Below are 113,793 nucleotides of genomic sequence, written 5' to 3' on the forward strand. Positions count from 1 at the left end.
CGGCGGCGGCGCTTTTCCGTGGCGCAAGTCTGGTCGTAGATCAGGATGGTCACACCCGCGGTATCGCGCAGGTCGGTCTGCACCTGGTCGAGCTGGTCGCGGTGGAACACCGTTACGCCGGACGGCAGCATGCCGCCATCGCCGTACTTCTCGGGCTCGTCAGTCACCACGACGAGCTTTTTCGCGCCTTCGGCAAGAACCTGATGGGCGATCTGCGGCACCGTCAGCACGCCGTCGATCGGTTGCCCGCCGGTCATCGCGACAGCGTCGTTGAACAGGATCTTGTACGTAATGTTCGCGTTGGCCGCGATCGACGCACGGATCGCCAGCAGCCCCGAGTGGAAATAGGTCCCGTCGCCGAGGTTCGCGAACACGTGCTTGTCGTTCGTGAAATGCATCTGGCCGGTCCAGGCCACGCCTTCTCCGCCCATCTGGCTGAAGGTGTCGGTATTGCGGTCCATCCACAGCGTCATGTAGTGGCAGCCGATGCCGGCCAGCGCACGCGAGCCTTCGGGCACGCGCGTCGACGTGTTGTGCGGGCAGCCAGAGCAGAACCACGGCTTGCGCTCCACCGCGATACGCGGCTGCGCCGCCTCGCGCTCCTTCGCTTCGATCAGCGCGACCCGCGCGGCAATACGTGCGCGGACCTCTTCGGGCAGGTCGAAGTGTTCCAGACGCCGTGCGATAGCCTTGGCAATCAGCGCCGGCGACAGTTCGTAGTGCGCGGGCAGCAGCCAGTTGCCACGCGGCACCGACCATTCGCCGCCGTCATTGCCACGCTGGTCGAACTTGCCGTAGACCTTTGGCCGCACGTCCTCGCGCCAGTTGTACAGCTCTTCCTTGAGCGCGTATTCGAGGATCTGGCGCTTCTCTTCGACGACCAGGATCTCTTCGAGACCGGTCGCGAATTCGCGCGCGCCGTGCGCTTCGAGCGGCCATACGCAGCCGACCTTGTAGACGCGGATGCCGATGCGCTGGCACGTATCGTCGTCGAGCCCCAGGTCGGCCAGCGCCTGGCGCACGTCCAGGTAGGCCTTGCCGGCGGTCATGATGCCGAAGCGCGCATTGGGCGAATCGAGCACGACGCGGTTGAGCTTGTTGGCGCGCACATAGGCGAGTGCCGCGTACCACTTGTGGTCGAGCAGGCGGGCCTCCTGCTGCAATGGGGTATCCGGCCAGCGGATATTCAGGCCGCCCTCAGGCATGGCGAAATCTTCGGGAAGCACGACCTGCACGCGGTCCGGATCGATATCAACCGAAGCCGTCGACTCCACCACGTCCGTCACGCACTTCATCGATACCCACAGGCCCGAGTAGCGGCTCATGGCCCAGCCATGGAGCCCGTAGTCGAGGTATTCCTGCACGTTGGACGGATAAAGCACCGGAATGCCGGCGGACAGCAGCACGTGCTCCGACTGGTGCGCCACCGTGGACGACTTGGCCGCATGGTCATCGCCGGCTAGCAGCAGCACCCCGCCGTGACGCGACGAGCCGGCCGAGTTGGCGTGTTTGAGCACGTCCATGGAACGGTCCACGCCCGGACCCTTGCCATACCACATCGCGAAGACGCCGTCGCGCGTGCCGTTCGGGAACAGGTTGACCTGCTGGCTGCCCCAGACCGCCGTAGCGGCCAGGTCCTCGTTGACGCCCGGTTGGAACACCACATCGCTCGCGGCCAGGTGCTGTTTCGCCTTCCACAGCGCCTGGTCGACACCGCCCAGCGGCGAGCCCCGGTAGCCGGAGATGAAACCCGCCGTATTGAGGCCAGCGGCACGGTCGCGCGCCTTCTGCAGCATGGGCAGGCGCACCAGCGCCTGCGTGCCGCTCATATAGACGCGGCCCTTGTCCAGGGTGTACTTGTCGTCCAGGCTGGCATTGGCCAGCGCCTCGCGCAACGCGTTGGGTAGCGGGGCATTCATGGTGTCTCTCTCCGGGGGATATCGGGGGATATATCGGGCTTATCGGGGCAGTGTAGAAAGCACCGCGGCTATCGTAAAATCATGAAATACGAGAGCTGATATCTGACAAACGAATACCGGAGAGCACGACCATGGCAAAGGCTCGCGAGACGCCCGAACGTCTGGCCAAGGAAATCACATTGCGGCAGTTCCGCTACTTCGTTGCCGCGGCGGAAACGGGCCAGTTCTCGATGGCCGCGACGGCCGAACATGTGTCGCAATCAGCCATCACCAATGCGGTACTGACGCTGGAACAGCGCCTCGCGGTACGCCTGTTCGACCGCCTGCCCCACGGCGTAGCCCTGACGGCCGAGGGCCACCTGTTCCACCAGCACGCGCGGCAGATCCTTGATTCGGTCGAGGACGCGCTGCGCGAGCCGCGGTTTCAGGTACACGGGTTGAAGGGCAGCGTACGGCTGGCCGCGTCGTACACCGTGCTCGGCTACTTCCTGCCGGGGCTGCTGGCGCGCTTTCGCACGAACTACCCCGATATCGAACTCGACCTGCTGGACATGGATCGCCCCGAGATTGAAAAAGCCGTGTTGTCCGGCGACATCGAGCTCGGCATCGCGCTGCTGTCCAACCTGGAACGGCCGCAGCGCTTTTCACGTCACACGCTGGTCCGTTCGCGGCGGCAGCTATGGACATCGGCCACGCACCCGCTGCTCGCTATCGACCGCCCTTCACTGCGCGATATCGCGGCTCATCCGTACATCCTCATCACCGTGGATGAGGCGGAAACGTCGACCATGCGCTACTGGCGCAGCCGCAAGCTCGCGCCGAATGTTGCGTTCCGCACCAGTTCGATGGAAGCGTTGCGCGGGCTGGTCGCGCATGGCTTCGGTGTCACAGTGCTGTCCGATATCGTGTACCGGCCCTGGTCGCTGGAGGGTAAGGAGATTGCCGCACGGCCGATTGCGGATGCAGTGCCGGACATGGAGGTCGGGATGCTGTGGCAGCCCGGGCGCAAGCTGGAGAAACCGGCGGATGCGCTGCGGGAGTTTTTGATTCATGCGTGTGGGAGCTGACGAGGTGACGCCTCCTCCCTTTGGCTAAGCTCAACCTTTGGTCTCATACCGCACCAAGAGCCTAAGCCCTTCAGCCAATGTTCGTCCACGTACAGAACGCGCCTAATGTGCCCACGGTGAGCACCGGAACGACAAGAACTCTTCGAAACTTGCTAAACGGGGGCGGGAATGGACACTTCAATCGGATCGAGCAGCAACAACCTTCTGTTGCGTCAGCTTCCGGAATCGGAATGGACGGCACTGAGGCCGTATCTGGAAACCGTGGCATTGCGAGGCGGCCAATTGCTGTGCGACGCCGGCCAGCGCGTGCGGCACGTCTACTTTCCCAAGGACGGCGTGGTCTCGCTGCTGTCGCTCCATGCGGACGGCTCCAGCGTGGAACTGGCGGCGGTCGGCAAGGAAGGCCTGGTCGGCCTGCCGGCGCTGACGGGCGCGGAATCCATGCCGCAACGCTGCGAGGTCAGCCAGGCAGGCATGAGCTGGCGCATTGCCGCCGCCGACCTGCGCGACCTGTATCCGCGCTTGCCGCACATGCAACGACTGGTCATGCGCTATATGCAGCTGCTGCTCACGCAGGTCGGCCAGACGGCGGCATGCATCTGTCATCGCACGTTGATGGAACAACTCTGCCGATGGATCCTGCAGACGCTGGACCGGCTTCAGAGCAACGAGCTCAGGATCACGCAGCAGCGGATTGCCGAGATGCTCGGCGTGCGGCGCGAAGGCGTGACTGAAGCCATGGGCAAGCTGCAAAACCTGCGGTTGATCGAACACACGCGCGGCAAGATCGTCGTGATCGACAGGATCGGTCTGGAGTCCATGTCGGGCGAGGCCTATACGATCGTTTCGGCGGAAGTGCGGCGGCTGGTCGGGGATGCCAGCGCGATGGCGCGCTGAACCGAAGCATCGGGCGATGGCCGGGTATTGGAAGGACGGGACTTTATCCCCGCTTCTGCCCGGTCACATCCTGCGACGCTCCCACCATCGTAAGTGCATTTCCATCCTCGTCGAGCGTCACCTCGCCTTCCTCGTGGATCTCCCGCCGACTTCCGTCCGGTAGCAAGATCGCGTAATCCACGCGGTACGGCTGACCGTCGACAACGGCCGCGCGGATAGCAGCCTGGACTCGCGGGCGGTCTTCTTCCACGACGGATGCCAGGAATCGCTCCATCGTGACCTTGAACGCCTGGGGGGCCCAGCCGAAGATGCGATAAGCCTCGTCGGTCCACGCGCAGTCGTCGGTCTGGATATTCCAGTACCAGCCGCCAAGGTGGGCGATTTCCTGCGCCTTGGCGAGCAACGCCTCGCTCTGCCGCAAGGCCGCCTCGGCCCGGCGGCGTTCGCTGATGTCGAGGCTGACGCCGATCATCTTCGTGGGACGCTGGCCAAAATCGAACACCAGGGTCGCGCGGGATGAGATCCATCGCGTCGCGTTTTCGTGCACGACGCGAAACTCCCACTCGTGCATCTCCTGCGCCCCCAGCGCGCGCTGCAGCACCTCGCGCAAGCGGGCCGCGTCGGACGGATGCACGCAGGCCCAGAAGTCCTCCATGGTCCGGATATGCCGGCCGAACAGCGTGATGTCGTTCGACGAATAGGTCACGCTGTCGGTCAGCACGTTCCATTCCCACGTAACGATGCCCGAGACCTCCTGCGCGAATTTCATTCGCGCTTCACTCTCCATGATCTCGGTGAGGTGCTTCTGGCGCAGTTCGCGCATGTGCGGGTCGCTGACGCTGCTGGCCTCCAGATCCGCAATGGCGCGCTCTCCGTAACGGAGCCACAGCCAGTTCACGCCGAGGAACTTCGCGAGCGCGAGCAGTCGTTCGTATTCGATTTCGCCGCCGCGTGTCCATTTGTGGACCGCCGATGGCGACACCGCCAGTGCCTCGGCCACCTGCTTGAGCATGATGCGCTTGCTCTCGAGCACGCCCTTGAAGCGGGTGGCGAACGTGTCTTCCGTCATCGCTTTCCCTGATATCTGATTAACCATCGGTGAATTTTACAGCCAGAACACTACAGCATCCGGCACTTTTTAGCTTTTTGATAGAAATCGATGATCGCAGCCCTCCTAGCGATTGTTTTTTTGAGGTTGATTCACTGGCATCGAAGTCACTAGACTTCGTCTCACATCACCAATGGTTATTTACTTAACCATCAGTGAATCGTCACAACAGACGAATAATCCTTAAGGAGACAAGCCATGCAACAAGCGACTGCCCCCGTCTGCCCCGCCCCCGGCGAACTCGGCTACACCTTGCCCGCGCACTACTACACCTCGCAGGACATCTTCGAGCATGAAAAGAAGACCATCTTTGCGCGCAACTGGATCTGCGTGATGCATCGCAGCCAGGTGGCCGAGGCGAACCAGTACGCGACGGTCAGCGTGGCCGGCGAGAACGTTTTCGTCGTGCGCGGTCGCGATGGCGTACTGCGGGCGTTCTACAACGTATGCCCGCACCGCGCCCACGAGTTGTTTCCGGAAGGCGCCGGCAAGGCGAAGAACGTCATCACCTGTCCCTACCACGCCTGGTCCTTCGGCCTGGACGGCAAGCTGATCCACGTGCGCAACGCCGAAAACGTGCCGGGCTTCTGCAAGGACAACGCAGGGCTGACCCCGGTCCGCGTGGAAGAGTTCTGCGGCCTGATCTTCGTCAACCTCGATATGAACGCCAGGCCGCTGGCCGAGCTGGCGGCCAGCCTGAACGACGAGATCCGCGCGCGCTGCCCCGACGTCGACAAGCTCGTCCCGGCGCGCAAGCTCACCTACGAAATGAAGGCCAACTGGAAGGTCGTCGTCGACAACTACCTCGAATGCCTGCACTGCCAGACTGCGCATCCGGCGCTGGTCGAGTCCATCCGGATGGAGACGTACAAGCACGAGGTACGCGGCATCTACACCAGCCAGGTCGGTCAGACACGCTCGGGCAGCGACGCGTTCACCTACGACAGCGACGCCCCCAACACTGACTTCGCCGCGTACTGGCTGTGGCCCAACGTCACGCTCAACGTGCTGCCTGGCGATGGGAATTACGGCGTGTTCTACATGTTCCCGGTCGACGCCGACACCACCATCCAGCACTTCGAGTTCTACTTCCGCGACGCCACGCCCACCGCCGAGCAGGAGCAGCTCATCGATTACTACAAGAACGTACTGAAGCCCGAGGACCTAAGCATCGTCGAGTCGGTGCAGCGCGGCCTGAAGTCACGTGGCTATCGCAATGGACAGGGCCCGTTGCTGGTCACGGACGACCGCACGTCCGCCATCGGCGAACACGGCGTGCAGCACTTCCAGCAGATGGTGCTCGACGCCCTCGCCGCCTGAGGCGAACCACCCATACAAGAAGGAACAGGACATGATCCAGACCCAGCTTTACATCGACGGCCGTTGGCAGTCGCCGCTCGAAGGCAGCACGCGCGACATTCTCAGCCCCGCCGACGAATCGGTGATCGCCCAGGCCGCCGAGGGCACCCGTGCCGATGCCCGAATCGCCATTGCCGCGGCGCGCCGAGCTTTCGACGGTCCCTGGCGCCAGACCACCATCCGGGATCGGGCCAGGCTGCTGAACAGGATCGCCGCGCTGATCGACCGCGACGCAGAGGAACTTGCCAGGTTCGAATCGCTGAACACCGGCAAGACGCTGACCGAGAGCCGCACCGATATGGGCGATATCGCCGCCACGTTCCGCTACTTTGCCGGACTGGTGGCCTCGGAGTCCGGCGCCGTCAACGAAGCGCCGCACCACGTCATCAGCCGCACGCTGCGCGAGCCGGTCGGCGTTTGCGGGCTGATCACGCCGTGGAACTATCCGCTGTTGCAGGCCGCATGGAAGATCGCCCCGGCACTGGGCGCGGGCAATACGGTCATCATCAAGCCGAGCAACCTGACGCCGCTGACCACGCACCATTTCACGAAGCTGATCGCGGAACTGGACCTGCCGGCCGGCGTCTTCAACCTCGTCACAGGGGGAGCTGAAGTCGGCGCCGAGCTGGCCGAGAGCCGCGACGTCGACCTGGTCTCATTCACGGGCGGCGCGTTCGCGGGCGAGAGCATCATGAAGGCCGCGACCGGCAACTTCAAGCGCATCGGCCTGGAGCTGGGCGGCAAGAACCCCAACATCGTTTTCGCCGACGCCGACCTGGACGTAGCGGTGGACTACGCGCTTAACGCCGCCTTCTTCCATGCGGGCCAGGTCTGCTCTGCCGGCTCGCGCCTGATGATCGAAGACAGCATCTACGACGCCTTCGTCGCAAAGCTGGCCGAGCGCTTGCCGCGCATTGCAATTGGCAACGGTTTCCACGCCGAAACGCAGATGGGGCCGGTCCAGTCCGCTCAGCAGCACGAGAAGATCCTGCGCATGGTGCAGGCGGGCGTCGCGGAAGGTGCCCGACTGGTCTATGGCGGCAAGCGGCCCGAAGGTGACGTATACCGAAAGGGTTATTGGCTGCAGCCGACCCTGCTCGCCGACGTGACCGCCGACATGAACATTGCAAAGGACGAGATCTTCGGCCCGGTGGTGACCGCGGAACGCTTCCGCTCCGAGGACGACGCGCTGCGTGCCGCCAACGACACGCCGTATGGCCTCGCCGCCGCAGTCTGGACGCGTGATCTCGACAAGGCCAACCGCATGTCGCGCGCGCTGCGCTTCGGCACGGTCTGGGTGAACGACTACCATCCGTACTTCCCGGAAGCGCCTTGGGGCGGCTACAAGGCCAGCGGCATCGGGCGCGAGCTGGCGCGCATCGGCCTGGACGAGTACACCGAACTGAAGCACAGCTACATCAACCTCGCGCCGAAGGCGATGGGGTGGTTCGGCGCCTGAGCGCCGGCGTCGCCCACATCACCCATCAGGAGGAGACAGCTCGATGAGTGCAATCCACGAATACGACTACATCATCGTCGGCGCCGGGTCGGCAGGCTGCGTGCTGGCCGCGCGGCTGACCGAAGACGCCGATGTGACGGTGCTGCTGCTCGAAGCCGGCGGACCGGACTGGCGGCTCGACTGGCGTACGCAGATGCCGGCAGCGCTGGCCTATCCGCTCCAGGGCACCACCTACAACTGGGCTTACGTCACCGAGCCGGAGCCGCATATGAACGGCCGCCGCATGACGCAGGGCCGTGGCAAGGGCCTCGGCGGCTCGTCTCTGATCAACGGCATGGTCTACATCCGCGGCAATGCGATGGACTATGAGGATTGGTCGCAGAACAGGTCGCTGGAAAACTGGAGCTACGCAGACTGCCTGCCCTACTTCCGCAAGGCCGAAACCTATGACAAGGGCACGAACGACTATCACGGCGGCAATGGCCCGCTGCATGTCACCACGCCCAAGGCCGGCATCAGCCCGCTGTTCGATGCGTTCATCGCCGCCGGCGAGCAGGCCGGCTACGCACGCACCGAAGACCTGAACGGCTACCGCCAGGAAGGCTTCGGCCCGATGGACCGCACCACCACTGCGAAGGGCCGCCGCTGCAGCACGTCGCTCGCCTATCTCGACCAGGCGAAAGAGCGCCCGAACCTCACGGTGCACACGCGCGCACTGGCCGACCGCGTACTGTTCGACGGCGCCCGCGCCACCGGCGTTTCCTACCTTCAGGGAGACTACGTGCGCGAAGCCCGGGCGCGCCGCGAGGTGATCGTCAGCAACGGTGCCATCGCCTCGCCGCAATTGCTGCTGCGCTCGGGCGTGGGCAATGCCGACGAACTTCGCGTGCTAGGCATCGACCCCGTCATCGACCTGAAGGGCGTGGGCGAAAACCTGCAAGATCACCTGGAGATGTACCTGCAGTACGAATGCACAAAGCCTGTATCGCTGTACCCCGCGCTCAAGTGGTGGAACAAGCCAGGCATCGGCATGGAGTGGTATCTGCGCGGCACGGGCATCGCGGCGTCGAACCACTTCGAGGCGGGCGGTTTCATCCGCAGCAGCGAAGAGTTCGACTTCCCGAACCTACAGTACCACTTCATCCCGCTGGCGATGAACTACGACGGCAGCAACCCGGTCCAGTCGCACGGCTTCCAGTGCCACGTAGGCTCGATGCGGTCGCCCAGCACAGGCTTCGTCAAGCTGGCCAGCCGCGACCCGCGCGTCAAGCCGCGCCTGCTGTTCAACTACATGGCGCACGACGTGGACTGGCGCGAGTTCCGCGCCGCGGTCCGCCTGACGCGAGAGATCATCGGCCAGCAGGCCATGGACCAGTTCCGCGGCCGCGAGATCAAGCCCGGCTTGATGATCCAGTCCGATGCCGAGATCGACACCTTCGTGCGCGAGCACGCGGAGACCGCACTGCATCCGTCCTGCACCTGCAAGATGGGCAACGCCTCCGACCCGATGGCCGTGGTCGACAACCAGGGCCGTGTGCATGGGCTGTCCGGGCTGCGCGTGGTCGACGCGTCGATCATGCCGAAGATCGTGACCGGAAACCTGAATGCGCCGACGATCATGATGGCAGAGAAGCTCGCCGACGTGATTCGCGGACGCGCACCGTTGCAGCGGTCAAACGCACCTTACTACAAGGCGACGCCGATGCGCGGGCACGCGGCAAACCCGCAGGACGCGCGAATGCGGACAACGGCGACACCGATGTTCGCGCCTGCCTGACGACGGCGCGACGCTCGCGGGTGTAACCCGCGCCCCCTCCGACGAACGATGACACCGGGACTGCCAGTCCCGAAGGACACCGCACGCCCGGAGGCTGCGTCGCGCCCCTGCGCTACGGGCAACCCACACCCACCCATCTGACAAAGGCCGGCCAGCCACCCCGAAGGACACAAGACAAGGACCGGCCAAGGGGAGACACTCATGCTTAGCAAGCGTTCAGCAATCCACCACAAGCCTTGCCTGGCCGCCGTCACCGGCGCGCTGCTGCTGTGCCAGGCCGCCGCCGTGCACGCGCAATCCGGCAGTGCGGACACGACCGTCGCCGTCGCGCCCGTGCCGCAGGTCATGGCCACGGTGCCGCCGGAGCAGGCGGCCTCGCCGTCGCCGCTCAGTGCCAACATGACGCTGACCTCGCAGTACGTGTCGCGCGGCTTCCGCCAGACCTGGGGAAAGCCGGCTGTGCAGGGCGGCGTCGACTACGCCCATCCGAGCGGCTGGTCAGTGGGCACGTGGATGTCGACGATCAGCGACAAGTTCATCGAAGGCGGCACCGTCGAGTGGGATCTCTACGGCGGCTACACCGGCACCATCGGCGACTTCGTCTATGCGGGCCAGATCTACTACTACCTTTACCCGGGCGCGAAGCTGCAGTCCGCGCAGACCAAGTACAACTACGGCGAGGCCGTGGCGTCGCTGACCTACAAGTGGATCAACGTCAAGTACTGGCTGACCTATACGCCCGACTACTTCGGCTACAACAGCGCGTCCATCGGCACCGGCAGCGGCCTGCACAGCCGCGGTTCTGGCTACCTCGACATCAACGGCACCTTCGATCTCGGCTACGGCGTCTCGCTGCTGCTGCACTACGGACAGGAGCGCGTGCGCAACTTCGCCGCCTACGGGTTCCGCGACGTGCGCGTGGCGCTCTCCAAGGCCTTCGACGGCGGCTGGACGCTTACCGGCGCATATACGCGCGGCTGGGGACGCTCCGATGTCTATGACCACTACACCACCGGCGCGCTCGACTCGGCGGGCAACCCGTCCGTGTCGAATCCGCTTGAGAACACCTTCCTGGTCTCGCTGACCAAGACGTTCTGACGCGCCACCGACTGCTTTCACTGCCTCAACCCATTTACATCATGGCTTCCCTGGGTCTTACCGATGCAACCGGTCTTGTCGGCGTCGCCGCCTACGTTGCCGCGCACTTCGCCGTGCAGGTCCTGCACAAATCGCCGACCGGCAGGCTGGCCGTCGCCCTCAATGTCATCGGGCCGGTCTGCATCCTCGTCTCGCTCACGGATGCCTTCAACCTCGCCTCTTTCCTGACGCAGTGCTTCTGGCTTGGCCTGACGCTGCTGGGCTGGTGGCGGAACCGCCGCAGGAAGCGCCGCGCGGACAGGCCCGTGGCAATGCCAGGGGAAACGCCCGCACGCGTGGCAACGCACCGCCCCGCGTCGCCTCACAACGTCTAGATCACTTCATCGCCAGGTGCCCGCAGGGAAACGATTTTTCGCGACATCGCAACCCCGGATTGACAACAGGAGACAACGATGACGACCGCCCCCACAATACCGCTCAAAGGTTTCCAGGCCGTCCCCCATATCGGCTCCCCATGAAGAAGGTGCCAACGACGCTTCCAGGCGTCCAGCACAGGCATCCACCAGCCCAGACGGCAGACCGCGGCGGAGCACCGCTCCGCACAAGCGGCAACCGGGAAACCAGGAGACAACGTGTTATCACAAAAAGATGTGCTTTCGCTCGGCGCCGATGCGCCGACCGCTTCATCCGCCCCTTCGCCCCAACATCACGAACTGCAGCGCACGCTGACGTGGAAAGACGCGTTCTGGGTCACGAGTGGCGTGCCCGCTGGCGTGCTGTTCACCATCGGCGGCGTTTCGGCCACGATCGGCAACCCGGCTTGGGTCATCTGGATCCTCGCCATTCTGGTGGGCTTCGCGCAGAGCTTCGTCTACGCGGAGATCTCGGGCCTGTATCCGCACAAGTCGGGTGGCGCGTCGGTCTATGGCGCGCTCGGCTGGGTACGCTACAGCAAGTTCGTGGCGCCGGTATCGGTGTGGTGCAACTGGATTGCCTGGTCGCCGATGCTGGCGCTCGGCACGAGTCTCGCGGCGGGCTACATGCTGAGCTGCCTGTTTCCGCCCGATTCATTGATCAACACGTGGCAGATCACGCTGGTCGACCTGGGCATCATCAGCCACGGCCTGACGCTGCGGGTGAACTCGACGTTCCTGCTGGCCACGGCGTTCCTGCTCGTCACGTTCAAGCTCCAGCACAGCGGCGCATCGTCCGCGGCGACCACGCAGCGCATCCTGGGCATCGCATCGCTGACGCCGCTGGTTGTCATCGCGCTCGTTCCGATGTTCACGGGCGACATGCCGTCGACGAACTTCATGCCGCTGCTGCCGCTGACGCACGACACGTCCGGCGCCGCCGTGCTCGGCAGCTGGAATGCGGCCGGTATCAGCACCGCAATGGGCGCGATGTTCCTGGCCTGCTGGTCGACCTTCGGCTTCGAGACCGCGGTGTGCTACACCCGCGAGTTCAAGGACCCGCAGAAGGACACTTTCCGTGCGATCTTCTGGTCCGGCGTACTGTGCCTGTTCATGTTCATTGCGGTTCCGATCGCGTTCCAGGGCTCGCTCGGGCTGCACGGCATGCTTGAGCCGTCCATTGTCGACGGTACCGGCGTGGGCGCCGCCATGGCGAAATTCGTGGGCGGCGGCGCGGTGGTGTTCAACGTGATCGTCGTGATGCTGGTGCTCGCGATCCTGCTAATCGTGATGACCTCGATGATGGGCTCGTCGCGCACGCTGTACCAGGCCTCGGTCGACGGCTGGCTGCCGCGCTATCTCTCGCACGTGAACGAGCACGGCTCGCCGACCCGCGCCATGTGGACGGACCTGGTGTTCAACCTGTTCCTGCTGCTCATGTCGAACTACATGGCGGTGCTGTCCATCTCGAACGTCTGCTACATGATCTTCGTGTTCCTGAACCTGCAGTCGGGATGGATCCATCGGCTGGACCGCGCCGAATGGCCGCGTCCGTACAAGTGCAAGAACTGGCTGCTGGCCCTGGGCGCGATCTGCGGCTTCCTCGACCTGGCCTTTGTTGGCGCCGGCGCCAATTTCCAGGGCGAGAACACGCTGCGTAATGGCCTCATCGCCACGTTTCTGATCGTGCCGGTGTTCGTGTACCGCCATTACGTGCAGGACAAGGGCCGCTTTCCCGAGTCGATGCGCCGTGACATGGAGCTGCCCCATGCCCGCGCAGCGTGGCTGCCCTACGCCGCCCTGGCCGCGGGTGCGCTGGTGGTCTGGCTGGCCGCGAAGCTGACGGTGATCGGCTGACGCCGGGACGCCTTGCGTCCACGAGGACCGGTACCGCGCCGGTCCTCCCTCCACTACATACATTCCCGAGGTTCCGCAATGAACGACACCCTTCGCGTGCGCATCGGCCGCATCGAGCAGCTTGCCGCCGGCATCAAGCGTTTTACCTTGCAGCCGTGCGACGGCGACGCGTTGCCCCCCTTTGAAAGCGGCAGCCACGTCGTCGTCCACATGGACAACGGCCGCTACCGCAACGCGTATTCGCTGACCAGCGCGCTCGACGACGACAGCCATTACCAGATCAGCGTCCGTCTTGAGGAAGCCTCGCGCGGCGGCTCGCGGTTTCTGCACGAAACCGTGCGTGAGCACGACGAGCTGGAGATCGGTCGTCCAGGCAATCTGTTCTCCCTGCACCGTGGCGCCAGCAAGCACTTGCTGATCGCCGGCGGCATCGGCATCACACCGTTCATGACGCATATCCAGACGCTGAAGCGCCAGGGCGCCGCTTTCGAGCTGCACTACTGCTTCCGCAACCGCGCCAGCGCGGCATTTCTCGACACGCTGTCAACCGCGCTGAATCAAGGCCAATGGCAGCAGTACGAGAGCGACGCCGGCATCCAGCTCGACATCGCGGCGCTGATTGCCCGCCAGCCCACCGATGCCCACGTCTACGTCTGCGGCCCTTCCGCGCTCAACGACGCCGTCGTCGATGCCGCCCGGGCCGCCGGCTGGGACGCATCGCGCATTCACTTCGAGCAGTTCCGCAACGAGGTCGACGCGACCGGCGGCGCCTTCGAGGTAACGCTGCGCAAGAGCGGACTGACGCTGCAAGTCGCACCGGACGACACGCTGCTGCGGGTGATCGAGAAAGCCGGCGTCAAAGTCGATTGCATGTGCCGCGAGGGGATCTGCGGATCGTGCGAAACAGCCATCGTCGAGGGCGAGGCGGATCACCGCGACAGCTACCTCTCCGACGAGGAGAAGGCGGCGCAGAAAACGATCATGCTATGTGTTTCGCGGAGCAAGGCACAGCGGCTGGTCCTGGATCTCTGAGCGAGCCTGATGATGCTTGCGGGCTGGCTCGGGTAGGTCTGTGCGGCGGCAGGCGGGGTTACAGCGCTGGCTGCACCTGGGCCGGCGGGCGGAACGTGAAGCCCTGCGAGAACGACTCCCTTAGGTACTCGACAAAGACCTGCGACACGCGCGACGCATGCGCGGAGTACGGCCGGATCGCATAGAGCCAGTCTCCAAACGCACCAGTCGCGCGCCATTGCGGCAGCAGCTCGACCAGACGCCCGCTTTCCAGCGCCGACTGCGCACTGAAGTCCGGCAGCAGCGCGATACCCAGACCTTCAATGGCGGCGTCGCGCAAGGCCTCGCTGTTATTGACCGCGAGCGGGCCAGCCACGGGAACCGTGACCGGATCGGCATGCGTTGCGCCTTCATCCGGCGCCTCCGGCACGAAGGTCCACGTGGCGGTGCCTTGCCGCCGCGGGTAGTGCAGGCAGGCGTGATCGACCAGCGCTTCAGGCGATTCGGGCGAGCTTCTGGTCCCGAGATAGGACCGGCTTGCCACCAGCACCGTACGCGTAGCCGCCAGCGTCCAGGCAACATGGGTTTCGGGCGGCGCGGATGTATGCCGCACGGCAATGTCGAAGCCTTCCTGCGCAAGCGGGCGCAAGCGGTCAGACATATCCAACTCGACCTGGATCTGCGGATAGCGGCGCAAGAACTCCGGCAGCCGCGGCACCAACTGCTGTCGGGAGAACGCCACCGGCGCGGTGACACGCAGGAAACCACGCGGCGCCCCCGCCAGATCGCGAACATTGGCGTAGCCCGTGGCAATTTGTTCGAAAGCCCCGCGCATCGAATCAACCAGCTGACGGCCGGCATCCGTCAGCGTCGCGCTGCGCGTGGTGCGCTGGACGAGCATGATGCCGGCGGCCTTTTCCAGATCGGCAATGTGCTGGCTCATCGAGGCCTTGCTTACGCCTAACCTTGCGGCGGCCTTGCTGAAGCTGCCCTGCTGGTGCAGCACGACCAGCCAGTGCAAGTGCTCCCAAAGATCCTCTACGTTGGCTTTCGTCATTTCGGGAGTCCTCCTGCGTCACTTTCAGCGTCTATTTTTCGGTAGCCATAGCATGCCACTATCTAAAAATCCTGAACAGTGAGTTCGGCGGCGGATGGCTACCCGCGCGCGGCCCGTCTTTCTACACTCGCCTCATTCCCAGACACGGCGGGCGACGCAGGCCCGCAGACCAGCACAGGAGATCCCCATGACGGCGCCTTACAACGATTCCGCTGACGTCATCCACTTCGTTTCCGGCGAGCTTTACGCCGGTTCGGGCACGCGTTCGCAGGCCGTGTTCAACCCGGCGACGGGCGCCGTGGCGCGGCAGCTTCGGCTCGGCACGGTCGAGGATGTCGATGCGGCAGTAGCCAGCGCGCTGGCGGCATTCCCTAAGTGGGCCGACACGCCGCCGATCCGCCGCGCGCGCGTCATGCTGAAGTTCCTGGAGCTGATGAACCAGCACAAGGACGAGTTGGCCACCATCATCACGGCCGAGCACGGCAAGGTACTGAGCGATGCGGCCGGCGAAGTCAGCCGCGGCATCGACATCATCGAATTCGCCTGCGGCATTCCGCAGCTGCTCAAGGGAGATTTCACGGACCAGGTCTCCACCGGCATGGACAACTGGACGCTGCGCCAGCCGCTTGGCGTGGTGGCCGGCATCACGCCGTTCAACTTCCCGTGCATGGTGCCGTGCTGGATGTTCCCGGTCGCAATCGCCGCCGGCAACTGCTTCGTGCTGAAGCCGAGCGAGCGCGACCCGTCGGCGTCGCTGTTCATGGCAAAGCTGCTCAAGCGAGCCGGCCTGCCCGACGGCGTCTTCAATGTCGTGCAGGGCGACAAGATCGTGGTCGACGCACTGCTCCATCATTCCGATGTCAAGGCAGTGAGCTTCGTTGGCTCCACGCCGATCGCGAACTACATCTACGAGACTGGCGCGCGGCTGGGCAAGCGCGTGCAGGCGCTCGGCGGTGCCAAGAACCACATGGTCGTGATGCCGGACGCCGACATCGATCAGGCCGTGGACGGTTTGATCGGCGCGGCATATGGCTCCGCCGGCGAGCGCTGCATGGCGGTCTCCGTCGCGGTGCTGGTCGGCGACGTGGCCGACAAGATCATGCCGAAGCTGGAAGCCCGTGCGCGCGAACTGGTGATCCGCAATGGTATGGATCCCGCTGCAGAGATGGGCCCGGTCGTCACGGGCCAGGCGCTTGAACGCATTGAGAACTACATCGCGCTCGGCGTGGAAGAAGGCGCGAAGCTGGTGGTCGATGGCCGCAACTACAAGGTGCCTGGGCACGAGCAAGGTTTCTTCACTGGCGGCACGCTGTTCGACAACGTCACCCCGGACATGCGCATCTACAAGGAAGAGATCTTCGGCCCCGTGCTGTCATGCGTGCGCGTGGATGACTTCGCGCAGGCCGTAAAGCTCGTCAACGACCATGAGTTCGGCAACGGCGTGGCTTGCTACACGCGTGACGGTCAGGTGGCGCGCGAGTTCGCGCGCCGCATCGAAGTTGGCATGGTCGGCATCAACGTGCCGATCCCCGTGCCGATGGCGTGGCATGGCTTTGGCGGGTGGAAGCGTTCGCTGTTTGGCGATATGCATGCCTATGGCGAGGAAGGGGTGCGGTTTTACACGCGGCAGAAGAGTGTTATGCAGCGTTGGCCCGAGGATGTGACGCGGGGGGCGGAGTTTGCGATGCCTACGGCGAAGTAGAGGGTTCTCGGGTGTAGCCGGGGGGGGGTGGTGGGGATTGTGTGTCGCTCTTAGCTCCTCCGGCCTGCGCACATTGACTGTATATTCATACAGTTGCGAAATCCCCGCCTGTTTGCGCCTTGTCCGCCACCCAAACCGCCCCACCCCGCTACACCGTCGCCGTTCGCACCTTATGCGAATTCACCGCCAAGGCCGGCGACCTCGACCTGCGCTTCACGCCGTCGCCCACGGGGCAGGAAGGCGTTGCGGGCCATGGCGTGGTCACCAGCCGCCGCGGGCCGGGCTACGAGTCCGAGGTAACGCTGTCGGGTGAATTCGAAGGCCTGCGCGTCCGCGGCCGTGCCGATGGCTACGATCCCGTGGCGAACCGCGTCGAGGAAATCAAGACCATACGCGGCGACAAGGCCGAGATCCCGCAGAACCATCAGGCGCTGCACTGGGCGCAGGCAAAGATCTACGGGTGGCTGCTATGCGAAGCCCGCAATCTGCAGAAGATCGACGTGGCGCTCGTTTATTTCGACATCCTGAGCCAGCGCGAACGCGTGCTGAAGGAACGCTATGACGCCGCGACGCTGCGTGCCTTCTTTGAAGACAGCTGCCGCCGCTTCATGCACTGGGCCGAGCGTGAAATCGCGCATCGCAGCGATCGCGATGCGGGCCTGCAGGCGCTGGCCTTTCCCCATGGCACATTCCGCGACGGCCAGCGCCTGCTGGCGGAGTCGGTCTACAAGGCCAACGCCTCGGCACGTACGCTGCTGGCGCAGGCGCCTACCGGCATCGGCAAGTCGATCGGCACGGTGTTTCCGGCCTTGAAGGCCATGCCCGCGCAGCGCATCGACAAGATCTTCTTCCTGTCCGCACGGTCGACGGGCCGCGCCGTCGCGCTGCAGGCGACTGCACAACTGCGCGGCAAGCCCGACGATGCGCCGCTGCGCGTGCTGGAACTCACGGCACGCGACAAGGCCTGCGAGCATCCTGATCTGGCCTGTCACGGCGAATCCTGCCCGCTGGCGCAAGGCTTCTATGACCGGTTGCCAGCGGCGCGCGATGCCGCGAGCCGCGTACCGCTGCTGGATCGCCACGCCGTGCGCGAGATCGCCCGTACGCATGCGGTGTGCCCGTATTACCTCACGCAGGAGATGATCCGCTGGAGCGATCTCGTGGTGGCCGACTACAACTACTATTTCGACCGCAGCGCGATGCTGTATGCGCTGACCGCGCTGAACGAATGGCGCGTGAGCGTGCTTGTGGATGAAGCGCACAATCTGGTCGAACGCGGCCGCACCATGTACACCGCCACGCTGGACCACGCGGCGTTCCGCGGCGTGCGGCTGTCCGCGCCAGGTGCGTTGAAGTCGAAGATGAACAAGGTCTATCGGCAGTGGAACACGCTGGCCAAGCGGAGCAAGGCGGAGTACGAAACGCACGACGAAGAGCCCGCGGCATTCATTGAAGCGCTGACGCAGCTGTGTACTGCCATCATCGACGACATGAGCGAGCATCCGCAGCGGCACGACGCCACGCTCGAACGCTTCTATTTCGATGCGATGCACTTCTTGCGCCTGGCGGAGCAGATGACGGAGTACGGCGGCAAGCATTCGCTGTTCGATATCACGCGCACACCGCGCGGCCGTTCCGGCGTGGATGCCGCGCTGTGCGTACGCAATCTGTTGCCTGCGCCTTATCTCGCGCCGCGCTTCGCGGGCGCACATTCGACCACGCTGTTTTCCGCCACGCTGCAGCCGGCCGACTATTACCGCAACCTGCTTGGCATGCCCGCCAGTGCGGTGTGGGTCGAAGTGCCCTCGCCGTTCCAGCCCGAGCAGCTCGACGTGCACGTCGCACGCCATATCTCCACGCGCTATTCCCACCGGCAACGCTCGCTGCCGGCAATCGTGGAACTGATTGCCGGCCAGTACGCGCGGCGTCCCGGCAACTACCTGGCCTTCTTCAGCAGCCATGATTATCTGCAGCAGGCCGCGGCGCTGCTGGCCGAATGCCATCCTGGTATCCCGACCTGGTCTCAGGCACGCGGCATGACCGAGGCCGGCCAGGCCGCGTTCCTCGACGCGTTTGCGCCGGGCGGCTGCGGTATCGGCTTTGCGGTGCTTGGCGGCGTGTTCTCCGAAGGCGTGGATCTTCCGGGCGACCGGCTGATCGGCGCGTTCGTGGCCACGCTGGGGCTGCCCCAGGTGAACCCGGTCAACGAACAACTGCGCGAACGGATGGATGCCGCATTCGGCCGCGGCTATGACTACGCCTACCTGTATCCGGGCCTGCGCAAGGTCGTGCAGGCAGCCGGCCGCGTGATCCGCACCCGAGAGGACCGCGGCGTGGTGTGGCTGATCGACGATCGTTTTGGGCGGCCGGAAGTGCGGGAAATGTTGCCGGCATGGTGGGAGATATCACCGATGGATGATCGGCAACGCAACGTTCGCGAACGACAGCCCGGATCCTGACCTGCAAAGTATTGTCATGCCCCTGTTGCCGCCGCCCGCCTTGCTTCAGCAGACGCTGCGCGCCGTTGCTCGCCGGTATCGATTGCCTGCTCTATCCGAGACGGGAGAAGCAGGTCCCTCTGCCACGCTGGCAACCGTGATCGAACAGGCGCGCCCGGCGTTGGCCCGCGGCGAATCTCCGGACGCTACGCTCAAACGCCTGTTCGTCGATGCGCTCGCCCGGCTGATCCACGACGCAATGCGCGTGGATGCCGGCGATCCCGTCTTTCAGGCCATGCTGCTTCGGCACCGCGTGACGCATGTTCGCGAGTATGCGTCGCTATCCGCGCGTGCCGAGCAGGATCGGCGTCCGGTCCTCGCAAGCGTCAATGCGTTGGCCCATCCGCGCAAGCCACAAAGTGAGGGGATGGCGAAGCTGCATGCGTTGGCATCATCGTCATCGTGGTCAGCGCTGCACGACGCAGTGCAACAGCTGCTGGATCTGCCGGCGATCCCAGACGACACACCGACCCGGCATCGTTTGTCGCGGCTCGCCGACAGTCCCGAACTGGAACGCTTGCGGCGCCTCGAAACGCTGGCGTCCGATGCGCTCGTGCGCCAGTACCGGACGCTGTGGGACCGACATGGTCCACGCTCCGGCACTGCCGCGGCTGCGGCCCAGGGCGTTGACGCGCAGCGGCGTGGCACTGCCGTCGAAGCACTCACGGCACGGGCGCTTCAGGCCTTGGCGCGCGGACTCAATGAGGCAGATGGCACCGGGGCTCCATACCGTGTTGTCACATCGATGCGCGTACCCGCATCCATGCCCGCAACGCACGAGCGCGCCAAGACCGAATGGGATGCGGTACTGCTGAGGCAGGCGGAAACGATCGTCGATGCACCGGCCTGGGACATCTGCCTGCTCGCAGAAGCGAAGGCCTCCGCCGATGCGGCTACCACCGACTTCCCGCGGTTGCTGCGCGGCATGCGCCTGCTCGCGCAAGCGGACGCTACCGTGATCTATGACTTTGAAACGCGTGAAGGCGTGGTCAGGCTGCGCGGCGCTTCGTTGAGCACGCTACCTACCGACGAAACCGCGCTCGCCGATACGGTGCTCTACTGCAGCAATGCCCCTGCCGAGGCGACGCCGCGTTTGCTCAGTGCGGCCAGCCGGATGCAGTTGCTGTCCGCGCAGGCCAGCCTGGACTTCGCGGCTTGCGTCGCGGAAACGCAGCACGCAGACACACGCAGCCTCGAACCGGTGTGGCAGCAATTGGTGGAATCACCGCGCTGGGCTGCAGTGTTGAACCAATACGCGGTGATGCGCGAGGTCCGCGAGCTGATGGTCCATCCGGAGGACCTGCTCGCTGCCATCGACAGCCCGGATTAAGTCCGCATTCGCCTCACGGCTAATGTGGCGTAGGCCTTGGACGCGGAGTCGGATAAGGGGGATTCGGTCCGCCGCCGGGCACTTCGATATACGGCGCGACGATGATTGGATACTGCGCAGCCCCATTGGGCTGCGAAGCCTCGGGTGCCATGTACGGCTGGCCTCCTGCGGCGCCGCGACGCGAAGGCGGTGCTGTCTGAAGTCCGGTGCCGCCGCTCTTTCCGTCGTGGATGCCGCCTTGCGTATCGAGGACCAGCGGCTGGCTGGTCGAAGGTGGCGCGGCAATAGCCGAGGAAGCCGCGGCCAGCAGCAGCGCGGTTGCCGCGGATTGCAGTAAGACGGACACAGCTGAACGCATGAATGCTCCGGTGGACCAGGTAGAAGGTGGCTGCCGGCTTGATTTGGCGCGATCAGGACGGCTCGTTGCCATCGCTCTATGGTAGCCCAGAGACTTTCTGGCAACACTGAATTACCCGGCGCCGCATACCGCGCTGAAAACGTACGTTGAAAATCTCTTTGCCTCGCTCTTGCTATTCTCAATATATGAGAATTAATCTCGCATGTTGATAATTTCTTCGAGGCGGAGTAATCTTCGTCCACGGGCGCGGCCACCGAATCCCGCAAGACCGCCCCTGCTGCCCATTCCCGACACAACAGAGGGCCGGCAGCAACGCGCCACCCAAGGAGGCTCAATTGGCGACAAGGAAACTCAAGGCCGCGATCATCGGATCCGGCAATATCGGCACGGACCTGATGATCAAGATCCTGCGCCATGGCAAGCACCTCGAGATGGGCGCCATGGTCGGCATCGATCCGGCATCGGATGGCCTGGCGCGTGCTGCCCGCATGGGTGTGGCGACCACGCATGAAGGCGTGGAGGGGCTGATCAGCCTGCCGAATTTCGCCGACATCGACGTCGTCTTCGACGCCACCAGCGCTGGCGCCCACGTCAAGAACGACGCGCGCCTGCGCGAAGTCAAGCCGGGCATCCGCATGATCGACCTCACCCCGGCGGCCATCGGCCCGTACTGCGTGCCCGTGGTCAATCTGGACGACCGCCTCGACGCGCTGAACGTCAACATGGTCACCTGCGGCGGTCAGGCGACCATCCCCATGGTCGCGGCCGTGTCACGCGTCGCAAAGGTCCACTACGCCGAAATCGTTGCATCGATCTCCAGCAAGTCGGCCGGCCCGGGCACGCGCGCCAACATCGACGAGTTCACCGAGACCACGTCGAAGGCGATTGAAGTGATCGGCGGCGCCGCCAAGGGCAAGGCCATCATCGTGCTGAACCCGGCCGAGCCGCCGCTGATCATGCGCGACACGGTCTACGTGCTGAGCGCCGCCGCCAACCGCGCGGAGGTGGAAGCCTCCATCGAGGAAATGGCCGCCGCCGTGCAGCAGTACGTGCCCGGCTACCGCCTCAAGCAGAAAGTGCAGTTCGACGAGATTCCGGCCAGCGCTCCGCTCAATATCCCGGGCCTCGGCAAGTTCAGCGGCCTGAAAACGTCGGTGTTCCTGGAGGTCGAGGGCGCCGCCCACTACCTGCCCGCCTACGCCGGCAACCTGGACATCATGACCTCCGCCGCGCTGGCCACCGCCGAGCGCATGGCGCAGGCCGCACTGACTGCTTGAGGAGACACCCGCCATGCCTTTCAACCCCGGCAAGAAGCTCTACATTTCCGACGTGACGCTGCGTGACGGCAGCCACGCCATCCGCCACCAGTATTCGATCCAGAACGTCAAGGACATCGCCCGCGCGCTCGACAAGGCCCGCGTCGATTCCATCGAAGTCGCCCACGGCGACGGCCTGCAGGGCTCCAGCTTCAACTACGGCTTCGGCGCCCACACCGACCTGGAGTGGATCGAGGCCGTGGCCAGCGAGATCTCGCACGCGCAGATCGCCACGCTGCTGCTGCCCGGCATCGGCACCATCCATGACCTGGACAACGCTTACAAGGCCGGCGCGCGCATCGTGCGCGTGGCCACGCACTGCACCGAGGCCGACGTCTCGCGCCAGCACATCGAGCGTGCGCGCGAACTGGGCATGGATACGGTCGGCTTCCTGATGATGAGCCACATGACGACGCCGGAAAACCTGGCGGTCGAGGCGAAGAAGATGGAAAGCTACGGCGCGACCACGATCTACGTGGTCGATTCCGGCGGCGCGCTCAGCATGGATGATGTCCGGGCCCGCTTCCGCGCGCTCAAGGCCGTGCTCGACCCGTCGACCACGACGGGTATGCACGCCCACCACAATTTGTCGCTCGGCGTGGCCAATTCGATCGTCGCCGTCGAGGAAGGCTGCGACCGCATCGACGCCAGCCTGGCCGGCATGGGCGCCGGCGCCGGCAATGCGCCGCTCGAAGTCTTCATCGCCGCTGCCGACCGCATGGGCTGGGACCACGGCACCGATCTGTACACGCTGATGGACGCCGCCGATGACATCGTCCGTCCGCTGCAGGACCGCCCGGTGCGCGTCGACCGCGAGACCCTGGCACTAGGCTACGCAGGCGTGTATTCGAGCTTCCTGCGCCACTCCGAAGTCGCCGCCAACAAGTACGGCATCAAGACCGTCGACATCCTGGTCGAGCTTGGCAAGCGCCGCATGGTCGGCGGCCAGGAAGACATGATTGTCGACGTGGCGCTGGACCTGCTCAACAAGGCATAAAGCGATTGGGCCTGCGTTCGGCCTGCGCGCGCGCGAAGTGCCGCCGGACACCTCCGGCGGCGTTACACTTGCCGGCATGACCGACACCACCCATCCCACCCGCGCCCTCGCCAGCCAGACGCTTTTCCGCGGCCTGGACGTGGTCGATGCCGTCGCGGCCGGTTCCCAGACCGTGCAGGACATCGCGAACCGCACCGGACTGCCGTTCAGCACCACGCACCGGCTGGCGTCGGCCCTGGTGCAGGCGCGCTACCTCCATTTCGAGCCGCGGCGCGGCTACCGGCTGGGCCCGCGCCTGCTGGAACTCGGCTTCGCCGCCTACCGCGACTCGGACATTACGCGCAGCGCGCGCGCCGGCATGGAAGAACTGGCCGAGCAAACCCGGGACACCATTCACCTCGCCCAACTCGACGGCGACGAGATCATCTACCTCGACAAGATCGGCGGGCAGCGCCCGATCAGCGTCAATTCGCGCATTGGCGGCCGCAAGCCGGTCTGCTCGACCGGCGTGGGCAAGGCGCTGATCCTCGACGAGACCGAGGACAAGTGGAAAGCTCGCTACGAATACGATGCGAAGCGGGGCAACGTGCAGCTTCCTCTCGATCGGTGGCTCGCCGGCATGCGCGTGTACGCGCAGGGCGGCTATGCCTTTGACCTTGAAGAAGACGCGCCGAGCATCTGCTGCGTGGCGGTGCCCATCCGCGATGCCAGCGGCCAGACGGTGGCAGCCATCAGCGTCACGGGGACGACCGATTACACCGACGAAGCGCAACTGCGAGCGCTGATTCCGGTGGTGCGGCGGGTCGCGCAATCCATCAGCGAGAAGATCGGCGGCAGGCTGGGGTGAGGGCCTGTCCGGGGCAGCAGGGGTGAACCTGCCCGAGTTTTTGTCGTACTCCCGAATCGGACATCACCCGACCAACGACAGCCGCGCAATTTCCGAGGCGAGTCCGCCGGCGAAGTCGTCGGTGCCATGACGCTGCGCCAGTGCGACGCTGTCCCTCCACGCCGTAGACGGTCGTCGCAGCGAGCGGCATCGAGTTCTCTTCCACAGGCGCTCCGGCGCCTCTCGGCGCTTAGTGCCGACCTTCGGGACCGTCGGGCGGCAGCAAGACGCCGCACCGATATCTGCATAGCGCGATCAGTCCTCGCCTTCCACCTGGCAAAGGATCCGATGCGCCAGTCGCAAGTGGGGACGGTCAATCATGGTCTTGCCCAGCTTCACCACGCCCGAAGCGCCCACCTTTGAAAACGCCTCGACCACCTCTCGTGCCCAGCGAATCTCTTCCACCTGGGGCATGAAGGCTTGATTGATCGCTTCGATATGGGAGGGATGGGCGGCAGCCTTGGCAGTAAAGCCGTCGCGCTTTGCCTGCGCCGCCTCGTGGCCGATCTCGGCGTCGTCGGACAGATTGGTGCTGACCGCGTCGATGGCGTCGATCCCAGCCTGTGCGGCTGCCATCAGGCACATCGTACGTGCCACGGAAAACGGTGCGGTGAGTTCCCTGCCCTGGTGCGACGAGCGCGCCCCAAGGTCGGCCGCGAGATCGTCCACGCCCCACATCAAGGCGCGCAGGCGCATCGGGGCATTCCGGTATGAAGACAGGCCAAACACCCCTTCCGATGACTCGGTGGCCATGGCAACGATGCCGGTCTCCCACGCGCTGTCGAGCAACACGCACTCGAGCGCCGCGAGGAAATCGCACAGGCGATGAACATCGGCCACGCCCCTGCACTTGGGAAGCACGATCGCATCGGGACGGTGAGGCACGACAGCGGCCAGGTCCTGAAGAATATGTCCCGACGCCAGGCCGTTGACCCGCACCATCACCGCAGCGTCCATGCCTTGACGGTTCTCCCCAAGAAATGCCGCCAGCTTGCGCCGCGCCTCTTCCTTGCCATGCTCGGGAACGGCATCTTCGAGGTCAAAGACCAGGCCATCGGCTCCCGTCTTGAGTGCTGCGGCGAGTTTCCTGTCGCTGTCCGCGGGAACGAATAGCAGGGAACGTAGACGTTGTGACATGTTGGCGTGCATGGTCGCTTGCTCCTGGGAAATTGCGGCAGGTATCGCTGAGACTGGGCACGGGTATGGGCATCGTGCTGATGCCTAACGATGCCAGTGATTTCCGCGAACAACAAATTGCCATTTCCGAAAGGGCCATTCGCGAAACGCGAACGGCTTGCTGGCATCGGGGCATCACCGGACCGCGGCACATCTACACCACGACTGGCAAAGGTGCGGCGAATGAAAGTCCGTTTCGCCTGATCTCCGACCATTTCGTCGAAGTGATCTGCTATGCGCTCAGCCTACGAGGCGCGAGCGGCCGGATACCCGCATGAGCATGTACGGCAGTTCGGCTACCAGTTCCCGGTCAATAGTTCGCAGAGCAGACCGTGGCATGGGTGTGGGGGCAGTGTTGGAGTTCGATATGTCTGGTGAAACACGCAGTCTTCTCCGTGTCGCGCTCCCCACATGGCAGCAAATGCTAAGCCAACTGTGTGCAATGCAAATCAAGCCGGCCGTTAATTCCCTATATTGCTTCCGTTGAATCCGACCCGGCATGAGGCGATCACCGCTCGGCCGCCGCTTGATTTGGTCAATGAAAGGAGGAAGTGATTAGTGAGTCTTCTGAGAGAAATAACGTCCGCCGCTTATATGCTTTGGGGCCAACACGCTGCTGCCAGAGCGAGAACCCTGGCGCGGGATATTCGATCGCTGATGCACGAAGCAGGCACTACCCCAAACGACGTGAATGATCACCACGGCGTGAAATCGAAAATCTGGCGCAGAACGCGTCATTGCTCCCAGAAGGAGCTGCTGTTTCTCTATGCAGTCGACAAGGAGGTTGCCATGCTGTGCGAACAGGTCGCGCGACAGCACCTCCTGCCGGATCTCGTGTGAGCGTAAGTCTCCACCTGCAGCCAGCACATCATAGCCGCCACTGACGTGACCGTTAACTCATGATCGGCGCCATCGCGGCTTCGATTCTGGACAGTTGGTTTCCAGTGATCATGTTGCTGAGAACCTGACTGAAGCGCGGCTCCTGAACGCCGGAGATGATGTACTGCCACCTGTATGCCGCCAGCAGGCCGCTGCGCACGGAATCCTTCTCGGTCATCGACAGCGAGCGGCCGCAGATCATCGCGAAGTAGTCCGCGTCAGCACTGGCCTGGGACTGCAGGATGCCATCCACGGCGGCGACCAGTTCGATCAGATCGTTAACGGCCGTGTCGCGTTCTTCAGGTGAAAGCTTCGCGTCTTCGCGCTGCCATTCGAGTTCGTCCAGAATCGCGTGCTGCGACTCCTCGCGCCAGTGAAAGAGGAACACATCCTTCCATAGATCGGAGGAATTCATGTCCCCGTCGATGCTGCCTCGATAGTGCGCGAGCACGAAGAGTTCGATGTGGCAGGTCAGGGCGAGCACCGCCCACGTGGACTTCGCTAGTACAAACGATGCCACACTGTTTGCTTCCGGCAGGAACGTGTAACCGTCCGGCATGCCTTCGGCGCACATGTGTTCGATGCGGCGAAACAGCTCCTGATGCTTGATCTCTTCATCGCTGAACCGCACGAGCGCTTCGAGTGCCGTCTGGTTGCCGAGTCGGTGTGGTCCGCTCATCTCGAGCACCTTTGCTGCGATGAAGCGTTCGACAAGTCCGAACATGTTCGCATAGGTGCGACCCTGGACCTGGCTGAGCAGACGTTTTTCGTCCTGCCCAAGAAAGGAAAGCGCGTCGACCTTCGAGAGCGCATCGGGCAGGAACTTCTTCGAATAATCGAAGCTTCGACCGCGAATCACATCGCGGTCGATATCCCAGCGCACGCGCTTGGACGCAGCGATGCACTTGGCGTAGCGGTTGATAGTCGCACCATCGAATTCGGTCATGATTTCCATTTGGCACATCTCCTTCCATATCTCACACACCCCGTGGCGGCCGTGGGCGTCAACCGTCTTCCCACCCGCACGGATCAAACGCCGGGCTGTCCGGCATCCTGCGACGGTAGTACTCGCCTTTCGCAGCGCTTCGAAGGGGAAGTCCACGTTGGAAATGCAGCACCATCACGCTTCCGACTATCGGCGCCTGACGTCATGAATCCGTGATCAGGGGTCGGGTCCGCGTAAAAACGCCGTAAAAAATGCTCATGCAGTTGGGCTCGTGCCTCAGCGCAACGAGGCACGGACATCTGGCCTGACCGGGACGCTTCAATCGGCGCCGTAGAAAGTGACCCATGAAATACGGCGCTGCCGCAGGGGCGCATGAAAGTTGCGCCGGGCGGTCTAGACTCTTTGAGAGCAACGCTTCACCTCACGAACGACATGACCCGGCTCAAGATCAACGTTCTCGGCGGCCTGCAGATCCGGCTGGCCGGGCAACAGGGATCGCCGGCTTTTCCCACCCGGAAAAGCAAGGCCATCCTGGTCTACCTCGCCTTGTCGCCGGGCATGCTGCGGTCGCGAGCGCAACTGGCAAGTGTGTTCTGGGAGCGCAGCGCGGAAGAGCAGGCAAGAGCGAGCCTGCGCCAGACGCTCTCGAGCTTGCGCCGGATCCTGCCGAACGCGCCGCCACTCCTGCGCGCGGAGTCTGATGCCGTCTGGCTCGACGAGCCCTCCGTGGAAGTCGACGCGCTGCAATTCCGGCGCCTTGCAACTGACCGGTCTGCGGCTTCCCTGGCAAACGCGGTGGCACTCTACCGGGGCGTCCTGCTCGATGGCTTCGGTCTTCGTGAAGAACCGTTCGAGCAGTGGATGACCCTTGAGCGCCGCTGGTTTCATGAACGTGCCGTGGACGTGTTGACCGAGCTTGCCGGCCACTATGAACGATCTGGCGAGATGGACCACGCCATTGCTGCCGCAAGCAGAGTATTGACCCTTGACCCGACCCTCGAATGGGCTCATGCGGTGCTCATGAAACTCTATGCGAGGACGGGACACCGCAACGCTGCCGTTCGCCAATACCAGGAATGCGTACGCGCCCTCAATATTGAACTCGGGATTGCCCCGGCGGAGAGCACGCAGCGGCTGGCCGCTCAGATCCAGCGGGATGCGGATCGCGAGCCTGCAGGTTCGGCCGTGGTGATCCAGAATCTGGACACGCAGACAGCGAGTGCGTCGCGCACTGGCTACGAGGCAGGCAACGCAACGATCTTGCCAGCGGAGCGAAAGCACCTGAGTGTGCTGTGCGCCCGCGTGCGCCAGCCAGTCAGCGTGACGGATCACGAAACGGCACTGGAGCGCGTCGACGCCGTGCTGAAAGCGATGGCCGATGCCGTTCAGCGATTCGGCGGCCTGGTCACCCAGGTCAGGAGCGATGGTGTGACTGCCCTGTTTGGCGCCCCTGTCGCGCAGGAAGAGCATGCGGTAGAAGCCTGCTATGCCGCGCTGGCGATGCGCGAGCGCATCTCGGAGCTGATTGGCCGGTCCCTGGAGGTGCGCATTGGCGTACATTCCGGCGAAGCTGTCGTTCGCGCGATTGGGGAAGGCGGGTCGCAGCACTATGACGCACTCGGCGCCGTTCCGCAGGTCGCGAATCAGATCGATGTCGCGCTCGCTGCCGGAGAAATCGGCGTCAGCGCCGACACCGTCCGGTGTGCCGAAGGTTTCATCCAGCTATCGGACGATCGTGCGAGACCGCTCCCCGGTGCGGCGCCTCCCATCGATATCTTCCTGTTGCGCACAAAGTCCGATTTGCGCCTGCGCTGGAATGCCCGCGCGGTGCGCGGCCTCACGCAATTGGTCGGTCGTGACGCGGAGATGTCTGCTTTGCGGGGAATGCTGGGGCGCGCCGGACGCGGCGCAGGCCAGGTATGCGCAATCGTCGGGGATCCCGGCGTCGGAAAGTCCCGCCTCGTGCATGAGTTCGTCAACTCGGAACAGGCGGCCGGGTGGACCATAGTCGAGACAGGCGCGACATCGCGCGACACGAGGGCGATCTACCTTCCGCTAGCCAATTTGCTCCGGACATGGTTCCGGATCGCGGCCCGCGACTCCCTGGACGAGGCAGCCGGCAAGCTTCGTCGCGGCGTCGAGGCGGTCGACCCCGCGCTCGCGTCGGCCTGTCCCGCATTGTCCGCCATGCTGGACTTGCCTCCGGATGATCCGCAATGGGACATGGCGAGTCCACCGCAAAAACGCAAGCTGACGCTCGAAGCGGTTGCAGCTTTCGTGATTTGTGCGAGTCACACCCATCCATTGATACTCGTTGTCGAGGACCTGCATTGGATCGATGAGGGCACGCAGGCGGTTCTCGATCATCTCGTCGACTTTATCGGTGCATCACGCATCCTGCTTCTCGTGACCCATCGCCCCGAGTATCGGCACACATGGTTCGGAAAGAGCTATTTTACGCAGCTTCACGTTGATAACCTCGACGCCGAAAGCGCGAAGGTGCTGCTGCAGATGCTCCTCGGCGACGCCAGCGAGCTTTCCACCCTGAGGCGTCGCCTGATCGAGCGTACGGGGTGCACGCCGCTCTTCCTGGAGGAGTCCGTTCGCGCGCTTGCAGACACGGGCGCACTGGTTGGCCGGAAAGGCGCATATCAAATGGCGCGGACGATCGACACGCCCGACATTCCATCAACGGTGCATGCCGTGCTCGCTTCGCGGATCGATCGCCTGCCGGCGGAGGAGAAGTCGCTGATGCAAATGGCGGCCGTGATTGGTCAAGAGTTCTCCGTCGATGTGCTGCAGCCGATCGCCGATCTGGACCGCGAACGGCTGCTCGATCTGCTCACTAATCTGCAAGCAGCGGAGTTTTTGTATCAGACCCAGCGTTTGCCGCATCAGCAATACACCTTCAAGCACGCGCTCACGCACCGCGTCGCCTATGCAAGCGTGCTCAAGGAGCGAAGGCGCTCCATGCATATACGGCTCGTGGATGTCATCGAGCAACTTTACGCGCAACGTCTTGACGAGCATGTTGAACGCCTCGCGCATCACGCCATTGCCGGCGAGCTGTGGGACAAGGCCATCCATTACCTCTACCAGTCTGCCGGCAAGGCGCTCCAGCGGTTCTCCTACCAGCAGGCGCTTGATCACCTGATCCAGGGACTCGGGATCATCGGTACGCTATCTCCTTCTCCTGCGCTGCTAAGGCAAGAGCTCGAATATCAAAAGGTACTCGGCGTGACCATGATGGCGGCGAAGGGGTGGGCGGCAAAGGAAGTCCTCGACGCCTATACGCAGGCCAGAACGCTCTGCGAGGCGCTTGGCGACAAGGGCGAGCTGTTCACCGCACTGCGGGGCGAAGGGCAGTACCGAATGATCCGTGGCGAATCGGAGATCGCCCGTGAACTTGGCAATCGATGCATCGCTCTGACCGCGGATTCCCATGACCACGGGATGCAGATCGAGACGCATCACCTGTTCTGGACCAACAGCTTTTTCATGGGCGAGTATGCGACGTCGGAGTTTCACAGCAGCAAAGGAATAGCGCTTTACGAGCGGGAGCGGGACCATGCGCTGACATTCAAGTACTCCGGACATGATCCTGGCGTGTGCTGCCGATGCTTCACCGCGTTGGCTGTGTGTTTGCGCGGATACCCCGACAAAGCACTGTCGGTTTGCCACGAGGCGTTGGGACTCGCGCAGGATCTCGCTCATCCGCTGACTACGGCACTGGCGTACTGGGCCTGCAGCTTCGCGCATATCCTGCGCGGCGAGCCGGAGCAGGCGAAGCACTGGGCTGAGCGGGAGATTTCAATCTGCGATGAGTACATGTTGCCCCTGCTGCTGTCGCAAGGCCAATTTCAGCTTGGCTGGTCAGTGGCACAGACCGGCGACCTCGACGAAGGGATCGAGCGGATGCGGGAGGGCATCTCGGCAATCAGTGCGACCGGTGCAGAAATGGGGCTGCCCTTCTTCAATGCGCTGCTGGGCGAAGCGCTGGGCCGCGCAGGCAAGCCGGAGGCAGGGCTTGCAGAGATCGAACGTGCGCTTGCGATTGTCAACCAGCGCGGCGGACGCTTCCAGCTATCGGAAATCTTGCGTCTGAAAGCCGAACTGCTCGCAACCGGGGACTTTGCACAACAAGACGAAATACTCGCGATCCTCCTTGAGGCGATCGCGATTGCACAAAGACAGGGTGCAAGTCTGCCCGCGCTTCGCGCGGCGTTGAGCCTCGCCCGCCAGCTGGCAGCAACCGGCGACATGCGGAATGCATACGCCGTGTTGCAGCCTGCCTGCGACAGCATCATGGAGGGCGGCAACCTCGCCGATATAGGTACGGCGCGAAGGCTCCTCGCTGAGATCAAACAGCGCTAGCTTTCTCCGTGTGGGGGTGACCGCTCAGTTCGGCGCGATGCCGCGCGACAACACCTCGTGCGCCCATGTCACTGCCGCGCGTGCGGGCGCCTGGCGCGTCGACTCCACGCGCTGCGCCAGTCCGAGTACACGATCGCGGATACCAGCGACTTCGTCGCGCAGGGCGGAATCGTCGACGCCACCGAGGTATTCCCGCGCGCAACTTACGATGCCGCCGGCATTGATCAAGAAATCGGGCGCATAGAAGACGCCGCGCTGATGCAGGGTGTCGCCCTCGGCCAGCGCGGCAAGTTGGTTGTTTGCGCCGCCGGCGATGATCTGGAAGCGGCAGTTTTCGGCCACGGCCGCGGTGATGACGGCACCCAGCGCGCAGGGCGCGAATATGTCGGCATCCACTGCCGTAATGGCTTCCGGCGATACGACGCGTGCGCCAAATTGCTGTTGCGCCCGCGTCGTGCGCCCTGCGTCGATATCGGCCACGGTCAGGATGGCGCCCGCTTCATGGAGGCGGCGGCAGAGTTCCCAGCCTACCGACCCCAGACCCTGAACCGCCACAGACAGGCCGGTGAGCGACTTGCGGTCCAGACGGTACTGCGCCGCCGCTTGAATACCGACGAACACGCCGTAAGCCGTCCACGGCGAAGGGTTGCCACCGAATCCGCCGTCGCGCGGCATGCCGCTGACATAGCGGGTCTCGGCCTGGACAGCGCGCATGTCGTCCACCGTCGTACCCACATCTTCAGCCGTGATATAGCTGCCGCGCAGTGACTCGACCATGCGGCCGAAAGCGCGGAAGAGTTGTTCGCGGTCTGTCTGCGCAGGCGAGCGCAGGATCACCGCCTTGCCGCCGCCGAACGGGAGCCCGGCGAGGGCGTTCTTGTAGGCCATGCCCTGCGACAGGCGCAGGGCGTCGGACAGCGCCTCGGTCTCGGCTGCATAGGTCCAGTACCGGCAGCCGCCGAAGGCAGGACCGAGTCTGGTGTTGTAGATCGCGATGATGGCCTGCAGGCCGGATTCCGGATCGGTGGCGAGCGTCACGCGCTCGTGAGACAGGCCTTCGCCGGTGCCGAACAGGCGGACAGCGGCCGCTGCGTGGGTACAGTCGTTCAACTTCTTCTCCATGACGTGGGGAATGCAAAGCTGTAGCTCTGCCTTCCTTGGCACACCGCCTGGGTCGCAGTGCGGTGCGGCTTTGACAGGGCGCGGAGCCCCATCGCGTCCGGCGCGGGCGATCGTGTCGCGCCAGCGCCGGGTTGGCGTCCTACCGGGATTCCATCGTTGCCAGGCAAACGGTGGCGTCCATGTGTGCGCTTACAGGTGGCCCCGCGCGCTACCTGCTGCCTTCGTGTAGCACCGCATTGCGGCGCGCGTACAGGAAGTAGACCGATAGTCCGATCGCCAGCCAGGTGAGAAATGCGATCCAGGTCAGCGCTTGAAGGTGTGCCATCAGAAACAGGCAGAAGCCCACCGATAGCAGCGGAACCACCGGCACGCCGGGGCATCGGAAGGCCCTATGCAGTTCGGGACGGATCCGGCGAAGCACCAGCACCGCGATCGAAATCAGCGTGAAGGCGGAGAGCGTGCCGATATTGATCAACTCGGCCAGCACATTGAGCGGCACGAATGCGGCGATCATCGCGAATACGATACCGACAGTCCAGGTGGCAAAGAATGGCGTGGCGTGTACCGGGTGTACTGACGACAGCCTGGCGGGCAACAGGCCGTCGCGCGACATGGCAAAGATGACGCGAGTCTGGCCAAAGGTCATGACCAGGATCACAGTGGTCATGCCGAGAATCGCGCCCAGGTCGACAAAGCCGGCCACCCAGTTCTGTCCCGCGTACTGCAGAACCAGCGACACCGGATGGTCGATGCCGGCGAACTTGGCGAAGGGAACGACGCCGGTCATGATGGCCGCGACAATCACGTATAGCACTGTGCAGACCGCCAGCGAGCCGATGATGCCGACCGGCAGGTCGCGGTGCGGATTGCGTACTTCCTCGGCGGCCGACGTCACCGCGTCGAAGCCGATGAAGGCGAAGAACACCAGCGCTGCAGCATTGAAGATGCCGGATACCCCGAACGGCGCGAATGGCTGCCAGTTGGCCGGTTTGACGTGCCAGACGCCGACTGCGATGAACAACACGACCACTGCAACCTTGATCGCCACCATCACGTTGTTGAGGCGCGCCGACTCACGCACGCCGCAGGACACCACCCACGTGGTAATCAGCATGATCAGGAAGGCCGGCAGGTTGAACAAGGTCTGCACGCCCGGCACTGCGCCTGGAGCTGCTGTCAGCGCCGCCGGCAAATGCAGGCCGAAACCTGCGGCCAACGACTGGAAGTATCCCGACCAGCCCACTGACACCGCCGAGGTAGCGAGGCCGTATTCGAGCAGAAGATCCCAGCCGATCATCCACGCGATGATTTCGCCCAGCGTCGCATAGCTATAGGTGTAGATCGATCCCGACACAGGGATGGCGGAGGCGAACTCGGCATAGCACAGTGCGGCGAAGCCGCAGGCCATGGCGGCAATGACGAAAGATATGGTGAGTGCGGGACCGGCGGTCAAGGCGCCCGTTCCGGTAAGCACAAAAATGCCGGTCCCGATGATGGCACCGATGCCCATCAGTACAAGGTCCACCGGACCCAGGACCTTCTTCAGGCCGCCAACGTGGCTGTTCACCAGCATGGCGTCAATGTCTTTGGTTCGAAACAAGCTCATATAGGTGTCTCCTGCATGTGCTGCCGCACGATCGCACTGCCCGCGCCGGAGATGGCCACGGGTCATGCGGGTGTGACGGCATCCGGGCAGCGTGCTGCCGGGGTCGACGGCACGCTTGCCGGCACGCGGGTAGCGCACCGGTCCCGGTAGTTGTTGGAATTTATCCAGACCGCGATTTGAGAACCGCGGCCAGCCTGATTGCGTCAGACCTATTGCTGGGTCAATGGCTGCGAACAGGTGGTGTTCCTTCTTTTGTTCGGAGGAGTGTAGGAAGCGCCCTCGTCATCGTAAAATCAAAAATTCCGACACCTGATATCCGGGAAACAGATAGCGCAAAAGTGGTCACGGCCGAGTCTCTGGACGCCCATTTTCACCGTCATTCTTTTGTTGATGGAGCCGCCTCCACCGCGCGCAATCCAGTTGCCAGCCATGGTGGCGGTGCGCGCAACGATGATGGTCTCGTTGTTAGGGAGATCGACCTGCTCCTTCCATTTCATGGTGGTATCGCCGCATCCAGAAATAGGAAGCATGAACAACGCCAAAAGGAAGCTCCAAGAGAAAGACGCGCGTATCGAACCAAACGTATTGATTATCGAACCGCCCATAATCGCCGCCACAAGCTAAACCGATTTGCTGGAAGAGGACAATTTAGCAACGAAACTCGCACGTCCGCGTTGCGCGAAGGGGGTGTCATAGCGCAACAACACTGCGGTCCACCACGAAGGAATTGCGCCTGCGTTGCAAAACTCTTGACTCCGAATCGCTGCCCTGCACGGTCGAGCCCCGCAGTGTCGGCGAAATGATGGTGTAACGGGCTTCTCTCCTGGCCCCGTCAGCCGCCAGCGAACCAGCCGCTGCCGCGGACTCAGCGCACCATCGCTACAACCCCATTGCCCGGCTCAGGAACGCTTTCACGTCGGCCTCTGACTTCTTCCCCTGCTCGGGACTGGCACCGGCTGAGACGCCTCGGCTAATGCAGCGCTTGTATTCGGCATCCATCGCTTGGACGCTGGCGTATTTCTCGCCGCCCGGCAGGCGGTAATACCTGTCGTGCCGAACGTCGAGGAGAACCTGGGGGCAATCGCGGAGCGTCGTGGCACCAGGAAAATACTTGAAGTAGGCGCGCGTATTATCGAAATCGTGATAAGCCCCGGGGTAGACGTGCACCACTACCGGCTGACCATCTCGTTTCATGGTGTCCGCGGCACTGAAGCACGGCTGCGCTGGCGTGTAGTCATCCTTCTCGCCCACAGCCAACATCAACGGTGCGCCACTCAGCGGGGGTTGCGGAACTTCCCACCAGAGTTGGGTGCATGAGGGGTAGAAACCGATCAATGCGACGAACCGTGCATCGTCGTCAATGACACCCTTACGGAACGATTCGAGCACCAGATCCATCGCCACGTGCCCGCCCCGCGAAAACCCGATCTGTCCAATTCGTTGCGGATCGATACGCGGATCCGTACTCAGCAGTTTCAGGGCAAATAGTGCATCGGCGTCGTTGGCGGCAGGGCTCAGCTGCGACTGGTTATCCATGGTGTTGGCAATCCCGCGCCCGCCAAACGAATCGACCACGAACGCTGCCACTCCCATCTGGTTGAACACACGTACCCAGCGGTCGGTGTCCTTGTCCTGTACGCCCGCCGACCCATGGGAGATCACCATGGCGGGAACCCTGCCTTGGACGTTCTCGGGCAGGTACAGCATGCCCCAGATGGTTGTCGGCTTCGGGTCGTACTTGCGATGGACCAGTTCCCATTTGCTCTTCGGGGTGACGCTGTTGAAATAGATCCTCCCGGACGGCCTGGACGCGAGGTCGTTGTAGATTTCCTGCGCCAGTGCCGGCAACGAAATTGCTGCGGCGAGGCTGATCGCGAGCAACTGGCGCAGCAAGCTGGCTTTAAATAGGGGCCTCATGGGTTTTCCGCGTGGCAAGGTCGCCCACTCTACCGCAATTGAGGGCGACCGAATGCTCCAAGCGGATTCATCTGCCGGTTGGATGAACTTGAGCGCTGGATGGCGTTATCGCCCTAATCAGTCCGCGACACGCTGCTCAGCAAACGCCAGCAGCGCCAGCAGGCTCGCCGTGCCGCAGCCGAGCACATACCACGCGGGTGAAAGCGGGTTCCCTGTCACGCTCAGCATCCACGTGACGATAAACTGAGCAAAGCCTCCGAACAGCGTCACGCCGCAGGCATAGATGATCGCCAGCCCGGTGGCACGCACGCGGCGCGGGAAGCTTTCCATGATGAATAGGAAGCCGGCCGGCGCCCCCAGCGTAGCCAGCATCATGACACCGCACACCAGCACCAGTGCCGACCCGAGTGACGGCGCATTCTGCACCAGCAGGAATCCCGGCAGTATCCCTAGCAGCGACACCATGCGCAGCGTCAGCAGCAACGGCTTGCGGCGGCCCAGGCGGTCAGCGAGCACGCCCGCCAGCGGCGATACCAGGAGCATGATCGCCCCGGCCGCGCAACCGGTGAGCAGCGACGTGGCGGCCGGCATGTGGAAGGTCTTGACCAGCCAGGCAGGCGTGAAGAATACGACTACGTACATTTCGGCAGTGCCGCCGAGGATCAGCAGCGTGCCGAGCAGCAGCTTGCGGCCGTGCTGTTGCACCGCCTCAGACAGCGCGCTGCGCTCGCGCGCTACGTCCTGGTGAGTCTCGTCGAGGTGGCGGCGGATATAGAAGCCGACCGGGCCAATAAGCAGGCCGAGCAGAAAGGGCACACGCCAGCCCCAGCTTTCCAGCGCGGCCTGCGGCAGGCCGTGGATCAGCAGGGCACCGCACAGGGCGCCGGCCAGCGCCGACGCACCCTGCCCGGCCATCTGCCAGCTCACCATGAAGCCGCGGTTGCTGCGCGTGCCGGACTCCATCAGGAAGCTGGTAGCGGCGCCGATCTCGCCGCCGGCCGAGAAGCCCTGTAGCAGCCGGCCCGTGACGACCAGCAGCGGCGCGGCGATGCCGATCTGTGCATAGGTGGGCGCCAGACCGATGATGGCCGTGCCGAGCGCCATCAGGCCGATCGTCAGCGTCAAGGCCGGCTTGCGACCGGCGCGGTCGGCGTAGTTGCCGATCACCACGCTGCCCACGGGCCGCATGACAAAGCCGATGCCGAACGTCGCCAGCGCCAGCAGCAACGGGCCATATTCGCCTTCTACCGGAAAGAACAACTTGCCAATCAGCCCGGCGAAGAAGCTGAACACCGTGAAGTCGAACAACTCCAGCGCGTTGCCGAGCGAGGCCGCCACTATGGCGCGGCGCTGCCTGGCGAACGTTGTGGCGTCAGCCCGCGCGGTCGGCGAGCCAGGTAAGACAGGGCCCGTCAGGGCCGCATCGAGTCTTTGCTCCATACAGCATCCTCCCTTTTCAGGCGGCGACGAGGTAGCGCTCAACCAGCCGCGCCCACATGCTTGCGCCCAGCGTCAGCGCCTCGTCGTTGAAATCGTAGCCGGGGTTGTGGACCATGCAGCCGCCCTGCGAGCCGCTACCGTTCCCGAGCAAAACGTAGCAGCCTGGCACTTCGTCGAGCATCCACGAGAAATCCTCGCTGCCCATTGCTCCCTTTTCCATGTCCTGCACGCAATCCGGGCCGACGAGGTCCTGGATGACACCGCGGATGAAGCGCGTTTCGTCTGGCGTATTGACCACCACGCTGGTGACCTTGTGATAGTGAATTTCCGCACTCGTCCCGAGGCTGCGGGCCTGCAGGTCGACCACTTCGCGCAGGCGGGCCTCGAGCGTGTCGCGCACAGTGCGGTCGAGTGCGCGCACGGTCAGGAGGATTTTCGCTGTCTCGGGAATAACGTTGTGCGCGGCGCCGGCCTGCAGTGCACCCACAGTAATCACTCCGGCATCGGTGGCCGACAGGTTGCGCGCGACGATTGTCTGCAGCGCCATGACAATGGCGGCAGCCGCCACCACGGGATCGCGTCCGTACTGCGGCATGGCGCCGTGCGCGCCTTTGCCGGTCAGCGTGATGGTGACGGTATCGGCCGAGGCCAGCGTCGGCCCCTCATGCACCACGAAGTGCCCGAGCGGCACGCCGGGCGCATTGTGCAGGGCGTAAACCGCGTCGCACGGGAAACGCTTGAACAGGCCATCCGCCACCATGCGCTGCGCACCGCCCTGCCCCTCCTCAGCCGGCTGAAAGATCAGGTTGAGTGTGCCGTCGAACCGGCGCGTGGTGGCGAAGTAGTGCGCGGCGGCAAGCAGGATAGCGGTGTGGCCGTCGTGGCCGCAGGCGTGCATTTTGCCGTGGTGGATACTGGCGTACGGCAGGCCGGTAGCCTCGACGATGGGAAGCGCGTCCATATCGGCGCGGATGCCGATGCGGCGCGTACCGTTGCCGAGCTTCAGTTGCCCGACCACGCCGGTTCCGCCCACGCCTGTCGTCACGTCGTAGCCCCACTCCGCCAGCTTGTCGGCCACCAAGCGGCTGGTGCGGACTTCCTCGAAGCCGAGTTCCGGGTGTGCGTGGATATCGCGGCGCAGCGCGACGAAGTCCGCCTGATGGGCGTGAATTTCGGGAATAATGGCGGCGCCTTGCGACATTTGTGGGTTCCTGTGGAGATGGATGCAGAAGGCCCATGGTAGGGAATCCCACGCCACAGCAGCAAAGCACGAAAGTTGATAACCATAACCGGGGGTTATTCAGGTAAACCCCTGACCGGGTAGACCCGCATGAAACACCACCACCTGCGCGCCCTCGTCGCCATTGCCGATCACGGCAGCATCAACGCCGCCGCGCGCGCCCTTTGTCTAACCCAGCCGGCCATCACCAAGGCCATGCGCGAGCTGGAGACCGAGGCCGGCGTGCCGCTGCTAGCGCGCAACTCCTGGGGCGTGACGCTAACGAACGATGGCCAGGCGCTGCTAGCGCGAGCTCGGCTGATCGTCTGCGAGATCGAACGGGCCGAGGCCGAGCTGGCGCAGCGGCGTGGCATCAACGAGAGCCGACTGCGGATCGGGGTGTCGCCGCTGCCCGGCATCTCGCTGCTGCCGCCGGCATTCTCGCGATTTCGACGTGTCATGCCTGACGTGAGCGTCGACTTCCTTGAATTCGACCCGCCGCGACTGCAGGAACACTTGCGCAACGGCCAGGTCGACTTCGGCCTCACCGCCACGCAGGTTCTGGCCGCCGATCCGTTCCTGGAGTACTCCGAACTGTCGGTCTATCCGACATCGTTCGTAGTGCGCGCCGGCAGTCCGCTGGCCGGCGCCACCTCGCTGGCGGACCTACAGGACGCGGAATGGCTGCACCAGGATGCGAGCAACAGCTACCCCGTATATCTCGCTGGCCTGTTCGGCCGGCACGGACTGCCGCCGCCGCGACGCGTCACACGCAGCACGTCGAACGTCCTGTTCAGCACGCTCATGCTGGAGACTGACGCGGTGGTGCCACTGTCGCTGGCGTCGGTACGCTCACCCTATATCGCCAGCCTGTTGACGCCTCTCGCGCTGCCGGAGAATCCTCCGGATATCCAAGTGGCCTTGGTGCTTCGCGAAGGTGCGATCCTCACTCGCACGGCGGACTACTTCATCCACTGCATCCGCGAATCCACCGGTCTTGGGAACGGCTCGGAGCCCAAATGACCACCTGCCGTCCAGTGGACGTCGAAACTTGCAGTCCGAACGACCGCAATACCCAGGACTCCTGACGGTGGTCCGTCCATACCTCGACACTAGGCACGCCGACGTTCGCGACCAACGCCGGGGGGGAGAACAGACTGCAATGGGATCCTAGCCGCAGGCTCTTACGCCGCAAGGCTCTCGACAAAGAGAACGGCAATGGGGCCCAGCTCCGCGATCAAGCGCGAGACAAGACACGGGCGTCCGATGTCCCGTGCCTCAGTCGCCATGACCGAAGCTGCAAAATTGTTCCTGGAGTTACCGCTCGCGGACAAAAAATAAGGGCGCGCTGCAAGCCGGAATGAGTTCTGTCCCAATCGAAGGCCATTGAATGCGCGTCACGAAGAACAAGGTTGGCCTCGCTGTCCGCAACTTTTGTCATTCTGCGCAAAAAATGAACGACCCTGTTGGCATAATCCTTGCCGTGCGGGTATAACCGAATCGCAAAACCCAACATTCTTGCAAGACAGGAAAGGACCGCTGACATGGCAACGGATCGCGCGCTCGGCGTGCTGACACTCTTCTCCCTGGACAAGCCAATGTGGACGGTTGACGAAATCGGCGAGCAGCTAGGGGTTTCGTCCAGCAGCGCCTATCGGTACCTCTCCAATCTCTTGGAACTTGGGCTCGTTGCAAGTGCAGGTGCGAAGCGCTATGTGCTGGGCCCTGCGATCATTCAACTGGATCGGCAGATCCAATTGACCGACCCGATGTTGCAAGCTGCGCGCCCGGTCATGGCCGAACTTGTTGATTTCGCGCCGAGTGGATCCGTGATGTTGCTATGCCGGGCCTTTGGTGATTCCGTCCTGTGCGTCCATCAGGTACTCGGTAAAGGACCTCAGCCAATCGTGAGCTACGAACGAGGGCGTCCCATGCTCATGTTCCGGGGCGCGACGTCTCGCATCATTCTTGCCTTCCAGCAGACGCGAATGCTGCAAGCAATCTACGAAAAACACCATGTCGAGATTGCCGCTGCAGGGCTCGGAGATGATTGGAGCACCTTCCGCCTTGGCCTGAGCCGTCTCCGGCGTATGGGTTATGCCGTCTCGCACGGCGAAATCGATCCAGGCCGGGTCGGTATCGCGGCGCCTATTCTTGGCGAGGATGGTCGCGCGGCTGGCAGCTTGAGCTATGTGGTGGCGGAAGCCAGCGTGGATCAAGGCTCCATCGCAAGGTTGTCCCACATTCTGATGGGAGCTGCGCACGAAATCTCGATCTCGATGCTTGCCCAAGGCAAGGACGGTACAAGCGCCGCCGACGCACAGTCTGCCGGACACTAGCACACCTACTTCCCATTCAGGGCCCCGCCTCTTCTTCGAGCCACCGGCAAAGACGCATGGGGAGATCCCCTCCGTCTTAACCAATGCGCCCGAGCGCCTGACGTGCTGTGCCAATGCTCGCGCGCGCACCTCGTAGATGAGAGGAGCGCTGCAGCGAACTGCTACGGACCAAGCCCTTCGCGGCGCCTCTTCCATGACGAACCATCCTCAGGTCTCGCGCGGCTCAAGCGGCGCATGCGCAATATTCATTTTCACCACACATATCTCTTATTCCGCAACTCTTAACATAGTACTTTATCTTTTTTCTCACTATATGCGAAACTAGAACACATAAAGACGCTGCACTTCTGCTAGCGTCTCCTCGCAAAGGAGAGAAAAGTGAAACTCGTAAGCTTCGAACATGCCGGAAGGGCCTCTTTCGGAGTCGTCCTCGGAGACGCAGTGCTGGATCTGGCCCCCCACGCTGCTGCCGTCGGTCAAAGCCTTCGCGAAGCCCTCAGCAAAGGTGCATTGGGCTCGATTGCCGAAATCGCGAAGGATGGAGGGACTACGATTGCGTTGGACAAAGTCCGCCTGATGCCCGTAATTCCCGACCCGGCGAAGATTCTCTGTGTCGGCATCAACTACGCGTCTCACGTCAAGGAAACAGGTCGCGAGATGCCGAAGTACCCCATGTTCTTCACACGCTTCGCCGACTCGCAGGTCGCGCACGACCAACCCATTATTCGCCCCCGTGCCTCGCAAAAGCTGGACTTTGAAGGCGAGCTGGCCGTGGTGATCGGACGCACGGCCCGCCATGTCCCTGCGGAGCAGGCATTGAACTATGTTGCCGGCTATTCCTGCTACAACGACGGAAGCGTTCGCGACTGGCAAAAGCACACCATTCAGTTCACACCGGGCAAGAACTTTCCCCAGACCGGCGCGTTTGGCCCATGGCTCGTAACAACCGATGAGATTCGCGATCCGTCCGCGCTGTCGCTGACCACGCGGCTCAACGGCGAAGTGGTGCAGGCCGCCACGACGGACGACCTCATCTTCAGCGTAAGCGAAGTGATCGCCTATTGCTCAACCTTCACGGAGCTACGCGCTGGCGACGTCATCATTACCGGAACGACAGGCGGCGTCGGCGCATTCCGTGAGCCTCCGCTATGGATGAAGCCCGGCGACGTGGTGGAAGTGGAAATCTCCAAGATTGGCGTGCTGCGCAACACAATCCAGGACGAATGACGCAGCCGTGGGCGAACGCCGCACGATCCAGCGGTCGTCCACGAAGGAGACAACCATGCAAGACGCGAACGCGCTCAACACATCCGTGTTGATTGTCGGCGCCGGCCCAACCGGGCTTACCCTCGCCAATATCCTCGGCCAGCAGGGCATTGACACCATCATCATCGATCGCAAGCCATCCACTGTAGGGGAACCGCGAGCGGTTTCGATCGACGACGAATCTCTGCGAACCATGCAGGCAATCGGCCTCGCTGACGACGTATTGAAAGACGTGGTCAAGGGCTACGGCGTGCACTACTACACCCGCCCTGGCGGCATCTGCTTCGGCAAAGTGGAGCCCACGGCAAGCGAGTACGGCTTCCCGCGCCGCAACGCATTTCGCCAACCGCTGCTGGAGGCCACGCTCCGCAAGGGACTTGACCGCTTTGCCTGTGTTCGCGTTCTGTTCGAGCACACGCTAGTTGACTTTACGCAGGATGCAAACGGCGTCCGTGCAAACGTCGCGTGCAGCGATGGCCCGAAAACCATTGCGGCAGCCTATGTCGTAGGCACCGACGGAGGCCGCAGCGGAGTTCGTCAGCAGATCGGCTCGACGCTCGTCGGCTCATCGTTCAACGCAAGATGGCTGGTGATCGATATCGAGAATGACGACGACTCGTTCTGGCAAACACGAGCGTTCTGCGACGCGGACCGTCCCGTGGTCGACGTCCCGGGCCCCAACCGCACGCGCCGCTACGAGTTCCTCCTCAAGCCCGACGAGACGGACGACGCCATGCTGAAACCAGAGCGCATTCGCGAATTGCTTCGGCCTTTCAAAGATGACAGGCCCGTAGACGTCGTCCGCAAGACCGTCTATACGTTTCACGCGCGCGCGGCTGACAAATGGCGCGTCGGCCGGGTGTTCCTTGCCGGAGACGCTGCACATCTGACCCCGCCGTATGCGGGTCAAGGCATGAATAGCGGGGTTCGCGACGCACACAATCTCGGCTGGAAGCTTGCTGCTGTGCTCAACGGCATGATTGGGCCAAATGCACTGGACACCTACCAGCAGGAGCGTCGCATTCACGCCTGGGCGTTAATTCGTCTTGCGTTACAACTGGGTTTCGTCATGGCGCCCTCAAGCCGCTTTCAGGCATGGAGCACCTCCGCATTCTTCCGAGCGACGGCCATCGTCCCGCCGGTGCGTGATTTTTTCCTCAAGATGAAGTTCAAGCCGAAGCCGCGCTTCCGCGAAGGGCTCGTTGAAATTGAACATAGCAAACATCCGCGACTAGTCGGCTCCATGGCGCCCCAGCCGTTGGTTCGGGTAGAGGGCGGCGAAACCGTCCCCCTCGACGATCTCATCGGGCACCACTTCGGTCTACTCGCCATCGATGTCCCCACCGTGGCACTGCGATCTGTCTGCGACCTCCCTCTCTGGACGCAACTGCAGGCAAGCAAGATTGTGCTTTGCGCGAATGGGATTCGTACCGGTGCAACCTTGGGTGGTTTCTCAACTGCGGCTGTCGACGAATTGCCAGCGAGTCTGGCGACTGCAAAGGGTTGCTTCATCCTGCTGCGTCCCGACCGATATATCGCTGGTGTTTTCGATGCAGACGGCGCCGAGCCGTTTGCGAAAAGCTACCAGCAACGAGCTCAGTCCAGACAGCAAGCTCCAGACCTCATTTCGACTTTTCCACCAGCTCGCCAACCGCAATTGGTTGTGGCCGACTGACGGAGCCAATCATGTCAACACTCCAGACTGACACGCCGCTCTCCCTGCATCATCTGCACGTCACCAGTGAAGCGCCGCAAGCCTTGGCCAGCTTCTATGCCGATCTCTTCGACCTCCGGCTTGTGCCATATGCCGGAGATGCAATCGCACTGGGTGGTGGCTCTCGAGCCATCGTGATCCACGAGGGTCGTTCCGGTGAACTTGCCGCCGCCGCCTACGCAGCCGGCGACGAAAGCGCCCTCGCACGGCTGACTGCACGCCTCGGGGACACGGCGATTCCCGCTGGCCCGGAAGCGATGATCTTCTTCAAACGAGGGGCCATCGCCGTCGAGGATCCTCAGGGCCGTCGCCTGATTCTAGGTGTTCCTCGTGAGACTCGCAGTGACGATCCCCTTCCCGCCCGGCTACAACATACCGTGTTCCAGACAACCGAACTCGAAAATGTGCTTGATTTCTACGTGCATCGACTTGGCTTTGTCGTCTCTGATGAAGTCGTCGACGATGAAGGGCGCCTGACAACGTGCTTCCTGCGCTCGGACGACGAGCATCACTCGCTCGCATTCTTCCACGGATCGCAGAACGCGTGGGACCATCATTGCTATGAGACGAGTTCCTGGAATGACATCCGGGACTGGGGCGACCGATTTGCCCGGGTACGCCGATCTATCTTCTTCGGCCCCGGTCGACATGGCCCCGGAAACAACCTGTTCTTCATGGTCACGGATCCTGACGGCAACCGGCTCGAGCTGTCCGCCGAACTCCAGAAGGTGAAGGCGGACCAACAACCGGGCTTGTGGCCGCACGAGGAATACACGCTCAATTCCTGGGGCCGCGGCTGGATTCGCACCTGAGTCTGACGGCGCGACAATGATGCGCCGGATGACCGGCCGCCCAAGTCGGGCTCGCTCAATGAAGCATACGAATCTTGTCGAGTTCGGCCTTATACAAGTCAATAACGGAAGCGTCATAGTCGCGGGCAATGCGCGCAAGCACCGGTCGGGCTCGCTCGCCTAACTTCCTGAGTTCGGCGGGCTCCATCTCATTGATACGCATGCCTTTGGCTTCAAGCTCCGCACGCATCCTGGCATTCTCAGCGCGAATCAGGCGCCGCTGATACTGGCCGGCCTCCGCCGCGGCGTCGCGCAACAGTGCCTGGTCAGCCGGCGCCAACGTGTCCCAGAAGCGCTTGCTCGCGATCAATGTCATGGCACCGTACGAGTGGTGGGTGACACTCAGGTAGGTCTGGACCTCATACAGTTTGCCCGTCACTATCTGGGAATAGAAATTGTCCTGCGCTGCGACGCTCCTGGATTTCAACGCGGCATGCAGTTCAGAAAATGGCAAAGGGACGGGATCCGCCCCAATTTCCTTGAAGCTTTCCATGAACAAAGGCGAAGGGATGACACGAATCTTCAAGCCAATGAAGTTGTCCGCATGGAGGATGGGACCAGTAGAAGTCGTCACATGCCGGAAGCCGTTCTCCCACCATGCGAGTCCGATCAGATTACGGCTTGCCAGACGATCCAACAGGGTGGCGCCGAAAGGTCCGTCGAGCAATGCATTGGCCTGATTTTCATTGCTGATCGTGAACGGAAGATCAATCAGACCAAAGCCCTTCTCGACATCAGCCAGCCCGATCGTAGCTTGAAGCATCAATTCTGGCGTTCTGCCATCTCCTGCCTGCAAGGATGCGATCTGGACTGATGGAGATTCCGGCATGGAATCTGCGGAGGCCTGCACGAGTATGCGGCCACCACTTCGGGCTGCCACCAGTTCTGAAAACTTGTTCATGCCACGGCGCACGGGGTGATCCGCCGAGAGATATCCACGGTAATCGGCGATATGGATGATTCTCACCCCCGGCATCGCGGCGGAGAGAGGGTCCGCCACCGCTGCGGTTGCCAGTACGGACAATGGGATGCAACAAGCGAGTCTGGCAAGACTCCGCCTATACCTTGATGACACCAATAAGGTAAGCAGACCCACTACGGATGAATGCTTGGGCATTCCTGTCTCCTTGTGATGCACGACGATGCGCCATCCTGATTTCTTGCAAAGCAGTAAGAAGCGTGACATCCGCTTCTTTCCCCACCTTGCTTCTCACAGCCAGGGCGTCTGGCTCAGGCATTTCTCAGCCCGCCACCCATGCAGCCATTGCAGCGAGTCGTAGAACTGCGACTGCGTGCGGCCCGTCCACAGCGAGTTGCGCACGTGGCGGTCAACGCCCTTGGCGTGATAGATGCGGCCCATGTCGCGGGCGGCATACAGCACGCGCGCGGTACGCGGGATGCGGGCCTGTTCGTACAACGTAAACGCGGCCTCAAAGTCGCCATTGGCTTCCTGCACGGCTGCGCCGAGCGTGACGGCGTCTTCGAGCGCCTGGCAGGCGCCCTGCGCGACGTACTGGGTCATCGGATGCGCAGCGTCGCCGAGAATGGTTGCGCGGCCGAAGCTCCAGCGTTCGACCGGTTCGCGGTCGGCCGTAGCCCAGCGCTTCCACGACGATGGCCGGTCGAGCATCTGGTGTGGGAGCGGATGGATAGCCTCGAAGTATGACAACACCTCTTCCTTGCTGCCGTCTTTCACCCCCCATTCTTCCTTCTCGCGGCTGTGGAACGTGACGACGAGGTTGTACTGCTGACCGCCGCGCAGCGGGTAGTGCACAAGATGGCAGTTTGGGCCGGCCCAAACCACAGGCGCGTTGACTTGCAAGTCCTTTGGCATGTCTTCTACATCGACGACGGCGCGGTACACGACGTGGCCGGTCACGCGCGCCTCATCGCCGATCAGCGTCTGGCGGATAGCGGACTTCACGCCATCGCAGCCCACCACGGCATCAGCCACGTGGCATTCGCCGCGCTGGTCGATCACCGTCACGCCGCGCTCGCCCTGCTCCAGCTTTTCCACGCGGGTGCTGGTGCGAAACGTGATGAGCGGATGGTCCTGCACGGCTTCCAGGATTGACAGGTGGATGTCGGCGCGATGAATGACCGCATACGGGTTGCCGAAGCGCTCTCGGTACCGTGCGCCCACATTGACGACGGCCACGTCGCCAGTGTCGATCGCATCCTTCAGGATCATCTGTTCAGTGAACACTGCCCGATCGCGCGCAGCCTGGCCAACGCCCAGCGCGTCAAGCGCGGCAAAGGCATTGGCGGCCAGTTGGATACCGGCGCCAATCTCGCCGATCTGGTCAGCCTGCTCCAGCAGCTCGATGCGGATGCCCTGCTTCGCGAGCGCCAGCGCCGCGGCAAGACCGCCGATGCCGCCGCCGATGATCAAGACTTTCCTGTCGGATTGATTCGATTGCATGTGTCGTCTCCTATGCCCGGGCGCTCTTGCGCTCAGGCGGTGTAGTCGGGCTGCCGCGCCGGGGCGGCCAGGGCGAAAGCGGGGTGCGCGCTGGCGTGGGCATACACTGCCATCGCCTTCGGGTAACCGGAAAGATCGCAGCCCATGCGTAAGGCATTGGCGATCTGCGGCACGAGGCAAACGTCTGCCAGCGTGGGCTGGGAGCCGAAGCACCACGGCCCTTCCCCATACCGGGAAAGCAGGCGCTCGACGCCGGCCATGCCTTCATCGATCCAGTGGCGATACCACGCGTCCTTCTGCTCGGGAGACACCTTCAGCTCGCTTTGCAGATACTTGAGGATGCGCAGGTTGTTCACCGGGTGCATGTCGCAGCTCACCAGATATGCCAGTTCGAGCACCCGCGCGCGGAGATGGCCGCTCGTCGGCAGCAGGCGCGGCTCCGGATGGCGCGCGTCGAGATAATCCACGATCGCCAGCGACTGCCCGAGCGCGAAGTCGCCATCGATCAGCGCCGGTACCGATGCCGACGGGTTGATTGCGTTCACGTAATCCCCGTCGTGATGTTCGCCGACGCGGATGTTCACCGGCAGGTACTCGTACGACAGGCCCTTGAGCGCGAGGGCGATGCGCACGCGGTACGACGTGGAACTATTGAAAAAACTGTAGAGCTGCATGTCGACTCCCGTGAATTTCCGTCAGACCACGCGCACGGTCAGTTCGCCGAGCCCGTCCACGCCCGTCACCATCGTCTCGCCGGCCTTTACCGCACCCACGCCTTCCGGCGTGCCGGTAAAAATCACGTCGCCCGGCTCCAGCCGGAAGAACTGCGACAGGTACGCCACCGTCTCGGCCACCGACCAGATCAGGTGCGTGATATTGCTGCGCTGCTTGTCTTCGCCGTTGACGGTCAGCCAGAGCGCAGCCTCTTGCGGGTGGCCGATATCGGCAGCGCGATGGATCGGCGCGACCGGTGCCGAGGCGTCGAAGGCCTTGCCGATCTCCCACGGGCGGCCCATCTCGCGCATCTTCATCTGCAGGTCGCGGCGGGTCATGTCCAGGCCCACGGCGTAGCCCCAAACATGCTCGAGCGCCTGGTCGACGGGGATGTCGGAACCGGCCTTGCCGATCACGGCCACGAGTTCGGCTTCGTAGTGATAGTTGGTGGTCTGCGCGGGATATGGCAGTTCCAGCACCTGGCCGTCCTGCACCGGCATGATGGCGTCGGCGGGCTTGCAGAAGAAGAACGGGGGCTCGCGGTCGGGATCAAAGCCCATCTCGCGCGCATGGGCGGCGTAGTTGCGGCCGACGCAGTAGACGCGGCGCACGGCGAACTGGTCGTCGCTGCCCGCGACAGGGATGGAGACAGTTGCAGGCGGCGTGAAGATGTAGGACATGACAGTCTCGGTTAAAGATTTGGCAAACGCAGGTTGAGCGGGTCCGAGGCAGCGCCTGTGGCGGCGCGGCCTGTTGGCTTTTATCGAAAGGAAATCGGATCAGGTGCGCGATTCGCGCAGCAGGTTGAGCGCGGACAGCACGGGGCGGTCGGAGTAGCTGAACAGCACGGTTTCGTCCAGCGCGGCGAGTTGCACCGGAGCCCAAGAGGGAACCACGAAGGTATCGCGCGGTTCGAACTGGAATTGTTCGTCGCCAATACGTACCGTGCCGCGCCCCTCGACCACGCTGTAGACGGTTGCGTCCGTGCTGCGGTACGTGCGGCCCTGGAAGCCCGCCGGCAGGTATTGCATGAAGGTCGCGATGGTCGGCATTGGCCAGCCGCCCGTGGCCGGGTTGACGTAGCGTAGCTTCACGCCGTCCCAGGCATCGAGTTCGCCGTTGCGGTAGAGCTGGTCGAGCGCCTCGCGGGAGCGGTCGTACGGGTAGCTGAAAATCGGCGAGGTCGGGTCGGAAACATTGTGGCGCACCGGCACCATGTTGTGACCAAAGCGGGCAAAGCTGTCGCCCTCGGGCCGCGTGACCGGCTGCTGCGCCTCGGGGTAGTTCTCGGCAAAGCCGCCGTCGAAGAATTGCACCAGCGGAATATCGAGTCCATCGAGCCAGACCACCGGCTCACCGCCGTTCTCGACGGCCGGATTGCCGTGGTCGTGCCACGTCCACGAGGGCGTAATGATGAAGTCGCCGGGGCGCATGGTGGTACGCTCGCCATTCACGGCGGTCCAGGCACCTTGCCCCTCCACGATAAAGCGCAGCGCCGACTGCGTATGGCGATGACTCGGCGCGACCTCGCCCGGCAAGATCAGTTGCAGCCCGGCGTAGAGCGAGCCGGTGATGCTCGATTTGCCAGGCAGGCCCGGATTCTCCAGCACCAGCACGCGGCGCACGGCTTCCTGGGCACTGATGAGATTGCCAGCCTGCATCACCAGCGGACGGACCTGCCTGTACTTCCAGATGGCCGGCAGAATCTTCGGCTGGGGCTGCCGCGGCACCAGCGTGTGCAGCGATTCCCAAAGGGCGCTCATGTGGCTTCGGCCGATATCGGTGTAGTAAGCAGCACGATCGGCGCCGGATTGGCGTGCGTCCATAGTATCTCCGTAATGATTGTTGTACATGGCGGCGCGCATCGGCCGCATTGGGACCCATGCGTTCAGGGCCGCCCTCGCCTATGCCCACGAGCGACCACGCGCCACGGCAGCAGCGCCCGCTCCAGCATGTCGAAGCCAAGCGAGAACAGGAATCCCAGCATCGCGCTCGCGGCCAGTCCCACGTACATCCTTTCGACTTCAAACACCTGCCAGCTATTCCAGATCAGGAAGCCGATGCCCGACTTCGCGCCGACGAACTCCGCCGCGACGATGACCAGCAGCGCTACACCAAGGCTGATTCGCAAGCCCGCAAGAATCTGGGGAAGCGCCCCCGGAAAAGCGATGTCCCGAAACATCATCAGGCGGCTCGCTCCGAAGTTGTGGCCGACGTCGAGATGCAGCGGACTGATGTCGCGCACTCCCTCGTATGTATTGATCAGCACCAGGTACACCACGGTGACGGCGATGATGGCGTACTTCGACAACTCTCCCATGCCGAACATCAGGATGAACAGCGGCAGGATCGCCACCTTTGGAATGGGAAACGTCGCGTTCACCAGCGGCTGGACCAGCGCGCGGACGACCGGCGACAGACCCATCGCTAGCCCGATCAGCACGCCCGGGACCGCGCCGAGCAGGAAACCCGCGAGAATCCGGGTCAGGCTGATGCCGACGTGCACGAAGATCTCGCCCGTCGCGATGAGGTGCGTCAGTTCCTCCAGCACGGCCGAAGGCGGAGGGAAGAAGCCCGTGTTCACCCAGCCCGCGCGGCACGCACCCTCCCATATCGCCAGCAGCAGCAGCGGGGACGCGATCGACAGCTGCGCGTAGCGGCCTGGCATCAGCGCGCGCAGGCGTCGCCACGGCGGCGGCTGGTGCGCCGTTGCAGGATCACCGGATTGCATGGCGTCGGCCATGTTTCGCTGCGCCTTCATTTCCCCATCTCCCGGCCGTGGGCCATGACTTCCTCGCGCAGGCATCCCCAAATGCGCCCGAAGAGATTGCCGTATTCGGCGCTGCTCTTGACCTGCTCGACATGGCGCGGGCGCGCGAACACCTCGCTGATATCGATGACCTCCTTCACGCGTCCCGGCCGATTGGTCATCACCAGCACGCGATCGGCCAGCACGATGGCCTCGTCAATGGAATGGGTGACGTACACCACGGTCTTGCGCGATGCTTCCCAGATATGGAGCAGTTCCGCCTGCAGGACCAGCTTGGTCTGCTCGTCCAGCGCCGCGAACGGCTCGTCCATCAGCAGGATCTCGGGATCGTTGGCGAACGCGCGGGCGATGCTGACGCGTTGCTTCATGCCGCCTGACAGTTGGTGCGGATAGGCGTCGCGGAACATCTGGAGACCGACCTTGGCGATGAAGTCCTCGGCGATGCGGTAGCGGTCCTGCTTGCCCATGCCGCGTGCCTTGAGGCCGAACGCCACGTTGTCCCGCACTGTCATCCACGGAAACACGCCGTGTTCCTGGAACACCATCGAATTCAGCCTGCGCTTTCCCTTTTCCTCCGACGTGGCATTGCGCGTCACCTCCACGTCACCGGCCGATGGCGTCTCCAGATCGGCCAGGATACGAAGCAGCGTCGTCTTGCCGCATCCGGACGGTCCGACGATGCAAAGGAACTCGCCTTCCCGGATGTCAAAGTCAAACGGCGCCAGCACGGGCACCTGGCGTCCGTTCAGCGGAAACGACTTGCTGACGCCGCGCAGCCTGACCTTGGCCGATGTACCTGTGGGCGTAGTTTCCCGGGCTGGCAAGGAAGCCGTAGCCGTCATGCCGGATTCTCCCCGGAGTATCGCCGTGTGGCCGCCTGTCATTTCGCACGCCCAAGCCGGCCGATCGCATAGTCAACGTAGGCGGGATCGAAGACCTTCGCTGGCTCGACCACCTTCTTCTGCACTCCGCTCGCGATAAAGAATTTCTGCACCTCGGCGAGCGCCGCCGCATTGCTGGCGCCGTTGGGTTCGGCATTCGGCAGGCCGATGGCACGCAGGAGGTTCACGTCCTTCACCGGCGTATGCGCCTGCAGCGACCGGATCAGTTCCTCCTTCGCCGGTCCGCCGCTCGCGCTCGCCCGAATGAATTCGCGTTGTCCGCGCAGCAATGCGGTGACGAATCGGCTGACCGCTTCCTTGTTGGCCATCGCGAAATCGCGATTGGCGAACAGCACGATGGTGGGGAGCGGCGGCGACGTCTGCCCCTGTGGAATCGCCATCACGGCGGCGCCGCGCGCTTTAGCCAGGCTGATGAACGGCTCGACCTGGAAGGCGGCGTCCAGCGACTTGTTCGTGAGCGCAACCACGGCGTCGGGAAACGACAGCGTCGTAATATGGACGTCGGTTTCGGACAGGCCCGCCTGTTGCAAGGCGCGCAGCACATTGAAGTGCGCATTGCCGCCGAGCGTCAGCACGCCGATCCGCATGCCGCGCAGGTCCTGCGGCCGCTTGTACTTGCCTGACTCAACCAGATCACGGCGCACGGCGATGCCGCTCGAATGATCGTTGGGTCCGACCGTGTTCAGTGGCAGCAGCCCCACCACGCCGATGCCTCGGTTCAGCGCATTGAACAGCGCGGCGCTGAGCGACATCGAGCCGAGATCGAGTTCGCCGCCGGCAAGCTGCGCCAGCGTATCGGAGCTTGAGTTCGCGCTGGCTGTGGCGACCAGTTGGACATCGAGCCCCTCCTCCTTGAAGTAGCCCTTATCGTAGGCCAGGAACAGACCGCTTTCGGCGAACAGGCCGGCGGTATTGATGCGGATCTTCACGGGAGGATGAAGAGCCTGCGCGTGGGCGCCGCCAAGCGCGGCACCGAGCGCCACTCCAACCATGCACGCGAGGCGCCGCAACATGCCGCGTCTTGTCATATCCGTCTCCGTTCGGTGGCCTTGATGGGGAAGCAGCGGGGTGGCCAAACCTGTTTTGTAGGCTAGATATTATTCAATTATGAATTCTTAATCAAGAACTGCTGCGTGAACAGGGTGCAGCATGAACAGAGATGCTCGCGCATCGAGGCGGCCCATGCAGTACGCAATGGCCGATCGCCGTGGCGGGGGAGAAGTCAATCAGCCGATGTTGCCCAGTCGGGCGCGGCATGCTGTCAGCAGGCGGGGAGCTGGGGGACCGAGGGACATCTCGCTGACAGCGTCTGGTACATGAGCGCGAGCGTACGCGCCCAGGGCAAGCGCGACTCCAGACAAGAGTGCGGGCCGCATCGGCAACCTGGTGCTGCGGCCTTCGAGCCGTACTACGACAGCTTCCTGTTCGAGAACCGCGGTCTACCCGCGCGGCATCACGCGGGTTCTCAGGCGAGCTACAGCCCGCGCGCGTCGATCCTCGCCAGCATCGACGTCAGAATCTTCTCGCGCTCGCGTTCGAAACCGCGGATGAGTTGCGCACGGTCCCGTTTCGACATGGCGGCCAACAGCGTATGTTCAAGGTGCGCGGTCCGTTGTTCGCCCGGTACCCTCACCTCCGAGGCCAGTGCCCGGTAGCGGTCGGTCAGCCTGATCAGGCGAATCGCCTCGCGCCGCAGGATCTTGTCCGGTGACAGGTCAAACAGCAGTGCATAGAAATCCTGGTATTCGTCGATCCACTCTGCGCGTTGGCCGCTATCGAGGTAGCTGTCGAGCCGTTCCAGCATCGCCTTCAGTGCCTTCATCTGCGTGCTGTCCGGCCATTCGACGGTCTTCAGCAACTCCCGCTCCAGCAGGAACCGGTAGCGGTAGAGCTGGCGGGCTTCGTCTGTCGAAAGCGGAGCAACGAAAAAGCCGCGGTTAGGATCATGTTCAATGATGCCCTCGGCCGCCAGCAGCTTGAGCGCCTCTCGCACCGGCACCCGGCTGATGCCGAAGCGATCGGCCAGGTCTGACTGGCGCAACTGGAGCCCCGGGGCAAGGGTGCCGCGATTGATCAGCTTGCGGACCTGTTGGGCGATCTGGGCCGGAAGATCTACGCCCTTGACTTCTACATGGTTCATGTTCGGCAGCGGATGGACAGACGGGACGCCTGCAATCATGACAGGTTCATGCGACTGTACACCGGTTGAACCTGCTCGCGCATGGCGGCGACGTTCGTCATGTACAGCGCCGATGCCAACAACAACACCACGCCGCAGGTCGTCAGCGCAGCCGGCGTGCCGACGTACTCCGCCGTCCAGCCCCAGAACAAGGCGCCCACGGGTGAAATGCCCAGGAACGCCACGACGTACAGCGACGCGACCCTGCCGCGAAAGCCATCTGGCGCCGCGAGCTGGATCAGGGTATTGACTGAAGCCGCTGCGAGCATGGTACCCATGCCGACGAGAAACAGCATCACGAACCCCATCCAGACCACCGGCGCCTGGGCGAACCCGATGGCGGCGCAGGCAGCCATGACGGAGGCGAAGCCGATCGTCGCCAACAGCCAGCCGACACCGCGCCGCATCGCCAGATACAGCATCCCGGCCAGCGCGCCAAGCCCCGCCGCGCCAAGCAGCATGCCCAGCGTGCGCGAGTCCCCGTGGAAGCGCTCCCGCACGAACCACGGCATCATTGCGGCATGGGTCTGGATGGTAAAGCTCATCGTTGCCAGCAGCCACAGGCTGTTGCGGCAGGGCGTGAAGCGATTCGCATAGCGCAGCCCAGCCGCGAACTGCCTGAGCCAAGGCTCCGGCTGCGCCGCGCGCTGCGCCGGCGCCACGCGCATGGCGCGCAGCGCCGCGATGATCGAAAAGCGCAGGATCGCGTTGGCCGCGAACGCCCACACCTGGCCGAACGTGGCGATGATCGCCCCAGCGATCGTCGGGCCGACGAATCGGGCACCCGCCATCATGCTGGAATTGAGAGCGATGGCGTTGGCGAGATCTTCCTTGCGCTCCACCATCTGCGACAACAGCGATTGCCGCGCCGGCGAATCAAACGCATTCACGATGCCGAGCACCAAGTTCGCCACCACAATATGCCAGGGCCGCAGCAGGCCGGTTGCCACCAGCGACAGCATCGCCACCGACTGCATGCACGCGACGGCATTCGCTACCATCAGCACGCGCCGGGTATCGAGACGGTCCAGCAGCGGCCCCGTCACCGGGGCCATCAGCAGAAAGGGAATCTGCAGCGCGAAGGCGGCCAGGCCAAGAACCAGCGTCGAACCGGAGAGCGCATAGGCCAGCCAGGACGTGGCAATCAACTGCTGCCAGTTGCCCACTTGCGCGGCACCCTGCCCCGCCATGAACAGGCGGAAGCTGCGGGAGGAGAGTGCGCGGAGGCCGTGGGGTAACTGCATGTGGGACACCATAAGAAAAAAAGAGCGACAGCCGTTTCCAGGCGCCGCCCAACTCTCGAGCACGAGAAGTCAATAATTAATGATCAGGCATCGGCGTTGCCACGCTTCGCCCCGCGGAACGGCTTGCGCGGCTATCCTTGACGAACATCACGAAGACGTAGAGCCATGCCGCTATCAGCGCAAAGCAGTCGCGATAACGCAGCGGACGATAATCCGCATAGCCCAGCCCGGTCGACCCGATGCACGCGGCGAGCGTGATGAGCAGACAAATACCGACAGCAATCCACATAGGCTTCTTCATCGCAGTCTCCCGGTTCAGGCGTCAGCCTGCTGAACCACGCGCGCCCGACCGGCGCCTTCGCGCGATCGCACTAGCGTCTTCCATCCGTCCCACAGCCATACCGGCTCGGCCTTGGCCTGCAGGATCGTCGCGTAGTGCCCGCCATACGCTAACAGGAGCGAGACGTTCATCAGCAGTTCCTGCGGGCCGGAAAACAACTGGCGCGGCGTGCCCACGATAAACGTGTTCATCCAGAAGATGTTGAAGGTGGTCGGCATCTCCAGCACCAGGGCCAGCAGCACGTTCCGATTGGTCACGAGCAAGATCCCACAGAAGCATTCGAGAAACTTGATGCCCTGGTAGATGTAAATGGCCTTCGCCGCATCCACATAGACGCCCGCGGCTCCCGGAATCTCCGGAATGAACCCCGTGGCGATGTAGCGAACGCTTGAATAAATCAGGTTGGCGCCATAGTAAATCCGCAACCAGGCGACCACGTATTTCCAGGGGGATTGCGCGTCCCTGCTCATTTGATGTCTCCTCTGCTTACCCTATTGTTCCCGTCAATGGCTTACCGTCGCTTGTTCGCCGCCGGCAACTGCTGAGCCGGCGGGCGTCAAGGTCACACCGGCGTGCCGATGCGACTGCTACTCACGATTTGTTGCTGCGGCGATCCTTGATGAGGGTCACGATCAGGAAGAGCCACGACACTCCCAGCGCGAAATAGTCGAAATTGCGCAGCGGGCGATAGTCCGCATAGCCCAGCCCTGTCGAGCCGATGCATGCCGCCACGGACAAGAACACGCACATGGCCACGCCAATCCACATCTCTTTCTTCATTGCAGTCTCCGGTTCAAGCTTTTGTTCATGCTTCGATCTGTTGGACCGAGGTGGGAGCGCCGTCACCGCGTTCACGCGCGCTTGCGACCTTCTTCAGTCCATCCCACAGCCACATCGGCTCGACCTTCGCCTGCAGGACCGACGCGTAGTAACCACCGTAGGCAAGCAGCAGCGCGCCATTCATGAAGAGCTCCTGCGGGCCCGTAAAAAGTTGGCGCGGCGTCGCGACGATGAAGGTGTTCAGCCAGAAAATGTTGACCGTGGCCGGCATCTCAAGCATCAAAGCCAGCAACACGCCGCGATTGGTCAGCAGCATCAGACCAAGCACGCATTCCATGTACTTGATTAGCTGGTAGATGTAGATGTCCGACGCGGCGGCAACATAGGCGCCGCCAATGCCCGGTATCTCGGGAACGTATGACGTCAGGATGAAGCGGGAGCCCGAATAGAAAAGGTGCGCTCCAAAATAGATACGCAACCACAGGATCGCGTACTTCCACGGTGATTGATTGGCCCTGCTCATGTCTGTCTCCTAGATCAACACGAATTGAAATCCTGGCGGGGTCGGGGGCGCCCTACAGGTTGACCACCCGCGCAGGACGGCCCTCGGTGCGAATCTGCCCGAGCAGTGCCTCGTTCAGTTCCACGCCAAGGCCCGGACCGTCGCCGGGGGATACATGGCCGCGATGGAATCGCGCGCCTTGCAGGGCAAGGTCCGCGCCCTGCGGGATGTCTTCGCTATTCCAGACGCCATGCACAGCCAGCGGCCCCGTACTCTCGCTGATGAACTGGCAAGCCCACTGGTTCGCCACCCACAGATGCGCGGTCGGACAGGCCTCCACGCCAGAGCCGATCAGCGTGCTGCACATCACTGGCAGGTCGAACATCTGGGCCACGGCGAGGAAGCGCTGGGCCTTCAACAGGCCACCGACCTTCTGCACCTTGAGGATGACGCCGTCGGCCGCGCGCCGCTCGGCGATTTCCTTCAGGTGATGCAGCTCCTGCGCTGCCTCGTCGGCGTACACGGGCGTGTCGATGCGCTGTCGCAGGCGCGCCATGCCTTCGATGTCCCAGTGCGGCAGGGGTTGCTCGACGAAGTCGAGTCGATACGCATCGAGCCGTCGGATCGTGCGCAGGGCCTGCTCGTAGTTCCATGAGCCATTGGCGTCCAGGCAGATGCGCGCGCTATCGCCCAGCGCCTTGCGCACGGCTGCGGCGGTCGCCACATCGTTGTCAAAGGTGCCGCGCCCCACCTTCAGCTTGAAGGCGACAAAGCCCGCTTCCCGGGCCGATAGCGCGGCCTCGGCCACTTTGTCCGGCTCGCCGGCCGACAGCACCCAGCCAAGCGGCGCCGATTCGCGTGTGCGTCCGCCGAGCAACTGGTAGACCGGCACGTTCAGTACCTTGCCCTTCAGGTCGTGCAGCGCGCAGTCGACGAGACCCTTGGCCTGGTTGTTGTCACGCGCCAACGTGTCCATTGCGCCGACAATTTTTTCAATGTTGCACGGGTCTTCACCGAGAAGAATGCGCGGCGCAAATATGTCGCAGATCATGCTGACCATCGAGGCCTGGCTTTCGCCGCGGTACCACGAAGACGTATCGCCGGATTCGGCGATGCCCACCAGGCCCGTTTCGGTATGCAGCCGCAGCAGCAGCGTATCAAGCTTGGTAATGGTGACATTCGGCAATCGCAGCGGCTTCTTCAGCGGCATCGATACCGGAATGCATTCGACTTTGGTGATTTTCATGGCGGCCTCACTTCCTTCTGGCGTCACGGAGCAGCGCAACCACGGCAACCACGCCCGCGGCCAGCGGCGGGCCGTAGTCGTAGATTCTCAGCGGTCTTGCGCCGAAGCTGGTGGAGACAGCCATGACGATGAGTATCGTCACCACGATCACTGCCACAACAATGACTAGATCCTTAATCACGTTTATCTCCTCGCACCAAATCGGCGATGCATGCCAATCGGGGGGTTATATGAATCGAAGTGTTGACGACATGCCCGCCTGCCGGCCGCTTTTACTCTCCCGCCTGAGCGCGTGACGCGTGCGACAACCCGTCCCAAAGCCAGAACGGTCTGGTCTTGATGCGACAAAAGTTCGCGTAGTACCCGCCGTAGGCGAGCAAGAGTGCGCCGTTGAGAAGCAGCTCCTGGAGCCCCGTGAACAACTGCCGGGGCGCGGGGGAAATGAAGAGATTCAGGTAGATGATGGTGACGCTGATGCCAGCCATCACAATCAGCGCGAGCGGCACTGCCAGGTTGAAAAGCAACATCGTCCCAAGCACGACCTCGAGGTATTTGATTACCTGGTAAAAGCCGATATCCGCCATGGCATGAAGATACGGCCCAACCCTTCCGGCATGACTGAAATCCGGAACGAAGTTGAAGATGACGTAATTCAAGCCTGAAGCCAGATAGTGAATGGCGAAGTACAGCCTGAGCCACAGGACAATATATTTCCATGGCGATTTTTCAGCGGCATGCATTGGCAGTTTCCCTTTTTGCGGTCAGACAAAAGCGGAGGCGTGGGCGTGGCGCGGCATGGCGCCGCGGATCAGGAGGCGCGACGCTGCGTGGCAACCTGGAGCGCTCGCGAGACGCGCACCAGCAGGCACACGGCTATGCCGACAGAGACCACGTAACACGCCACAAATGCATGGCCGAGCGCGTTTGGGCCATTGAAAAGCAGCCGCGCCACCAGCGCACAGACGGTGGGGCCGAGCGCCAGTCCGAGCAGGTTGGTGATGAGGTAATAGAGGGCCGTCAGCTTGCCCATCATGTTGCCTGGCGTGAAATTGGCCATGGTGGCGCCGCCAGCGACCGCAAAAATCGCGAAGAAGAACGTCTGCGCGCCGTAGGCGATGGCGCCGAGTTGGGCGCTGTGAATCAGCGGAAAACAGGCGGTGATAAGCGCGGCCACGGCAGTCGAGCCGATCGCGACGCGAACCGGTGCGTCACTCCAGCGCTTCTGCAGTTTGTCCGCCACACTGCCGAAGAACAGCAGCCCCAGCGGCGAAGCCACCAAACTGATCGCGCCAAGCGTCTTGCCGATCTCGGGGCGTGCGATACCCATCGAGCGGTTGATGATTTCGGGCAGCCACGCCAGTTGGCTGCCGATGGCGATACCGTAGAGGCAGATGGCGATCCACAGCGGACCGTATACGGCACGCTGCTGCCATGCAAAACGCAGTGCAGCCGGATAGGTGACGCGGTCCGCGTGAACGACGGCATCGCGTCGCGGCGGCTCGCGCAGCAGCAGCGTCAACGCGGCGAGCGGCACGCCAAGCAAGCCCGGAACGATCAGGACGAATTGCCAAGGCTTCAGCGCTCCCAGCAACGGCACGCCCGCCAGCTTTCCGCTGGCCGCAAACGTCAGCAGGAAGCTGCCGAGCACCAGCGCCAGCCCGGTGCCCAGCAGCGGTCCGATGTTGTAGATACCGAATGCGAGCCCGCGCCGCTCGGGCGGAAAGGCGTCCCGGATCATCGACGATGCCGCGGGCGGCAGCATGGCTTCCCCTACGCCGAGACCGATACGCGCGAGGAACAGGTGCCAGTACGTATTGCTCAGTCCGCACAGCATCTGCACGCCGGACCACATCAGGATGGCGCCGCTCAGCAGATACTTTCGCCGGTACAGATCGACGAGGTAGCCGGCAGGAATGCCCAGCACGCTGTACAGCAGCATGAACGACAGCCCGAGCAGCCAGCTCACTTCCAGGTCGGTGGCCCCGAGATCCTGCTTGATGGGGCCGACCACCAGCGAGATGGCCCCACGGTCTATGAACGACACGATATAGACCAGGGTGAGCACGCACAGCAAAGCCCAGCCGCCTGGCGCCACCGCCGATTTCGCCGGCGTCGGCGCGGCCACCGCGGAGCTGCGGGGCGGCGACTGGATTGTGGTGGGGCTTTCCAACATGATTGTCTCCGTTTATCGGTTCTTCGAACTCTCGTTGCCTGGGACTCAGCGGTCCCAGGCGTCTTCTTCCAGGGCCGCGCGCGCGGCGGTGCGGCCCGACACGATGAACTCCGCGATGTCGCCCATCGAGTTGTAGTAAGGCCCCCACAGCGAGCCGCATTCGCCGATGGCGTACAGCCGTGGGATGGGCGCGCCGCGCTGGTCGAGCACGCGCTGGCGGGCGTCGTGTCGGGGGCCGCCGTGCGTGTTCAGGAAGGTCGGCAGCATCGGGCCGATGGCGTAGTACGGACCTTTATCGAGCGGCACGAGGAAATTCTTGCGGCCGAAGTCGGTGTCCTCGCCGGCTGCGCATTGCGCGTTGTAGCGCGCCACGGTGGCCTTCAGCGCTTCAGGGTCGAGATGGCCGGCGGGCCAGGCGCCGGGCTCCGCATCCCAGCGGCACTTCAGCGCCAGCTCCTCCAGCGTGTCCGCCTGGAGGATCCAGCCTTTCTCCAGTTCGGCGAGGTTGTCCTGGCTCCACGGCGGGGTGCGCGAGTTCAGCGTCGTCATGGCTGCGCCGCCCGAGCGCACCTTCTCGTCGAAGATGTGGAAGGCAGGCACATTGATGAACTCGGGCACATCGGGGTTGGTGGCCAGCCAGGTGGCGCGGTTGCTGAGGCCGTGGCGGACATCGGCCGTATCGGTGGTCTCGTTGTGGAAGCGTGCCGCCTCACGGTTCACCCAGATCAGGCTGCCGCCGTCCTTGAACGCGCCCGAGTTGTAGCCGAAGCCCGCTACCTTGTTGAGGTCGTACGTCACGTACACCCTGCCGCCGTCCACCCTGATGCCCCAGTTCAACGGCCCTGCCACGGCATTCATGTGCCAGAGCTGGGCACCGACCTCCTGCGCCATGCGGATGCCGTCGCCGGTCAGGTTCGGGCTGCCAAGGAAATGGATCGGGCACGGTGTCAGGTACTGCCGGCACATCTCGGCATCGAACTCGAAGCCCCCGCTGGCAAGCACTGTCGCCTTGCGTGCCTTCACGGCGATGGTGCGGCCTTCAGCGGTGCGGGCGAGCACGCCCAGGATGCCTCGCGACGCCGGATCCTGCACGAGCTGCGTCACCGTCGTATTGCACTGAACGCGCGCACCATGCTTTTCAGCTACCGCCGCGATGGCGTTGTATAGCCCTGCCCCGCCGGGCGCGGCCACCACGCTCATACCGTGGATGCTCGCGGCGCCTGGCGCGCCCGGAAACTCAGGAAAGAATCCCGGCGCGCTGAAGGGCCTGGGGTTGTCCTTCAGCGGCAGCTCCAGCTTGTGCTGGAAGGCCGGGATGTCCTTCAGGCCTGTGACAAAGTTGCGCAGGACCGGCTCGTCGGTCTGGCCGGCGCACAGCCAGTTCATGTAGTCGAACGTGGCTTCCTCGTCGGACGAGGTCATGATGAGCCCGCCCGCGACGCAAACCGAATTGCCGCCGCCGCGATCGCCCTTTTCCAGCACCAGCACGTCGGCGCCGGCCTCTGCGGCTGCGAAGGCAAACGTTGCGCCAGCGCCGCCGTAGCCGACCACGACCATGTCGGCCTCGTCGTCCCAAGCCGGCGGCGACCAGTTCACTGCATGCGTCTTCTGTTCCATCTTTCTATCTCGAAATCCTGTCGGTCACAACGATTCAGGCCGGTTCGGCAACCGGCTTCTCGACGGCCAGCAGACGCGCATAGATCTCGTTGTAGCGGACCACCGGCTGGTCCATCGGGAGCAGCACGAACTTGCGGCCGGGCGAACGATGGATCATGTCCTGTTGCGCCTCGATGATCCGCTTGTCTTCCTGGAAGGCAGCGTCGGCGATGCCGAAGCAATGCTGCTTCAAGTCGGCGGCGGCGGCCCACGGCCCGAAGTTGAAGAAGAAACGCGACTTGTTCTTGCTGATCGGCGTGATCATCTGGCAAGTGCAGCGCTTGAAGATCGGCGTCTCGGTTACGTCGCCGCCCTCGCTGCGCTCGAGCACGCCCGGCTCGTAGGAAGTGATGGTCAGGATAAAGACGCCGGGCACCAGGAACAGGCTGACGACGTGGTCGTCGCATGGGCGCGCGCCGAAGTACGGGTTGGACTGGCGGCCCAACTGCCAGCGGTCGGCCAGCACGCCGCGCTCCAGTTGGGTGACGCCACGCTTCGTTTCACTTTCTTTCATCATCTTCAGCGCGACAGGATCGCTGGCGCCGAAGGTGGCCTCGTGCACGAACGGCGCGTGCGAAAGGTCGAGCAAATTGTCGGAGATCAGCTCGGCATTTACGTCCATGTCAAAGGTCGAGCATTGCATCGCCCATTCGGCGTTGTCCGGCCCGATGATGGGGGGAACCAGCGCCTCATCCGCCTTCTCCGCCTCGCCCATCCAGACCCAAGCAGCGCCGTGCTTCTCCACGATCGGGTAGGCCCGCACGCATACGCGCGGCGAGATGCGGTCCTGGCCCGGCACTTCCGTGCAACGCCCATCGGCGGCAAACTTCAAGCCGTGGTACATGCAGCGCAGTTCGTCACCTTCCTTGCGGCCAACCGACAGCGGCGCGAGGCGGTGGCAGCAACGGTCTTCCAGCGCAGCCAGGCTTCCATCGGTCTTGCGATAAATGGCCAGCGGCTCATCCATCACGGTAAAGGGCACGATGGCATCGGCCGTGAAATCCGTGGACCATCCAACCATGTACCAGCAATTGCGAAGGAACATTTCTTTACTCCAGTTTGTGTTTTGAGGAACGGCTACCCGTGCTGCGTGCGGGTCACGCACTTCGTTGTTCTTCCGGGCTTGTAGCGAAGACAGCAGCCGGCAGGCGCCTGAAGTCATCGAGACGCCCCGGTGATGTGCGGCACGCCAGCATCGGCAAGTAGTAGCGCAGGTACGCGAGAATCAGGATGACGTTCAAATACAGGCACCACACGCTCATGGACGTGCTGACCAGCATTGCAAACCGCAGGTTAAGGACAATGGCGTTGAAGAAGACCATGAACGAGATCGGCAGCGTCATCGCCAGCGCGAAGGGGACGAACAGGTCAAGCAGGAGGAGTAAGCCTGCTATCAGTTCGCAAGCCTTGACGATATCGAACACACCGGTTTCGATCAGCGTGACCAGCATCGCGTTGGAAGCGGGCAGGGTGCCAAGCGGCTGAGGGAAGATCGGCGGGAACCCAAAGTTCGTCAGCCAATGGCTCAGGCCGCTGTTGATCATCCAGGCGCCAAGGGCGAGCCGCATCAGGGTGATGACCAGACGGCCGGCGCAGGCAGCGTCCAGCCTCCGCTTCGCAGGGGACGTTGTATTCATTTGGCATCTCCGGAATGGGTGGTCTTGGCGGCCTCGCCGGCCGGCGGGAATTGGACGAAACGCCGCCTTTCGGCGATCCGGCCCGTATAGGCGCCTGTCTTGAACACGTCAAGCACATCGACAGCCGGCTGGCCCCGCGCCGCCTCCACACGGTGGTAGACAGCGACGACCAGGCCTTCGGCGATAACCTGCCGGATCTCATGGCGGATCGGTTCACCGTCGCGAAGCTCGATCGAGCCGGGATTGTGGTCGACCATCTTCGGCGAGAAGTACCCCTTTGCGGCCTCGGCGCCCCGACCCGTGTCGTAGGCCTGCTTCATATAGTCCAGCACGATCGTGCGTGGAAGCTTTCCCACGCCGGGGCCGTTATCGCCATACCAGCGCGGATTGAAATGCAGGCTGTAAGCAAACGATAGTGCGATCGCAATCCCGACTCCGATGGAGGCCGCGCGGGTCATGCAGGCATTCGTTGCAGTACTCGTTTTCATCGATAGACTCCGGCTGCGTCAGAAACGGTGATAGATGCCCGCGCCAAGCGCGTTCACGTTTTCGTGCAACTGGGTCGGCGCAGCGAGCCCGCCCGGCGGATAGATGGTTTGCTTTGACGAACCGCGGTTTTCGAGGCGCTTGAAGAAGGCGTAGAGCGTCGTGCGCTTGGATAAGTCGTAGGTGTAGCCGATGGCCCAGGCGGCCACGTCCGCCGTCGGCGTGTTATCCGGGAGGCCGTTCGTCACTCCGCTGTCGCGCATGCCGTAGGCAAGCTTCAGATTACCCGCCGCACCAACCGGAATGGTCGTACCGACTTGCCACGCCGAGTCATGCGCTGCGCCCAGCCGATAGCGCAATTGATAGTTCACGTAGAGCGTTGCCCAGGGCGTCTCGTAAGATGCCGCGAACGCGTGCTCAAGCTGACGGCTGGTGTCCGGTGTCAGGTTGGTCGTTCCCGTGGCGCGCGCAAAGCCGTAGCCGGCGTTCAGCTTATTGGCCGAGTAGAGGAACGTGACGATGTCGTAGTTGCGATTGACCGGCGCGCCCGCATTCTCGCTAAACACATGCGCTGCCGAAACCGTCACGCCGCCGAAGGATGGCGAGTTGTAGCGGACCGCGTTATCCGAGCGGGCCGGATCATTGAGCGGGTTGAACATCCACGGATTGCTCGACTCGCCGGTGAGCGACGCTGCCACCGAACCCGGAGCCATCAGTACGGGATCGAAAATCGCGGCGAAGTCGTAGCCCGGCGTGGGCTGTCGTCCCAGCGCGATCTCGCCATAAGTATTGCTGCGCATACCGACAGTTGCGCGACGTCCGAACAGACGGCCGCCCTGCGCGTTAGTACCGGTATCCATGTTGTAGCCGCCCTCAAGCACAAACACGGCCTGTAGATCCGCCGACAGGTCTTCCGTGCCGCGCATCCCCCAGCGCGAGCCAGCCAGGCCACCGCTGTTCAGACTCGTGACGCTCTTCTCCGAATTGCTGAAATAGCCGATAAAGCTGTCTGCGACCCCATACAGGGTTACGCTGGCGGCAGATGCGGCAAGGGGGAAAAAGCCGGCAACCGCTACTCCGGCAAGTCTTTTGTCCACGTCGTCTCCTTCTAGTCGTTATGTTCTTGCCAGTGGGCTGGCATTGGGGCTACATACTCTGGCCAACGGCGTCCGTAGCCGTTGTGTCCGAATGTGCTTTTGATCCGAAAGGCGGATCGCTCCTGGTCCTCTCAGTCCAAATATTATTCAATTTAGTATTGCGAATCTTATACAGCGAAAAGCGCCACTTCAATCTTTTCTTTGGCTTTACGGGGTAAACCCCGTTCCACCCTCACTGCACCCAAAAAGCGGGCGAGCGCCGTCCCCGAGCGCGTGGTGACGAACAAAGGATTCCAGCGTAGAGATATGACTTCAGAGAGCGCGCGCGGTCAGCGACGCCAGCAAGCGCTTTTCCACCGCGCTGCGGTCGCGGCGGTAGGCATCCAGCAACGCCTCGCGGTCTTGTGCGGCGAGCGTCTCGACGAGATGATGTTCCGGATCGGCGGGGAAACGATAGCCGGCAATATCTGGCGCGGCCATGGCGCGATATCGATCCGTCTGCCGCATCAGTCGCATCACTTCACGCCTTAGCACCGCGTCGGGCGACAAGGCAAAGATGGCACCGTGGAACTCCCGGTGTGCGCGCACCCACGCGGCCCGGGCGCGCTCCGTCAGATGGTGGTCGAGCAGCGCGAGCCGCGCGCGCAGGTCCGCCAGTTCGCTGGCGTCGGGCCATCTCACCGTCGACAGCAGTTGCGTCTCGAGCAGATGTCGTATGCGATAGAGTTGCCGCGCCTCGCTACTCGACAGCGGCGCAACGTGGAAGCCGCGATTGGGGTCGTGGCAGACCGCAGCCTCGGCAACCAAAAGGCTCAGCGTTTCCCGCACCGGCACGCGACTGATGCCGAATCGCCGGGCCAGGTCCTGCTGCCGCAACTGCTGTCCGGGCGACAGTTTCCCTTCGTTGATCATTTCGCGGATATCGGCCGCGAGCCGCGACGGCAAGTCGGTATCGGTGGCGCGTGGCGTCAGGCCCACAGCAGGATCGAACACTTCGCGCCGGCCCATCTCAGCGCGTTCCCCAGTACACAGCATGCGCGGTGTCGTGCAGAACCTTGCGCTGGTCGGTTTCAGACAGCAGCGACACCGACTCCTTCGCCAGCGCCACCATCTGCGCGTAGCTACCTTTGGATTGCGCGACGTCGGACCCCCACATGACGCGATCCGCGCCGAACTCGCGTACCACACGCTCGACCATCGGCGCCGCCGCCATCTGCGCGGCGGCGAGTTTGCCGAGGTTGATCATGGAGTACAGCAGGTAGACGTTGGAATGCTCCACCATCTCGAGCAGCGTCGCGTCGACGCCGTGGTCCGGGGCGCCGCTTTCGCCGACGATATTGGAGAAATGATCCAGTACCACCGTAGTCTGCGGAAACCGCTGCAGTACCGGCTTGAGCGCCTTCAGGGCAGCCTCGCGATTCCAGCGATAGAAGTGCAGTCGCACCGAACCGCCCAGTTCCGACACGGTTTCCCAAGCTGCCATCGCCTCAGGCGAAGCGAACCAGGACGGGTCAGCACCCTTGAACGGTTCAGTCAGGCGGATGCCGACCGCGCCGCGCTCGCCGACCCAGTGCCGCACTTGCTCACGGATGTTCTGGTCAAGCGCGTCCACCATGCCAAGCGCGCGCAGGCGTTCCGGGTAGCGCTGGGCGGCATCGCACACATAGGCGTTATTGAAGCCGTAGATATGCGCCCGTTGCACGGCCAGCGCGCGCTCAATGCCTTGCTCGTCCATCAGCGCAAGAAGGCGCTCCGCTGTCACCGGATTGTCGAGAGCGCCGGGCTCCAGCTCGCCGCTCAGTGGAGAAGTCGGATAGCGTTCCACATCGGCGGAAATCAGGTGTGCATGACTGTCGATCATTGACTTTGTCTCCTGTAAGTAATGAAGTGAAGTGATGTCTGACGCCTTGCGCTCCGCTCGCTCAACCTCGAGAGGAGCGCGAGCCGTTCACTTCCAAGGATCCACCGTAACGTGGACGGCGCCCTCCACGCCGCGACCGGCAGTGGCAAGGATCGCCTCGTGCGTCTGTGCCAACCCGAAGGTATGCGAACACACTTCATCGAGCGGATAGCGGCCTGAGCCGATGTAGCGCAGGGCGAGTTCCACCGCCGCGTAGCTGCGCCCGCGCGGAGCACGCACGGTCAGGTAGCGCTTCTTGATCTCGCCGATCGGTACGCTCTGCGCCAGGCCGTTCAGGCTCAGGTACGCGCCCTTGGCAGCCAGGCCAATGGCAAGCTGCGCCACTTCGCCGGTCGGATCGCCAGTGGTATCCACCACCACGTCGACGCCGCGACCATTGGTCAGGCGCATGACTTCGGCATGGAGATCCTGGTTCTGCACGTCGATGGCATGGTCCGCACCGAGGCGCAGCGACAGGTCGAGCCGGCTGCGATCGCGGGTCATGCCGGCGAGGATCACCATCAGGGACCCTGCGGCCTTGGCCGCCAGCACGCAACCCAGTCCCTGCTGTCCGGGACCGAATACCAGCACTGTCTTGCCGGGCCCGGCGCCGCCGTCATTGCATGCCCACTGCACGCCGTTGCCGAACGGCACCGCGAGGGTGGCGTGGACGGCGGGCATATCGGGCGGGATCACGTGCATGACCGTATTCAGCGGCAAGTGCATGTACTGCGCGTAGCCACCCCACAGGTGCGGTGCAATGGTGCAGGTCGACATGCCGAAACGCAGCGTGTTGAGCCGGTCCTTCACATTGAAGAAGTCCACCTCCATGCACAGTCGGAAGTCGCCCTTCATGCACCATTCACAGTGCCAGCACGGCAGGTATTCGTGCAGCGCCACGCGGTCGCCGGCCTTCACGCCCCAGCGTTGCTGCGCAATGGGGCCAAGCTCGACGATGGTGCCGACATTCTCGTGCCCCATGATGACAGGAGCGTGCTCGGACTTGCGATACAGCTCCGGATCGCTGCCGCCAACGCCGCTAGCCTCCACCTTGAGGATGCCTGAGTCCGGCTGCACTAGTGGGTAGTCGAACTCCCTCAGCTCGGTCGTCTCGACACCAGTCTTGACTGCCGCGAGTACTTTCCTTGTCATATCAAATCTCCTTCCAAAATATACGGCGCGCGGTATCGCCAAGGATGGCCTCGCGAACCACTGCCGGATGGTCGAGGAGGCATTCGCGCACTAGCGCCAGGGCATTGCCATAGCCTTCACGGCTGCTCACCACCGGAAAATCGCTACCCCACATCAGGCGCTGCGCGCCGAACGCTGCAATGGCGGCCTCCAGCAGCGCTGCCGCCTCACCGCCGAACGTGGGGCCGTCCCGCAGCGCGCCGGGCGCACGAGGCGCCAGTTCCCCGAGGCCGGGAACCTTGAGGCACACATTGTTGAAGCGGGCCAGCCGCAGCACCGTGTAGCGCAATTCGCCATCGGCCACGGTCTGCATCGGCTTGCTGGTGTCGCCGAGATGCTCCAGCACGACCGTCAGGCCCGGCACCGCCTGCAGCAGATCGGCAAAGGCTGGCGTGGTAAACGCTTCGGCATTGCCGACGCAACTGACCGGCAGGCCGCAAGCTTCTGCGGCCCGCCAGATCGCCAGCGGATCGTCGCCGGGCGAGCGGGCTCCCGGGCGCAGGCGCACGCCGGCGGCACCTTCGTCCGCCAACCTTGCAAGCGCGCGCGGAGCGTCCGGCGCGGCCGGGTCAATCCAGACCACGCTGGCGAATCGGCCTGGATGCGCGCGTACGCAATCCGCCTGGTAGCGGTTGTCCGCCTGCCCGATCATCTGCGTCAGCACCGCACGCGCCACGTCGTGACGCTTCATCTGGCAGAGCAGCGTCTCCACCGGCTCGTACCAGACCTGCGAGACATGCGCGTGGCTATCGATCAGCATCGCCGCGTCAGGCCGTCAGGGCCACGTCCGGATTGAGTGGGACCTCCTGCTTCCACGTGCGCTCGTTGCTGAAGATCACCGTCGCCGCGCGAATCTGCGGGAACGGAATCGGCGCGGTCAGCACGCTGGGCGCCTCGCCGCGTTCGGCCAGCGCGCGGGCAGTGCGGATCATCTGGCGGCGCCAGGCCACCACGGCCACGTCGGACGTGCCGAGGTGTTCCTTGGTACGGTCCAGGATGCGGCCCTGCGTTTCGCTGACCGCGTGGTCCTGCGTCAGGATGCCCTTGATGCCCGACATCGACCCGGTCTTCATCCACTCGCGGTCCTGCTGGTACCAGTTGTCGATATTGAGCTTCTTGCGGAAGTTCTCGTCGACCCAGTGGCCGCCCTCCTCGATGCGATAGGCAACATCCACCGGTTGGGTGTCGTCGAAGAACCACTGGACGTGCCACGTGGATTCGTCGTCGCGCGGCACGAAGGCGTTGGCCATGCGGCGGTTCTTGCGCACGCCGAAGCCGTCGGGCGGGATCAGCGTAAAGAAGGGCAGCACCACTTCGGTCACGCGCGCATGCAGCTTGCCTTCTTCGCGGAAGTTGCGCACGCCCGCGTAGCGCAGGCCGTACTTGGTGTATTCGACTTCGATCTTCGGTTGCAGGTCGCGCTCATGGTCGTACTTCGCGGGCGCGCTCCACGGCTGCTCGCGGTGCAGCACACCGGCATGGGCCGAGTCGATGGTACCTTCCACCGCCTGCGCGTAATTGCAGTCTTCCAGCACCTTGAAAGGCACGGCGTTGACGGCCGGGTACGACAGCCACTCGAATTCCGGGAATTGCGGCTCCTCGGCGGCGGGGCCCATGTAGGTCCAGATCACGCCGCCCGCTTCCCGCGTCGGGTAAGCCTGCGCGCGAATGCGCGAGCAGAAGGCGGAACCGGACGGCTCGGTGGGCGTGTCCAGGCAGGTGCCGTCGGTGGCGAACTTCCAACCGTGGTAGAGGCAGCGCAAGCCGCCGTCGGAGTTGTCGCCCAGCGCCAGCGACGCGCGGCGGTGCGGGCATTGCTCGTCGAGCAGGCCCACCTTGCCATCGGTATCGCGGAAGGCCACGAGATCTTCGCCGAGCAACCGCACGCGCACCGGCTTGCCACCGGGCTCTGCAATCTCGGATGCCAGAAGCGCCGGAATCCAGAAGCGCCGGATCAGTTCGCCCATCGGGGTGCCGCGGCCAACCTGGGTCAGCACATTGTTGTCTTCGCGAGTGAGCATAGGTCCTCCTATCTTGAATCGGTGTATCGTCTTTGTGGGAAAAAACGGCCTGCGCCGGCTTCAGTCCAGAAGCGCGATGGCGCGGCCGAGTCGTTCACGGGCGGCAACGGTGTCTCCGTCGTTGCCAACCAGGTCATGTGCTTCGATCACCAGCGAGCGCATCGCCTCCAGGCGCTGCAATTGCTTTGCGCTGCAACCGTCGCGAGCAGCATTGGCGACGTCGGCGTCGAGCAGGCGCCAGACCTCGTCCAGTTCGGATTCCCGGTAGATCATGTGTTCCACTTCGCGGGAGACCGCCATCCGCTCGCAGATCGACGACAGCGTGGCGGCCGAGTAGTCGTCGATGGAAGTCAGTTCGTCGGCATGCATGGGGCTTTCCACTCGGCGCGCCGTTACCGGCCCTTCGGGCCGAATTTCGAGGGCTGCAGGCCAATGACCGCACGTCCGTAGCTGGTCATGGCGCTGTCCCACGTAAAGGCGAAGTGCTGGGCGGCGGAATTTACGTCGCGCCAGATTCTCTGCAACTCGGAACTGTTGTAGATACCGGACCCGCCGGCTGCTTCGAACAGCGCGTTTACCGCGTAGCGCGCCTTCTGCGCGGCATAGGCCCAATCGCGTGGAATGCGTGCCCAGTCCAGGTCGCTGATCGAGCGCGGATCGTCCGCACTGTCTACACGTCGCGCATCCTCGCGCACCACGGCCAGCGCCGCGTCGATCTCGGCCACCGATTCCGCCACCCGTGCGAACGTGGCCGATTGCTCGGCTGCCTGTTCACTGCTGAACGTGGCCAGGCGCGCCGCCAGCCCGTCGGAGAATGACCGCACCGCCGCACGGGCCATGCCTAGTGGCGCGCCCACGAGCGAAAACGGCGTGACGTTCTGGAACGGCATCCGGTAGATCGGTGCGCGCACCGATCCGGTTTCATCGGCCATGCCCGACATCATGTCCTTCACCGATACCGAGCGATGCGCCGGGATGAACGTATCGGCGATTCGGATCGAGCGGCTACCGGTGCCGCGCATGCCTGCCGTGAACCAATCGTCAACGATCTCGATATCCTCGCGCGGCACCACGAAGAAGCGCGGCTCCGGCGGTTGGCCCTCACGCTGCACCGCATTGCCGACAATGACCCATTGGACATGGTCGATGCCGGAACAGAAGCGGCCGTCGCCGTTGACCAGCCGATAACCGCCGTCCACTTCCGTGACGGTGCCGCCGAGACGGAACACGGTCGCGGTCAGCACGCGGTCGGCGCTCATCACTTCGCGCTGCGCCTGCAGCGGGAACAGGTTCAGCATCCAGCTATGGCCGGCCAGGACACCATAGACCCAGCCGGTCGAGCCGCACGCGGAGGCGATCTCGGCAGTCACGTCGACCAGCGTCGCGAAGCCCAGCTCCGAACCGCCAAACATGCGCGGCGTCACGACGCCGAACAGGCCGGCTTCCATCAGCTCGCGGATGGTCTCGGCAGATACGATGCGCTCGCTTTCGGTACGGTCGGCGCGCGCGCGGATCTTGTCGTGCAGCGCACGCGCCGCGGCAATCGCGGCATCGTGGCTGGCCAGTACGGGGAGGCTACCGGAAGCGGTTGCCAAGGGGGATGTGCTCACGTCTTGTCTCCTTTGTGAGGACGTACGCCTCCGCGCCGCGCGCCGGTGACGCCGCGGCGAGGCATGGTTCGTCGTTTCTGAATGGTTCGGCCGGGGCGGCCGTCAGGTGCCGGTGCGCATGCGGTCCTCTACCTTCTCGCGCTCGTCGGCTTGCAGGAACCAGCGATAGTGGCCGCCCTTCGAGATGGGGGGCAAGTTGTCGGCAACCGTGTACCAGTTCTCGCCACCGTCTTCGCTGGCGTAGGTTTCGCCGGTCGCGGTGCCGGCCAGCAGCATCACCTGGTCGGCCCAGTGATACAAGCCCATGCCTTCGATATTGCCGATAACTTCTGCCGGCAGGCCGTTGCGGATTTCCTGCCACGTTGCGCCGCCATCGCGGCTGCGCAGCACGGTGGCATCGGCGCTGCGCTTGGAGCCCCAATCACGCGGCGCGTTGCCCGGCCCGCCGAGGTACAGCACGTTCTCGTCGCGCGGGTCGATAAACATGGCATCGGGGTAGCCAATACGGTCCGCACGCGTCATCAGGTGTGTCCAGGTCTCGCCGGCGTCGGCGCTGTAGTGCAGGCCTTCGCCACCGCACATGAAAAGCTGTGCAGGGTTCGACGGACGGATCAGAACGCGGTGGTTGTCGTGATAGAACTTGTCCTGCGCGGACTCATAGCTGCGCGGCTCGGTCCAGGTGGCCCCATCGTCCGTCGTCTTCAGCAACGCGCCCTGCTCGATGCATACGTACAGCGTGCCCGGTTGCGCCGGATGAAAGGCCACGTTCTTGACATGTGCGACGTGCGGCGGCGGCGGGAACGTCCACTTGTCCTGGTCCGGCACAGACAGCATGGCCGAGACTTCCTCCCAGTTTTCGCCAAGGTCGTCGCTCCGATACAGGGCTGAGGGCTCGGTGCCCAGATAGAGCACCACACGGCCGTCGCGCTGCTGTGCCGCCAACGTGTAGACGTGTTCGCTCTTCAGGCCATTGCCACGCGGTTCCCACGTGACGCCGAGGTCGCGACTGACCCACATGCCCCCCTTGCCGTGCGCGCCGGCAAACAGCAACCCTGATTGCGGCTCGAACAGCAGCGCGCTCACGTGACGGTCTTCCAGCGCCGAGCGGGTCCGCTGCCAGGGCGCGCCTTGCCCTGTCCGCTCGAATACGTGCATGCCACGCAAAGTGGCGACGAAAAGTCGGGTGGCCGGGCCGCTGCCGTGTGTGACCGTGCCGCCGTTGCAAGAGAGGACTGCGATCAATTTGTTCTCCATTTCCATGTGACGCGGACGGTGCTACTGCGCTGCACGATGCCGCTGCCGGTTTCCGCCAGTGATGTGCCCTTCGGGCCGATGCCCGGGAAAGTCCACGCATCAAGATGCTTTGACTTTTTTCTTGTTAGTCGAAATAATATGCAAAAAAGAATTTCGCGTCAACGACGAAGCGAGCGACAGCGGGCCTCTCCTTATCGGTCCCACGCCGCACGCTTCGGACACCAGGCGCCGGCAGGCATATGCCTCGCCGCATCACTGAACGTCGTCACTGGAGACACACATGAACGACCTGCCCCAGTTCACGGGCGCCCTCCTTGAGTTGCGCCTGGAGTCGATTCAATTCCTCGCCCGCGACACGCTGCTCTACGCCTTCGCGTCTCCCGTGGGCGCCGCGCTGCCGCCGTGCGAGCCGGGTTCCCATATCGGCTTGCACCTGCCCAATGGCCTGGTGCGCCAATATTCGCTGCTCGAAGGTGGCCGCGAGCCGCGGCGCTACCAGGTAGGGGTGAAGCGCGACCCCAAAAGCCGCGGCGGTTCCAGCTTCATGCACGAGCAGTTGCGCCCCGGCGCGGTGATCCAGGCGGAGCCGCCGCGCAACAATTTCCCGCTGAATGAAGAGGCCGAGCATTCGGTGCTGGTCGGTGGCGGCATCGGCATCACGCCGATCCTGTGCATGGCGAGGCGCCTGAAGGCGCTGGGCCGCTCGATGACACTGGTGTACTCGTGCCGCGACCGCGTCGACGTCGCCTTCCTCGAGGAACTGCGCAGCTACGAGAACCTGCACCTGCACATCGACGCAGAAGCGGGCGGCGTGCTCGACATCGCCGAAGTAGTGAAGGCGCATCCGGCCAACACGCACTTCTATTGCTGCGGCCCGGGCCCGATGCTGGCGGCCTTCGAAGCAGCCACGGCCCACCTGCCTGCGGCGCAGGTCCACGTCGAGTATTTCACCGCGAAGCAGGAAGCCGCGCTGGACGGCGGCTACACGGTCGAACTGAAGCGCAGCGGCAAATCTCTGCAGGTACCGGGTGGCAAAACCATCCTGCAGGTTCTCAAGGATGCCGGCGTGGAAGTGGCGCACTCCTGCGAGGAAGGCGTGTGCGGCGCCTGCGAGACGCGCGTGCTATCCGGCATTCCCGATCACCGCGACGCCATCCTTTCCGAACCGGAGAAGGCGGCCAACAACACCATGATGATCTGCTGCTCGGGTTGCAAGGGCGAGCGGCTGGTCCTCGATCTGTAAGTCATTTCATCCCAACCGGAGACATCCCATGATCATTGACTGCCACGGCCACGTCAGCCCGCCCGCCGAACTCTGGGTCTACAAGGCTCACATCCTGTCGCATCGCGGCGAGCACGGGCGCAAGATGCCCGAGGTGACGGACGAGGAGATCCTCCACTACGCCAATCGGAAGGAGATGGGGCCGGCCGGGCACATCGACCTGCTTGACCGCGTGGGCACCACCGTCCAACTGCTGTCGCCGCGTCCGTTCCAGATGATGCACAGCGCGAAGCCGGGCAAGCTGGTGCACTGGTTCACCGAGGAGACCAACAACATCATCGCCCGCACGGTAAAGCTGCTGCCCAAGCGCTTCATCGGCGTGGGTGGGCTGCCCCAGGTGGCTGGCGATCCGATTGAAGTGGTGCTCCCGGAACTGGAACGCTGCGTGAAGGAACTGGGCTTCCGCGGCGTGCTGCTCAACCCGGACCCATTCGAGAACAACGGCGCTGAAGCGCCACCGCTGGGCGACCGTTACTGGTATCCGCTCTACGAAAAGCTGTGCGAGCTCGACATTCCCGCGCACATCCACGCCACCGGCTCACACTCCGCACGGTCGCCGTACACCGTTCACTTCATCAATGAAGAGACCATCGCCGTGTTCGGCCTGGTGAACTCCGACGTGTTCAAGGACTTCCCGTCGCTGAAGATCCTGGTGTCGCACGGCGGCGGCTCGATCCCCTACCAGATTGGCCGCTTTCAGTCGGGTGCCGCGCGCGCGGGCCGCGACTTCCTGGCCGGAATGCGCAACCTCTACTACGACACCGTGCTGTATTCAGAGGAGTCGCTGCGCCTGCTGATCAAAACCGTCGGCGCGGACCGCTGCCTGTTCGGCGCCGAGTGCCCAGGCGTCGGCTCGCAGACCAATCCGGCTACCGGCCGCACCTTCGACGACATCAAGCCGTTCATCCAGGGCTTCGACTGGCTGTCGCCGGAAGAGAAGGACCAGATCTTCTTCGGCAATGCGCAAAAGTTGTTCAACCTCGACCTGGCGGCGTACCGCTAAACGCGCGACGACGCCCGGAGGAGAGCAAGCATGGCAGAAATCGTACTCGGCATGGGCACCTCGCATGGTCCCATGCTGGTCACGCCGCCGCACACATGGGGCTCGCGCCTGCCCGACGACCGCCGCAGCCTGCATCACTACCAGGGCCGGACATGGACGTTCGATGAGCTGGTGCAGCATCGCGCGTCGGAAAACCTGGCCGCGCAGATTACGCCGGAAGTGTGGGAAGCCCGGCACACCCGCTGCATGCAGGCCATCGAACGCATGTCGCGGGTGCTCGCGGAAGCCCGCCCCGATGTGGCAGTGATCGTCGGCAACGACCAGATGGAAATCTTCGACGACATGCTCGTGCCCGCGTTCAGCGTGATGTGGGGCGAGACCATCGTCAACAACATGATCAGCGACGAGAAGCTGTCGCGGCTGCCGCCGGGCGTGGCCCACGCCATGCCCGGCTACATGCCCCCGGAAGCGACATATGCCGGCGTACCGGCGCTTGGCCGCCACCTGATCGAACGCACCGTGGCCGACGGCTTCGACATCACGGCATTGAAACACCTTTCCGCCACGGAGACGCCGCACGCCTTTGGCTTCGTATTCCGGCAACTGATGAAGGATCAGGTGATTCCCACCGTGCCGGTGCTGATCAACACGTTCTATCCGCCCAATCAACCGACGGTTGGCCGTTGCCACGCGTTCGGACGCTCGTTGGCGCGTGCCATCCGGTCATGGGACAGCGACGCACGTGTGGCCATCATCGCCTCTGGCGGCCTGACCCACTTCGTCATCGACGAGACCGTCGATCAGTTGATCCTCGACAGCATGCGCGCGCATGACTTCGCGCCCGTGGAGGGGCTGGGCGAGGCGATCTTCCAGGCCGGGACCTCCGAGGTCAAGAACTGGATTCCCGTGGCCGGCGCGATGGACGAGCTCGGCTTCGGCATGGAAGTGATCGACTACGTGCCGTGCTACCGCAGCGAAGCGGGCACGGGCAATGCGATGGGCTTCGCCTGCTGGCGGCCCGACAACAACAAGGAAGCCATTCGATGAGTACCCCCGACGAATATGTGCGCCGCCTGCGCCGGCTGGATTGCTGCGCGGTGTCCGACACGCTCGACAAGCTCGGCCTTCCGGGCGTGGTCAGCGGCGTGCGGCAGGAAGCCGGCGAGGGCCGCATCGCCGGTCGCGTGATTACCGTGCAGCTCGGCACGGGCGCGCCGCCACCGGGCGAGCCCCGCCACTTGGGCACCACCGCCATTGAGGCCGGCGGCGCCGACGACGTGATCGTCGTCGAGCAGCGCACCGGCGTCGAGGCGGGGAGCTGGGGGGGCATGCTGTCGCTCGGCGCGAAGGTGAAGGGTATCGCGGGCGTGGTGGCCGATGGTCCCGTGCGCGACATCGACGAAGCGCGCGCGATGAACTTTCCCATCTTCGCCTCTTCCCTCACCGCCCGTACCGCGCGCGGCCGCATCGTCGAGAAAGGTACCAACGTGCCGATCCGCGTGTGGGGCATTGACGTCGATGCCGGGGACTACGTTCTCGCCGACCGCAGCGCTGTCATCTTCATCGCCGCGGCGAACATCGACCGGGTGCTCGAGGCCGCGGAAGGCATCGTCGCCCGCGAAGCTCGCATGGCCAAGGCCGTTCTGGCCGGTACACCGATCAGCCAGGTCATGGGCGGCAACTACGAATTCATGCTGAAGGATTAAGTCATGTCAGAACAGATCGAAGACCGCAACGTCGCTCGCGCCGGCAGGCTCGACACCGCCACGCTTAGCGACGCCATGGACCGCCTCGGCATCGTCGGCCAATGCCGCGCCATCAAGCCGCGCGATGCCGGCTTCCGCATGGCCGGCCGCGCCTTCACCATCCTCTACGGCCCCGCCGCCAGCCCGCCGGGCACCGTCGGCGACTTTATTGACGACGTGCCACCCGGTCACGTGATCGTGCTGGACAACGGTGGCCGCACCGATGCCACGGTCTGGGGCGACATCATGACGGAGATCGCCCATCGCCGCGGCATCGCCGGCACGGTAATCGACGGCATCAACCGCGATGTGCATCTTTGCCTGTCGCTCGGCTACCCCGTGTTCTCGCGCGACAACTGGATGCGCACCGGCAAGGACCGCGTGCAAGTGGAGGCCACTAATGTGCCGGTAAATATCGGCGACGTGCGCGTGGCACCGGGGGACATCCTGCGAGGTGACGCAGACGGCCTGGTATCGATCCCACGTGATCACGAGGAGCGCATCCTGGCGGCCGCCGAAGAGATCGAAGCTGCGGAGAACGCCATTCGCAAGGCAGTCGCCGGCGGCATGCGTCTGGACGAGGCCCGCGCCGAGTACCGCTACCATCAACTGCAGACGCGCGCCGAAGGAGCGAAAGCATGACATTGTCCATCGACCGCATCGATCCGCGCGACACCACGCAACTGGATTTCGCGCGTACCGCTCCGCAGATCGTCGACGCCGCCCGTGCCGTCCCAACGGCCACGCTGCACGAGGCCGGCGGGAAGATCGGAGCGTTTCCGTCCGCGATCAAACCCGTCGCACCGGGATTCAGGCTGTGCGGCCCCGCCGTCACAGTGCATGCGCCGGGCGGCGACAACCTGTGGCTGCACCGCGCCATCTATGCCGCGCAACCAGGCGACGTGCTGGTGGTGTCGGTCAGCGACGCTTTCGAGCACGGCTACTGGGGGGAGGTCATGTCCACCGCCAGCCAGGTGCGCGGCCTCGCCGGCCTGGTCATCGACGGCTGCGTGCGTGATGGCGTGCTGCTGGAAGAGATCGGCTTCCCGGTGTTCGCCCGCGGACTTTGCATCCGCGGCACCGGCAAGGATTTCGGCGCGCGCGGCTGGATCAATGCACCGACCGTGTTTGGCGACGTCACCGTCCATGCTGGCGACCTGATCGTCGGCGACGGCGACGGCGTGGTCTGCATTCCGCGCGACAGTGCGGGCAAGGTGGTGGACGCCGGCCTTGCGCGAGAAGTGAACGAGGCTGATCAGTGCCGCCGACTCCGTGCGGGCGAGGCCACGCTCGACATCTTTGGCTGGCGCTGAGGAAGGAGGCAGACGACATGAAGGAAAGCATCGACGACAAGACGACGATCCGCACGAGCTGGATCGACATCCCCGCAGCCGATGGTCGCGCGTACCAAGGCTATCTCGCGCTGCCGCCAGCGAGAACGGGCCCCGGGATTGTCCTCTTCCAGGAAATCTTCGGCGTGAACCGCCATATCCGGGCCGTAGCCGAGCAGTACGCGCAACTGGGCTTTGTCGTGCTCGCGCCCGACGTGTTCTGGCGGCAGGCGCCGCGCGAATCGTTCGGCTATGTGGGCGATGAAGCCGCTCGCGCGCGTGACATGCTCATTCGCGCCGACATGGCAGAGATCGAGAGCGAACTGGAAGGCACCGTGCGATCGCTGCGCGAGCGTCCCGAAGTGACGGGCGGCGTGGGGGCGCTCGGCTTCTGCATCGGTGGCCGCCTGGCCTATCTGGCCGCCGCTGCGGGACTGGTGGACACCGCCGCGTGCTACTACGGCGGCGGCATTCAGGACCAGTTACAGAAGGCGTCGGCTGTGCGTTGCCCGATGCTGTTCCACTACGGCGAGACCGATCCCATGATCCCGGTCGCCGCAGTCGAGCGGGTCAAGGCAGCCTTTGCCGACCGCGACACGGCGAAATTCTTCGTCTATCCCGGCGCAAGCCACGGCTTCAACTGCTGGGAGCGTGCCAGTTATCAGCGGCTCGCCGCGATGCAGGCGCACGGTCGGACGGTGCTGCACTTCGCCCGCCATCTCGCCGCAGCCCCCACGGTCGCATAGCCTCCGGACGGAGAACTCGCATGAGCATCGACGCCAACCAGTTCAGGACAGCGATGCGCTGCCTCGCCGGACATGTCTGCCTGATTACCACGTTGTCGGCGGACGGCTCGCGTGCGGGGCTAACAGCCACGGCCGTCTGCTCGGTCTCGGCCGATCCGCCCACGCTGCTCGCCTGTGTCAACCGCAACAGTGCGTCGTTCCACGCGATCCAGGCGTCAGGGATCTTTGCGGTGAACGTGCTGGCGGTGGAAAGCCGCCGGCTGGCGGACCGCTTTGCCAGCCCCATACCGGCAGAGGAAAAGTTTGCCGACGGCGTATGGGGACGCGCCAGCACCGGCGCGCCAGTTCTCCGCGACGCGTTGGTCAGCTTCGATTGCCGAGTGGCCAGTGCGTTGGACGTTGGCACGCACGGCATTCTCTTCGGCGCCATCGACACCGCAACGCCCCGCGCCGACCGCGCCCGGCCGCTGCTGTACGCGCACGGCAGCTACGGCGAATTTTCATCGACCGACGCTGCCGCAGCTCCAGAACTGCTCTGGATTCCGACATGGGACCCGGAGCCTGCTAGCTGAGGCGGACCCTCGCAAATCTGCCGGTCGACCGAAACCGGCCTGCTCCCCTGCAGGGCAGGCACCACAACAATAAATTCCAACGACGGAGACACGGAATGGCTTTTCGGAAGAAAAAGCTGGCAATGGCACTTCGCCATCTGTCATTTGGCATTGCAATGACAGCCGCGACCACAGTGACGCACGCGCAGGGCAGCGTCACCATCGGCGGCCTGCTGGACGAAAGTGTCGCGCTCTATCGAGACAACGGCGGCCATTCGAACGTCCGCATGCAGGATTCCGCGATCTACCCATCGAAGTTCTACGTGCGCGGCACCGAGGACCTCGGTGGCGGCCTGCAAGCATCGTTCAGCCTGGACTCGATGATTTCCCTCAGCACCGGGGCGCTCGATCCGCAATCGCGCGGCGCATTGTTCGAGAACTCGGCTTGGGTCGGCATGCGAAAGGTTGGAATCGGCGGCTTACGCCTCGGGCAGCAGAACGACTTCGCGTTCGACTACTTCCTGATCGGCGCGATCGACCCCGCCACCGGCATCGCGGGCGGCATGCTGAACTTCCGCACCGGGAGCTTCGGTGCGGACCTGCTCGGGCTCAAGGGCCCTGCGCAGATCGGCGCCGGTCTTGCCGCCGGTGGGCCATACGCGCCCTACACCAATGCCGCTGGCGTGCCGGTGGGCATGTCGGCCATCAACTGGGACCGCGTGGGCGGCAAGCGGATGTCAAACGCCGTCAAGCTGACGACCGACGAGATCGCCGGCTTTTCGGCCGGCTTGATGTACAGCTTTGGCGAAGTGGCGGGAGACTTCCAGAACGGGTCCGGCAAGAGCGCGGCGATCGGGTATCACCACGGAGAAACGCGCGCCGCCATGGTCTATACCGAGCAGAACTACGGGGCGGTAAATGGAGGACAGAGTGGCATCGCCAACTTCCTCGCCGGCGCCCGCACCAAGGTATCGCGCTTCGATTTCTCGGGCATGTACAGCCAGGCGCGCAACACATTCACCGGAGCGAGGATCTACGCGGTGGCCGGCGGCATCGGTTATGAACTGACGCCGGACCTGATTCTCGGGGGCGCCTATACCTACGAGAACGGCAACGAGCAACTGAAGAACGTGATCATTCACCAGGGCGCGCTCCAGTTGACGTATACCTTTTCCAAGCGGACCGCCGTCTATCTGGTGGGCGTGTATCAGCACACTAACGGCGCCTATGCCGCGGAAATCGGCAACATCCTGGCCAGCGGGAAGATTCAATCCGTGGCGGCAGTCGGCATGATGCACCGCTTCTGACAGCGGTGCACGGGGGGCTAGAGCGCTCCCCGCTTCATACGCCGCGCGCCGCGAGGATCTGCATCAGCCCCTCGGCCACCATCTTGCGGCCTTCGGCGTAGGCATCCAGCAACATGTCCCGATTCTTGGTACTCAACGCTTTCACAAGCTTCTGTTCGATGTTGGCGTTCAGGTGCTGGTCGCGCAGCGTGATATCGGCGGCCAACGCGCGGTAGCGGTCGGTCAGCCGCATGAGCCGCAGCGCCTCGCGCTTGAGCACCTTGTTCGGGGACAGCTCGAACACCGCGTCGTGGAACGCGCGATGGTGCTCGATCCATTCCGAGCGGTTGCCGGCCGAGAGCAGTTCGTCGAGTTCGGTCAGCATCGTCTTGAACTGCTTGAGTTGGGCGGGCGTGGGCCACTCGATCGTGGACAGCAGTTCCGCTTCCAGCAGTTGACGCATCAAGTAAAGCTGGCGCGCTTCGTCAGTCGACAACGGCGCGACGAAAAAGCCCCGGTTCGGATCGTGTTCGATGATGCTTTCAGCCGCCAGCAGCTTCAGCGCCTCGCGCACGGGAACGCGGCTGATGCCAAAGCGGTCGGCTAGGTCGGATTGCCGTAGCTGCAACCCGGGCGGCAACTGTCCGCGGTTAATGAGCTTGCGGATTTCCTGGGCTATCTGCGCGGGAATGTCGATGCCTTGTAGTTCTGCGGTGGACACGGTAGGGCTAAGTCGGAATTAGATATGCAATATTGAATGCAATCATACCTCCAAATTGCCTTTTTAAGGCACGATCCGCAGTTCTTTCGGTAGCAATGCGCGCTCATGGCCGCACCTCGTCAAACGCTCCCGCGCTCTGCGGATGAAGTAAGCACGCACCCTATTGGACGCGCTTCAGCTTCGACGTAGAGCCGATGCAACCTTCCCGCATGCACTGGGAAGCCTGCGGCGGAACCTCGACTGTCGCCCCCCGAAGTGTCTTGAAAGCAGAATAGGATGAGTGTGCGGATGGCAGCTATGGGTCGGCGGTAGTTGCCTTCGGCGTCCAACAGCCGGCGCCGAAAGGGAGGAGGGCAGAGTTCGGCCAGATTCTGTCACTCGCCTTCGGCCGGCAAATGACCGTACCGGCCAATGATCTGCCTGTCGAGTTCGGCGAGGGCCACGCCGCCCGACTTCAGTCGATCCTGTATCGCCCTCGGGAGCCACACAGGAACACATGAGCGGTTCTACGCAGCCGTGGCCCACTTCGCTTGCTGCCCGGCCGACGTTAGTGGCGAATCAAGCTGCGCCCGCGATCGTACCGGCGCGATCGATTCTGCCTCCCATGGCCTTCAGCCCGATGCCGGCAGCCAGTGCAATAACGGCGACACCCGTCAGGTAGAGGCCAGGCGCGGCCGGAGATCCCGTCGCGTGCAGGAGTTGTGTCACCAGGAAGGGCGTGGCGCCCGTGAATATGACCGTGGCAAGGTTAAGCGAAAGCGCAATGCCACTGAAGCGGACTTCAGTGGGGAAAAGATCCGCCAACAGGAAGGCGTAGGACCCATTCACCAGTCCGCCTATGGCCCCAATGATCGTGAAGGCCGCGATCACGTCGAGCCTCTGGGCGGTGAGCAGTGCATAGAATGGGTAGCTTCCTGCCAGCATCAGGATTGTCCCGAGCCGATGCCAGTGTCGAGACGCGATGCGGTCACCCAGGCAGGCAAAGAGAAGCAGCGACACGCACATCGTGGCAATCCCGATGTTCTGCCCCTCGCTGACAAGACGCGGATCCGCATGCAGTACAAGCGCCATGTACGACGGCAGCACCACGAACAACAAGCTATTCGACGCGTTAACGATCCCAGCCACTCCCACGCCAACAACGATTTGCTTCGGATATTCAGCGAGCACACGGCGGAAGGGGCGCTTGACTTTGTGGCTTCTGAGTTGCTGGAACTCGCTGGACTCCTCGAGCGAGGTCCTCAGCCAGTACGACAAGAGGCCGATGACGCCGCCAAAAAGGAAGGCAATGCGCCACCCGTATGTCAGGACATCATCCGCCGACAGTGTTGAATGAATGACCAGGCTGACGAGCGTCGCGATCAGGATACCCGCAGCGGCACAGAAAATGACAAGCCCACTGACCGTGCTCGCGCGGCCGGGTACCTCCTCTACCACATACGTGATCGAGCAGGGCAATTCCCCCGCCAGGAAGAATCCTTGCAGGAGGCGGAGCATCACGAGCAACACCGGTGCGGCCATGCCAATGGCCGCATAGCCGGGGACCAGGCCAATGCCGATGGTCGTGGCCGACATCGCCAGCACCGAGACCAGGAAGACCACGCGCCGGCCGAATCGGTCGCCCAGGCTGCTCAGGATGACACCGCCCAGCGGCCGGGACATGTATCCGAGCGCGAAGACGCCGAAGGCGCCGATCAGCGAAGCGACGGGATCTGTCGCGGGAAAGAATTGCGTGGCGATCTCCCGCGCGAAGACGCCGTAGATGATGAAGTCGTACAGTTCCAGCGAACCGCCAAGGCTCGCCAGGATAACGGTTTTCCACTTCTGCCTGAGCATGGGATGGTGCGCTTGCAACGCGAGGTCGATTGACGTCATCACTTGTCTCCAATCGGTATGGTGCCGCGCTCTCCGTCGCGTCGCTAAAAACTTGTGGCGCACGGCCAACATCGAGGTCCGACCGTTACCCTCAGGCTAGGGTGCCGAGAGCACGCAGACCAGATACGCGGGTGCGGGCTTCGAGAACCAGTAGGCCGTGAGCCAATCACAACGCCAGCCTTGGCTGGCGGGAGCTACGCCCCCTTGATGCCCAAGCGCCTGATGATGTCTCTGTAACGCGTCGACTCGCTGCGCATCCGTTCTGCGAATTGCGCGCCCGGCATGCTGACCAGATCCGTCCCGAGGGCCAGGAACCTCGCCCTGGTGTCCGGGCGCTTGAGCACTGTGAACGCTGCCTTTTCAAGCTGGGCGACGACGTCCGCGGGCGCGCGCGACGGCACGAGCAGGCCGTACCACGTCACGAAGTCGTCCTCCCGCATGACGCCCATCGCCTCGCCGAGCGTCGGCACGTTCGGCAGCAGTGGCGAGCGGCGGGGCTGCGTGGTCGCCAGCGGCACCAGCTTGCCGGACGCGATATGCGGCAACAGCGGGGGCGCGCCGACGAGCGCGAAGGTCACCTCTCCGCCCAGCGCGGCCACGGTTGCAGGGCCGGCCCCCTTGTAAGGAACGTGGACGATGTCGAGCCCGGTACGTGCCCGCAGCAACTCCAGCGCAATGTGCTGCGGTGAACCGTTGCCAGGTGTGCCGACAGTAATACCGCCGGGGCTGCGTTTTGCCGCGTCGAACGCCGCGTGCAAGGTCTTCGCGCCGATCGAGGCATTGGCGACGAACACGTTTGGCGACTGCGAGATCAGCACGACCGGCGTGAAGTTGGTGATCGGCGCATACGACCTCTTCGCCTGCAGCCACGGCGTAATGGTCAGTTCCGGATTGCCGGCAACGAGCACCGTGTAGCCGTCCGGGGAGGCCTTGGCGGCTGCCTCGGCGCCCATCATTCCGCCAGCCCCGGGACGGTTGTCAACCACGAAGCTCTGCCTGAGTTCGTTGCCCATCCCCTGCCCGAGCAAGCGGGCGATGGCGTCCGCCCCGCCCCCGGCCGCGTAGGGCACAATCATCCTGACCGGCGCGTTGGGATAGCCCTGCGCCCAAGCCGGTTCGAGCGTGGCGAGCAGCGACGCGCCCAGCGCACCCATGAAGGTTCTGCGATGCATGTGGATCTCCAGGCTAGTCGAATATCCGGCCGGGATTCAGTATGCCGGCCGGATCCATCGCCTGCTTGATGCACCGCATCAGCGCGATCTCTTCGGGCTTGCGCGATACCAGGAGGTATTCCTTCTTCAGCCGGCCAACGCCATGTTCGGCGCTGACGGTGCCCCCGCGGCCCTTCAGTGCAGCGTAGGCCAGTTGGTCGACGAGGTGCACGCCGGCGTCGTCGACGGGGCCGCTGATCAGGTGGATGTTGTTGTCGCCCAGATGCCCGAGGAACAGGTGTTCCGCATCCGGCAGGCGATCCCGCAGCGCGGCTTCCAGTTGCCCGATGTAGCTGGCAGTCTCGCTCCACGGCAGGCCGAGATCGAGCGTCGCAGCCGGCTTGAGATGCGTGAGGACTTCCGGGATTGACTCGCGCAGACGCCAGAACGCTTCACGATGCGACAGCGATGCCGCAAATGCGCAGTCGGTGATCTCGCCGGCTTCCAGCGCATCGGACAACGCTGCTTGCAGCGCATCCTCCATCGATTGCCCGACATTGCCGGCCGCCTCGATCAGGACATGCCATGGCGCTGCAGCGACTGGCGCCGGCTGCCCGGTCAGGCGCGACGCAAGACTGACGAAACGGTCGGACATGAATTCGAACGCGCACATCGCCGAACCCAGGCGGCGCTTGAGCGCACGCAGCAGTTGCGGCAGTGCCTCGAAGCGGGCGGCCGACACCCACGCCGCCGCCAGATCGCCCATCGGCGGATGCAGCCGCAGGGTTAGCCGTGTGATGATGCCCAGCGTGCCTTCGGTTCCGATGAACAGGAACCGTGGATCCAGTCCCGTGCTGTTCTTTACCAGGCGGGAGAGCGAAGAGACAGCAGTGCCGTTGGGCAGCACGGCCTCGACGCCGAGCACGGAGTCGCGCATTGTCCCGTAGCGCATCACGCGGATACCGCCGGCATTGGTCGATGCATTGCCGCCGATCTGGCAACTGCCGCGTGCGCCGAGGTCGACCGCGAACATCCAGCCCTGATCTGCCGCCGCCTCCTGGACCTGCTGGAGCGTCGCGCCAGCCTGGACCTGCATCACGCCTTCAAGAGCGTCGATCTCTTCGATCCGGTTCATGCGTTCGAGGTTGATCACCACGTCACCCTCGCCGGGCACCGCACCGCCGGCCACCCCGGTCAGGCCGCCCTGCACCGTGATCCGGCGCCCTTCCTCGTGGCAGCGGCGCACGATGGCCGCGACTTCCGCGGTCGTGGTTGGGCGATACACTTGGGCGGGTCGTCCAACGGCGAGTCCGCTCCAGTCCCTTAGAAAGCGCTCATCGATCTCGGTCGACGATGCGAGTTGAAGCTGGTCGTCCATGATGTCGCTCCCTGTCTTATGCAGCGGTCTTTGCCGTCACGGGCGTGGATGTGGACGAGCCGAGCGTATGGGCCATATCGGGGCCGCCGTAGTGCTCGATCAGGGCGGCTTGATCACACTTGGCCTGCCGATCAACAGCATCGGGGTCGCAGATCGCCAGCAGGGCCTCGTGCATGCTGGCAAGGACCGGGGCGTATGCCGGATCGCCAGCCAGATCGGTCAGTTCCTCGGGGTCTGACTCCAGGTCGAACAACTCCGGGCGGAAGCCAACGTAATGGTGGTACTTCCAGCGTCCCTTGCGCAGCATGAAGCCACCCGCATTGCTGCCTGCCGCGTGGTACTCGCTGAGGATGACCCGATCCGGTTCCGGCGCCGAGCGCGCAAGCTCGAACAGGGAGCGGCCGGGCCGTTCATCGATCTCCGTCGCCGGATCGACACCCGCGCCTTGCAGGATCGTCGGGAACAGGTCCAGCAGGTCGACAGGGGTGTTGCACACACCGGGCGTGACAATCGGGCCGGCCAGCAGCATCGGCACCTTGACGCTCTCTTCATAGAGGGTCGACTTGCCCCAGACACCACGCGCGCCGAGGTTGTCCCCGTGGTCGGAGGTGTAGACGATGTGCGTGGTGTCTTCCAATCCGTTGTCGCGCAGCGCCCCGAGGATCTGGCCGACGTTGTGGTCGAGCCAGGTGCAGAGCCCGTAGTACGCGGCGAAGGCGCGCAGGCGTTCGTCAGCATCGGCGAACTGCCGTTCCGACGCCATGAAGTCGCAATACTCCCTGACCCAGGGATGCTGTTCGTAGCCGGTACGTGGGTGCAGCTTCGGCTCCGGCAGGCCGTCGGTCGGGTAGAGGCTGTAAAACTCTTCAGGTACGACGAAGGGGAAATGCGGCGCGACCAGGCCGACGTACAGCACAAAGCCGGCTTCCTGGCGCTGTGCCGCCTCCTGCAGCCATTGCACCGCCCGTTGCGTTACCGCCCGGTCGTATTGCGTGTACGACGACTCGCCGGGGCCGATGTGCTCGCCCAGCATACGCGGGCCGTTTTCGCGTGGACGAAACGGATTGCGGATCGACGCCCAGACCATGCCGTGGCCACCGACCACGTGCATCGGCAGGTGCTCCGCATCGAAGCCCGCCGGATCTTCTTCATTGCGGTAATGCAGCTTGCCGATACTTTCGACGCGGATGCCCCGGTCCTGCAGCACATGGCCCCAGCCGCGCTGCTCGCCCGTATACGGCATGGCGTTGTCCCAAAGCCGGACCTGATGTACCCGCCGGCCGGTGGCAAAGGCTGCACGGGCCGGGACGCAGATCGGGCTGGGTGTGTAGGCGCTGGAGAAGCGCACGCCGCGGGCGGCCAGTGCATCCAGGTTGGGAGTTTTCACGAAGGGATGCCCGGAGCAGCCCATCATTCTCGGGTCGTGCTCATCGGACATGATGACCACAACATTCTTGCTTGCCATGCTTGTCTCCATCGAAGGCGTCTCAGTGCGCTCTGGAGACAACTCTAATCAACCCGCTGCGCCGAAACCAATACTGTCTCGGACTAGGAAGGTTTCATTTTTTCTTATAGGTCGCCCCGACCGTCCGGCCGGGCAGCGCGCCGCGCTCCACGAGGTCACCGACAATGTGGGCGATGAGGTCACGGATTGCCGCGGCAGCAGGAGACAGGGGCCGGTCCCCTGGCCAGACCAGCGCCTGGATGCGGGTCAGGTCGGGTTCCGTCACCGGGCGTCCGACAATGGATTTGGCCGCGACGGCCTCGAGGCAGGCGCTGGGCGGCATCACAACGTACGCGAGTCCGTCACGTGCCAGCGCGATCAGCATCTGCGGGCTGTTGAGTTCGTACCGGACATCAAGGGAACGGCCGATGGCATGGGCCGCACGCTCGATGATCTTGCGCAGGTCATGCGCGCCATCCGGCGCGGCCAGTGGCAGTTCTGCCACCTCCGCGAATGTCATCGTTTCTGGCTTGCGGCGCATAGCGGCACGCGTGCCGTACAACATGAAGCGCTCTTCGTAGAGAGGTATAGAGGCCATTCCCTGGATTTCCGAGGGGCTCGGCATGAGGGCCAGATGCGCCTGCCCCGACTCGACGAGCGCGCGCGATTCGAAGGACATGCTTTCGCGCACGGTCACTTCGATGCCGGGATACTCGCGTGCCACGGCGCCAAGCAGCGGCGCAATGACGGCGCCGGCAATGGATCCGGCAATCGACAGACGCACACTCCCGGTCGGAAGGCTTGCGCGTCCGTCGATGTCGTCCTTCAAGGCGTCGGTACGAGCGAGAATGTCGATGGCACTCGTCAGTAGCCGCTCACCGGCCGGCGAGATTTCGACGCCACGAGCATGGCGCTCGAACAGCTTTGCGCCCAGGCTGTCTTCCAGTGAGGAGATATTCTGGCTGAGAGCGGGCTGGGCTACCCGCAACCGCTCCGCGGCGCGCGAAAAGCTGCGGCTCTGCGCGATCTCCACGAAGTACCTGAGTTGACGCAGCGTGATGTTCATATGGCCCGTCCCTCCCGTGTCAGCCGGTACTCTTTCGCCAGCCTCTGGCGTGCCATTTTAAGCACTTATTGCGGTGAACTGACGAGAAGAAAGGCAAGTACATTGGAAGGCGCACACTGGGCCGAAGTCTTCCCAGAACTCAAGGCTCGGGCCTTGACCCTCGATCGACCGCAGCGACGCTTTACGGGTTTCACAGACTCACGCCGTCATCCGAACGACACCTTCTCCCACGATACCGGCCAATGGCTTACGAAGCGCGAGTGGCCGACACGGGTCGTGGATTCAACCCGTCGATGCAACACTAGACGCTGCGTGAGCAGTGGAGGTGTTGCAAATGAAACAGAGGCGCAGGATCTACTACACCGAGACTCAAAAGGCACTGATGTGGGAGCGGTGGCGAAGTAAAGGCGCTAGCGTAGCGTTTCCCTCAGCGCAACCCGCAAAAATTCCCGCAGGCTTTGCGTCTGCGGGTCTGCTCCGGCATCGAGCCGCCAGATCAATCCGACGTCCATGGACGGCACCCTGTCAGAAAGGCCGCGCCGCAGAATGCGCTGCCCTTCAAGCGACCAGGGTCGGTAAACGAGATCGGAGAGGATCGATACGCCGCGCCCCGACGCCACCAGACTGCGCACGGCCTCGATCGAACAGCTTTGCAGCCGCACGCTGGGCGAAAGCCCGTACTGTCCCCAATACTTGATCACGGTGGCGATATGTTCGTCCATGTCCAGCAAGATATAGTCGTGCTGCGCCACGTCGGACAGGCTTATCTCTTCCTGCTGCATCAGCGGATGGTCCGGATGCCCCCAGAGCTGACGCGCCGAGCGCAGCAGCGTTTCGCAGCCAACGTGCTGCATTTCAGGCAGGTTGGAAACCAGTAGCAAAGCGAGGTCGAGCTTGCCTGTCTCGATATGCGCCTCGATATCGCCGCGCGGTCGCTCCAATATCTGCAGTTCCAGTTGCGGAAACTTCTGTTCGAGGGCGGGCAACAGCTTGGGCAGAACGTATGCCGTGATGGTCTCTGTGACGCCGAGGCGGACGACGCCTGTCAGCGTTGCAGGGGCGACCGCGGCCGCACTGACTGCCTCGCGCACGGCCACGTCGATCTGCTGCGCATGGCGCAAGAAGCGAATGCCCGCAGCAGTCAGCTTTACCCCGGCGGCGTGCCGCGAGAACAGCGGCGCGCCCACGACCTCCTCCAGCGCCTTGAGCGATGCCGTCATCGAGGACTGCGAAACGTGGCAGCGCTGTGCGGCGCGCGACACCTGTCCGGTCTCGGCAATGGCAACAAAGTGCTGTATCTGTTTCAGTGTCGGCAGCATCGATTTTTCCGATATTGCAATGTCAAAACTATGAATTAGCTATAACGCTCCATGCTAGCTAGCATCCAGCTCGAAGACAAGTTGCTGGGATCTGGCGATGAGCGAAGTAGAAAAGAAGGGGTTCTGCACGTTGTGCCGTTCCCGTTGCGGTACGGTCAACGTCGTCGACGGCGAGACGCTGGTCGCGGTCCGCCCCGACGGCGATCACCCCACCGGCAAAGCGATGTGCCTGAAGGGCAAGGCTGCCCCGGAACTGGTGCACAGCGCCGATCGGATCCTGTACCCGATGCGCAGGACCCATCCGAAAGGGGCGGACGACCCGGGCTGGGTACGCATTTCCTGGGACGAGGCGCTCGATGAAATCGCCGCGCGCCTTCTGCACGCGCGCGCCACGCGCGGCGCCGAGTCCGTCGCGTTCGCGGTGACGACGCCTAGCGGTACAGCGCTGTCGGACAGCATCGACTGGATCGAGCGCTTTGTCCGCCTTTATGGCAGCCCGAACATCTGCTACGCCACCGAGATCTGCAACTGGCACAAGGACTTCGCACACGCCTTCACCTTCGGCCGCGGGATGCCGACGGCGGACTACCGCAATGCCGGGCTAATCTTGCTGTGGGGGCACAATCCGACCAATACGTGGCTGTCGCAAGCCGAGGCAATCGGCGCCGGTCGGGCGGGCGGGGCCAGGCTTATCGTGGTGGACCCGCGGCAGACAGCCCTGGCGGAGGACGCCGACCAGTGGCTGCGCGTCAAGCCCGGCAGCGATGCTGCGCTGGCCATGGCGCTGGCCAACCTGATGATCGAAGCCAATGCTTTCGATATCGATTTTGTCAGGCGCTGGACCAATGGCCCGTTGCTCGTGCGCCAGGACAACGGTGCCTTCCTCCGTGGGGGCGACATCGGCCTGGCGGATACGGATGCCCTGCTGGTCTGGGACGCACGCCAGCGCATGGCGGTGCCGGCCGGCAAAGGCGTCGATGACGCGCAGCATATCGCGCTGCGCGGTACCTTTGCCATCCCGCGGATCGGCGGCGGCGAGCGGAAGTCGCTGCTGTGCCAGCCGGCCTTCGACTTGTATGCCGCGGAGTGTGCACGCTATACGGTAGAGCGCGCGGCCGCGCTCACGTGGATCCCGGAGGGCGATATCCGGCATGCGGCGAGCCTGATCGGAGCGGCGGGCCGCATCGCGTATCACGCCTGGTCCGGGGTCGGTCAGCATGAGAACGCCACACAGACGGAGCGCGCCATTGCGTGCCTGTATGCGCTGACGGGCAGCTTCGATCGCCGCGGCGGCAACCGTGTCTATAGCAAGCCGCCGTTCAACGCGGTAAGCCGGTTCGACTTGCTGAGCCCGGATCAGGCGCACAAGGCGCTGGGGCTGGATGCGCGGCCGCTCGGTCCACCGGCGCAAGGCTGGGTCACGGCGCCGGACCTCTACCGCGCGATCACGCATCACGCACCTTATGCGGTCACGTCGCTGATTGCATTCGGCACAAATACGCTGTTGTCGCAGCCCGATGTGGCCAACGCAGAGCAGGCCCTGCGTGAGCTGGAGCTCTACGTGCATTGCGATCTCTTCGAGAACCCTAGCGCCCGGCACGCGGACATCCTGCTGCCAGTGAACACGCCCTGGGAACGCGAGGGCCTGCGAATCGGCTTCGAGGTGTCCGCCGACGCCGAGCAGCTCGTGCAGTTGCGCCAGCGCATGGTCGCGCCGCGCGGCGAATCCCGCTCGGACAACGACATCGTGTTTGCACTGGCTGCGCGCATCGGACTCGACGAAGCCTTCTTCGGCGGCAGCCTTGAAGCCGGCTGGAACCACATGCTGGCGCCGACGGGGCTGACCGTGGCGGCGCTGCGCGACGCCCCCGAAGGGATACGCGTGCTGGTCGAGGATGTGGAGATGAAGTACGCGGCCGGCACCGACGGTCAGCCTTTCAACACGCCGACGGGGCTGGTCGAGCTCTACTCCGAGCGCCTGCTCCGTCATGGCTATCCACCGCTGCCCGGCCTGCCAGAATCGGCATGGAACGATGCAGGACAGACCAGTGCATCGTTTCCCTATCTGATGACGTCGGCGAAGAACGGCTACTACTGCCACAGCCAGCAACGCGGCGTGGCGTCCTTGCGCCGCAAGGCATTGCTGCCGCAGCTCGATATCTCCAGCGACATCGCCGCGGCCAGGAACATCCGCACGGGAGATCCCGTCCGGGTGTCGACGCCGGCCGGCAGCGCGCGATTTACCGCGCGGGTCCAGCCAGGCCTGCACCCCGCCGTGGTGGTTGGGGAGTATGGATGGTGGCAAGGGTGCGACCCCATGGGGCAACAGCCCACCGCCGTGCTTGGCACGGACAGCGCAAACTTCAACGCACTGATCGATGCGACCCGGCAGGATCCGGTTAGCGGCTCCTCGCCGCTGCGATGCTGCCACTGCAACGTGGAACGCGACGCCACGCTCGACATACGACGCAGGCGCTGGGAAGGATATCGACCGTTCCGCATCGTCGGGCTGCGCAAGGAGGCAACCGATGTGACTGCGGTGGACCTGGAGCCGGCCGACGGCGGCCGGCTGCCGGACTACCTGCCAGGCCAACACGTGACCATCAGGCTCTGTGTTGACACGGGCCAACAGGAGGTGGTTCGCTCGTACTCGCTGACCGGGCCTGCTGTCGTCGCCGATCGCCGCCGCTATGCGATCGCCGTGCGGCATGCGAGGGCGCGGCTCGCCAGCGGCGAGGTCGTGTCCGGCGTCGCCTCGTCCTTCATCAACACGCGACTGGCGATCGGCGACACGATCGAGCTGCGCGCACCCGCTGGCACATTCGTCATGCCAACGCGTACAGCAAGACCGTTGGTCCTGCTTGCCGGCGGCATCGGCATCACCCCGTTCATCAATCTGCTGGAATCGCTCGTCGGTCAACAGGACCCGCCCCGGATGCTGTTGCTGTATGCGAACCAGAACGGCACCACGCACGCTTTCAGGGACCCGCTGCGCGAACTGGAAGCGCTGATCCCCGCACTCAAGGTGATCAATTTCTATGACGCTCCCGCGGACGGCGACATCCTTGGCAGCGACTTCCAGGTGCATGGGCGCGTCACTGCGGCGGCTGTGCCGGACGCGCTGCTGGCCTCGCGTCCGCTGGTCTACATGTGCGGGCCCGACGCCATGATGACGGCGTTTGCCGCCGGGTTGGCCGCGAGAGGCGTGCCGCGCTTCGATATCCAGAAGGAAGTTTTCCGTTCGCCGACGGTGCGGCGAATCGAGGCGAGTCAGGCCTTCCAGGTTCAGTTCCGCAGGTCTGACATCACGCTTTCGTGGCGCTCCGAGCATGGCCCCCTGCTTGGCTTCGCCGAGGCGCTGGGCATTCGGCTGCCCAGTGGCTGCCGCGTCGGCCAGTGCGAGAGTTGCGCCGTCCGGATCGTATCCGGAACCGTACACCACTTGCATGGCGAGGCGCCCGATGACCCCGGCGTATGCCTGGCGTGCCAGGCGGTGCCTGCCAGCGACCTCGTCATTGACGCATGAATCACCATTCCCATTTTCTTGAAGAGTTATCGCCATGCTGAACATCGATGCGCCCACCACGCGGGCGTCCCTGCCATTCGACCGCCTTGTCGCAGCCCTGAAGGACGCGTTCGCATCGGGTTGCGAGGTGCCGCTTCGGCACAGCCATACGGTCACGGCCGCGCCGGGCGAGCCAGGCACGCTTTTGCTGATGCCTGCGTGGAATGCGGCAAGCGGGTACATGGGCGTCAAGACCGTGTGCGTTTATCCCGGCAACCACGGTCGCAAACTACCGGGGCTCTATTCGACCTACATCCTGTACCGTGCGGAGACAGGCAAGCCGCTGGCGTTGATCGACGGCAATGAGATTACCTCCCGACGGACGGCCGCGGCGTCGGCCCTCGCGGCGTCCTTCCTGTGCCGCGCGGATGCGAGTTCCATGCTGGTGCTTGGCGCCGGCCGCGTGGCCGGTCTGCTTCCTTATGCCTATCGCACCGTGCGCCAAATCCGGCGCGTCGCGGTGTGGGATATCGACACGGACCAGGCCCATCGGCTCGTTGCCCGTCTGTGCGCCGACGGCTTTGATGCCGATGTGGTCGACCGGCTCGATATCGACACCTGTGCCGTCGATATCGTCAGCGCGGCAACGTTGTCCACCGAGCCGCTGATCCGCAGGGAATATCTGCGCCCCGGCACCCACGTCGACCTGATCGGGGGCTTCACCCCTGCCATGCGAGAGGCCGATGACGCGTGCTTCGATGGCACGTCGGTGTTTGTTGATACGGACGAGGCCTTCCGCAAGGCCGGTGACTTGCTGTCGCCTGTCGCCAGCGGCGTGATCGGCCCCGAAGAGATTCTCAGCGACCTGGCCGGCCTGTGCAGGGCCGAGCATGCAGGAAGGCGCTCGGCGCAGGAGATCACGGTGTTCAAGGCGGTGGGGACCGCACTGGAAGACCTGGCCGCGGCCGCCATGTGTTTCGAAGCCGTGACGAACCATTAGAACGATATAGGAAACTGCCAAAGGAGTTCAGCATGAAAGAGACAACAAGCATGGCATTCCCGGATGCCGGGAAGCTGCAACAAGGCGGACTGGAACGCCTTGCGATACGGGTGACTGACTGGTCCGAGCGGTGGTTCCCGGACTCGTATATTTTTGCGGCCATCGCCGTGGTCGTGGTGGCGTTGGGCGCAATGTTGGTGGGCGCGCCAGCGCAGGCCGTGGCGAAGGCCTTTGGCGACGGCTTCTGGAGCCTGATCCCTTTCACCATGCAGATGGCAGTGGTCGCGATTGCCGGCTACGTGGTGGCGGTGTCGCCGCCGGCAGCCATGCTGATCAACCGTCTGGCAGCCTTGCCGCGGACAGCGCGCGGTGCCGTGGCTTTCGTCGCGCTCGTGAGCCTGTCGACGTCGCTGCTCAACTGGGCAATCAGTTTGATCTTCAGTGGCTTGCTGGTACGCGCAATTGCCAGGCGGCGCGGCTTCCGTGTCGACTACAGGGCAGCCAGCGCGGCAGCCTACCTTGGCATGGGGGCAACCTGGGCACTGGGACTCAGCTCCTCCGCCGCGCAGCTACAGGCAAATGCCGCCAGCCTGCCCAAATCTCTGCTGGATATCACCGGGGTCATCCCGTTCTCCGATACGATCTTTCTTTGGCAATCCATGGCGATGACCGCCGTATTGATCGTCGTGTCCCTGGCGGTGGCGTACTTCTCGGCCCCTACCGAGGCGCGTGCTCGCACGGCGGCCGATATGGGGGTTGACCTGAACGATGCCGATGAAGCGGTCGCGCGGCCATCTCGGCCAGGTGAATGGCTGGAATACAGTCCGATCCTGACGTTGGTTCTGGTCGCCATGGGCGCGAGCTGGCTCTATCAGGAGTTTTCGACCAAGAATCCGATTCTCGCCATCTCCAACCTGAATACCTACAACTTCCTGTTCCTGCTGCTCGGCATGCTGCTGAACTGGCGTCCGAAGCGCTTTCTGCGCGCCGTCGCGAAGTCCGTGCCGTCCACGGCCGGCGTCCTGATCCAGTTTCCGCTGTATGGCGGCATTGCCTTTATCCTGACCAAGGCGACCGGCGGCAACGGCGCCCCGCTGTCGCACCATCTGGCGTCAGCCTTTGTCTCCATGGCGACCACGGAGTCGTTCTCCGCGGTCATGGGAGTGTATTCCGCCGTGCTCGGCTTCTTCGTACCGTCCGGCGGCGGCAAATGGATCATCGAAGCTCCTTACGTGATGCAGGCCGCCAACGAACTAAAGGTACACCTTGGCTGGGCAGTACAGGTCTACAACGCCGCTGAAGCGCTGCCGAATTTGATCAATCCTTTTTGGATGCTGCCGTTGCTCGGTGTGCTCGGCATCCGGGCCAAGGACGTGGTCGGCTTCACCTTCACCCAGTTGCTGGTGCATACGCCGTTAGTTCTGCTCATGTTATGGGCTTTCGCCGCGACGCTTTCCTACCATCCTCCGGTGATGCCCTGAGGGCGCCCGGACCTGGCGAGCGCCGTGTGCGCGCGTCATGGCGCCCTCTGCCCTCGCTGATCTGGGACCGGGAAGATTTGTTGGCAGCGCGCTCACACGACCGCCTGATCCATTGTTGCGCGCACGGCGGCTTCTGCTGCATCGCCGAAGGCGCCGATGAACACCAGCGCCGATTCGCTCATGCGATCGGTGCATGCCAGTCGGCCGATACGCAGACGTCCTCCGACCAGATGGACTTCGTGCAGACACACATCGCCGGCCAGCCGCACTACCCCTTTGGCGCGCAGCAGGCGCACTGGCAAGTTTTTGAGTGCCTGGCACAGGCGACTTTTGTCAAACACGCGGCCGGTGCGGTATGCGAGAGTGCGTATGCCAGCGTGCTGCGCCGCCCCGGACACGCTATGCCAGCCTTCTCGACCGTCTAGCAGTCCCGGTGAGACAGGCCGAGGCTCGGCCACGTCCGCAAAGACTTCCCACGGCACGTCGCCATGGTGTGCGACCAACACCGTCGCCTGCGGCGCGATTTCCGCCATTAGCGCCCTCGCCCTTTCAAGGCCTGTCGGCCCAGCCAAATCCGCCTTGGTCAGCACTACCGCCGACGCCCCAGTGATCTGCCGCCGCACCATGTCGCCTACGAGCGGATCGGCCAGACGCTCGAACACGCTTTCAGCGTCAACCGCCACCACGACGCCGTTGAGTCGAAGCGCTGCATCGAGCAATCCGACCTGTGCAATCCGCTGCGGGTCGGAGACCCCGCTCGCCTCGATCACCAGCAAGTCAGGGCGCTTCTCGCGCTGGCCGATTTCGACCAGCGCGGCGGCCAGCCGTCCTCCAATCGAGCAGCAAATGCAACCGTTCTCCAACTGAATCACGTCGTCGCTGCGCGAGCGAACGAGTACGGCGTCGATATTGATCTCGCCAAAGTCGTTGACGAGCAACGTGATGCGCCGGCCCTCGCCGTTGGCCAGCAGACGGTTCAGCATTGTCGTCTTTCCCGCCCCAAGATAGCCGCCGACGACGACCATCGGCACCGGCGCGCGCTTATTCATCGCGTCGGCGCAGGGAAAATACGTCCCCCGAGCACTGTGCCCCACACGCGCGTATCCTTGAGCCGTTCGGCGCCAAGCGCAATCGGGTCGTCGTCGAGCACGGCAAAGTCGGCCAGCTTGCCCGGCTCGATGCTGCCGATCAGGCGGTCGAGCTTCAATGTGTATGCCGCGCCGAGCGTGACCGCGTGCAGTGCCTCCTCGAGGGACAGTCGTTCACCCTCGCCGAGCACGCGCCCCGCCGCCGACTGCCGCCACGCCGCGCACCACGCGGTAAAGAGCGGATTGAGCGGCGTGATCGGCGCGTCTGAATGCACCGACAGCGGGATCCCGAGCTTGCGTGCGGTACCGGCTGGGTTCATGCGCGCCGCGCGCTCGGGGCCGACGGTCTGCGTCGAGTGCGCCTCGCCCCAGTAATAGAGGTGGTTGGCGAAGAAATTGATGCACATGCCAAGGTCCGCGGCACGGCGGAGTTGCGCTTCGTCGGCCAGTTGGCAGTGCTGGAGCGTGTGGCGATGGTCAGCGCGCGGGTGGCGGGCGAGCAGCGTCTCGATGGCGTCGAGCACGACTTCGGTGGCTTCGTCGCCATTGGTATGAATATGAAGTTGCAGGCCGGCCCGGTGAAATGGCGTGAAGGTGTCGAGCAACTGGTCAGGCGGGATCAGCCACAGGCCGTTCTCCTGGCCGCCCGCGTAGCCGGGGGCGCGCAGTCGCGCGGTAAAGCCCTGGATCGAGCCGTCGACGATGAACTTGACAGGACCGAAGTGCAGCTTGTCTGAGCCCCCTTCCTGCGCCGCCGCCACGCGTGCGAGGCCGCCTTCCGGATTGCGCTGCGGCGCAAACGCGGGCACCACGCGCAATGGAAAGTTGTCGGAACTCGTGACTTCGCGCAGTGTGTGCAGACCAAGCGGCGACAGGTCGCTCACAAGGTCGGTCGCAGTCGTCACGCCTGCAAGTTGAGCCACGCGACCGAATCGGCGTACCGCTTCCGGGTCCTCTGCCGCCGCCAGCGACAGGCCCTTGCCGAGCACACGATGGACCGGAAACATGGCCGCAAACTCCTGCAATTCGCCCGTGGGCTGCCCGTCGGGAGCCCTGTGGATACCGTCGATGTCGGTGTCCTCGTTGATGCCGGCCAGATCCAGCATGGCCGAGTTGACGTTCATCAAGTGGACGCTCGCGTGCATCACCGCGATCGGTCGCGACGCCGACACGCGGTCCAATTCCCGCACCGACAGCCGATCGGTGCCGAAGTAGATCGGATCGAAGCCCCACGCGAGCAGCGGCTTGCTTGCCTCCTTCAATTGGCTTTCGGCGCCCGCCAGGCGGTCGATGACCTGGTCGAGCGTGCGCAGCCCGCGCCAGAGGCGTCCGTCCGGGTCGCGCCGGTCGAAATAGCCGACGTAGACCGCGTCCCACATCGCACCTTCCATCAGATGGCAGTGGGCTTCCACCAGGCCCGGCATGAGTACCTTGTCGCGGAACGTGTCGACCGGCTCGGCGTCGGGCCACGGGGCCATTTCGGCGGGGCCGCCGACCGCGAGGATTTTGCCGCCCCGCACAGCCACGTGGGTGGCCTCGCGCTGCGCGGGATTCATCGTAAGGATCTTGCGTGCTGCGAAGACCTGTGTAGTCGTAGTCATGATCGGTTCGATAATTCAGGCGGCCTGCACGCGGGTGAGGCGCGGGGCGTAGTGGACGAAGGCGCTGACGAGCACGTTGACGGCGAGCGCGATGAGGCCGATGTTCACGCCGCCGAAGTCAGCCTGCTGCAGATAGAGCGCCATCGCCAGGATCTGGCCGGTCAGGATGCCCGCCCCGATGGCGAGCGGCCGGACGCGCAGACCGAAGAGAATCACGATCACGCCCGGGAAGAACTGCGTCACGCCGTAATACGCGGTGTTGATCAGCGTGAGCATCAGGTTGGGCGTGGCGAGCGTCATGCCGATCGACAGCACCAGATACACCACAATTACCACCTTCGCGCCCCGCTTCTGCTTGCTTTCTGGCATCCCCGGCAGCAGATTGCGCGTGACGATCGGACCGATTGCGAGGCAGATCCCAGCCAGCACCAGCAGCCCCGACAACGCTGCGCCCGCCCCCACCAGACCGAGCAGCCATCCCGGCAGCAGTCGCACCGCCGCCGCGAAGAACGCTTCGTTCGGCGACGCGAGGTGCAGGTTCTGGCTGATTGCGTAGTACGACGCCAGCACGAGGAACGGGTACATCAGCATGTACAGCGGCATGTAGATCTGCGTGCGGCGAATCGTGTCGGCACTTTTCGCGGTGAAGAAGTTCTGCACCGCGAATGGCATCACGTAGAAGCCCATCGCCTGGAACAGCATGGTGCTCATCGAGAAGCGCAGTTGCGTGTCGGTCATCTGGTTGCTGACCTGCACGCTCGCCACGTGGAACACGTCTCCCACGCCCGCCTTCATGCCCACGGCCACGCCGGTGGCAACAATGGCCACCACCATCAGGATGTCCTTGAGGATGGCGATATAGGCCGACGCGCGCACGCCGGAGATGGCGATGTATGTGAACGCGAGCGCGGCCGAGATCATCACGAGATAGACCGGCGAGAACTCCCAGCCGAGGCCCTTGAGCGCCGCTACCAGGCCCGTAAATTGAAGTTGTCCCCAAGGCAGGAGAAACAGGATCGATGACCCTGCCACGATCAGTTCGAGCGTACGGTTGCCATAGTGGCCCTTGAACAGATCGGCCATCGTGATCGCATTGAACTTTGCGCCTGCGCGCCAGATGCGCGGACCGAGAAAATAGCCAAGCGGATACGCGAGCAGGATGTAGCCAAGGAACCAGACACCATAGGTCGGCCCCTTGGCGTAGATACCGCCCGGAAAGCCGACCATCGTGCCAATGCTGTAGATCTCGCCGGCGGCGAGGAAGAACACAAGGAAGGCGCCGAACTGGCGCGATGCAACGAAGAAGTCGTGCATGCTCTGTGCGCCGTGGCCCTTCTTCGAGCGAATGGCAAGGTAGAGCGACAGGACGAGAAAGCCGAGGAATACCGCGCTGGTCATGTTGGCTCCTTCAGCAGGGGTCGGCCGCGGGCACGACCTCGGTGTCAAGCGAATCGGCGCGTCGGTCGAACAACCACCAGCACGCGAGCATGCAGCCCGACGTCAGCACAAACCACAGGAAAATCCACGCATAGATGAAGGGCACCCCGAGCACGAAGCGCTCGACCGACGCTACCCACGGCAGCATGCCGATCACGCCGATGTACGGGATTCCCAAGCCTATGAACAGCTTGAGCATGTCTGTCTCCATTTCGATGTTGAGGCGGCTGTCGGGAGTCCGGCGCCGTCCTTTCTTGGTTCTCATGTTCGATTTCTTGTTGTCTGGCCATCTTAGGGAGTCCAGAGGTATGATTCAAATGCAAATTAATAACGATTTCCATAACATCGACGCATGGATACGCAAAAGCTGCTGCATCTGCTCGCGGTGGTCGAGCACGGGACGTTTTCCGAGGCCGCGCGAGCGGTCCACCTCACGCAACCGGCATTGAGCCGCAGCATCCGGTCGCTGGAAGACGAGGTGAAGGCCCCGCTATTCGACCGCGGCGCGCGGCGTGCGCGGCTGACGGTATTTGGGGAACTGGTGGCCGAGCGTGCGCGGCGCATCCGGCTGGAGGAGCGCCAGTTGAAGCGCGACCTGGACCTGCTGCGTGGTGGCGAGGAAGGTTCGATCACGGTCGGCATGGCGCCTGCGCCGGCCGCGCTGCTGCTCACGCCATTCCTGATCCACATGGCGAGCAGCCACCCGCGCATCAAGGTGCGTATCGAGACAGGCGCCACCAGTGCGCTGCTCGACAGGCTGCGCAACGAGTCGATCGACGCCATCGTGGGGGACGCTTACGTGTTGCGCGCCGCGGACGACATCGACATGGATCCGCTCGGCGACCTTCCCGCGGGCCTTGTCTGCCGCGCGGGCCATCCCATCCTGAACGAACCGATGCCCGACATCGCCACGATCGGCCGCTGGCCGGTGGCCACGACCACGCTAAGCGCGGTCATCAGCCGCCAGCTCGCCGATCTGTGGGGACCAGAGGTCAACCCCGACACGTTGTTCACACTGATCTGCGACAATCTCGACATGCTACGCAGCGTGACGCTCGCCACTGACACGCTGCTGTTCGGCGTATTGCCTATCACGCGCCATGAGCGCGCAACGGGGCAGATGGTTGAGGTGGCAATGCCTCCCGACCCCAGCCGTTGCGGACGGTATGCAGTGGCGCGGATGGGCGCAAGGTCGCTGTCACCAGCGCTCGCCGCGCTGTATGGCTTCACGCGCACGCACTGGCAGGAATTGTCGCAGGATCCCGCGTAAGCGGAAAAATGGACACTTTGTTTGCCAGCCGTCGCATAGCCGACCGGCGACATCAGCCGTATTATCCAGCCGGCGGGCATCGTAGTTGCGACGGCCAACGAGTCATCTGGCGTTGGCCTATCAACGTGTAACCGGGTCGCGCCCACCAGTGCCGCCATGCCACTCGGGGCGGTTCTCACCGCCGATCTTGAAGGCGAATTTCTGGCTCAGGTGCCGGTACCGCCGGGTGTTGAGCAGATCGTAAAAGGGCGCGAGCCGGGGCCGCTGATCGGTCGGGTCGACCAGCATCGACAGGTTCTTGGCGTGACTGTCGTATAAAGCGCACGACGAGACGCGCAAGCAATTCCGTGCCGCCATGTGTCATGCACCGGAATGGCGACGCGCACAAGGGCTTCTTAATGCAGGGTGTAGAGAGTCTGCCGCCCCTCGACATAGAGGGCCATGGCGATCTTCAGGATCTCATTGCGATGCCGGTCGAAGGAGGCCAGCACCCCGGCTTCGTCAGAACCGAGAGCGGAGTCGAAATTCATCAGTACGCGGTCTTCCACAAGGAAGGTAATTTCGCGTGCGTTGTCGTAACCCCAGAACCACACGCCATGCCTGGTTCCATCATAGCTGCGGCTGGGGTTGGGAAAACTGAGTGCCATGTGTCGTCCTGCGTTCTACGCCTTTGATGGACCGGTTTGCACGCTCACTACCAACGCGAAGCGCTCCCGCTAATGCGTATCGCCTTTCATGCTCTCGGCTTCCATCGCGGCATGCAATTCCTCATACGCCTCGATTGGCTCCATGTCCTGATCGACGAACGCGGCTGCGCGCTCTGCGGCGGCCACCGCGTCGGGCGGGCTGTCGCTCTGGCTGTCGTCCTCGGTACTTGGCGGCAGCAGCATGTCCTCAAGCATCCCGCGTAGCTCCGGGGTATTCCATGGCTTGCCCAGCCTGGCCTTCCTGTTCAGGTAGTGACGGATTTCCGAGTCTTGCTCGGCGGTGAGCGGAAGCCCTCGGAAAGTGGGGTCCGTGTTGTGATGAATCATGATGCGCCTCCCGATGCGGTCTGCGCTTTCAATGTAGAGATATCGATTCCCTGCGGTGAACGTTACAAGTTGCGTGTGATCACTGTGCCGCGTGTCCGCGGCCAACCGATTCACGTCTTCTTCTTGGCGACACCTTCGTTCCCAACCCGCGAATGAGCCGTGCTGAACGGGGTTGCCGGCACTGACGGCTTCTTGGGCTGCTTGGGCTTTTTCGCTTCGCGAGTGCTGCGTAGTTGACTCTTGGCCATGGTGTTGCTCCTAGTGCGTTGCTTGCCAAGGTGGCAGTCCCAGCATACGCGCTTAGAAGCGCTAACAAAATGACTTTCATGAGATGGCGCCAGCAGATGATGCAGCAAGCGATTTTCAGGAAGGCTTCATGTATGAGGGCGAGTCTCTCGAAGCGAACTCGCAGTCGAGTGAAATTGTGCAACCAGGCGATCGTTCGTTCCACAACCCAGCGGGTCTTGCCAAGGCCGCTGCCGTGCAGCTGGCCCCAGCGGGCGATCTCCGTGGCGATGCTGACGGCATGTAGGGGCTTGCGCTATTTGTCGTGGTGGTATCCGCGATCACTCTGCAAGATGCTGGGCTTGGATAGGGGACGACCACATTTGCCACGGTTCGGAGGAATGGCCTCGATCGGCGGCAGTCGGGTGACGTCGTTGCGGTTGGCGCCCCAGTCAGGATCCTGACGGGCATGCGTGGCAATTTGCCGATCGAACCAGGCGATTTCCTGGTTAAGCGCTTGCCACTGTGCCCAGGCACACATCATGTCCAACTGCAGGCCCGCGTCGGCTACTACCAGGCCCTGGTCGCAGTAGCCAACAAGCACGCCAGCATTCTTTGGGCCATCCTCGCGAAAGGGGAAAAAATTCGAATCCACATCCCTGGAATTGACCTCGCCTCATCCGCTATCTTGAACCGAAGAGGAGGTGCTCATCATGCCCAAGAGCCTCCGCAGCGCGCTGGGCTATTGCTTGCCGCTTGTCTGCGAACAGCGTCAAGGCCGAAGCACAACGAAACGCGCTCGCCAGCGAGTTGTCCACCGCCGGACGGCGTCGTGGTCGGCAGCGGCGACCCCCCGCCCGCCCGCGGACAACTCGCGCCACGCCACCACAAACCGATCTTGCTATAGGGCGAGGCTCCTTATAGGTGGATTGGCCCTGAACTCACCCTTTCTCAAGGAGCGCAAGCATTGATCGCATGATGGCTAACAGGTTGGACCGGGGCGAGGAAAACCCGATAGGGAAAGTGAGCAGCTTCATGCTCGGTAATCAGATGGGGACCTCGTCAGCGAATTCCATATGGGCCAGCAGGCTAGATCCTTCATGCTGCCATGTATCGCAACCACGCACAGGTCACTTGCGTGGCGGCCGTAATGCGCTATTTCCCCTCGTCCGGCACGTTATACATCTCGCGTAGCCGGCTGGCGAACGGGCGGATCATCTCCAAACATGCGGCGCTGTTGCCGCCTTCCATGGTTGACAGACTCCAGTTGCAGCCCCCGGCATCTGCGGCATGCCAGAGCACGTCGCCAAAGCAAGCGCCCTCACATTCAGAAAATTTTGCCTGTTCCGCGCGAAGCATGGCGCGCAGTTCGGCCTTGTGCTTGAGCTGTCTCGACATTATGTCCCCTCTTTCTCTCTCGATCGGAGCCTATGGCATGGCCGCCGGGACTACCTCACCTCGCCTTGACGAAGGTGGACATGCCGTCAATCGCATCCCTGGCCGACGACAAGGCCAGCGCGGTGGCAGCGTGCGGCGCACTGGCGAAATGCTGGATCACGGCTGGCAGCCGTCTGCGCGAACCCATTCCTGTACTCACTTGTGTAATCGTTACGGTAGCGAGGAAGCGCGACTGAACCCGGTCCCCGCCGGGGACTGCACCGGGTGCGTGACGCACCCTCGCAGATACCCTGAAACCTTTGTAGATTGCGTTGTTCTGCGACATGTCGGTCTCCTTTCATCACCGAGCATACGCGGATATGCCGGGATGTGTCCGATTTACTTTTGGCGACAAGGTGGCAATGTCATCGCGCGCCTTTGCCACTCCATGGTCAAGCGCCGCATCGGCGCTGCGAAAGTAGTCGGTGCCGTCAATGAGATCGTAGGAATGTACGCTGAGAAGATCGCCTCTGATGGGCCGGCAATCCGGACGGGCAATCGAGTAGCGTACTACGTAGCCAATCGCTCCGGCCAACTGGGTGGTACCGAGGTGTTGCTCAGCTTCGATCAACACTTCATATTCACCAATCGTGACGCGTCTTTGCATATCTGACCTCCGCACTGGGCCTCTGTTCATTCGTCCATTCCAGGAATAACGTCCACGGCCGCCTTATCGTTCAGGCTGCCTAACGTACGTTTCCGGGAGCGCATTGGCAAGGCCAATCCGAAGCGGCAGTCATTGCCATCTGAAATTCGGCATCAGGTCACTACGCTCGTCGACCCCGACCCCGCCCAGTTCGTTGATGAGCTGCTTCAGGGCTTCTTTCGATCGCGAATCGCAACTGACGATCATCAGCAATTGGCCCGGTGCGAGTTGCGCATTCCGCCGCCACAGTGCAAGGCGAACGATCTTGCCGCCGACCAATCCGCAGACCCACCATCCGATCATCGCGCCAAGCATGACAGCACCAACATACGCAATAGCAGTGGCGCCGGCGCCGGCTGAAGCGCCGTATCTGAAGATGACAAGCGCTCCAACGAGCGCGCCGACGAAAATTCCTGTGATCGCCGCCTCTTCCCGGTACGTAGTCTGACCGACGTCGATCGTTGGCAATCCGTCGACGGGCTGATTGTCGCGCTGGACAAACCACGGCCCTGCGACGAGTGCCTGGGTACCGGCGAAATCGCCCAATCGCACTTTTGCCAGTCGCGCCGTGGCGGTGTCTCTCAGACTAAAATACAGCAACGTACGCATGAAGTTACCTCACGCAATCTCAGTGCCCATTTCCGGCGAGCCGGCGGATGCTTGCTTGATGACTACGGCCGATGCTCCTCATGGCTCTGGTTCGGGTGCAGGACGGTGACCGCAGGTCTGGCCAGCCTTCGTTGACAGCACGATCCCAGTCAATCAGCAGCGTGATTGCCTGATGCCACTGGGACGCTGCCAATCGCATGACTCCGAATCGCTGGGTATTTCCCTTCGACGGCCTGCCCACCTGGCGGTCGCGTAAAAGGCGCGTGACATGTATAAACCGGTAAGTGGTCTCTGCAGATTCTTTCGGCACGATATCTTCCTTCATCGCTTGCCACGCTGGCATAGTGATGGCAGTGTTGAAAAATTGTCATCGTTGTGGGCACCGATCTTCCATTGCCAGCGGGTAATCATTTCCACCCATATCGCGTTGCTGGAGATCGTCACGGCATCTTCATCACGATGAGAGCACGGCTCCGCCAGCCCGAAACGCGGGAGAGCAGCCACGAAGGCGGAAGCCAACTTTGCAATCGGTCTTGCGGAGAAGCGTCTCCCTTGCCAGACATCGGTTGCATCGATCCCGGCGAAAGACTGACTTATTAATAACTGACGATTGGGGGGCTGGGCGAACGGCGGTCGCCGCGTGGCATCTTGCATGAATTTTCCAGGAGTCCCCATAAGTGACTTCAGGAGTCACCAGTCCTAAGACGTCATCGAGGGGGAAGGCCCGGAAACGAGTGATCGGCGGATCAGAGGCACTTGGCTTCCGAAACGCTACAACTAGCAGTATAGGGGGCCGATGCACACCGTCCTATCTCCCTTACAAATTGGGCGCCGCGCAACTGCTGCCCAGCTAACGCGGACCGGTCGACCGCTTCTGGCGCTACACTGAATTAGAAGGTCCGATCCGTTCCTGCGGCCGACACCATCTCCCGCCTCCACATCGTACAAGGTCAGCAATGAACCGCCTTCGGTACTCGGTGAACCTGTCCTACGAGATCTTGGATCCCACAGGAGACTTTCTGTTGATTGTCGAAGCTGCGAAGACCGCAAGACAGTCCGTTGTCTCCGAGCGTCTGGCACTCACGCCACCGGCTCACGCCGCTCGCTACACGGACCCACTCGGCAACCGGCTGCTCAGGATACGTGCGAATAAGGGCCCCTTGGCCATCCGCTATGAAGCTGTGGTGGACATCGATCATCGTCTGGACGATGGCATGTCGCTAACGGAGGTACCCGTCGCCGAACTCCCCTTCGATGTACTGTCGTACCTGGCGCCGAGCCGGTATTGCGAATCTGACCGCATGATGGAGTTCGCCATGCGCGAGTTTGGCAGCATGCGCCCCGGCTATTCGCGCGTGTATGCAATTCGGGAGTGGGTGCGCAACCATGTGCGCTTTCTTTCGCGATCCACCAATGAGCGCACCTCTGCGATCGATACGATTGTCGAGCGCACCGGCGTATGCCGGGATTTCTCCCACCTGATGATCGCGATCTGCCGCGCCCTGAGTATTCCCGCCCGTATGTCCAGCAGCGTGGACTATGGCGCGGACCCCACCTTGGGCGCGCCGGACTTTCATGCGGTCGTCGAGGTGTTCCTGTCAGGCGGATGGTACCTGCTCGACCCCTCAGGGGTATCCATTCCGACTGGCCTGCTGCGCATCGGCACCGGCCGGGACGCAGCCGACATTCCGTTTGCTGCCATATTTGGCAAGGTCGAGTCGAAGCGGCCCTTTATCGAGATCCAGCCAATAGCCGACCCGGTTGCCGGGATTGGCCTGCCGCTCGCAACGACAAGCGCCATCTCCACGTGGTAACCAGCATTAGCGCACTTCGCCTGTCATCCCCTCGATTTCCAAGGCGGCGTTCCAATCCTCATATGCCGCAATCGGATCCATCGCCTCATCGACGAACGACGCCGCACGTTCCGCGGCAGCCGACCGCCCTAGGAGTACATCTTCCTGACCGCCCTCCTCGGCCTTCGGCGGCAGCAACATGTCTTCGAGCATCCCGCGTAATTCCGCGGTATCCCATGGCTTGCCAGGCCTCGTTTTTCTGCTCCGATAGTGGCGAACCTCCGAGTCTTGTTCGGCGGTTAGTGGCAGGCCTCGGAATGTAGCGCCTGTGTCAGGATGGATCATGGTGCGCCCCCCTCAACGATCGGCATTCGTTGAATGAAGAGGTATCGCCCAGCGGCGATATCGCGCCTTGCCTGGCATTTGCCCGGCTTACGACTTCCTCTTGGCGAGACCATCGTTCCGAACCCGCGACTGAACTGTGCTGAACGGGGTTGCCGGTACGGAAAGCTTCTTGGGTTGCTTTGGCTTTTTCGCTTCTCGGTTGCCGCGTAGTTGGCTTTTTGCCATGAGAACTCCTGCTGCATTGCTTGCCGGTTGGCAACCCCAGCATACGCGCTGAAGCTTCGGCAAAGGAATTTTTTCGTCCAACCCATGACTTTGTCGCGACTGAACCCTTCCGCCTCGCGGCCCGCCGCCAACTCAGTCAGATTCAGGTTATAGCGATGCAACACACTACGGCGGCGTGAATTGGGTACATCGCAAGCAGAGATATCCAAAAGTGGTATCATCCAATTTCGTCGATACCCATCGACGCCAAATGCGCTGTCCGCAAGACATTATCATTAGAAGAGTATCAGCGGCAGCACGGGCGTACACCCGAATCTTTCGCGGCAACAACCGGCCGCAACCTTTTCCGACCCGCGGCACGTCCGCTCCGCAGCCACTGCGCATGTACCAGGCGCGCTCGCTGATGCAAGAACGGTCAATTTCACACCAGTTTCTCCACCTGCACTAGAGCGCGGGACTCGACACTGATTTTTCCAATGGCAACCGATTGCGGGGACCACGCGCGCACCGCTCCCACAAGGGAACACCAGACGCCCCCCCCCCGAAACGAGCGCCTTCCGAACAGGCAACAGTTTGAATCACAGCATGACCCCGTTCACCGTTTCGGTGTACCCCATCCAACAAGAGCCCGGCGTATGGTTCGCGAATTACATGATCTCCGAGTACAAAGACGGCGCTGAACGCATCGTCGCCAACGTCTCGATGCGCCATGCCACACATCACACCGAAACCAAAGCGCGGCAAGCCGCCCGTCGCGCAGGGGAAAGCGCAGTCGCGCGCATACGGTTGCAACCATCCGCGCATCGGCATACGGCACTCGCTTCCACGTTGCCGCGTGGCATTCGATAAAACTTAAAGGAGCATCCTTGGCAAAAGAAGAACTGGTGGAGTTTGGCGGAAGGGTCTCCGAAGTCCTCCCGGATAGCCGTTTTCGCGTCACCCTGGAGAATGGCTTCGAAGTCTGGGCCTATTCGTCCGGGCGGCTTAAGAAGAATCGCATACGAATTCTCGCCGGAGATCGCGTCACGCTCGAGATGTCGCCATACGATCTGACAAAGGGTCGCATCAACTATCGTCACAAGGTCTGAGCGAACGCTGTTGCCGTATTCCTAATCTGAGCTGGCATGGTGCAGAGGTTCCTCCAGACAGACACCATGCGAGCGCGCGGCTTCCCGACGCACCGTCGCTCGCTATCCCGCATCCCCAATACCATCGCGTTTTTGCAAGCCAATTTCGGGGCTTATGGGACGCTTTGACTTCGTAGCCGAAAGTAAATCGGACACGCCGCTGTCGTGAGCGTATGCTCGGTGATGAAAGGAGACCAACATGTCTCAGAACAACAGCATCTACAAAGGCTTCAGGCTATCTGCGAGCGTACGTCGTGCCTCCAGTGGCATCCCCGGTGGCGACTCGGTTCAGCCGCGCTTCCTCGCTACCGTAACCATCATGCAAGTCTGTTCAGGAATGGGTTCCCGAAGACAGCTGCCACCGTTGCTCCAGCATTTCGCAAACGCGCCGCACGCTGCGATCACGCTGGCCCTCTCGTCCGCCAGGGACGCGATCGATGGCCTGTCTACCTTCGTCAAGGCGAGGTAATCCGTCGGCCATGTCGCGGGCTTAGATTAAAAGTGTGGTGGCATGACATTTTGCATGGATTCTCCGCGGCCCCGTAGGCGTCTTCAGGAGTCACCGTCCTAACGCCTTGTGACTGTCGCCGTTGTCTCCCGGCCTGGCGAGGCGTCACGCCCCCCCTATGCCGGGAGTCTTGACAAGCCGTACCAGTCTGCGGTTGACGTTTCGTGTACCTCGCGATGGAAGGGGACAAGGCGGGACAGAGACCGCTGGCGGTCGGATGGCGCAGACGCCGAAGTCCCGGACAGCAAGTGGGACGAATTGCGTCATGACGAGATTGCACCGGATAGAGGAGATGATTTTTGTCGTGAGACTACACCAGCATGTCTCGGGACGGTGCCACGCCGTCAAAGGATTAACACAATCCGTTTCTCAGCGGCGGGCCGGATCGCGCGTTGTGTGCCACGCCTTGCGGCGCTGAGGATATGTCCCGAAAAACGATCGCACCCCTACCGAGCGGCCACTACTGGGCCACGCCCCACGCGCCCTTTGCGCTGGACGGTCCGAACGGCCACGACGAAGTGTTTCCTGGCGCCCACTGCGTCAGCGACGGCAAATGGGTCACCTTCTATAAGAACGGGGAAGAGGTATGGGCGTGCAATGCCATGTATGCTGCCGCCCATTTCGACGTTCCGCCCCTTTCCAGTGCCTGCGCGTCGACGGCCGACTGAGGGGCGCACGACTCCGACCGGCAGGGATACCCGCCGCATCTGACATAAGCGCCGCCCAACAGCAATTGCGCGATAGCAATTTCTTTCTGATCGGGTGTGTGGTGGATGGCTTGCCATCGACGCTGCCCCATGTGAAAGTGGAAAGCTGAAGCCGCTTGCCGTCACCAGTGCGAAGCGCATTTCCGTCTTGCCCGGACGTTCCGACGGTCGCGGAGTCGGGATTGACCGGTTTCGAGATGGTTTCCTGGTATGGCTTGTAGGGGCCGGCGAGAATGCCCGCAGAACTGACTCAACGTATTAGGAATGAAGTCGCGAAGGCGTTGGCTTCGGAAAAAGCCATCAAGGTATTGGGCGATTATGGATTCAGCTCCACCGCTTCCGAGCCGGCGGACTTCACCACATACATCAAGCAGGAGAAGGCCAGATTCAGCACCCTGATCAGGGAGGCAAATATCACGCTCGACTGAGCGGCACTTGGAGGGCCACGATGAGCACATTTACCGCACGCGACCGAGCCAGCGCGGTGGAACGCATCCATGGTCGCGCTGCCGGCACGCTTGAGTTGGACTACGAGAACGCTTGGCAGGATGCGGTTGAGCTTGAGCAACTCGGCCGACAATTCGGTGTCGACGTCCAGTACCGCGCCGTCGAGCATGTCTCCGTGGCATCCCCCGAAGCATTGGTGCGCGGCCTGCGCATGGAAAAGGCCACATTCAGGCAGCGCTACCTCTACTGCAGGTTTGACATGGCCGCGCTGTCTGAGGATACGCTGCGCGATCTGGAAGATCTTGCCATTGAACACGGCGACTACCTCATGCCCGCTAACCTCTTTACGGAGGCAACGCTGACTTGGATGTGAGCGGCCAGTGGCGCTTGAGGATGAGCTGACACGGATACTACATTTTCCTAACGGATCAATACCTTTCAGCGGCGCATATGTCGCATAAGGCATATCTCGATCGAAGGCCGCGTTTTGAGGCTCGGCTGGAATTCGTGAAATTTTCGCCAAATATGGAGGACGCTGCCCCTCCCGAACGGCACAGGCGAGCGCCCAACGCCATCGCCCGCGACAAGAGAAAACGGAGGTCAGAGACGAATCTTCCTTGTCCCGCCTGCACGTCCCATGTACCGTGGAAGCGAGCTTTTTAGCAGGTACCACAAGGCGCGTCCGCATCCGGTATCCGTGCAGGCGGCCGCGCGCCCGCGAAGGCCCGCAAACAGGAGCTGCCATGATCGAAATCCTGGAAGGCTTCCCCGGCAACGTCGTCGCGGTGCGTGCGTCCGGCGAAGTCACACGAGATGATTACGAGCGGGTTCTGATTCCTGCCGTGGACGCCGCGATGAAGGGGCACGACAAGATTCGCGTCTACTATGAGCTCGGGCCCGGTTTCACGCGGATGTCCGCGGGTGCGGCATGGGATGACCTGAAACTTGGGGTTGCCCATTACTGGCATTGGGAAGCCGTAGCCGTGGTGACGGATCATGACTGGATCCGCCGCGCTATCGATGTCTTCCGCTTCGTGGTGCCGGCCCACGTCAGAACTTTCCCGGACGATCAGGCGGCCGAGGCGCGGGACTGGATCGTGAGCGCTCTCGACAAGCCCACGACTCGCCCGAGCTGACCAGGCCGCGACGGCAAATCAGGCCGCACTGGCGCGCCGAGGCGTATGAAGGACTGACACTGGGCGATTATGCTAAGCGATGGGTGTCCACAGGTCTGGATCTAGCAGTAAAGAGGGGCAACGTGTCAGAAGATCTCAATCAGGAGAAGCTGCGCCAGCTCGCTGCCACCGTAGCCACCCAGATCGCCGAAGAGGACCGGTCCGCTGTCCTCGCATTAATGCGTCAGCTCTTAGTGATCCGCGACAGCGCACTGCCCCGGTATGAACAGGCGCGCGCGGCTTACCGAGCGACTGCGCAAAGTGGCGGAGCCTGGGCTCTCGCGAAGATGGCGGCTGGGGCTCTCAAGGAATACGCCTGGGACAGCCGTAGCACGTCCACTCGGCTTGGGCTTTCAGGTCTCGCCATCGTCGCGGCCGCGTTCGCCCGTCGAGGCTTAGGAATTGCGGCGGTGGGGGCGTTATTTGGCGTCCCCCTCTGGATCGTGTTCGGCGCCGGCGGCCAGTTCCCTGACCTACTGATTGAGGAACTCTCTAAGATGGAAAAGCCAAACGGCAGGGACGACGCGCAATAAACAATATCCTGCATATCGCTGCCCTGGTTCTTATCAGTACCGCTGTCGAGATTCACGTAACTCTGAACTTTGTTCGCTCAACTCTGAACTCTAGCGGCGCACGTACGTACCGGTCGTGGTGGGCGAGCCGGTTCGGTAACGTTCCGGACGGGCTGCAGCCACTCGAGGTCGCGGAGAGGACGACCATGTAGCAGTCTTGCTCGCGCGGTTGTCGAACGGCTGAGCTTGGACTCCCGATCCTGACCCTGAGCCTGCGGAAAGGTGGCAGCGGTCAGGCTTCAATGAAGGAAAGCGAGGGGGGGCTATAGAGAACGTGAAATTATGGCTCCCAGCCGTATTTTCGCATAGCGATCTCCCGTAGATGCTGAAAGTGGATGGAGTCGCGCCGCCGGCCCCTGGCATTGGCCGCGATGGCACGACGCAGGAGAAACTCAACGCTTGCGTGGACGATCGGGGCGTGGGGATCGCCTTCGTATTCCTCTAGCATCGCGGCGAGGTAGAGCATCGCCAGCGCCTGTGGCGCGAGTTCGCCTCGGGCCTGAACGCTGAGGCACATCAGCCGGTGGTGGATCTCGTCTGTGATCCGGAGAGCATAGTATTTCCAGAGGAGGTCTGCTGCTTTCGCGCTTCGACGGTAGATGACATACGCGCGAAGGTAGTCAACCAACCTGCCCATATCGTCCCCGCCGCGAATTGTGAGCGAAATTTATCTGGTAACACCCGGCAGCGGGGAGAGGCGCAAGGTGGAGATCTGTGGGTTTCCGAACAGGATTCTGGCGTGAGCCAGGTATCGCAGGGCATCGATGGATTCACTCAGATCATCCTTCCTATGTTGTCCTTGCCGGTTAGTCGGCGCCCGTTTTTTGCGCGGTCTCCCGGCCTTGCAGCAACACGGCTTGAGGGAAATTGCGAATCTCAGCTGTGGCGCGGAATAACGCGCACTGCAAGCGCGTGATCGGTCTGCTCCGGCGAGATCGTGCTGGCCGTGGCGATCACCGAGCTGGGCAGCGGCTCTGACACGAAGGCCTGCCGCCAATGCCGTCAGCCCACCACTGGTCCTGGCGCGGGAGGCAGCCTTCTCCAGGAGGCGCGCGCTGTGGCGCGGAACTGCTCGTGATCCTACCGGCTCGAAACGTGCCGGAATCGAAATCGCAATCAATGCTGCCCCTACGGTAAAGCGTGTCGCGCAAGAACTCGGGGGGATGTGCCCGTATCTGGCACCGGTGGGGCTATCCGACCCGGAAAACCCCCACACTCGGCCCCGCATTGACCGTCCGCCGCAGCCACGAGGGCATTTCTCCCTGCCCGTCACTAAGGCACGTGCCTTTGCGCGTCCGAATGTGCGCGCAGCGACCAGGATCGAGCCGATCTGATCGTCGCGACGCAAGTTGAGTAAAACTCCGCAATGCGGAGCTTTTTACAGGCGCGATTGTCGCCTCCAGTGAAATAAGGACGGCCCTGGCCTCACAAGAGGAGTAGAGTGGGGCATGGAAAGCAAACCGCAAAAGCCCAGAGCAAGTCATGGATACTTACCCGAGTGCCACTTACAAGGGGTATGACCTTTACCCTCTGGTGTACAGGGATACTGTGGAGCGTGCTTGGCGCGAGCCTAGGCCTGAC

111 protein-coding genes and 2 pseudogenes (2 of these 113 only partly in view) are annotated in these 113,793 nt (G+C 63.3%); 46 read left to right on the forward strand and 67 right to left on the reverse strand.

Annotated features, from left to right (window positions below):
• Positions 1-1,919, reverse strand: the 5' portion of a protein-coding gene (locus K2O51_RS04340) for an indolepyruvate ferredoxin oxidoreductase family protein (RefSeq protein ID WP_220630536.1). It extends 1,642 nt beyond the left edge of the window; only the first 1,919 of its 3,561 coding nucleotides appear in the window; the start codon lies at positions 1,917-1,919; its stop codon lies beyond the left edge, outside the window.
• Positions 1,920-2,050: 131 nt separating this feature from the next.
• Between K2O51_RS04340 and K2O51_RS04345 the strand changes: the two genes are divergently transcribed.
• A complete protein-coding gene (locus K2O51_RS04345; RefSeq protein ID WP_011301944.1) occupies positions 2,051-2,986 on the forward strand; it encodes a LysR substrate-binding domain-containing protein in 936 nt (311 codons plus the stop codon).
• 168 nt (positions 2,987-3,154) lie between these two features.
• Positions 3,155-3,883: a Crp/Fnr family transcriptional regulator gene (locus tag K2O51_RS04350; RefSeq protein WP_011301943.1), complete on the forward strand. Its 729-nt coding sequence runs from the start codon at positions 3,155-3,157 to the stop codon at positions 3,881-3,883.
• A gap of 43 nt (positions 3,884-3,926) precedes the next feature.
• On the opposite strand, the gene K2O51_RS04355 is transcribed toward K2O51_RS04350, so the two are convergent.
• On the reverse strand, positions 3,927-4,952 hold the full coding sequence (locus K2O51_RS04355; protein WP_011301942.1) for a helix-turn-helix domain-containing protein: 1,026 nt from the start codon (positions 4,950-4,952) through the stop codon (positions 3,927-3,929).
• Between the two features lie 237 nt (positions 4,953-5,189).
• Here K2O51_RS04355 and K2O51_RS04360 point away from each other — a divergent pair, with 237 nt between their 5' ends.
• The 7 genes from K2O51_RS04360 (at position 5,190) to K2O51_RS04390 (ending at position 13,986) form a co-directional block, all read left to right on the forward strand.
• Positions 5,190-6,311 (forward strand): aromatic ring-hydroxylating oxygenase subunit alpha, encoded by a 1,122-nt coding sequence (locus K2O51_RS04360; protein WP_011301941.1) that lies wholly within the window; start codon positions 5,190-5,192, stop codon positions 6,309-6,311.
• A gap of 31 nt (positions 6,312-6,342) precedes the next feature.
• Positions 6,343-7,809 (forward strand): aldehyde dehydrogenase family protein, encoded by a 1,467-nt coding sequence (locus K2O51_RS04365; RefSeq protein WP_011301940.1) that lies wholly within the window; start codon positions 6,343-6,345, stop codon positions 7,807-7,809.
• A gap of 43 nt (positions 7,810-7,852) precedes the next feature.
• The gene (betA, locus tag K2O51_RS04370) at positions 7,853-9,586 is read left to right on the forward strand and encodes a choline dehydrogenase (protein WP_011301939.1); all 1,734 of its coding nucleotides are present in this window, start codon (positions 7,853-7,855) and stop codon (positions 9,584-9,586) included.
• Positions 9,587-9,787: 201 nt separating this feature from the next.
• A complete protein-coding gene (locus K2O51_RS04375) occupies positions 9,788-10,684 on the forward strand; it encodes a TorF family putative porin (protein ID WP_220630537.1) in 897 nt (298 codons plus the stop codon).
• 41 nt (positions 10,685-10,725) lie between these two features.
• Positions 10,726-11,058 carry a CBU_0592 family membrane protein gene (locus K2O51_RS04380; protein ID WP_011301937.1) on the forward strand — a complete coding sequence of 111 codons (333 nt, stop codon included), beginning with the start codon at positions 10,726-10,728 and terminating at the stop codon, positions 11,056-11,058.
• A gap of 258 nt (positions 11,059-11,316) precedes the next feature.
• Positions 11,317-12,954, forward strand: a complete 1,638-nt coding sequence (locus K2O51_RS04385; protein ID WP_220630538.1) for a trimethylamine N-oxide permease — start codon at positions 11,317-11,319, stop codon at positions 12,952-12,954.
• A gap of 78 nt (positions 12,955-13,032) precedes the next feature.
• The gene (locus tag K2O51_RS04390) at positions 13,033-13,986 is read left to right on the forward strand and encodes a PDR/VanB family oxidoreductase (RefSeq protein ID WP_011301935.1); all 954 of its coding nucleotides are present in this window, start codon (positions 13,033-13,035) and stop codon (positions 13,984-13,986) included.
• A 58-nt stretch (positions 13,987-14,044) separates the two neighbouring features.
• Here K2O51_RS04390 and K2O51_RS04395 read toward each other — a convergent pair whose 3' ends face one another.
• On the reverse strand, positions 14,045-15,022 hold the full coding sequence (locus K2O51_RS04395) for a LysR family transcriptional regulator (RefSeq protein WP_011301934.1): 978 nt from the start codon (positions 15,020-15,022) through the stop codon (positions 14,045-14,047).
• 187 nt (positions 15,023-15,209) lie between these two features.
• Here K2O51_RS04395 and K2O51_RS04400 point away from each other — a divergent pair, with 187 nt between their 5' ends.
• The 6 genes from K2O51_RS04400 to K2O51_RS04425 all read left to right on the forward strand — a co-directional run bounded on the left by K2O51_RS04400 (position 15,210) and on the right by K2O51_RS04425 (position 24,070).
• Entirely contained in the window at positions 15,210-16,724 is a 1,515-nt protein-coding gene (locus tag K2O51_RS04400) for a CoA-acylating methylmalonate-semialdehyde dehydrogenase (protein ID WP_220630539.1), read from the forward strand.
• A 119-nt stretch (positions 16,725-16,843) separates the two neighbouring features.
• The gene (locus K2O51_RS04405) at positions 16,844-19,183 is read left to right on the forward strand and encodes an ATP-dependent DNA helicase (RefSeq protein WP_220630540.1); all 2,340 of its coding nucleotides are present in this window, start codon (positions 16,844-16,846) and stop codon (positions 19,181-19,183) included.
• A gap of 16 nt (positions 19,184-19,199) precedes the next feature.
• The gene (locus K2O51_RS04410) at positions 19,200-20,552 is read left to right on the forward strand and encodes a 3-deoxy-D-arabino-heptulosonate 7-phosphate synthase (RefSeq protein WP_220630656.1); all 1,353 of its coding nucleotides are present in this window, start codon (positions 19,200-19,202) and stop codon (positions 20,550-20,552) included.
• A 693-nt stretch (positions 20,553-21,245) separates the two neighbouring features.
• Positions 21,246-22,187, forward strand: coding sequence for an acetaldehyde dehydrogenase (acetylating) (locus K2O51_RS04415; protein WP_011301929.1), 942 nt, complete (start codon positions 21,246-21,248; stop codon positions 22,185-22,187).
• A gap of 13 nt (positions 22,188-22,200) precedes the next feature.
• A complete protein-coding gene (gene dmpG / locus K2O51_RS04420; protein WP_140948826.1) occupies positions 22,201-23,223 on the forward strand; it encodes a 4-hydroxy-2-oxovalerate aldolase in 1,023 nt (340 codons plus the stop codon).
• 76 nt (positions 23,224-23,299) lie between these two features.
• Positions 23,300-24,070 (forward strand): IclR family transcriptional regulator, encoded by a 771-nt coding sequence (locus tag K2O51_RS04425; protein WP_041680366.1) that lies wholly within the window; start codon positions 23,300-23,302, stop codon positions 24,068-24,070.
• Positions 24,071-24,364: 294 nt separating this feature from the next.
• Here K2O51_RS04425 and K2O51_RS04430 read toward each other — a convergent pair whose 3' ends face one another.
• Positions 24,365-25,258: an HpcH/HpaI aldolase/citrate lyase family protein gene (locus K2O51_RS04430; RefSeq protein WP_011301926.1), complete on the reverse strand. Its 894-nt coding sequence runs from the start codon at positions 25,256-25,258 to the stop codon at positions 24,365-24,367.
• A gap of 53 nt (positions 25,259-25,311) precedes the next feature.
• Between K2O51_RS04430 and K2O51_RS04435 the strand changes: the two genes are divergently transcribed.
• Both K2O51_RS04435 and K2O51_RS04440 read left to right on the forward strand, forming a co-directional pair.
• Positions 25,312-25,563: a hypothetical protein gene (locus K2O51_RS04435; protein ID WP_220630541.1), complete on the forward strand. Its 252-nt coding sequence runs from the start codon at positions 25,312-25,314 to the stop codon at positions 25,561-25,563.
• Positions 25,564-25,942: 379 nt separating this feature from the next.
• Positions 25,943-26,125: a hypothetical protein gene (locus K2O51_RS04440; protein ID WP_140948829.1), complete on the forward strand. Its 183-nt coding sequence runs from the start codon at positions 25,943-25,945 to the stop codon at positions 26,123-26,125.
• Positions 26,126-26,177: 52 nt separating this feature from the next.
• Here K2O51_RS04440 and K2O51_RS04445 read toward each other — a convergent pair whose 3' ends face one another.
• Positions 26,178-27,119: a hypothetical protein gene (locus tag K2O51_RS04445; protein ID WP_011301924.1), complete on the reverse strand. Its 942-nt coding sequence runs from the start codon at positions 27,117-27,119 to the stop codon at positions 26,178-26,180.
• Positions 27,120-27,482: 363 nt separating this feature from the next.
• Here K2O51_RS04445 and K2O51_RS04450 point away from each other — a divergent pair, with 363 nt between their 5' ends.
• Positions 27,483-31,484: an AfsR/SARP family transcriptional regulator gene (locus K2O51_RS04450; protein ID WP_245001836.1), complete on the forward strand. Its 4,002-nt coding sequence runs from the start codon at positions 27,483-27,485 to the stop codon at positions 31,482-31,484.
• Positions 31,485-31,508: 24 nt separating this feature from the next.
• On the opposite strand, the gene K2O51_RS04455 is transcribed toward K2O51_RS04450, so the two are convergent.
• From K2O51_RS04455 to K2O51_RS04480, 6 genes are all read right to left on the reverse strand, one after another.
• Positions 31,509-32,606: a Leu/Phe/Val dehydrogenase gene (locus K2O51_RS04455; protein WP_220630542.1), complete on the reverse strand. Its 1,098-nt coding sequence runs from the start codon at positions 32,604-32,606 to the stop codon at positions 31,509-31,511.
• A gap of 208 nt (positions 32,607-32,814) precedes the next feature.
• A complete protein-coding gene (gene bcaP, locus K2O51_RS04460; protein WP_220630543.1) occupies positions 32,815-34,212 on the reverse strand; it encodes a branched-chain amino acid transporter BcaP in 1,398 nt (465 codons plus the stop codon).
• Positions 34,213-34,505: 293 nt separating this feature from the next.
• Complete coding sequence (locus tag K2O51_RS04465; RefSeq protein ID WP_220630544.1) at positions 34,506-34,709, reverse strand: hypothetical protein; 204 nt, start codon at positions 34,707-34,709, stop codon at positions 34,506-34,508.
• A gap of 382 nt (positions 34,710-35,091) precedes the next feature.
• Positions 35,092-36,129, reverse strand: coding sequence for a dienelactone hydrolase family protein (locus K2O51_RS04470; RefSeq protein ID WP_220630545.1), 1,038 nt, complete (start codon positions 36,127-36,129; stop codon positions 35,092-35,094).
• A gap of 117 nt (positions 36,130-36,246) precedes the next feature.
• Complete coding sequence (locus K2O51_RS04475; RefSeq protein WP_011301918.1) at positions 36,247-37,569, reverse strand: MFS transporter; 1,323 nt, start codon at positions 37,567-37,569, stop codon at positions 36,247-36,249.
• Positions 37,570-37,585: 16 nt separating this feature from the next.
• On the reverse strand, positions 37,586-38,770 hold the full coding sequence (locus tag K2O51_RS04480) for a M20 aminoacylase family protein (protein WP_140948830.1): 1,185 nt from the start codon (positions 38,768-38,770) through the stop codon (positions 37,586-37,588).
• Between the two features lie 129 nt (positions 38,771-38,899).
• Here K2O51_RS04480 and K2O51_RS04485 point away from each other — a divergent pair, with 129 nt between their 5' ends.
• The 5 genes from K2O51_RS04485 to K2O51_RS04505 all read left to right on the forward strand — a co-directional run bounded on the left by K2O51_RS04485 (position 38,900) and on the right by K2O51_RS04505 (position 44,919).
• Positions 38,900-39,811: a LysR family transcriptional regulator gene (locus tag K2O51_RS04485; RefSeq protein WP_011301916.1), complete on the forward strand. Its 912-nt coding sequence runs from the start codon at positions 38,900-38,902 to the stop codon at positions 39,809-39,811.
• A 521-nt stretch (positions 39,812-40,332) separates the two neighbouring features.
• Complete coding sequence (locus K2O51_RS04490) at positions 40,333-41,127, forward strand: IclR family transcriptional regulator (RefSeq protein ID WP_049796529.1); 795 nt, start codon at positions 40,333-40,335, stop codon at positions 41,125-41,127.
• A gap of 378 nt (positions 41,128-41,505) precedes the next feature.
• The gene (locus K2O51_RS04495) at positions 41,506-42,354 is read left to right on the forward strand and encodes a fumarylacetoacetate hydrolase family protein (RefSeq protein ID WP_140948831.1); all 849 of its coding nucleotides are present in this window, start codon (positions 41,506-41,508) and stop codon (positions 42,352-42,354) included.
• 55 nt (positions 42,355-42,409) lie between these two features.
• Positions 42,410-44,068, forward strand: a complete 1,659-nt coding sequence (locus tag K2O51_RS04500) for a bifunctional 3-(3-hydroxy-phenyl)propionate/3-hydroxycinnamic acid hydroxylase (protein WP_220630546.1) — start codon at positions 42,410-42,412, stop codon at positions 44,066-44,068.
• Positions 44,069-44,079: 11 nt separating this feature from the next.
• Positions 44,080-44,919, forward strand: a complete 840-nt coding sequence (locus tag K2O51_RS04505; RefSeq protein WP_220630547.1) for a VOC family protein — start codon at positions 44,080-44,082, stop codon at positions 44,917-44,919.
• Between the two features lie 55 nt (positions 44,920-44,974).
• Here K2O51_RS04505 and K2O51_RS04510 read toward each other — a convergent pair whose 3' ends face one another.
• The 31 genes from K2O51_RS04510 to K2O51_RS04660 all read right to left on the reverse strand — a co-directional run bounded on the left by K2O51_RS04510 (position 44,975) and on the right by K2O51_RS04660 (position 73,070).
• Entirely contained in the window at positions 44,975-46,075 is a 1,101-nt protein-coding gene (locus tag K2O51_RS04510; RefSeq protein WP_220630548.1) for a TRAP transporter substrate-binding protein, read from the reverse strand.
• A gap of 93 nt (positions 46,076-46,168) precedes the next feature.
• Positions 46,169-47,380: a 3-hydroxybenzoate 6-monooxygenase gene (locus K2O51_RS04515; protein WP_140948835.1), complete on the reverse strand. Its 1,212-nt coding sequence runs from the start codon at positions 47,378-47,380 to the stop codon at positions 46,169-46,171.
• A gap of 32 nt (positions 47,381-47,412) precedes the next feature.
• Positions 47,413-48,054: a maleylacetoacetate isomerase gene (maiA, locus tag K2O51_RS04520; protein ID WP_011301909.1), complete on the reverse strand. Its 642-nt coding sequence runs from the start codon at positions 48,052-48,054 to the stop codon at positions 47,413-47,415.
• A gap of 21 nt (positions 48,055-48,075) precedes the next feature.
• Positions 48,076-48,774, reverse strand: coding sequence for a fumarylacetoacetate hydrolase family protein (locus K2O51_RS04525; RefSeq protein ID WP_011301908.1), 699 nt, complete (start codon positions 48,772-48,774; stop codon positions 48,076-48,078).
• Between the two features lie 99 nt (positions 48,775-48,873).
• Positions 48,874-49,857, reverse strand: a complete 984-nt coding sequence (gene gtdA / locus K2O51_RS04530; RefSeq protein ID WP_425332983.1) for a gentisate 1,2-dioxygenase — start codon at positions 49,855-49,857, stop codon at positions 48,874-48,876.
• Positions 49,858-49,982: 125 nt separating this feature from the next.
• Positions 49,983-50,855 (reverse strand): ABC transporter permease, encoded by an 873-nt coding sequence (locus K2O51_RS04535; protein ID WP_011301906.1) that lies wholly within the window; start codon positions 50,853-50,855, stop codon positions 49,983-49,985.
• Positions 50,852-51,706 carry an ABC transporter ATP-binding protein gene (locus K2O51_RS04540; protein ID WP_220630550.1) on the reverse strand — a complete coding sequence of 285 codons (855 nt, stop codon included), beginning with the start codon at positions 51,704-51,706 and terminating at the stop codon, positions 50,852-50,854. Before K2O51_RS04540 ends, K2O51_RS04535 begins: the two co-directional genes overlap by 4 nt.
• A gap of 38 nt (positions 51,707-51,744) precedes the next feature.
• Positions 51,745-52,842, reverse strand: coding sequence for an ABC transporter substrate-binding protein (locus K2O51_RS04545; RefSeq protein ID WP_220630551.1), 1,098 nt, complete (start codon positions 52,840-52,842; stop codon positions 51,745-51,747).
• Between the two features lie 398 nt (positions 52,843-53,240).
• Positions 53,241-53,945 (reverse strand): GntR family transcriptional regulator, encoded by a 705-nt coding sequence (locus tag K2O51_RS04550; protein ID WP_245001838.1) that lies wholly within the window; start codon positions 53,943-53,945, stop codon positions 53,241-53,243.
• Positions 53,942-55,189, reverse strand: a complete 1,248-nt coding sequence (locus K2O51_RS04555; RefSeq protein WP_166487126.1) for an MFS transporter — start codon at positions 55,187-55,189, stop codon at positions 53,942-53,944. The genes K2O51_RS04550 and K2O51_RS04555 overlap by 4 nt, the downstream gene beginning before the upstream one ends.
• Positions 55,190-55,265: 76 nt before the next feature.
• Entirely contained in the window at positions 55,266-55,490 is a 225-nt protein-coding gene (locus K2O51_RS04560; RefSeq protein WP_049796527.1) for a hypothetical protein, read from the reverse strand.
• Between the two features lie 14 nt (positions 55,491-55,504).
• Entirely contained in the window at positions 55,505-55,999 is a 495-nt protein-coding gene (locus tag K2O51_RS04565) for a hypothetical protein (RefSeq protein ID WP_140948842.1), read from the reverse strand.
• 121 nt (positions 56,000-56,120) lie between these two features.
• Entirely contained in the window at positions 56,121-56,309 is a 189-nt protein-coding gene (locus K2O51_RS04570; RefSeq protein ID WP_140948843.1) for a hypothetical protein, read from the reverse strand.
• A gap of 25 nt (positions 56,310-56,334) precedes the next feature.
• On the reverse strand, positions 56,335-56,832 hold the full coding sequence (locus K2O51_RS04575; protein WP_011301899.1) for a hypothetical protein: 498 nt from the start codon (positions 56,830-56,832) through the stop codon (positions 56,335-56,337).
• Positions 56,833-56,884: 52 nt separating this feature from the next.
• Positions 56,885-58,057, reverse strand: a complete 1,173-nt coding sequence (locus tag K2O51_RS04580) for a mandelate racemase/muconate lactonizing enzyme family protein (protein ID WP_011301898.1) — start codon at positions 58,055-58,057, stop codon at positions 56,885-56,887.
• A gap of 7 nt (positions 58,058-58,064) precedes the next feature.
• Positions 58,065-58,238: a hypothetical protein gene (locus K2O51_RS04585; protein ID WP_181184348.1), complete on the reverse strand. Its 174-nt coding sequence runs from the start codon at positions 58,236-58,238 to the stop codon at positions 58,065-58,067.
• A 91-nt stretch (positions 58,239-58,329) separates the two neighbouring features.
• Positions 58,330-58,797: a hypothetical protein gene (locus K2O51_RS04590; RefSeq protein ID WP_011301897.1), complete on the reverse strand. Its 468-nt coding sequence runs from the start codon at positions 58,795-58,797 to the stop codon at positions 58,330-58,332.
• A 68-nt stretch (positions 58,798-58,865) separates the two neighbouring features.
• A complete protein-coding gene (locus K2O51_RS04595; protein WP_011301896.1) occupies positions 58,866-60,230 on the reverse strand; it encodes an MFS transporter in 1,365 nt (454 codons plus the stop codon).
• A 45-nt stretch (positions 60,231-60,275) separates the two neighbouring features.
• The gene (locus tag K2O51_RS04600; protein WP_011301895.1) at positions 60,276-61,847 is read right to left on the reverse strand and encodes an FAD-dependent oxidoreductase; all 1,572 of its coding nucleotides are present in this window, start codon (positions 61,845-61,847) and stop codon (positions 60,276-60,278) included.
• Between the two features lie 34 nt (positions 61,848-61,881).
• Positions 61,882-62,931, reverse strand: coding sequence for an aromatic ring-hydroxylating dioxygenase subunit alpha (locus K2O51_RS04605; RefSeq protein ID WP_011301894.1), 1,050 nt, complete (start codon positions 62,929-62,931; stop codon positions 61,882-61,884).
• Between the two features lie 52 nt (positions 62,932-62,983).
• On the reverse strand, positions 62,984-63,523 hold the full coding sequence (locus tag K2O51_RS04610; protein ID WP_011301893.1) for a hypothetical protein: 540 nt from the start codon (positions 63,521-63,523) through the stop codon (positions 62,984-62,986).
• Positions 63,520-63,981: a hypothetical protein gene (locus K2O51_RS04615; protein ID WP_245001839.1), complete on the reverse strand. Its 462-nt coding sequence runs from the start codon at positions 63,979-63,981 to the stop codon at positions 63,520-63,522. The genes K2O51_RS04610 and K2O51_RS04615 overlap by 4 nt, the downstream gene beginning before the upstream one ends.
• A gap of 48 nt (positions 63,982-64,029) precedes the next feature.
• Positions 64,030-65,106 (reverse strand): porin, encoded by a 1,077-nt coding sequence (locus K2O51_RS04620; protein WP_011301891.1) that lies wholly within the window; start codon positions 65,104-65,106, stop codon positions 64,030-64,032.
• Between the two features lie 312 nt (positions 65,107-65,418).
• Positions 65,419-66,114: a GntR family transcriptional regulator gene (locus K2O51_RS04625; protein ID WP_011301890.1), complete on the reverse strand. Its 696-nt coding sequence runs from the start codon at positions 66,112-66,114 to the stop codon at positions 65,419-65,421.
• 1 nt (position 66,115) lies between these two features.
• Entirely contained in the window at positions 66,116-66,967 is an 852-nt protein-coding gene (locus tag K2O51_RS04630; RefSeq protein ID WP_011301889.1) for an amidohydrolase family protein, read from the reverse strand.
• Between the two features lie 87 nt (positions 66,968-67,054).
• A complete protein-coding gene (locus K2O51_RS04635) occupies positions 67,055-68,158 on the reverse strand; it encodes a zinc-dependent alcohol dehydrogenase (protein WP_011301888.1) in 1,104 nt (367 codons plus the stop codon).
• A gap of 1 nt (position 68,159) precedes the next feature.
• Positions 68,160-68,957, reverse strand: a complete 798-nt coding sequence (locus tag K2O51_RS04640; protein WP_220630553.1) for an amidohydrolase family protein — start codon at positions 68,955-68,957, stop codon at positions 68,160-68,162.
• A gap of 7 nt (positions 68,958-68,964) precedes the next feature.
• Positions 68,965-70,218: a Rieske 2Fe-2S domain-containing protein gene (locus tag K2O51_RS04645; protein WP_220630554.1), complete on the reverse strand. Its 1,254-nt coding sequence runs from the start codon at positions 70,216-70,218 to the stop codon at positions 68,965-68,967.
• Positions 70,219-70,278: 60 nt separating this feature from the next.
• Positions 70,279-70,587: a hypothetical protein gene (locus K2O51_RS04650; protein WP_140948849.1), complete on the reverse strand. Its 309-nt coding sequence runs from the start codon at positions 70,585-70,587 to the stop codon at positions 70,279-70,281.
• Positions 70,588-70,610: 23 nt separating this feature from the next.
• Positions 70,611-71,828, reverse strand: a complete 1,218-nt coding sequence (locus K2O51_RS04655) for an acyl-CoA dehydrogenase family protein (protein WP_011301884.1) — start codon at positions 71,826-71,828, stop codon at positions 70,611-70,613.
• 102 nt (positions 71,829-71,930) lie between these two features.
• Positions 71,931-73,070: a WD40/YVTN/BNR-like repeat-containing protein gene (locus K2O51_RS04660; protein WP_245001840.1), complete on the reverse strand. Its 1,140-nt coding sequence runs from the start codon at positions 73,068-73,070 to the stop codon at positions 71,931-71,933.
• 292 nt (positions 73,071-73,362) lie between these two features.
• Between K2O51_RS04660 and K2O51_RS04665 the strand changes: the two genes are divergently transcribed.
• From K2O51_RS04665 to K2O51_RS04705, 9 genes are all read left to right on the forward strand, one after another.
• A complete protein-coding gene (locus tag K2O51_RS04665; RefSeq protein WP_140948851.1) occupies positions 73,363-74,325 on the forward strand; it encodes a PDR/VanB family oxidoreductase in 963 nt (320 codons plus the stop codon).
• Positions 74,326-74,353: 28 nt separating this feature from the next.
• Complete coding sequence (locus K2O51_RS04670; protein ID WP_011301881.1) at positions 74,354-75,367, forward strand: amidohydrolase family protein; 1,014 nt, start codon at positions 74,354-74,356, stop codon at positions 75,365-75,367.
• 30 nt (positions 75,368-75,397) lie between these two features.
• The gene (locus tag K2O51_RS04675) at positions 75,398-76,414 is read left to right on the forward strand and encodes a DODA-type extradiol aromatic ring-opening family dioxygenase (protein WP_011301880.1); all 1,017 of its coding nucleotides are present in this window, start codon (positions 75,398-75,400) and stop codon (positions 76,412-76,414) included.
• Positions 76,411-77,073, forward strand: a complete 663-nt coding sequence (locus tag K2O51_RS04680) for an RraA family protein (protein WP_011301879.1) — start codon at positions 76,411-76,413, stop codon at positions 77,071-77,073. Before K2O51_RS04675 ends, K2O51_RS04680 begins: the two co-directional genes overlap by 4 nt.
• A 3-nt stretch (positions 77,074-77,076) precedes the next feature.
• On the forward strand, positions 77,077-77,754 hold the full coding sequence (locus tag K2O51_RS04685) for an RraA family protein (RefSeq protein WP_011301878.1): 678 nt from the start codon (positions 77,077-77,079) through the stop codon (positions 77,752-77,754).
• A complete protein-coding gene (locus K2O51_RS04690; RefSeq protein ID WP_140948852.1) occupies positions 77,751-78,425 on the forward strand; it encodes a 4-carboxy-4-hydroxy-2-oxoadipate aldolase/oxaloacetate decarboxylase in 675 nt (224 codons plus the stop codon). Before K2O51_RS04685 ends, K2O51_RS04690 begins: the two co-directional genes overlap by 4 nt.
• A gap of 17 nt (positions 78,426-78,442) precedes the next feature.
• On the forward strand, positions 78,443-79,189 hold the full coding sequence (locus tag K2O51_RS04695) for a dienelactone hydrolase family protein (RefSeq protein ID WP_220630556.1): 747 nt from the start codon (positions 78,443-78,445) through the stop codon (positions 79,187-79,189).
• 20 nt (positions 79,190-79,209) lie between these two features.
• Positions 79,210-79,761, forward strand: coding sequence for a flavin reductase family protein (locus K2O51_RS04700; RefSeq protein ID WP_140948854.1), 552 nt, complete (start codon positions 79,210-79,212; stop codon positions 79,759-79,761).
• 155 nt (positions 79,762-79,916) lie between these two features.
• The gene (locus K2O51_RS04705; RefSeq protein WP_245001841.1) at positions 79,917-81,047 is read left to right on the forward strand and encodes a porin; all 1,131 of its coding nucleotides are present in this window, start codon (positions 79,917-79,919) and stop codon (positions 81,045-81,047) included.
• A gap of 34 nt (positions 81,048-81,081) precedes the next feature.
• Here the strand turns inward: K2O51_RS04705 and K2O51_RS04710 are convergent, their stop codons facing one another.
• The 7 genes from K2O51_RS04710 to K2O51_RS04740 all read right to left on the reverse strand — a co-directional run bounded on the left by K2O51_RS04710 (position 81,082) and on the right by K2O51_RS04740 (position 89,980).
• A complete protein-coding gene (locus K2O51_RS04710; protein WP_011301873.1) occupies positions 81,082-81,747 on the reverse strand; it encodes a GntR family transcriptional regulator in 666 nt (221 codons plus the stop codon).
• Between the two features lie 558 nt (positions 81,748-82,305).
• On the reverse strand, positions 82,306-83,622 hold the full coding sequence (locus K2O51_RS04715; protein WP_140948856.1) for an MFS transporter: 1,317 nt from the start codon (positions 83,620-83,622) through the stop codon (positions 82,306-82,308).
• 194 nt (positions 83,623-83,816) lie between these two features.
• The gene (locus tag K2O51_RS04720; RefSeq protein WP_220630558.1) at positions 83,817-84,794 is read right to left on the reverse strand and encodes a Bug family tripartite tricarboxylate transporter substrate binding protein; all 978 of its coding nucleotides are present in this window, start codon (positions 84,792-84,794) and stop codon (positions 83,817-83,819) included.
• 13 nt (positions 84,795-84,807) lie between these two features.
• Positions 84,808-86,151, reverse strand: a complete 1,344-nt coding sequence (locus K2O51_RS04725; protein WP_011301870.1) for an FAD-binding oxidoreductase — start codon at positions 86,149-86,151, stop codon at positions 84,808-84,810.
• Between the two features lie 16 nt (positions 86,152-86,167).
• The gene (locus K2O51_RS04730) at positions 86,168-87,616 is read right to left on the reverse strand and encodes a sulfatase family protein (RefSeq protein WP_011301869.1); all 1,449 of its coding nucleotides are present in this window, start codon (positions 87,614-87,616) and stop codon (positions 86,168-86,170) included.
• Positions 87,617-87,710: 94 nt separating this feature from the next.
• Positions 87,711-88,661 carry a LysR substrate-binding domain-containing protein gene (locus tag K2O51_RS04735; RefSeq protein WP_140948859.1) on the reverse strand — a complete coding sequence of 317 codons (951 nt, stop codon included), beginning with the start codon at positions 88,659-88,661 and terminating at the stop codon, positions 87,711-87,713.
• Positions 88,662-89,071: 410 nt separating this feature from the next.
• Positions 89,072-89,980, reverse strand: a complete 909-nt coding sequence (locus tag K2O51_RS04740) for a LysR family transcriptional regulator (RefSeq protein WP_011301867.1) — start codon at positions 89,978-89,980, stop codon at positions 89,072-89,074.
• Positions 89,981-90,077: 97 nt separating this feature from the next.
• Between K2O51_RS04740 and K2O51_RS04745 the strand changes: the two genes are divergently transcribed.
• Genes K2O51_RS04745 through K2O51_RS04755 form a run of 3 tightly spaced genes read left to right on the forward strand, consistent with a single transcriptional unit; the run spans position 90,078 to position 95,966 of the window.
• On the forward strand, positions 90,078-93,506 hold the full coding sequence (locus tag K2O51_RS04745) for a molybdopterin-dependent oxidoreductase (protein WP_220630559.1): 3,429 nt from the start codon (positions 90,078-90,080) through the stop codon (positions 93,504-93,506).
• Positions 93,507-93,540: 34 nt separating this feature from the next.
• Complete coding sequence (gene lhpI / locus K2O51_RS04750) at positions 93,541-94,485, forward strand: bifunctional Delta(1)-pyrroline-2-carboxylate/Delta(1)-piperideine-2-carboxylate reductase (protein ID WP_011301865.1); 945 nt, start codon at positions 93,541-93,543, stop codon at positions 94,483-94,485.
• Positions 94,486-94,517: 32 nt separating this feature from the next.
• Positions 94,518-95,966 carry a short-chain fatty acid transporter gene (locus K2O51_RS04755; RefSeq protein WP_011301864.1) on the forward strand — a complete coding sequence of 483 codons (1,449 nt, stop codon included), beginning with the start codon at positions 94,518-94,520 and terminating at the stop codon, positions 95,964-95,966.
• Between the two features lie 92 nt (positions 95,967-96,058).
• Here the strand turns inward: K2O51_RS04755 and K2O51_RS04760 are convergent, their stop codons facing one another.
• The 4 genes from K2O51_RS04760 to K2O51_RS04775 are packed head-to-tail and all read right to left on the reverse strand — an operon-like array spanning position 96,059 to position 100,291.
• A complete protein-coding gene (locus tag K2O51_RS04760) occupies positions 96,059-97,015 on the reverse strand; it encodes a CobW family GTP-binding protein (protein WP_011301863.1) in 957 nt (318 codons plus the stop codon).
• Positions 97,012-98,655 (reverse strand): amidohydrolase, encoded by a 1,644-nt coding sequence (locus K2O51_RS04765; RefSeq protein WP_140948861.1) that lies wholly within the window; start codon positions 98,653-98,655, stop codon positions 97,012-97,014. The genes K2O51_RS04760 and K2O51_RS04765 overlap by 4 nt, the downstream gene beginning before the upstream one ends.
• A gap of 15 nt (positions 98,656-98,670) precedes the next feature.
• Positions 98,671-100,053, reverse strand: coding sequence for a sodium:solute symporter family protein (locus K2O51_RS04770; RefSeq protein ID WP_011301861.1), 1,383 nt, complete (start codon positions 100,051-100,053; stop codon positions 98,671-98,673).
• A 10-nt stretch (positions 100,054-100,063) separates the two neighbouring features.
• Entirely contained in the window at positions 100,064-100,291 is a 228-nt protein-coding gene (locus tag K2O51_RS04775; protein WP_041680362.1) for a DUF3311 domain-containing protein, read from the reverse strand.
• A 153-nt stretch (positions 100,292-100,444) separates the two neighbouring features.
• On the opposite strand from K2O51_RS04775, the gene K2O51_RS04780 reads away from it, so the two are divergent.
• Positions 100,445-101,362: a LysR family transcriptional regulator gene (locus tag K2O51_RS04780; protein WP_011301859.1), complete on the forward strand. Its 918-nt coding sequence runs from the start codon at positions 100,445-100,447 to the stop codon at positions 101,360-101,362.
• Between the two features lie 120 nt (positions 101,363-101,482).
• Here K2O51_RS04780 and K2O51_RS04785 read toward each other — a convergent pair whose 3' ends face one another.
• From K2O51_RS04785 to K2O51_RS04830, 10 genes and pseudogenes are all read right to left on the reverse strand, one after another.
• Entirely contained in the window at positions 101,483-101,650 is a 168-nt protein-coding gene (locus tag K2O51_RS04785) for a hypothetical protein (RefSeq protein ID WP_181184349.1), read from the reverse strand.
• 107 nt (positions 101,651-101,757) lie between these two features.
• Complete coding sequence (locus tag K2O51_RS04790; protein WP_011301858.1) at positions 101,758-102,009, reverse strand: DUF1488 family protein; 252 nt, start codon at positions 102,007-102,009, stop codon at positions 101,758-101,760.
• 69 nt (positions 102,010-102,078) lie between these two features.
• A complete protein-coding gene (locus K2O51_RS04795) occupies positions 102,079-102,396 on the reverse strand; it encodes a hypothetical protein (RefSeq protein ID WP_011301857.1) in 318 nt (105 codons plus the stop codon).
• Positions 102,397-102,506: 110 nt separating this feature from the next.
• Positions 102,507-102,644 carry a hypothetical protein gene (locus tag K2O51_RS04800; RefSeq protein ID WP_166487123.1) on the reverse strand — a complete coding sequence of 46 codons (138 nt, stop codon included), beginning with the start codon at positions 102,642-102,644 and terminating at the stop codon, positions 102,507-102,509.
• Positions 102,645-102,733: 89 nt separating this feature from the next.
• Positions 102,734-103,069 (reverse strand): annotated as a pseudogene (locus tag K2O51_RS04805) (transposase); the annotation flags it as partial.
• A gap of 707 nt (positions 103,070-103,776) precedes the next feature.
• A complete protein-coding gene (locus K2O51_RS04810) occupies positions 103,777-104,019 on the reverse strand; it encodes a hypothetical protein (RefSeq protein WP_011301856.1) in 243 nt (80 codons plus the stop codon).
• Between the two features lie 55 nt (positions 104,020-104,074).
• Entirely contained in the window at positions 104,075-104,344 is a 270-nt protein-coding gene (locus tag K2O51_RS04815; protein ID WP_011301855.1) for a hypothetical protein, read from the reverse strand.
• A 15-nt stretch (positions 104,345-104,359) separates the two neighbouring features.
• On the reverse strand, positions 104,360-104,665 hold the full coding sequence (locus tag K2O51_RS04820; RefSeq protein WP_245001842.1) for a hypothetical protein: 306 nt from the start codon (positions 104,663-104,665) through the stop codon (positions 104,360-104,362).
• Between the two features lie 129 nt (positions 104,666-104,794).
• Positions 104,795-105,313, reverse strand: coding sequence for a hypothetical protein (locus tag K2O51_RS04825; protein ID WP_220630561.1), 519 nt, complete (start codon positions 105,311-105,313; stop codon positions 104,795-104,797).
• 321 nt (positions 105,314-105,634) lie between these two features.
• Positions 105,635-105,967 carry a hypothetical protein gene (locus tag K2O51_RS04830; protein ID WP_140948863.1) on the reverse strand — a complete coding sequence of 111 codons (333 nt, stop codon included), beginning with the start codon at positions 105,965-105,967 and terminating at the stop codon, positions 105,635-105,637.
• Positions 105,968-106,269: 302 nt separating this feature from the next.
• Between K2O51_RS04830 and K2O51_RS04835 the strand changes: the two genes are divergently transcribed.
• Positions 106,270-107,127 (forward strand): transglutaminase-like domain-containing protein, encoded by an 858-nt coding sequence (locus K2O51_RS04835; protein WP_220630562.1) that lies wholly within the window; start codon positions 106,270-106,272, stop codon positions 107,125-107,127.
• Between the two features lie 6 nt (positions 107,128-107,133).
• Here K2O51_RS04835 and K2O51_RS04840 read toward each other — a convergent pair whose 3' ends face one another.
• Together K2O51_RS04840 and K2O51_RS04845 are read right to left on the reverse strand one after the other, a co-directional pair.
• A complete protein-coding gene (locus tag K2O51_RS04840; protein WP_011301849.1) occupies positions 107,134-107,451 on the reverse strand; it encodes a hypothetical protein in 318 nt (105 codons plus the stop codon).
• Positions 107,448-107,885 carry a hypothetical protein gene (locus tag K2O51_RS04845; protein ID WP_166487062.1) on the reverse strand — a complete coding sequence of 146 codons (438 nt, stop codon included), beginning with the start codon at positions 107,883-107,885 and terminating at the stop codon, positions 107,448-107,450. The genes K2O51_RS04840 and K2O51_RS04845 overlap by 4 nt, the downstream gene beginning before the upstream one ends.
• 376 nt (positions 107,886-108,261) lie before the next feature.
• Between K2O51_RS04845 and K2O51_RS04850 the strand changes: the two genes are divergently transcribed.
• The 8 genes from K2O51_RS04850 (at position 108,262) to K2O51_RS04890 (ending at position 112,173) form a co-directional block, all read left to right on the forward strand.
• On the forward strand, positions 108,262-108,525 hold the full coding sequence (locus K2O51_RS04850) for a hypothetical protein (RefSeq protein ID WP_049796526.1): 264 nt from the start codon (positions 108,262-108,264) through the stop codon (positions 108,523-108,525).
• 17 nt (positions 108,526-108,542) lie between these two features.
• Positions 108,543-108,764, forward strand: coding sequence for a translation initiation factor IF-1 (gene infA, locus K2O51_RS04855; protein ID WP_011301847.1), 222 nt, complete (start codon positions 108,543-108,545; stop codon positions 108,762-108,764).
• Between the two features lie 238 nt (positions 108,765-109,002).
• Complete coding sequence (locus K2O51_RS04860; protein WP_011301846.1) at positions 109,003-109,272, forward strand: hypothetical protein; 270 nt, start codon at positions 109,003-109,005, stop codon at positions 109,270-109,272.
• A gap of 461 nt (positions 109,273-109,733) precedes the next feature.
• Positions 109,734-109,979, forward strand: a complete 246-nt coding sequence (locus tag K2O51_RS04865; RefSeq protein ID WP_220630563.1) for a hypothetical protein — start codon at positions 109,734-109,736, stop codon at positions 109,977-109,979.
• 272 nt (positions 109,980-110,251) lie between these two features.
• Entirely contained in the window at positions 110,252-110,446 is a 195-nt protein-coding gene (locus tag K2O51_RS04875; protein ID WP_049796524.1) for a hypothetical protein, read from the forward strand.
• Between the two features lie 20 nt (positions 110,447-110,466).
• Positions 110,467-110,838, forward strand: coding sequence for a hypothetical protein (locus K2O51_RS04880; RefSeq protein WP_011301843.1), 372 nt, complete (start codon positions 110,467-110,469; stop codon positions 110,836-110,838).
• Positions 110,839-111,208: 370 nt separating this feature from the next.
• The gene (locus K2O51_RS04885) at positions 111,209-111,601 is read left to right on the forward strand and encodes a SpoIIAA family protein (RefSeq protein WP_011301842.1); all 393 of its coding nucleotides are present in this window, start codon (positions 111,209-111,211) and stop codon (positions 111,599-111,601) included.
• A gap of 122 nt (positions 111,602-111,723) precedes the next feature.
• A complete protein-coding gene (locus tag K2O51_RS04890) occupies positions 111,724-112,173 on the forward strand; it encodes a hypothetical protein (protein WP_011301841.1) in 450 nt (149 codons plus the stop codon).
• A 319-nt stretch (positions 112,174-112,492) separates the two neighbouring features.
• Here K2O51_RS04890 and K2O51_RS04895 read toward each other — a convergent pair whose 3' ends face one another.
• Both K2O51_RS04895 and K2O51_RS35090 read right to left on the reverse strand, forming a co-directional pair.
• Complete coding sequence (locus tag K2O51_RS04895) at positions 112,493-112,840, reverse strand: hypothetical protein (protein WP_220630565.1); 348 nt, start codon at positions 112,838-112,840, stop codon at positions 112,493-112,495.
• A gap of 562 nt (positions 112,841-113,402) precedes the next feature.
• Positions 113,403-113,483 (reverse strand): annotated as a pseudogene (locus K2O51_RS35090) (H-NS histone family protein); the annotation flags it as partial.
• Positions 113,484-113,694: 211 nt separating this feature from the next.
• Between K2O51_RS35090 and K2O51_RS04900 the strand changes: the two are divergent.
• A protein-coding gene (locus tag K2O51_RS04900) for a hypothetical protein (protein WP_011301839.1) crosses the window boundary here: on the forward strand, positions 113,695-113,793 show its 5' end (the start). It continues 186 nt past the right edge of the window; the window shows 99 of its 285 coding nt (coding positions 1-99); the start codon lies at positions 113,695-113,697; its stop codon lies beyond the right edge, outside the window.

Origin of the sequence: Cupriavidus pinatubonensis, assembly GCF_019602855.1 — a bacterium.
Taxonomy (GTDB): Bacteria; Pseudomonadota; Gammaproteobacteria; order Burkholderiales; family Burkholderiaceae; genus Cupriavidus; species Cupriavidus pinatubonensis.

Bases quoted from the DNA above. Each gene is read 5' to 3' on its own strand.
- K2O51_RS04345 (WP_011301944.1), top strand. From the start codon at position 2,051: ATGGCAAAGGCTCGCGAGACGCCCGAACGTCTGGCCAAGGAAATCACA.
- K2O51_RS04350 (WP_011301943.1), top strand. From the start codon at position 3,155: ATGGACACTTCAATCGGATCGAGCAGCAACAACCTTCTGTTGCGTCAG.
- K2O51_RS04355 (WP_011301942.1), bottom strand. From the start codon at position 4,952: ATGACGGAAGACACGTTCGCCACCCGCTTCAAGGGCGTGCTCGAGAGC.
- K2O51_RS04360 (WP_011301941.1), top strand. From the start codon at position 5,190: ATGCAACAAGCGACTGCCCCCGTCTGCCCCGCCCCCGGCGAACTCGGC.
- K2O51_RS04365 (WP_011301940.1), top strand. From the start codon at position 6,343: ATGATCCAGACCCAGCTTTACATCGACGGCCGTTGGCAGTCGCCGCTC.
- betA (WP_011301939.1), top strand. From the start codon at position 7,853: ATGAGTGCAATCCACGAATACGACTACATCATCGTCGGCGCCGGGTCG.
- K2O51_RS04375 (WP_220630537.1), top strand. From the start codon at position 9,788: ATGCTTAGCAAGCGTTCAGCAATCCACCACAAGCCTTGCCTGGCCGCC.
- K2O51_RS04380 (WP_011301937.1), top strand. From the start codon at position 10,726: ATGGCTTCCCTGGGTCTTACCGATGCAACCGGTCTTGTCGGCGTCGCC.
- K2O51_RS04390 (WP_011301935.1), top strand. From the start codon at position 13,033: ATGAACGACACCCTTCGCGTGCGCATCGGCCGCATCGAGCAGCTTGCC.
- K2O51_RS04395 (WP_011301934.1), bottom strand. From the start codon at position 15,022: ATGACGAAAGCCAACGTAGAGGATCTTTGGGAGCACTTGCACTGGCTG.
- K2O51_RS04400 (WP_220630539.1), top strand. From the start codon at position 15,210: ATGACGGCGCCTTACAACGATTCCGCTGACGTCATCCACTTCGTTTCC.
- K2O51_RS04410 (WP_220630656.1), top strand. From the start codon at position 19,200: ATGCCCCTGTTGCCGCCGCCCGCCTTGCTTCAGCAGACGCTGCGCGCC.
- dmpG (WP_140948826.1), top strand. From the start codon at position 22,201: ATGCCTTTCAACCCCGGCAAGAAGCTCTACATTTCCGACGTGACGCTG.
- K2O51_RS04425 (WP_041680366.1), top strand. From the start codon at position 23,300: ATGACCGACACCACCCATCCCACCCGCGCCCTCGCCAGCCAGACGCTT.
- K2O51_RS04430 (WP_011301926.1), bottom strand. From the start codon at position 25,258: ATGCACGCCAACATGTCACAACGTCTACGTTCCCTGCTATTCGTTCCC.
- K2O51_RS04435 (WP_220630541.1), top strand. From the start codon at position 25,312: ATGGGCATCGTGCTGATGCCTAACGATGCCAGTGATTTCCGCGAACAA.
- K2O51_RS04440 (WP_140948829.1), top strand. From the start codon at position 25,943: ATGCACGAAGCAGGCACTACCCCAAACGACGTGAATGATCACCACGGC.
- K2O51_RS04445 (WP_011301924.1), bottom strand. From the start codon at position 27,119: ATGGAAATCATGACCGAATTCGATGGTGCGACTATCAACCGCTACGCC.
- K2O51_RS04450 (WP_245001836.1), top strand. From the start codon at position 27,483: ATGAAAGTTGCGCCGGGCGGTCTAGACTCTTTGAGAGCAACGCTTCAC.
- K2O51_RS04455 (WP_220630542.1), bottom strand. From the start codon at position 32,606: ATGGAGAAGAAGTTGAACGACTGTACCCACGCAGCGGCCGCTGTCCGC.
- bcaP (WP_220630543.1), bottom strand. From the start codon at position 34,212: ATGAGCTTGTTTCGAACCAAAGACATTGACGCCATGCTGGTGAACAGC.
- K2O51_RS04465 (WP_220630544.1), bottom strand. From the start codon at position 34,709: ATGAAATGGAAGGAGCAGGTCGATCTCCCTAACAACGAGACCATCATC.
- K2O51_RS04470 (WP_220630545.1), bottom strand. From the start codon at position 36,129: ATGAGGCCCCTATTTAAAGCCAGCTTGCTGCGCCAGTTGCTCGCGATC.
- K2O51_RS04475 (WP_011301918.1), bottom strand. From the start codon at position 37,569: ATGGAGCAAAGACTCGATGCGGCCCTGACGGGCCCTGTCTTACCTGGC.
- K2O51_RS04480 (WP_140948830.1), bottom strand. From the start codon at position 38,770: ATGTCGCAAGGCGCCGCCATTATTCCCGAAATTCACGCCCATCAGGCG.
- K2O51_RS04485 (WP_011301916.1), top strand. From the start codon at position 38,900: ATGAAACACCACCACCTGCGCGCCCTCGTCGCCATTGCCGATCACGGC.
- K2O51_RS04490 (WP_049796529.1), top strand. From the start codon at position 40,333: ATGGCAACGGATCGCGCGCTCGGCGTGCTGACACTCTTCTCCCTGGAC.
- K2O51_RS04500 (WP_220630546.1), top strand. From the start codon at position 42,410: ATGCAAGACGCGAACGCGCTCAACACATCCGTGTTGATTGTCGGCGCC.
- K2O51_RS04505 (WP_220630547.1), top strand. From the start codon at position 44,080: ATGTCAACACTCCAGACTGACACGCCGCTCTCCCTGCATCATCTGCAC.
- K2O51_RS04510 (WP_220630548.1), bottom strand. From the start codon at position 46,075: ATGCCCAAGCATTCATCCGTAGTGGGTCTGCTTACCTTATTGGTGTCA.
- K2O51_RS04515 (WP_140948835.1), bottom strand. From the start codon at position 47,380: ATGCAATCGAATCAATCCGACAGGAAAGTCTTGATCATCGGCGGCGGC.
- maiA (WP_011301909.1), bottom strand. From the start codon at position 48,054: ATGCAGCTCTACAGTTTTTTCAATAGTTCCACGTCGTACCGCGTGCGC.
- K2O51_RS04525 (WP_011301908.1), bottom strand. From the start codon at position 48,774: ATGTCCTACATCTTCACGCCGCCTGCAACTGTCTCCATCCCTGTCGCG.
- gtdA (WP_425332983.1), bottom strand. From the start codon at position 49,857: ATGAGCGCCCTTTGGGAATCGCTGCACACGCTGGTGCCGCGGCAGCCC.
- K2O51_RS04535 (WP_011301906.1), bottom strand. From the start codon at position 50,855: ATGAAGGCGCAGCGAAACATGGCCGACGCCATGCAATCCGGTGATCCT.
- K2O51_RS04540 (WP_220630550.1), bottom strand. From the start codon at position 51,706: ATGACGGCTACGGCTTCCTTGCCAGCCCGGGAAACTACGCCCACAGGT.
- K2O51_RS04550 (WP_245001838.1), bottom strand. From the start codon at position 53,945: ATGATTGCAGGCGTCCCGTCTGTCCATCCGCTGCCGAACATGAACCAT.
- K2O51_RS04555 (WP_166487126.1), bottom strand. From the start codon at position 55,189: ATGCAGTTACCCCACGGCCTCCGCGCACTCTCCTCCCGCAGCTTCCGC.
- K2O51_RS04560 (WP_049796527.1), bottom strand. From the start codon at position 55,490: ATGAAGAAGCCTATGTGGATTGCTGTCGGTATTTGTCTGCTCATCACG.
- K2O51_RS04565 (WP_140948842.1), bottom strand. From the start codon at position 55,999: ATGAGCAGGGACGCGCAATCCCCCTGGAAATACGTGGTCGCCTGGTTG.
- K2O51_RS04570 (WP_140948843.1), bottom strand. From the start codon at position 56,309: ATGAAGAAAGAGATGTGGATTGGCGTGGCCATGTGCGTGTTCTTGTCC.
- K2O51_RS04575 (WP_011301899.1), bottom strand. From the start codon at position 56,832: ATGAGCAGGGCCAATCAATCACCGTGGAAGTACGCGATCCTGTGGTTG.
- K2O51_RS04580 (WP_011301898.1), bottom strand. From the start codon at position 58,057: ATGAAAATCACCAAAGTCGAATGCATTCCGGTATCGATGCCGCTGAAG.
- K2O51_RS04590 (WP_011301897.1), bottom strand. From the start codon at position 58,797: ATGCATGCCGCTGAAAAATCGCCATGGAAATATATTGTCCTGTGGCTC.
- K2O51_RS04595 (WP_011301896.1), bottom strand. From the start codon at position 60,230: ATGTTGGAAAGCCCCACCACAATCCAGTCGCCGCCCCGCAGCTCCGCG.
- K2O51_RS04600 (WP_011301895.1), bottom strand. From the start codon at position 61,847: ATGGAACAGAAGACGCATGCAGTGAACTGGTCGCCGCCGGCTTGGGAC.
- K2O51_RS04605 (WP_011301894.1), bottom strand. From the start codon at position 62,931: ATGTTCCTTCGCAATTGCTGGTACATGGTTGGATGGTCCACGGATTTC.
- K2O51_RS04610 (WP_011301893.1), bottom strand. From the start codon at position 63,523: ATGAATACAACGTCCCCTGCGAAGCGGAGGCTGGACGCTGCCTGCGCC.
- K2O51_RS04615 (WP_245001839.1), bottom strand. From the start codon at position 63,981: ATGACCCGCGCGGCCTCCATCGGAGTCGGGATTGCGATCGCACTATCG.
- K2O51_RS04625 (WP_011301890.1), bottom strand. From the start codon at position 66,114: ATGGGCCGGCGCGAAGTGTTCGATCCTGCTGTGGGCCTGACGCCACGC.
- K2O51_RS04630 (WP_011301889.1), bottom strand. From the start codon at position 66,967: ATGATCGACAGTCATGCACACCTGATTTCCGCCGATGTGGAACGCTAT.
- K2O51_RS04635 (WP_011301888.1), bottom strand. From the start codon at position 68,158: ATGACAAGGAAAGTACTCGCGGCAGTCAAGACTGGTGTCGAGACGACC.
- K2O51_RS04640 (WP_220630553.1), bottom strand. From the start codon at position 68,957: ATGCTGATCGATAGCCACGCGCATGTCTCGCAGGTCTGGTACGAGCCG.
- K2O51_RS04645 (WP_220630554.1), bottom strand. From the start codon at position 70,218: ATGCTCACTCGCGAAGACAACAATGTGCTGACCCAGGTTGGCCGCGGC.
- K2O51_RS04650 (WP_140948849.1), bottom strand. From the start codon at position 70,587: ATGCATGCCGACGAACTGACTTCCATCGACGACTACTCGGCCGCCACG.
- K2O51_RS04665 (WP_140948851.1), top strand. From the start codon at position 73,363: ATGAACGACCTGCCCCAGTTCACGGGCGCCCTCCTTGAGTTGCGCCTG.
- K2O51_RS04670 (WP_011301881.1), top strand. From the start codon at position 74,354: ATGATCATTGACTGCCACGGCCACGTCAGCCCGCCCGCCGAACTCTGG.
- K2O51_RS04675 (WP_011301880.1), top strand. From the start codon at position 75,398: ATGGCAGAAATCGTACTCGGCATGGGCACCTCGCATGGTCCCATGCTG.
- K2O51_RS04680 (WP_011301879.1), top strand. From the start codon at position 76,411: ATGAGTACCCCCGACGAATATGTGCGCCGCCTGCGCCGGCTGGATTGC.
- K2O51_RS04685 (WP_011301878.1), top strand. From the start codon at position 77,077: ATGTCAGAACAGATCGAAGACCGCAACGTCGCTCGCGCCGGCAGGCTC.
- K2O51_RS04690 (WP_140948852.1), top strand. From the start codon at position 77,751: ATGACATTGTCCATCGACCGCATCGATCCGCGCGACACCACGCAACTG.
- K2O51_RS04695 (WP_220630556.1), top strand. From the start codon at position 78,443: ATGAAGGAAAGCATCGACGACAAGACGACGATCCGCACGAGCTGGATC.
- K2O51_RS04700 (WP_140948854.1), top strand. From the start codon at position 79,210: ATGAGCATCGACGCCAACCAGTTCAGGACAGCGATGCGCTGCCTCGCC.
- K2O51_RS04705 (WP_245001841.1), top strand. From the start codon at position 79,917: ATGACAGCCGCGACCACAGTGACGCACGCGCAGGGCAGCGTCACCATC.
- K2O51_RS04715 (WP_140948856.1), bottom strand. From the start codon at position 83,622: ATGACGTCAATCGACCTCGCGTTGCAAGCGCACCATCCCATGCTCAGG.
- K2O51_RS04720 (WP_220630558.1), bottom strand. From the start codon at position 84,794: ATGCATCGCAGAACCTTCATGGGTGCGCTGGGCGCGTCGCTGCTCGCC.
- K2O51_RS04725 (WP_011301870.1), bottom strand. From the start codon at position 86,151: ATGGACGACCAGCTTCAACTCGCATCGTCGACCGAGATCGATGAGCGC.
- K2O51_RS04730 (WP_011301869.1), bottom strand. From the start codon at position 87,616: ATGGCAAGCAAGAATGTTGTGGTCATCATGTCCGATGAGCACGACCCG.
- K2O51_RS04735 (WP_140948859.1), bottom strand. From the start codon at position 88,661: ATGAACATCACGCTGCGTCAACTCAGGTACTTCGTGGAGATCGCGCAG.
- K2O51_RS04740 (WP_011301867.1), bottom strand. From the start codon at position 89,980: ATGCTGCCGACACTGAAACAGATACAGCACTTTGTTGCCATTGCCGAG.
- K2O51_RS04745 (WP_220630559.1), top strand. From the start codon at position 90,078: ATGAGCGAAGTAGAAAAGAAGGGGTTCTGCACGTTGTGCCGTTCCCGT.
- lhpI (WP_011301865.1), top strand. From the start codon at position 93,541: ATGCTGAACATCGATGCGCCCACCACGCGGGCGTCCCTGCCATTCGAC.
- K2O51_RS04755 (WP_011301864.1), top strand. From the start codon at position 94,518: ATGAAAGAGACAACAAGCATGGCATTCCCGGATGCCGGGAAGCTGCAA.
- K2O51_RS04760 (WP_011301863.1), bottom strand. From the start codon at position 97,015: ATGAATAAGCGCGCGCCGGTGCCGATGGTCGTCGTCGGCGGCTATCTT.
- K2O51_RS04765 (WP_140948861.1), bottom strand. From the start codon at position 98,655: ATGACTACGACTACACAGGTCTTCGCAGCACGCAAGATCCTTACGATG.
- K2O51_RS04770 (WP_011301861.1), bottom strand. From the start codon at position 100,053: ATGACCAGCGCGGTATTCCTCGGCTTTCTCGTCCTGTCGCTCTACCTT.
- K2O51_RS04775 (WP_041680362.1), bottom strand. From the start codon at position 100,291: ATGCTCAAGCTGTTCATAGGCTTGGGAATCCCGTACATCGGCGTGATC.
- K2O51_RS04780 (WP_011301859.1), top strand. From the start codon at position 100,445: ATGGATACGCAAAAGCTGCTGCATCTGCTCGCGGTGGTCGAGCACGGG.
- K2O51_RS04785 (WP_181184349.1), bottom strand. From the start codon at position 101,650: ATGCTGGTCGACCCGACCGATCAGCGGCCCCGGCTCGCGCCCTTTTAC.
- K2O51_RS04790 (WP_011301858.1), bottom strand. From the start codon at position 102,009: ATGGCACTCAGTTTTCCCAACCCCAGCCGCAGCTATGATGGAACCAGG.
- K2O51_RS04795 (WP_011301857.1), bottom strand. From the start codon at position 102,396: ATGATTCATCACAACACGGACCCCACTTTCCGAGGGCTTCCGCTCACC.
- K2O51_RS04800 (WP_166487123.1), bottom strand. From the start codon at position 102,644: ATGGCCAAGAGTCAACTACGCAGCACTCGCGAAGCGAAAAAGCCCAAG.
- K2O51_RS04810 (WP_011301856.1), bottom strand. From the start codon at position 104,019: ATGTCGAGACAGCTCAAGCACAAGGCCGAACTGCGCGCCATGCTTCGC.
- K2O51_RS04815 (WP_011301855.1), bottom strand. From the start codon at position 104,344: ATGTCGCAGAACAACGCAATCTACAAAGGTTTCAGGGTATCTGCGAGG.
- K2O51_RS04820 (WP_245001842.1), bottom strand. From the start codon at position 104,665: ATGCAAAGACGCGTCACGATTGGTGAATATGAAGTGTTGATCGAAGCT.
- K2O51_RS04825 (WP_220630561.1), bottom strand. From the start codon at position 105,313: ATGCGTACGTTGCTGTATTTTAGTCTGAGAGACACCGCCACGGCGCGA.
- K2O51_RS04830 (WP_140948863.1), bottom strand. From the start codon at position 105,967: ATGCAAGATGCCACGCGGCGACCGCCGTTCGCCCAGCCCCCCAATCGT.
- K2O51_RS04835 (WP_220630562.1), top strand. From the start codon at position 106,270: ATGAACCGCCTTCGGTACTCGGTGAACCTGTCCTACGAGATCTTGGAT.
- K2O51_RS04840 (WP_011301849.1), bottom strand. From the start codon at position 107,451: ATGATCCATCCTGACACAGGCGCTACATTCCGAGGCCTGCCACTAACC.
- K2O51_RS04850 (WP_049796526.1), top strand. From the start codon at position 108,262: ATGACCCCGTTCACCGTTTCGGTGTACCCCATCCAACAAGAGCCCGGC.
- K2O51_RS04860 (WP_011301846.1), top strand. From the start codon at position 109,003: ATGTCTCAGAACAACAGCATCTACAAAGGCTTCAGGCTATCTGCGAGC.
- K2O51_RS04865 (WP_220630563.1), top strand. From the start codon at position 109,734: ATGTCCCGAAAAACGATCGCACCCCTACCGAGCGGCCACTACTGGGCC.
- K2O51_RS04875 (WP_049796524.1), top strand. From the start codon at position 110,252: ATGCCCGCAGAACTGACTCAACGTATTAGGAATGAAGTCGCGAAGGCG.
- K2O51_RS04880 (WP_011301843.1), top strand. From the start codon at position 110,467: ATGAGCACATTTACCGCACGCGACCGAGCCAGCGCGGTGGAACGCATC.
- K2O51_RS04885 (WP_011301842.1), top strand. From the start codon at position 111,209: ATGATCGAAATCCTGGAAGGCTTCCCCGGCAACGTCGTCGCGGTGCGT.